The sequence below is a fragment of the Youhaiella tibetensis genome, assembly GCF_008000755.1.
Classification (GTDB): domain Bacteria; phylum Pseudomonadota; class Alphaproteobacteria; order Rhizobiales; family Devosiaceae; genus Paradevosia; species Paradevosia tibetensis.
In genome coordinates, this window is record NZ_CP041690.1 from 278,896 (window position 1) to 389,503 (window position 110,608).

General features: G+C 66.2%; 111 protein-coding genes and 1 riboswitch (2 of these 112 running past the window's edge). Of the genes, 66 read left to right on the forward strand and 45 right to left on the reverse strand.

Annotation, left to right across the window (positions count from 1 at the left end):
• Positions 1-477, forward strand: the 3' portion of a protein-coding gene (locus tag FNA67_RS01480; protein WP_049707397.1) for a hypothetical protein. It extends 36 nt beyond the left edge of the window; the window shows 477 of its 513 coding nt (coding positions 37-513); its start codon lies off the left edge, out of view; the stop codon is at positions 475-477.
• 40 nt (positions 478-517) lie between these two features.
• Here the strand turns inward: FNA67_RS01480 and FNA67_RS01485 are convergent, their stop codons facing one another.
• Positions 518-2,107 (reverse strand): phosphoenolpyruvate carboxykinase, encoded by a 1,590-nt coding sequence (locus tag FNA67_RS01485; RefSeq protein WP_147654815.1) that lies wholly within the window; start codon positions 2,105-2,107, stop codon positions 518-520.
• Positions 2,108-2,356: 249 nt separating this feature from the next.
• Between FNA67_RS01485 and FNA67_RS01490 the strand changes: the two genes are divergently transcribed.
• From FNA67_RS01490 to ahcY, 8 genes are all read left to right on the forward strand, one after another.
• Positions 2,357-3,070 carry a response regulator transcription factor gene (locus FNA67_RS01490; protein WP_049707399.1) on the forward strand — a complete coding sequence of 238 codons (714 nt, stop codon included), beginning with the start codon at positions 2,357-2,359 and terminating at the stop codon, positions 3,068-3,070.
• Between the two features lie 81 nt (positions 3,071-3,151).
• Positions 3,152-4,852, forward strand: coding sequence for a stimulus-sensing domain-containing protein (locus tag FNA67_RS01495; RefSeq protein WP_082202513.1), 1,701 nt, complete (start codon positions 3,152-3,154; stop codon positions 4,850-4,852).
• Positions 4,853-5,308 (forward strand): HPr kinase/phosphorylase, encoded by a 456-nt coding sequence (locus FNA67_RS01500; protein WP_147654816.1) that lies wholly within the window; start codon positions 4,853-4,855, stop codon positions 5,306-5,308. It abuts the gene before it with no gap.
• 108 nt (positions 5,309-5,416) lie between these two features.
• The gene (locus FNA67_RS01505; protein WP_049707401.1) at positions 5,417-5,818 is read left to right on the forward strand and encodes a PTS sugar transporter subunit IIA; all 402 of its coding nucleotides are present in this window, start codon (positions 5,417-5,419) and stop codon (positions 5,816-5,818) included.
• Positions 5,819-5,845: 27 nt separating this feature from the next.
• Positions 5,846-6,157 carry an HPr family phosphocarrier protein gene (locus tag FNA67_RS01510; protein WP_049707402.1) on the forward strand — a complete coding sequence of 104 codons (312 nt, stop codon included), beginning with the start codon at positions 5,846-5,848 and terminating at the stop codon, positions 6,155-6,157.
• Complete coding sequence (locus FNA67_RS01515) at positions 6,157-6,675, forward strand: GrpB family protein (RefSeq protein WP_147654817.1); 519 nt, start codon at positions 6,157-6,159, stop codon at positions 6,673-6,675. Before FNA67_RS01510 ends, FNA67_RS01515 begins: the two co-directional genes overlap by 1 nt.
• 3 nt (positions 6,676-6,678) lie before the next feature.
• Entirely contained in the window at positions 6,679-7,182 is a 504-nt protein-coding gene (locus tag FNA67_RS01520) for a DUF2937 family protein (protein ID WP_147654818.1), read from the forward strand.
• A 498-nt stretch (positions 7,183-7,680) separates the two neighbouring features.
• Positions 7,681-9,084, forward strand: a complete 1,404-nt coding sequence (gene ahcY / locus FNA67_RS01525; protein WP_049707405.1) for an adenosylhomocysteinase — start codon at positions 7,681-7,683, stop codon at positions 9,082-9,084.
• A 238-nt stretch (positions 9,085-9,322) separates the two neighbouring features.
• On the opposite strand, the gene rhaI is transcribed toward ahcY, so the two are convergent.
• Both rhaI and FNA67_RS01535 read right to left on the reverse strand, forming a co-directional pair.
• Complete coding sequence (gene rhaI / locus FNA67_RS01530; RefSeq protein WP_147654819.1) at positions 9,323-10,615, reverse strand: L-rhamnose catabolism isomerase; 1,293 nt, start codon at positions 10,613-10,615, stop codon at positions 9,323-9,325.
• A gap of 150 nt (positions 10,616-10,765) precedes the next feature.
• Positions 10,766-12,865: a bifunctional rhamnulose-1-phosphate aldolase/short-chain dehydrogenase gene (locus FNA67_RS01535; protein WP_147654820.1), complete on the reverse strand. Its 2,100-nt coding sequence runs from the start codon at positions 12,863-12,865 to the stop codon at positions 10,766-10,768.
• Between the two features lie 172 nt (positions 12,866-13,037).
• On the opposite strand from FNA67_RS01535, the gene FNA67_RS01540 reads away from it, so the two are divergent.
• The 6 genes from FNA67_RS01540 (at position 13,038) to FNA67_RS01565 (ending at position 19,960) form a co-directional block, all read left to right on the forward strand.
• Positions 13,038-13,847 (forward strand): DeoR/GlpR family DNA-binding transcription regulator, encoded by an 810-nt coding sequence (locus FNA67_RS01540; RefSeq protein ID WP_049707407.1) that lies wholly within the window; start codon positions 13,038-13,040, stop codon positions 13,845-13,847.
• 43 nt (positions 13,848-13,890) lie between these two features.
• Entirely contained in the window at positions 13,891-14,883 is a 993-nt protein-coding gene (rhaS, locus tag FNA67_RS01545; protein WP_147654821.1) for a rhamnose ABC transporter substrate-binding protein, read from the forward strand.
• A 177-nt stretch (positions 14,884-15,060) separates the two neighbouring features.
• Positions 15,061-16,566: a sugar ABC transporter ATP-binding protein gene (locus FNA67_RS01550; protein ID WP_147654822.1), complete on the forward strand. Its 1,506-nt coding sequence runs from the start codon at positions 15,061-15,063 to the stop codon at positions 16,564-16,566.
• Positions 16,563-17,546 (forward strand): ABC transporter permease, encoded by a 984-nt coding sequence (locus tag FNA67_RS01555; protein ID WP_147654823.1) that lies wholly within the window; start codon positions 16,563-16,565, stop codon positions 17,544-17,546. The genes FNA67_RS01550 and FNA67_RS01555 overlap by 4 nt, the downstream gene beginning before the upstream one ends.
• A gap of 48 nt (positions 17,547-17,594) precedes the next feature.
• Positions 17,595-18,593, forward strand: coding sequence for an ABC transporter permease (locus FNA67_RS01560; RefSeq protein ID WP_147654824.1), 999 nt, complete (start codon positions 17,595-17,597; stop codon positions 18,591-18,593).
• On the forward strand, positions 18,590-19,960 hold the full coding sequence (locus tag FNA67_RS01565) for an FGGY-family carbohydrate kinase (RefSeq protein ID WP_147654825.1): 1,371 nt from the start codon (positions 18,590-18,592) through the stop codon (positions 19,958-19,960). The genes FNA67_RS01560 and FNA67_RS01565 overlap by 4 nt, the downstream gene beginning before the upstream one ends.
• 3 nt (positions 19,961-19,963) lie before the next feature.
• Here the strand turns inward: FNA67_RS01565 and FNA67_RS01570 are convergent, their stop codons facing one another.
• A complete protein-coding gene (locus tag FNA67_RS01570; RefSeq protein WP_049707413.1) occupies positions 19,964-20,194 on the reverse strand; it encodes a hypothetical protein in 231 nt (76 codons plus the stop codon).
• 533 nt (positions 20,195-20,727) lie between these two features.
• On the opposite strand from FNA67_RS01570, the gene FNA67_RS01575 reads away from it, so the two are divergent.
• Positions 20,728-21,786 carry a LacI family transcriptional regulator gene (locus FNA67_RS01575; protein WP_147654826.1) on the forward strand — a complete coding sequence of 353 codons (1,059 nt, stop codon included), beginning with the start codon at positions 20,728-20,730 and terminating at the stop codon, positions 21,784-21,786.
• An 8-nt stretch (positions 21,787-21,794) separates the two neighbouring features.
• Here the strand turns inward: FNA67_RS01575 and FNA67_RS01580 are convergent, their stop codons facing one another.
• The 3 genes from FNA67_RS01580 to FNA67_RS01590 all read right to left on the reverse strand — a co-directional run bounded on the left by FNA67_RS01580 (position 21,795) and on the right by FNA67_RS01590 (position 26,235).
• Positions 21,795-22,349: a hypothetical protein gene (locus FNA67_RS01580; protein WP_147654827.1), complete on the reverse strand. Its 555-nt coding sequence runs from the start codon at positions 22,347-22,349 to the stop codon at positions 21,795-21,797.
• Positions 22,350-22,361: 12 nt separating this feature from the next.
• Positions 22,362-25,274, reverse strand: a complete 2,913-nt coding sequence (gene polA, locus FNA67_RS01585; RefSeq protein ID WP_147654828.1) for a DNA polymerase I — start codon at positions 25,272-25,274, stop codon at positions 22,362-22,364.
• A gap of 184 nt (positions 25,275-25,458) precedes the next feature.
• Complete coding sequence (locus tag FNA67_RS01590) at positions 25,459-26,235, reverse strand: tetratricopeptide repeat protein (RefSeq protein ID WP_147654829.1); 777 nt, start codon at positions 26,233-26,235, stop codon at positions 25,459-25,461.
• A gap of 142 nt (positions 26,236-26,377) precedes the next feature.
• On the opposite strand from FNA67_RS01590, the gene FNA67_RS01595 reads away from it, so the two are divergent.
• Positions 26,378-27,724 carry a leucyl aminopeptidase family protein gene (locus FNA67_RS01595; protein WP_147654830.1) on the forward strand — a complete coding sequence of 449 codons (1,347 nt, stop codon included), beginning with the start codon at positions 26,378-26,380 and terminating at the stop codon, positions 27,722-27,724.
• Between the two features lie 49 nt (positions 27,725-27,773).
• Positions 27,774-28,703, forward strand: coding sequence for a bifunctional helix-turn-helix transcriptional regulator/GNAT family N-acetyltransferase (locus FNA67_RS01600; RefSeq protein WP_244616434.1), 930 nt, complete (start codon positions 27,774-27,776; stop codon positions 28,701-28,703).
• On the opposite strand, the gene FNA67_RS01605 is transcribed toward FNA67_RS01600, so the two are convergent.
• Together FNA67_RS01605 and FNA67_RS01610 are read right to left on the reverse strand one after the other, a co-directional pair.
• Positions 28,700-29,638: a 2-hydroxyacid dehydrogenase gene (locus FNA67_RS01605; RefSeq protein ID WP_147654832.1), complete on the reverse strand. Its 939-nt coding sequence runs from the start codon at positions 29,636-29,638 to the stop codon at positions 28,700-28,702. The genes FNA67_RS01600 and FNA67_RS01605 overlap by 4 nt on opposite strands.
• Before the next feature lie 79 nt (positions 29,639-29,717).
• Complete coding sequence (locus FNA67_RS01610) at positions 29,718-30,527, reverse strand: c-type cytochrome (protein WP_147654833.1); 810 nt, start codon at positions 30,525-30,527, stop codon at positions 29,718-29,720.
• A gap of 217 nt (positions 30,528-30,744) precedes the next feature.
• Here FNA67_RS01610 and FNA67_RS01615 point away from each other — a divergent pair, with 217 nt between their 5' ends.
• The gene (locus FNA67_RS01615; RefSeq protein WP_049707421.1) at positions 30,745-31,578 is read left to right on the forward strand and encodes a prephenate dehydratase; all 834 of its coding nucleotides are present in this window, start codon (positions 30,745-30,747) and stop codon (positions 31,576-31,578) included.
• Here the strand turns inward: FNA67_RS01615 and FNA67_RS01620 are convergent.
• The 5 genes from FNA67_RS01620 to FNA67_RS01640 form a co-directional block, all read right to left on the reverse strand.
• Entirely contained in the window at positions 31,575-32,285 is a 711-nt protein-coding gene (locus FNA67_RS01620; RefSeq protein ID WP_147654834.1) for a type 1 glutamine amidotransferase, read from the reverse strand. The genes FNA67_RS01615 and FNA67_RS01620 overlap by 4 nt on opposite strands.
• A 145-nt stretch (positions 32,286-32,430) precedes the next feature.
• On the reverse strand, positions 32,431-32,931 hold the full coding sequence (msrB, locus tag FNA67_RS01625; protein ID WP_049707423.1) for a peptide-methionine (R)-S-oxide reductase MsrB: 501 nt from the start codon (positions 32,929-32,931) through the stop codon (positions 32,431-32,433).
• Between the two features lie 169 nt (positions 32,932-33,100).
• Positions 33,101-33,661, reverse strand: coding sequence for a fasciclin domain-containing protein (locus tag FNA67_RS01630; RefSeq protein WP_049707424.1), 561 nt, complete (start codon positions 33,659-33,661; stop codon positions 33,101-33,103).
• A 149-nt stretch (positions 33,662-33,810) separates the two neighbouring features.
• Complete coding sequence (locus FNA67_RS01635; protein ID WP_049707425.1) at positions 33,811-34,527, reverse strand: anti-sigma factor; 717 nt, start codon at positions 34,525-34,527, stop codon at positions 33,811-33,813.
• Entirely contained in the window at positions 34,524-35,069 is a 546-nt protein-coding gene (locus tag FNA67_RS01640) for a sigma-70 family RNA polymerase sigma factor (protein ID WP_049707426.1), read from the reverse strand. The genes FNA67_RS01635 and FNA67_RS01640 overlap by 4 nt, the downstream gene beginning before the upstream one ends.
• Positions 35,070-35,196: 127 nt before the next feature.
• Between FNA67_RS01640 and argB the strand changes: the two genes are divergently transcribed.
• Positions 35,197-36,111: an acetylglutamate kinase gene (gene argB / locus FNA67_RS01645; protein WP_244616435.1), complete on the forward strand. Its 915-nt coding sequence runs from the start codon at positions 35,197-35,199 to the stop codon at positions 36,109-36,111.
• A gap of 19 nt (positions 36,112-36,130) precedes the next feature.
• On the opposite strand, the gene FNA67_RS01650 is transcribed toward argB, so the two are convergent.
• Entirely contained in the window at positions 36,131-36,610 is a 480-nt protein-coding gene (locus FNA67_RS01650; protein WP_170267170.1) for a MarR family transcriptional regulator, read from the reverse strand.
• Between the two features lie 54 nt (positions 36,611-36,664).
• On the opposite strand from FNA67_RS01650, the gene FNA67_RS01655 reads away from it, so the two are divergent.
• Entirely contained in the window at positions 36,665-37,894 is a 1,230-nt protein-coding gene (locus FNA67_RS01655; protein WP_170267171.1) for an FAD-dependent monooxygenase, read from the forward strand.
• A gap of 11 nt (positions 37,895-37,905) precedes the next feature.
• Entirely contained in the window at positions 37,906-38,064 is a 159-nt protein-coding gene (locus FNA67_RS21780) for a hypothetical protein (RefSeq protein WP_170267172.1), read from the forward strand.
• A 37-nt stretch (positions 38,065-38,101) separates the two neighbouring features.
• On the opposite strand, the gene FNA67_RS01660 is transcribed toward FNA67_RS21780, so the two are convergent.
• The 3 genes from FNA67_RS01660 to FNA67_RS01670 form a co-directional block, all read right to left on the reverse strand.
• Positions 38,102-39,604: a DHA2 family efflux MFS transporter permease subunit gene (locus FNA67_RS01660; RefSeq protein ID WP_170267173.1), complete on the reverse strand. Its 1,503-nt coding sequence runs from the start codon at positions 39,602-39,604 to the stop codon at positions 38,102-38,104.
• Positions 39,605-39,725: 121 nt separating this feature from the next.
• Positions 39,726-40,676, reverse strand: coding sequence for a hypothetical protein (locus FNA67_RS01665; RefSeq protein WP_147654836.1), 951 nt, complete (start codon positions 40,674-40,676; stop codon positions 39,726-39,728).
• An 80-nt stretch (positions 40,677-40,756) separates the two neighbouring features.
• On the reverse strand, positions 40,757-41,371 hold the full coding sequence (locus tag FNA67_RS01670; protein WP_147654837.1) for a TetR/AcrR family transcriptional regulator: 615 nt from the start codon (positions 41,369-41,371) through the stop codon (positions 40,757-40,759).
• A 171-nt stretch (positions 41,372-41,542) separates the two neighbouring features.
• Between FNA67_RS01670 and FNA67_RS21785 the strand changes: the two genes are divergently transcribed.
• Together FNA67_RS21785 and FNA67_RS01675 are read left to right on the forward strand one after the other, a co-directional pair.
• The gene (locus FNA67_RS21785) at positions 41,543-41,686 is read left to right on the forward strand and encodes a hypothetical protein (protein ID WP_170267174.1); all 144 of its coding nucleotides are present in this window, start codon (positions 41,543-41,545) and stop codon (positions 41,684-41,686) included.
• Between the two features lie 35 nt (positions 41,687-41,721).
• Positions 41,722-42,426, forward strand: coding sequence for a pyrimidine 5'-nucleotidase (locus FNA67_RS01675; protein ID WP_049707431.1), 705 nt, complete (start codon positions 41,722-41,724; stop codon positions 42,424-42,426).
• Here the strand turns inward: FNA67_RS01675 and FNA67_RS01680 are convergent.
• Positions 42,410-43,282 (reverse strand): LOG family protein, encoded by an 873-nt coding sequence (locus FNA67_RS01680; RefSeq protein ID WP_049707432.1) that lies wholly within the window; start codon positions 43,280-43,282, stop codon positions 42,410-42,412. The genes FNA67_RS01675 and FNA67_RS01680 overlap by 17 nt on opposite strands.
• Before the next feature lie 134 nt (positions 43,283-43,416).
• Between FNA67_RS01680 and FNA67_RS01685 the strand changes: the two genes are divergently transcribed.
• The 5 genes from FNA67_RS01685 to FNA67_RS01705 all read left to right on the forward strand — a co-directional run bounded on the left by FNA67_RS01685 (position 43,417) and on the right by FNA67_RS01705 (position 47,901).
• Positions 43,417-44,358: an SMP-30/gluconolactonase/LRE family protein gene (locus FNA67_RS01685; RefSeq protein ID WP_147654838.1), complete on the forward strand. Its 942-nt coding sequence runs from the start codon at positions 43,417-43,419 to the stop codon at positions 44,356-44,358.
• Positions 44,359-44,481: 123 nt separating this feature from the next.
• On the forward strand, positions 44,482-45,327 hold the full coding sequence (dapD, locus tag FNA67_RS01690; RefSeq protein ID WP_147654839.1) for a 2,3,4,5-tetrahydropyridine-2,6-dicarboxylate N-succinyltransferase: 846 nt from the start codon (positions 44,482-44,484) through the stop codon (positions 45,325-45,327).
• Positions 45,328-45,480: 153 nt separating this feature from the next.
• Positions 45,481-45,957, forward strand: coding sequence for a DUF805 domain-containing protein (locus FNA67_RS01695; protein ID WP_049707435.1), 477 nt, complete (start codon positions 45,481-45,483; stop codon positions 45,955-45,957).
• 109 nt (positions 45,958-46,066) lie between these two features.
• Positions 46,067-47,245 carry a succinyl-diaminopimelate desuccinylase gene (gene dapE, locus FNA67_RS01700; protein WP_147654840.1) on the forward strand — a complete coding sequence of 393 codons (1,179 nt, stop codon included), beginning with the start codon at positions 46,067-46,069 and terminating at the stop codon, positions 47,243-47,245.
• An 83-nt stretch (positions 47,246-47,328) separates the two neighbouring features.
• A complete protein-coding gene (locus tag FNA67_RS01705; protein WP_147654841.1) occupies positions 47,329-47,901 on the forward strand; it encodes a hypothetical protein in 573 nt (190 codons plus the stop codon).
• Between the two features lie 5 nt (positions 47,902-47,906).
• Here FNA67_RS01705 and truA read toward each other — a convergent pair whose 3' ends face one another.
• From truA to def, 3 genes are read right to left on the reverse strand one after another with little or no spacing between them, the layout of a single operon-like run.
• Positions 47,907-48,644 (reverse strand): tRNA pseudouridine(38-40) synthase TruA, encoded by a 738-nt coding sequence (gene truA, locus FNA67_RS01710; protein WP_147654842.1) that lies wholly within the window; start codon positions 48,642-48,644, stop codon positions 47,907-47,909.
• Positions 48,644-49,567 (reverse strand): methionyl-tRNA formyltransferase, encoded by a 924-nt coding sequence (gene fmt, locus FNA67_RS01715; protein WP_147654843.1) that lies wholly within the window; start codon positions 49,565-49,567, stop codon positions 48,644-48,646. Before fmt ends, truA begins: the two co-directional genes overlap by 1 nt.
• Before the next feature lie 31 nt (positions 49,568-49,598).
• Entirely contained in the window at positions 49,599-50,117 is a 519-nt protein-coding gene (def, locus tag FNA67_RS01720) for a peptide deformylase (RefSeq protein ID WP_147654844.1), read from the reverse strand.
• Positions 50,118-50,245: 128 nt separating this feature from the next.
• On the opposite strand from def, the gene FNA67_RS01725 reads away from it, so the two are divergent.
• The 4 genes from FNA67_RS01725 (at position 50,246) to FNA67_RS01740 (ending at position 53,858) form a co-directional block, all read left to right on the forward strand.
• The gene (locus FNA67_RS01725) at positions 50,246-51,394 is read left to right on the forward strand and encodes a DNA recombination protein RmuC (RefSeq protein WP_049707441.1); all 1,149 of its coding nucleotides are present in this window, start codon (positions 50,246-50,248) and stop codon (positions 51,392-51,394) included.
• Between the two features lie 61 nt (positions 51,395-51,455).
• Positions 51,456-51,944, forward strand: a complete 489-nt coding sequence (locus FNA67_RS01730; protein ID WP_147654845.1) for a hypothetical protein — start codon at positions 51,456-51,458, stop codon at positions 51,942-51,944.
• A gap of 88 nt (positions 51,945-52,032) precedes the next feature.
• A complete protein-coding gene (locus FNA67_RS01735; protein WP_147654846.1) occupies positions 52,033-53,085 on the forward strand; it encodes an aldo/keto reductase in 1,053 nt (350 codons plus the stop codon).
• A 2-nt stretch (positions 53,086-53,087) separates the two neighbouring features.
• Complete coding sequence (locus tag FNA67_RS01740; RefSeq protein WP_049707444.1) at positions 53,088-53,858, forward strand: SDR family NAD(P)-dependent oxidoreductase; 771 nt, start codon at positions 53,088-53,090, stop codon at positions 53,856-53,858.
• Here FNA67_RS01740 and FNA67_RS21790 read toward each other — a convergent pair.
• The 6 genes from FNA67_RS21790 to FNA67_RS01765 form a co-directional block, all read right to left on the reverse strand.
• Positions 53,855-53,998, reverse strand: coding sequence for a hypothetical protein (locus FNA67_RS21790; RefSeq protein ID WP_170267175.1), 144 nt, complete (start codon positions 53,996-53,998; stop codon positions 53,855-53,857). The genes FNA67_RS01740 and FNA67_RS21790 overlap by 4 nt on opposite strands.
• A 57-nt stretch (positions 53,999-54,055) precedes the next feature.
• Positions 54,056-54,511 (reverse strand): Crp/Fnr family transcriptional regulator, encoded by a 456-nt coding sequence (locus FNA67_RS01745; protein ID WP_049707445.1) that lies wholly within the window; start codon positions 54,509-54,511, stop codon positions 54,056-54,058.
• Between the two features lie 119 nt (positions 54,512-54,630).
• Positions 54,631-58,224 (reverse strand): trifunctional transcriptional regulator/proline dehydrogenase/L-glutamate gamma-semialdehyde dehydrogenase, encoded by a 3,594-nt coding sequence (gene putA, locus FNA67_RS01750; protein WP_147654847.1) that lies wholly within the window; start codon positions 58,222-58,224, stop codon positions 54,631-54,633.
• A gap of 192 nt (positions 58,225-58,416) precedes the next feature.
• The gene (locus FNA67_RS01755) at positions 58,417-59,511 is read right to left on the reverse strand and encodes an AraC family transcriptional regulator (protein WP_145976853.1); all 1,095 of its coding nucleotides are present in this window, start codon (positions 59,509-59,511) and stop codon (positions 58,417-58,419) included.
• Between the two features lie 97 nt (positions 59,512-59,608).
• A complete protein-coding gene (locus tag FNA67_RS01760; RefSeq protein ID WP_147654848.1) occupies positions 59,609-61,702 on the reverse strand; it encodes a CHASE2 domain-containing protein in 2,094 nt (697 codons plus the stop codon).
• An 18-nt stretch (positions 61,703-61,720) separates the two neighbouring features.
• Positions 61,721-62,536: a FecR family protein gene (locus tag FNA67_RS01765; protein WP_147654849.1), complete on the reverse strand. Its 816-nt coding sequence runs from the start codon at positions 62,534-62,536 to the stop codon at positions 61,721-61,723.
• 114 nt (positions 62,537-62,650) lie between these two features.
• Here FNA67_RS01765 and FNA67_RS01770 point away from each other — a divergent pair, with 114 nt between their 5' ends.
• The gene (locus tag FNA67_RS01770; protein WP_147654850.1) at positions 62,651-63,385 is read left to right on the forward strand and encodes an extensin-like domain-containing protein; all 735 of its coding nucleotides are present in this window, start codon (positions 62,651-62,653) and stop codon (positions 63,383-63,385) included.
• A gap of 3 nt (positions 63,386-63,388) precedes the next feature.
• On the opposite strand, the gene FNA67_RS21795 is transcribed toward FNA67_RS01770, so the two are convergent.
• The gene (locus FNA67_RS21795; protein ID WP_170267176.1) at positions 63,389-63,526 is read right to left on the reverse strand and encodes a hypothetical protein; all 138 of its coding nucleotides are present in this window, start codon (positions 63,524-63,526) and stop codon (positions 63,389-63,391) included.
• Positions 63,527-63,624: 98 nt separating this feature from the next.
• On the opposite strand from FNA67_RS21795, the gene FNA67_RS01775 reads away from it, so the two are divergent.
• The 3 genes from FNA67_RS01775 to FNA67_RS01785 all read left to right on the forward strand — a co-directional run bounded on the left by FNA67_RS01775 (position 63,625) and on the right by FNA67_RS01785 (position 66,537).
• Positions 63,625-64,518 carry a LysR substrate-binding domain-containing protein gene (locus FNA67_RS01775; protein ID WP_049707451.1) on the forward strand — a complete coding sequence of 298 codons (894 nt, stop codon included), beginning with the start codon at positions 63,625-63,627 and terminating at the stop codon, positions 64,516-64,518.
• Positions 64,519-64,723: 205 nt separating this feature from the next.
• Positions 64,724-65,707, forward strand: coding sequence for an iron exporter MbfA (mbfA, locus tag FNA67_RS01780; RefSeq protein WP_174851663.1), 984 nt, complete (start codon positions 64,724-64,726; stop codon positions 65,705-65,707).
• Positions 65,704-66,537 (forward strand): alpha/beta fold hydrolase, encoded by an 834-nt coding sequence (locus FNA67_RS01785; RefSeq protein WP_147654851.1) that lies wholly within the window; start codon positions 65,704-65,706, stop codon positions 66,535-66,537. The genes mbfA and FNA67_RS01785 overlap by 4 nt, the downstream gene beginning before the upstream one ends.
• Here the strand turns inward: FNA67_RS01785 and FNA67_RS01790 are convergent.
• From FNA67_RS01790 to FNA67_RS21800, 4 genes are all read right to left on the reverse strand, one after another.
• On the reverse strand, positions 66,534-68,150 hold the full coding sequence (locus FNA67_RS01790) for a GMC family oxidoreductase (RefSeq protein WP_049707453.1): 1,617 nt from the start codon (positions 68,148-68,150) through the stop codon (positions 66,534-66,536). The two genes, FNA67_RS01785 and FNA67_RS01790, sit on opposite strands and share 4 nt — an antisense overlap.
• Before the next feature lie 49 nt (positions 68,151-68,199).
• Positions 68,200-69,534 (reverse strand): EAL domain-containing response regulator, encoded by a 1,335-nt coding sequence (locus FNA67_RS01795; protein WP_147654852.1) that lies wholly within the window; start codon positions 69,532-69,534, stop codon positions 68,200-68,202.
• An 88-nt stretch (positions 69,535-69,622) separates the two neighbouring features.
• Positions 69,623-70,147 (reverse strand): DUF2306 domain-containing protein, encoded by a 525-nt coding sequence (locus FNA67_RS01800; protein WP_147654853.1) that lies wholly within the window; start codon positions 70,145-70,147, stop codon positions 69,623-69,625.
• 7 nt (positions 70,148-70,154) lie between these two features.
• Complete coding sequence (locus FNA67_RS21800; RefSeq protein WP_170267177.1) at positions 70,155-70,649, reverse strand: DUF6622 family protein; 495 nt, start codon at positions 70,647-70,649, stop codon at positions 70,155-70,157.
• Between the two features lie 114 nt (positions 70,650-70,763).
• Here FNA67_RS21800 and FNA67_RS21805 point away from each other — a divergent pair, with 114 nt between their 5' ends.
• From FNA67_RS21805 to FNA67_RS01815, 3 genes are all read left to right on the forward strand, one after another.
• The gene (locus FNA67_RS21805) at positions 70,764-71,564 is read left to right on the forward strand and encodes a LytTR family DNA-binding domain-containing protein (RefSeq protein ID WP_170267178.1); all 801 of its coding nucleotides are present in this window, start codon (positions 70,764-70,766) and stop codon (positions 71,562-71,564) included.
• Between the two features lie 113 nt (positions 71,565-71,677).
• Complete coding sequence (locus tag FNA67_RS01810; RefSeq protein WP_145976855.1) at positions 71,678-71,995, forward strand: type III PLP-dependent enzyme domain-containing protein; 318 nt, start codon at positions 71,678-71,680, stop codon at positions 71,993-71,995.
• An 89-nt stretch (positions 71,996-72,084) separates the two neighbouring features.
• Positions 72,085-72,762, forward strand: coding sequence for an HAD family hydrolase (locus tag FNA67_RS01815; RefSeq protein WP_049707457.1), 678 nt, complete (start codon positions 72,085-72,087; stop codon positions 72,760-72,762).
• 26 nt (positions 72,763-72,788) lie between these two features.
• Here FNA67_RS01815 and FNA67_RS01820 read toward each other — a convergent pair whose 3' ends face one another.
• Entirely contained in the window at positions 72,789-73,502 is a 714-nt protein-coding gene (locus FNA67_RS01820; RefSeq protein ID WP_147654855.1) for a YoaK family protein, read from the reverse strand.
• A 463-nt stretch (positions 73,503-73,965) separates the two neighbouring features.
• On the opposite strand from FNA67_RS01820, the gene FNA67_RS01825 reads away from it, so the two are divergent.
• The 3 genes from FNA67_RS01825 (at position 73,966) to phnN (ending at position 76,772) form a co-directional block, all read left to right on the forward strand.
• A complete protein-coding gene (locus FNA67_RS01825; RefSeq protein ID WP_145976856.1) occupies positions 73,966-74,805 on the forward strand; it encodes a cell wall hydrolase in 840 nt (279 codons plus the stop codon).
• A 192-nt stretch (positions 74,806-74,997) separates the two neighbouring features.
• Positions 74,998-76,140 (forward strand): alpha-D-ribose 1-methylphosphonate 5-triphosphate diphosphatase, encoded by a 1,143-nt coding sequence (locus tag FNA67_RS01830; protein ID WP_147654856.1) that lies wholly within the window; start codon positions 74,998-75,000, stop codon positions 76,138-76,140.
• Complete coding sequence (phnN, locus tag FNA67_RS01835; RefSeq protein WP_147654857.1) at positions 76,137-76,772, forward strand: phosphonate metabolism protein/1,5-bisphosphokinase (PRPP-forming) PhnN; 636 nt, start codon at positions 76,137-76,139, stop codon at positions 76,770-76,772. The genes FNA67_RS01830 and phnN overlap by 4 nt, the downstream gene beginning before the upstream one ends.
• Positions 76,773-76,775: 3 nt before the next feature.
• On the opposite strand, the gene FNA67_RS01840 is transcribed toward phnN, so the two are convergent.
• The gene (locus FNA67_RS01840; RefSeq protein WP_170267179.1) at positions 76,776-77,921 is read right to left on the reverse strand and encodes a LysR family transcriptional regulator; all 1,146 of its coding nucleotides are present in this window, start codon (positions 77,919-77,921) and stop codon (positions 76,776-76,778) included.
• Between the two features lie 126 nt (positions 77,922-78,047).
• Here FNA67_RS01840 and FNA67_RS01845 point away from each other — a divergent pair, with 126 nt between their 5' ends.
• The 9 genes from FNA67_RS01845 (at position 78,048) to FNA67_RS01885 (ending at position 89,714) form a co-directional block, all read left to right on the forward strand.
• Positions 78,048-79,592, forward strand: coding sequence for an aromatic amino acid lyase (locus FNA67_RS01845; RefSeq protein ID WP_049707463.1), 1,545 nt, complete (start codon positions 78,048-78,050; stop codon positions 79,590-79,592).
• 82 nt (positions 79,593-79,674) lie between these two features.
• Positions 79,675-80,586: a glycine betaine ABC transporter substrate-binding protein OsmF gene (gene osmF, locus FNA67_RS01850; RefSeq protein WP_049707464.1), complete on the forward strand. Its 912-nt coding sequence runs from the start codon at positions 79,675-79,677 to the stop codon at positions 80,584-80,586.
• A 106-nt stretch (positions 80,587-80,692) separates the two neighbouring features.
• Positions 80,693-81,886, forward strand: a complete 1,194-nt coding sequence (locus tag FNA67_RS01855) for an ABC transporter permease (RefSeq protein WP_147654859.1) — start codon at positions 80,693-80,695, stop codon at positions 81,884-81,886.
• On the forward strand, positions 81,879-82,814 hold the full coding sequence (locus tag FNA67_RS01860) for an ABC transporter ATP-binding protein (RefSeq protein ID WP_049707466.1): 936 nt from the start codon (positions 81,879-81,881) through the stop codon (positions 82,812-82,814). Before FNA67_RS01855 ends, FNA67_RS01860 begins: the two co-directional genes overlap by 8 nt.
• Positions 82,811-83,566: an ABC transporter permease gene (locus FNA67_RS01865; protein WP_049707467.1), complete on the forward strand. Its 756-nt coding sequence runs from the start codon at positions 82,811-82,813 to the stop codon at positions 83,564-83,566. The genes FNA67_RS01860 and FNA67_RS01865 overlap by 4 nt, the downstream gene beginning before the upstream one ends.
• A 32-nt stretch (positions 83,567-83,598) precedes the next feature.
• Positions 83,599-84,972 carry a dihydroorotase gene (locus tag FNA67_RS01870; RefSeq protein ID WP_147654860.1) on the forward strand — a complete coding sequence of 458 codons (1,374 nt, stop codon included), beginning with the start codon at positions 83,599-83,601 and terminating at the stop codon, positions 84,970-84,972.
• A gap of 364 nt (positions 84,973-85,336) precedes the next feature.
• On the forward strand, positions 85,337-86,587 hold the full coding sequence (locus FNA67_RS01875; RefSeq protein WP_147654861.1) for a Zn-dependent hydrolase: 1,251 nt from the start codon (positions 85,337-85,339) through the stop codon (positions 86,585-86,587).
• The gene (locus tag FNA67_RS01880; RefSeq protein ID WP_147654862.1) at positions 86,587-87,702 is read left to right on the forward strand and encodes a DUF917 domain-containing protein; all 1,116 of its coding nucleotides are present in this window, start codon (positions 86,587-86,589) and stop codon (positions 87,700-87,702) included. The genes FNA67_RS01875 and FNA67_RS01880 overlap by 1 nt, the downstream gene beginning before the upstream one ends.
• A gap of 350 nt (positions 87,703-88,052) precedes the next feature.
• A complete protein-coding gene (locus FNA67_RS01885; protein WP_147658111.1) occupies positions 88,053-89,714 on the forward strand; it encodes a urocanate hydratase in 1,662 nt (553 codons plus the stop codon).
• Positions 89,715-90,047: 333 nt separating this feature from the next.
• Here FNA67_RS01885 and FNA67_RS01890 read toward each other — a convergent pair whose 3' ends face one another.
• Complete coding sequence (locus FNA67_RS01890; protein ID WP_147654863.1) at positions 90,048-90,401, reverse strand: RidA family protein; 354 nt, start codon at positions 90,399-90,401, stop codon at positions 90,048-90,050.
• A gap of 99 nt (positions 90,402-90,500) precedes the next feature.
• Here FNA67_RS01890 and FNA67_RS01895 point away from each other — a divergent pair, with 99 nt between their 5' ends.
• The 3 genes from FNA67_RS01895 (at position 90,501) to rirA (ending at position 92,976) form a co-directional block, all read left to right on the forward strand.
• Positions 90,501-91,187, forward strand: a complete 687-nt coding sequence (locus FNA67_RS01895) for a fumarylacetoacetate hydrolase family protein (RefSeq protein ID WP_049707472.1) — start codon at positions 90,501-90,503, stop codon at positions 91,185-91,187.
• A 4-nt stretch (positions 91,188-91,191) separates the two neighbouring features.
• The gene (locus FNA67_RS01900) at positions 91,192-92,307 is read left to right on the forward strand and encodes an ATP-dependent DNA helicase (RefSeq protein ID WP_174851664.1); all 1,116 of its coding nucleotides are present in this window, start codon (positions 91,192-91,194) and stop codon (positions 92,305-92,307) included.
• A 204-nt stretch (positions 92,308-92,511) separates the two neighbouring features.
• Positions 92,512-92,976 (forward strand): iron-responsive transcriptional regulator RirA, encoded by a 465-nt coding sequence (gene rirA / locus FNA67_RS01905; protein ID WP_147654864.1) that lies wholly within the window; start codon positions 92,512-92,514, stop codon positions 92,974-92,976.
• Between the two features lie 306 nt (positions 92,977-93,282).
• Here the strand turns inward: rirA and FNA67_RS01910 are convergent, their stop codons facing one another.
• From FNA67_RS01910 to FNA67_RS01930, 5 genes are all read right to left on the reverse strand, one after another.
• Entirely contained in the window at positions 93,283-93,702 is a 420-nt protein-coding gene (locus FNA67_RS01910; RefSeq protein WP_049708274.1) for a Fur family transcriptional regulator, read from the reverse strand.
• Between the two features lie 73 nt (positions 93,703-93,775).
• Positions 93,776-94,657: a metal ABC transporter substrate-binding protein gene (locus FNA67_RS01915; RefSeq protein ID WP_147654865.1), complete on the reverse strand. Its 882-nt coding sequence runs from the start codon at positions 94,655-94,657 to the stop codon at positions 93,776-93,778.
• Positions 94,658-94,667: 10 nt separating this feature from the next.
• Entirely contained in the window at positions 94,668-95,534 is an 867-nt protein-coding gene (aztB, locus tag FNA67_RS01920; protein WP_147658113.1) for a zinc ABC transporter permease AztB, read from the reverse strand.
• A 2-nt stretch (positions 95,535-95,536) separates the two neighbouring features.
• Positions 95,537-96,286 (reverse strand): zinc ABC transporter ATP-binding protein AztA, encoded by a 750-nt coding sequence (gene aztA / locus FNA67_RS01925; protein ID WP_147654866.1) that lies wholly within the window; start codon positions 96,284-96,286, stop codon positions 95,537-95,539.
• Positions 96,283-96,513 (reverse strand): hypothetical protein, encoded by a 231-nt coding sequence (locus FNA67_RS01930; RefSeq protein WP_147654867.1) that lies wholly within the window; start codon positions 96,511-96,513, stop codon positions 96,283-96,285. Before FNA67_RS01930 ends, aztA begins: the two co-directional genes overlap by 4 nt.
• 142 nt (positions 96,514-96,655) lie before the next feature.
• Here FNA67_RS01930 and FNA67_RS01935 point away from each other — a divergent pair, with 142 nt between their 5' ends.
• Together FNA67_RS01935 and FNA67_RS01940 are read left to right on the forward strand one after the other, a co-directional pair.
• Positions 96,656-97,864, forward strand: coding sequence for a metallochaperone AztD (locus tag FNA67_RS01935; RefSeq protein ID WP_147654868.1), 1,209 nt, complete (start codon positions 96,656-96,658; stop codon positions 97,862-97,864).
• Positions 97,865-97,924: 60 nt separating this feature from the next.
• Positions 97,925-99,115 (forward strand): GTP-binding protein, encoded by a 1,191-nt coding sequence (locus FNA67_RS01940; RefSeq protein WP_147654869.1) that lies wholly within the window; start codon positions 97,925-97,927, stop codon positions 99,113-99,115.
• On the opposite strand, the gene FNA67_RS01945 is transcribed toward FNA67_RS01940, so the two are convergent.
• Positions 99,112-99,468, reverse strand: a complete 357-nt coding sequence (locus FNA67_RS01945; protein ID WP_049707479.1) for a DMT family protein — start codon at positions 99,466-99,468, stop codon at positions 99,112-99,114. The genes FNA67_RS01940 and FNA67_RS01945 overlap by 4 nt on opposite strands.
• Before the next feature lie 138 nt (positions 99,469-99,606).
• On the opposite strand from FNA67_RS01945, the gene FNA67_RS01950 reads away from it, so the two are divergent.
• Positions 99,607-100,266, forward strand: coding sequence for a hypothetical protein (locus tag FNA67_RS01950; RefSeq protein ID WP_147654870.1), 660 nt, complete (start codon positions 99,607-99,609; stop codon positions 100,264-100,266).
• Between the two features lie 3 nt (positions 100,267-100,269).
• Here the strand turns inward: FNA67_RS01950 and FNA67_RS01955 are convergent, their stop codons facing one another.
• Positions 100,270-100,611: a DUF4342 domain-containing protein gene (locus tag FNA67_RS01955; protein ID WP_049707481.1), complete on the reverse strand. Its 342-nt coding sequence runs from the start codon at positions 100,609-100,611 to the stop codon at positions 100,270-100,272.
• A gap of 90 nt (positions 100,612-100,701) precedes the next feature.
• Positions 100,702-100,912: riboswitch (cobalamin riboswitch) on the forward strand.
• A 43-nt stretch (positions 100,913-100,955) separates the two neighbouring features.
• Between FNA67_RS01955 and FNA67_RS01960 the strand changes: the two genes are divergently transcribed.
• From FNA67_RS01960 to FNA67_RS01995, 8 genes are all read left to right on the forward strand, one after another.
• On the forward strand, positions 100,956-101,135 hold the full coding sequence (locus FNA67_RS01960; protein WP_049707482.1) for a CbtB domain-containing protein: 180 nt from the start codon (positions 100,956-100,958) through the stop codon (positions 101,133-101,135).
• Positions 101,136-101,151: 16 nt separating this feature from the next.
• The gene (locus FNA67_RS01965; RefSeq protein ID WP_147654871.1) at positions 101,152-101,922 is read left to right on the forward strand and encodes a CbtA family protein; all 771 of its coding nucleotides are present in this window, start codon (positions 101,152-101,154) and stop codon (positions 101,920-101,922) included.
• On the forward strand, positions 101,919-102,956 hold the full coding sequence (gene cobW, locus FNA67_RS01970) for a cobalamin biosynthesis protein CobW (protein WP_147654872.1): 1,038 nt from the start codon (positions 101,919-101,921) through the stop codon (positions 102,954-102,956). The genes FNA67_RS01965 and cobW overlap by 4 nt, the downstream gene beginning before the upstream one ends.
• A 155-nt stretch (positions 102,957-103,111) precedes the next feature.
• Entirely contained in the window at positions 103,112-107,101 is a 3,990-nt protein-coding gene (gene cobN, locus FNA67_RS01975; protein WP_147654873.1) for a cobaltochelatase subunit CobN, read from the forward strand.
• The gene (locus tag FNA67_RS01980; RefSeq protein WP_049707486.1) at positions 107,101-107,667 is read left to right on the forward strand and encodes a hypothetical protein; all 567 of its coding nucleotides are present in this window, start codon (positions 107,101-107,103) and stop codon (positions 107,665-107,667) included. The genes cobN and FNA67_RS01980 overlap by 1 nt, the downstream gene beginning before the upstream one ends.
• A complete protein-coding gene (cobO, locus tag FNA67_RS01985) occupies positions 107,664-108,305 on the forward strand; it encodes a cob(I)yrinic acid a,c-diamide adenosyltransferase (RefSeq protein WP_049707487.1) in 642 nt (213 codons plus the stop codon). Before FNA67_RS01980 ends, cobO begins: the two co-directional genes overlap by 4 nt.
• Positions 108,306-108,395: 90 nt before the next feature.
• The gene (locus tag FNA67_RS01990; protein WP_147654874.1) at positions 108,396-108,758 is read left to right on the forward strand and encodes a YciI family protein; all 363 of its coding nucleotides are present in this window, start codon (positions 108,396-108,398) and stop codon (positions 108,756-108,758) included.
• Positions 108,755-109,987 carry an RNA polymerase sigma factor gene (locus FNA67_RS01995; RefSeq protein WP_147654875.1) on the forward strand — a complete coding sequence of 411 codons (1,233 nt, stop codon included), beginning with the start codon at positions 108,755-108,757 and terminating at the stop codon, positions 109,985-109,987. Before FNA67_RS01990 ends, FNA67_RS01995 begins: the two co-directional genes overlap by 4 nt.
• A 1-nt stretch (position 109,988) precedes the next feature.
• Here FNA67_RS01995 and FNA67_RS02000 read toward each other — a convergent pair whose 3' ends face one another.
• Positions 109,989-110,459, reverse strand: a complete 471-nt coding sequence (locus FNA67_RS02000; protein ID WP_147654876.1) for a hypothetical protein — start codon at positions 110,457-110,459, stop codon at positions 109,989-109,991.
• Between the two features lie 71 nt (positions 110,460-110,530).
• Positions 110,531-110,608 carry the end of a hypothetical protein gene (locus FNA67_RS21810; RefSeq protein WP_244616436.1) on the reverse strand. The gene runs 96 nt beyond the window's last position, so only the last 78 of its 174 coding nucleotides appear in the window; its start codon lies beyond the right edge, outside the window; it ends in the stop codon at positions 110,531-110,533.

A 110,608-nucleotide genomic window follows, 5' to 3' on the forward strand; every position in this document is an offset into this window, starting at 1 on the left:
GCCCCCGCCGGTTTGCCCCGGCGCAGCCCCGGCGAACTGCGCGAGGCGCTCCTGGCGCTCAACCGCGACAGTTCGCCCTTCCTCGTGCGCGACGGCGCGCCCGAGAATGCCGATCTCGTTGCCGAATGGAAGGTGGTCGACGCCGCCTGGTACGAAATCTTCGCCAAGGCCGGCATCAGCAAGGTCTTCAAGGTGCTCATGGCCCTCGATGCCGAAAAGGGCGTGGTGCGCAGCCTCGATCAGGAATGGTCGGTCGAGTGGCGCGCCGGCGTTCCCGAACTGGCCATGAGCGGGGAGGCGTTTCGCGGCCAGAAATTCGAGCTCAGCTTCGGCACGGCCTATGCCTTCACCGAAACCCTCGCCTATGGGCAGGTCTACAACTACCGATTCTCCACCCAGGAGATGAAGGGCCAGCTGCAGGACGTGGCCGCCAAGATGGGCTGGGGTTGGCGCGGCGTCGCCTTCGGCAAGCTCTAGCGATGGATCGGCCCGGCCCCGATGGACCGGGCCTCCAGTGTTATTCCGCCGCCTGGGCGAGGCGCGGGCCGGCAACCGTCAGGTGGTCGAGCGCGCCGAACTTTTCGAAGTTCTTCTGGAACAGGCCCACCAGCTTCTCGGCCGCCCGGTCATAGGCGATCGGGTCGGCCCAGGTGCGGCGCGGCTCGAGCAGCTTGTCGTCGATTCCCTGCACATGCGCCGGCACGGCGAGGCCGAATACCGGGTCGATCCGGGTCGGGCCGCGATCGAGTTCGCCCGACAGCGCCGCGTTGAGCAGGCGCCGGGTCGAGGCGATGTCGATGCGCTTGCCTACCCCGTAGCCGCCGCCGGTCCAGCCGGTATTGAGCAGCCAGGTCGAGGCGCCCGAGGCTTTGAGCCGCTCGGCGAGAAGCGCACCGTAGACCGTCGGATGCAGCGACATGAACGGGGCTCCGAAGCAGGCCGAGAACGTCGCCTGCGGCTCGGTCACGCCGCGCTCGGTCCCCGCCACCTTGGCGGTGTAGCCCGAAAGGAAGTGGTAGACCGCCTGGTCGGGCGTCAGCCTTGCGATGGGCGGCAGCACGCCGAAGGCGTCCGCGGTGAGGAACACGACGGTCCGGGGCGTGCCACCCACGCCGCCTAGGGAAACGACCGGCAGGGTTTCCAGGGGGTAGGCGGCGCGGGTGTTTTCGGTGAGCGAGATGTCATCGAACAGGGGCAGGCGCGTCTTGGGGTCGAGCACGAGGTTTTCGAGCACCGTGCCGAACGAGCGCGTCGCCTGGTAGATTTCGGGCTCAGCCGTTTCGGAGAGCTTGACCGTCTTGGCGTAGCACCCGCCTTCGAGGTTGAAGACCCCGCCTGCGGTCCAGCCGTGCTCGTCGTCCCCGATCAGCAGTCGCTCGGGATCGTTCGAAAGCGTGGTCTTGCCGGTGCCCGAAAGCCCGAAGAAGAGGGCGGTGTCCCCGCTTTCCCCGATATTGGCCGAGCAGTGCATGGGCAGGGTGCCCTGGCGCGGCGCGTGGAAGTTGAAGAGCGAGAACACGCTCTTCTTGATCTCGCCGGCATAGTAGGTGCCCCCGATCAGCACGATGTTGCGGCTCATGTCGAGCGCGATCACCGTCTCGGTGCGCGTGCCGTGGCGCTGGGGGTCGGCCTTGAACCCGGGCACGTGCAGGATCGTCACGTCCGCCGCGAACTCGCCCGAGAGCTCGGGACGGATCAGCAGGTTGCGGATGAAGAGCGCATGCCAGGCGTGCTCGGTGAACACCGTCACGTTCATGCGATGGGTCTCGTCGGCGCCCGCCGCCAGGTCCTGGGCGAAAAGGCTCTTGCCCGCCGCATGGGCCAGCGCGTCTTCCAGCAGCAGGTCGAACTGGGCCGGCGAGAGCGCGGCGGTATTGTCCCACCAGACCGTATCGGTCGTGAGCGCATCGCGCACGATGAACTTGTCCTTGGGGCTGCGCCCGGTATGGATGCCCGTCGTGACCGACAGGGCGCCGTCCGCCGTCAGCTCGCCTTCGCCCGCGCGCAGGGATCGCGAGACGAGCACGGGCGTTGAATCATTGAAGGAGATATCGCCGGCATCGGCGAGGATACGACCCCTGAGGGCGCGATGATCGAAGGCAGCCATGGTTCACCCCACTCGGCGCAGTCTGGCGCCGTGACAGGCCGCTGTTAGAAGCCCTGCGAGGGGGGTAAAGCCATCCGGCAATCGGTCGTAAGACGGAAGTCGAATCGGTGCGCAAAGGCGCGCAGGGCTGGCGAAACCGACCCCGACGCCTTACTTTATGCGTAATTGTGGCACCAAAGGCGGGTGCGGACTTGCCTAAGTAAGCGTTTATCTCCAATTGCCGGCGACGGTACTAGGAAAGGGAAGTTGATGCCCAAAATCGCCCTGGTCGATGACGATCGCAATATTTTGACCTCCGTTTCGCTCACGCTGGAGGCCGAAGGCTATTCGGTTTCGACCTACACGGATGGTGCCTCGGGCCTGGAGGGCCTGACCAGCGACCGGCCGGATCTGGCCATCCTCGACATCAAGATGCCCCGCATGGACGGCATGGAACTGCTGCGTCGCCTGCGCCAGAAGTCGGACGTGCCGGTGATCTTCCTCACCTCCAAGGACGAGGAAATCGACGAGCTGTTCGGCCTCAAGATGGGGGCGGACGACTTCATCACCAAGCCGTTCAGCCAGCGCCTGCTCGTCGAGCGCGTCAAGGCGATCCTGCGCCGCTCCTCCCCGCGCGATCCCTCGGCAGCCCCCACGGGCCTCGAGCCGCCGGCCGGCAAGGCCCTGATCGAGCGCGGCTCGCTCGTCATGGACGAGGAACGCCACACCTGCACCTGGAAGGGGCAGCGGGTCACGCTCACGGTCACGGAATTTTTGATTCTCCAGGCCTTGGCTTTGCGCCCGGGAGTCGTCAAATCGCGCAACGCGCTGATGGATGCCGCCTACGACGACCAGGTCTATGTGGACGATCGCACCATCGACAGCCACATCAAGCGGCTGCGCAAGAAGTTCAAGGCGGTCGACGACGATTTCGAGATGATCGAAACCCTTTACGGCGTCGGCTACCGGTTCAAGGAGCAATAAGCGGCGGTGGCTGCAACCGACAACCAGTTTGAGACCACCCATGCCGGCCCTGCCGACGTCGCCAAGGGCCCGCGGGGCCTTATGCGCGGCATCGGCGAGGCTTTCGGCGCTTTCTGGTCCGCCCTCAGCCGCGTGCTGGCGCTGACCATCTTCAAGACCCTCACGCGCCGCATCATCGTTCTCAACCTCGCCGCGCTGCTGGTCCTGGTGGTGGGCATCCTCTACCTCAACCAGTGGCGCGCCGGCCTCATCGACGCGCGCGTGCAGAGCCTGCGCGTGCAGGGCGAAATCATCTCGGCGGCCATCGCGGCCTCGGCGACCGTGGACAGCGACGTCATCTCGGTCGATCCCAACCGCCTGCTCGAACTGCAGACCGGCGAGCCGGTTTCCCCGCTCAGCTTCTTCGATCCCACCCTCGAGTTTCCCATCAATCCCGAGCGCGTCGCCCCGCTCCTGCGCAACCTCGTCACGCCCACCCGCACCCGCGCCCGCATCTACGACCAGGATGGCCTCCTGATCCTGGACAGCGCCAATATCTATGCGCGCGGCGAAGTGCTCCGGAAGCTCAATGTCGAGCAGAACAGCTCGGGCTTCTTCCTCTTTGACTGGTGGAACGCCATCATGGCCTGGGTGCCCGGCGACCAGTTCCCGCTCTACCAGGAATACGGGGCCGACGAAGGCAAGCGCTATCCCGAGGTCACCGCCGCCCTGTCCGGCTCCGCCGCCGATATCGTGCGCGTCGACAACCAGCACCAGCTCGTCGTCTCGGTCGCCGTGCCCATCCAGCGCGTGCGCTCGACCGTTGGCGTGCTCCTGCTCTCCACCGCGCCCGGCGAGATCGATTCCATCGTCACCACCGAGCGCTGGAGCATCCTGCGCATCGCCATGGTGGCGGCCGCCGTCGTCATCATCCTCTCGCTGCTCCTCGCCGGCACAATCGCCGGCCCCATGCGGCGCCTCTCCGAGGCCGCCGAGCGCGTCCAGACCGCCGGCAATGCCCGCGCCGAAATCCCCGACTTCACCGACCGCGTCGACGAGATCGGCCACCTCTCGGGCGCCCTGCGCGCCATGACCGACGCGCTCTATGCCCGTATCGAGGCCATCGAGCGCTTCGCCGCCGACGTTGCCCATGAGCTCAAGAACCCGCTGACCTCGCTGCGCTCGGCCGTCGAGACGCTGCCGCGCGCCAAGCGCCCCGAGGATGTCGAGCGCCTCAACGCCATCATCCAGCATGACGTGCGGCGCCTCGACCGCCTGATCTCCGATATTTCCAACGCCAGCCGGCTCGATGCCGAACTGGCCCGCGAAACCGGCGAGCGCGTCGACATGGTCAAGCTCGCCGAGACCATGACCGGCATCCAGCGCGACCTCGCCGCCGCCCGCGACGTCAAGGTCGAGCTCGAGACCCACACCAGCCGCTACCCCGCCGTGGTCTTCGGCCATGACAGCCGCCTGGCCCAGGTGTTCAACAACCTGGTGGACAATGCCGTCTCCTTCTCGCCCGAAGGCGGCACCGTGAGGGCCGTCATTTCCACCGATGCCGAAAAGGTGATCTTCACCGTGACCGACGAGGGTCCCGGCATTCGCGGCGACGTGTCGCGCATCTTCCAGCGCTTCTATACCGACCGCCCGGACGGGGAGCATTTCGGCGACCATTCGGGGCTGGGCCTGTCGATCTCGCGCCAGATCGTGATCGCCCACAAGGGCAAGATCGAAGCGGCCAACCGCACCGACCGCTCGGGCGCCCGCTTCACCGTCACCCTGCCGCGGGCCCGCAAGTAGATGGTCGAGGCCGCGCCCGAGAACATCCACGGCACCGGCCTCGTGCTCGGCCAGCACGGCGTCATCATCCGGGGACCGAGCGGAGCGGGTAAGTCCCTGCTGGCGCTCGAACTTCTCGATCGCTGGGAGCATCGCCGGCTCAATGCCCGGCTCGTTGCCGACGACCGGCTCGATCTGCGCCTGCAGGCCGACGGCCTGATGATGGCCGCGCCTGCCGCCATTGCCGGCCTCATCGAACTGCGTGGGCGCGGCATTGTCGAGCGGCCGCATGTTCCGGCCGCCGCCGTCCATCTGGTGGTCGATCTCGTCGATGGGCTGACCCGCATGCTGGACGAGGCGGACCTCGAGACCCATATGATGGGGGTGCGGCTGGCCCGTTGCCCCGTGCCGCGCCGTGGAACGGTGGATTCGGCGCACCAGATTCTGCTTGTGGCAGAAGCGCTAGCCCATCTTTGAGCCCCCAGTCTTCCACATGTCCAAAAAACCACTTGAATCCTCTTCCCCCAGAGACAAGACTTCGGGCCGTCGTGCCGCCGGGGGATGTAGGCACTTAGGGAATTATGCATGCTAGGTATGGTTCTGGTGACCCATGGCGCCCTTGCCGTGGAGTTCAAGTCGGCGCTCGAACATGTTGTGGGCCCGCAAGAGCAAGTCGAGACCATTTCCATTGGACCGGACGATGACATGGAGGCTCGCCGCAACGACATCATGAAGGCTGTCGATGCGGCGGACACCGGTGACGGAGTCGTCATCCTTACCGACATGTTTGGCGGCACGCCGTCCAATCTGGCCATTTCGGTGATGCAGAATCGTGACGTCGAGGTGATCGCCGGCGTCAATCTGCCGATGCTGGTCAAGCTGGCGCGCGTTCGCCCCGATATGGCCATAAAGGACGCCGTACGTATCGCTGCAGAGGCTGGGCGCAAATACATCAACGTTGCCAACGACGTATTGAGTGCGCAATAGTCGAAGCTCTTTAGGCAGGTTTCGATCATGAATACGGCGGCAGGTTCAGGCCGGGCACTCGCGCAGCAACTGACCATCATCAATCGCAAGGGGCTGCACGCCCGTGCTTCGGCGCGCTTCGTGCGCACCGCCGAGTGCTTCGATGCCGACATCCAGGTTTCCCGCGACGGCTCGACGGTAAACGGCAATTCCATCATGGGCTTGATGATGCTGGGCGCCGGCCCCGGCTCGACCATCCTGGTCCAGGCCACCGGCAAGCAGGCCCGCGAAGCGCTCGATGCCATCACCGAGCTCGTCAACAATGGCTTTGACGAGGATGCCGAGGGCGCCGCGCTCTGATGGAGGAGATCCGCCTGGCGCCGCCCGATCCCCAGGCCGCCTCGAGCTTCGTCGCCGCGCGTGAGCGCATCCTCCCCTGTTTCCCGGTCCCGCCGCGCCTCATCGAGCATATCGGCTCCACCGCCATCCCCGGTATCCTGGCCAAGCCGGTGATCGACATCGTCGTGCTGGTCGATGATCTCGCCCAGGGGCACGCCGCCATCCCGGCGCTCGAAGCCCTCGGCTTCAGCTTCTGGCGCGACAATCCGGTGAGGACGCGCCTGTTCCTGGTCAAGGGACTGCCCAGCCGCACCCATCACCTGCACATCCACGCCGACCCCACCGAGGTCGAGCGCCACCTGGTCTTCCGCGACCACCTGCGCGCCCATCCCGGGGACAGCGCCGCCTACGAGGCCCTCAAGCGCGAGCTGGCCGAGCGCTACCGGACCGACCGGGAGGCCTATACCGAGGGCAAGTCGGCTTTCATCGATGCCATCGTCGCCCGCGCCGGCGGGCCGCCGCGCCTGCGGGAGGGCTGAGCCTTGCGGCGCTCCCTGAGCCTTCTCGGTGGTCTCTGCCTGGGCGTGGCCCTGAGCCAGTTCCCCGAATACGCCCAGCAATATACCCAGCGCCTGGGTGGGGCGGTCGACGAGCTCAAGGTCGTCACCGAGGAATTCGATACCGCCGCCCTGGCCGGCGGTCTCACCCGCCAGCAGGCCCTCGATCGCTACGTCGCCTCGCCCGACGGCTTCCTCAAGGACCGAGGCGTGAGCATGGAGCGCACCTTCCTGCGCTACGCCGACCTGCGGACCGTGCTCGCCCAGGTCGAGGGCGCCGACGCGCTCGAACGCCTGCGGCTCCTGCCCGAATATCTCGACACCGAGATCGGCAGGCGCACTCTCGAGAACTTCAAGCCGGCCGTCCCCGTCACCGCCGAAGGCTTCCTCTATGCCGGCTTCGGCTTCCTCCTCGGCTACACCCTCGTCTCCGCGCTTGTCTCCCTCCTGACCCTCCCCTTCCGCCGCCGCCGCGTCATCTATCGCTAGTCCCACGTCGGCGCGCGAAGGGAGCCGAGGCCAGGCTGGCGCCATGATCAGCGCCATCGCCTCGTCCGGCGGGGAGCCGGAAGACTTATCCCCGCATTTCCCACCCGTGAGAGAATCCGGAAATCCCCACCGCACCGGGCGGACTGCAGAGCGACCAGCGGCGGTGGGGACAGCCGGGCGTGCGGGGGCGTCGCTTCCCCTGCATGGGTCCATGGGACGCTGCTCGAATCCGGGGCTCGACGATCAAGCCGGCCGGAACGGGGCATTCGATCGCCAGGTCCTCAAAATCCCGGCGCCCCGAGGCGGAATGCGTCTCATCTATTGTATCCCCATCGAGGCGGATTCCGCCTCGGGGCCCGCCCGACCAATCGCAACCGCCCGGCTCCTGCCGCGCGGCCGCTCCTGCTGCAGGATATAAAGCTTTCTTTATATCCCCTGTTGATCGTGACGCCCCCGCCGCGTATAAGGCCGACAAACATTGCCACAAGCGGAGTTCCCATGAGCGCGTTCACGGACTATTCGGTCAAAGACATTTCCCTGGCCGATTTCGGCCGCAAGGAAATCGGCATGGCCGAGATCGAAATGCCCGGCCTGATGGCCATCCGCGAGGAGTTCGCCGCCGGCCAGCCGCTCAAGGGCGCGCGCATTGCCGGCTCGCTCCACATGACCATCCAGACCGCCGTGCTCATCGAGACGCTGGTGGCGCTCGGCGCCCAGGTCCGCTGGGTGTCGTGCAACATCTTCTCGACCCAGGACCACGCCGCCGCCGCCATCGCCGCCGCCGGCATCCCGGTCTTCGCCCACAAGGGTGAAAGCCTCCAGGAATACTGGGACTTCACCGACCGCATGATGGATTGGGACGGCAAGGGCGAGACGCCCAACATGATCCTGGACGACGGCGGCGACGCCACCATGCTCGTCCTCACCGGCGCCAAGGCCGAAAAGGATCCTTCGATCCTGGACAAGCCGGGCAACGAGGAAGAGGAAATCTTCTTCGCCACCATCAAGAAGCGCCTGGCCAAGGACCCGACCTTCTATTCGCGCATCCGTGCCGCCATCAAGGGCGTCTCCGAGGAGACCACCACGGGCGTGATGCGCCTCTACCAGCTCCAGGAAAAGGGCGAGCTGCCCTTCCCCGCCATCAACGTCAACGACTCGGTCACCAAGTCCAAGTTCGACAACAAGTACGGCACGCGTGAATCGCTGGTCGACGCCATCCGTCGCGGCACCGACGTGATGCTGGCTGGCAAGGTCGCCATCGTCTGCGGCTATGGCGATGTGGGCAAGGGCTCGGCGCTTTCGCTGCGCGGCGCCGGCGCCCGCGTGCTCGTCACCGAAGTCGATCCGATCTGCGCACTCCAGGCCGCCATGGACGGCTACGAGGTGGTAACCCTGGCCGATGCCGCGCACCGCGCCGACATCGTCGTCACCGCGACCGGCAACAAGGACATCGTTACCGTCGACGACGTGCGCAAGATGAAGGACATGGCCATCGTCTGCAACATCGGCCACTTCGACAACGAGATCCAGGTCGAGGCGCTGCGCAACTTCAAGTGGACCAACGTCAAGCCGCAGGTCGACCTTGTGGAACTGCCCTCGGGCAACCGCATCGTGCTGCTTTCGGAAGGCCGCCTGGTCAACCTCGGCAACGCCACCGGCCACCCCAGCTTCGTGATGAGCGCCTCCTTCTCCAACCAGACCCTGGCCCAGATCGAACTGTGGACGAACGGGCAGAACCTGGAAAAGAAGGTGCACGTGCTGCCCAAGCACCTGGACGAAAAGGTCGCCGAACTGCACCTGGCCAAGCTCGGCGCCAAGCTCACCAAGCTTTCCAAGAACCAGGCCGATTACATCGGCGTCCAGGTGGATGGCCCGTTCAAGTCGGACCAGTACCGCTACTGAGTTCTGCGAACAGCGAATATGACAGCGCCCCGGACGAAAGTCCGGGGCGTTTGCTTTCTGAACTTATCCCCTTGCTCCGACGCGGCCCGATACTCGGACAGATCCGCCAGCGCAGGGAACCCACCGTGCCGCCAACTCCGCGCTCAGTATTCGAGCCCCGAACGCGCTTCGCACCCACCACCTCGCCCCCTCGGGGAGAGGTCGCCGCGCAACGGCGCACCGAGCGGGCGGTTCTGCCTCAAACAATCCCGCTCGATCCCGGCGCCACTTCCGGCCGGATCTCAGCCACCCGCGCCCGATACCCCGCCGCCCGATACGTCGCGATCGGATCGACGGCGCCGTTCTTCTCGAGCCGCGCCATGGCCAGGATCGGCTCCACATCCGTCCGGAACGCCGTCTTGAGCGTCTGCGTCGCCGCCAGCGCGTCATTGGCATCCTGGAAGCCGGCCAGCGCCTTGCGGTCGACCAGCAGTGCATTGGCGTAGTTCCGCTGCACTTCGGCCGCCGAGAGGATGAGGCTTTCGATCGGGTCGGTCACGTTGTGGCTCTGGTCAAGCATGTGAGCGGGATTGAAGCCCTTGGCGCGGCGCTCCTCGGCCGAGACCAGTTCGTTAAAGACCAGGAACAGCCGGTAGGGATCGATGGAGCCGGCGTCGAGGTCGTCGTCGCCATACTTGGAATCGTTGAAGTGGAACCCGCCGAGCTTTCCGAACTGGATCAGCCGCGCCACGATCATCTCGATATTGACGTTGGGCGCATGATGCCCGAGGTCGACAAGGCAGAAGGCCTTATCCCCCAGTTCCGTCGCGATGATATAGTTCGTTCCCCAGTCCTGGACGACGGTGGAATAGAATGCCGGCTCGTACATCTTGTGCTCGGTGAAGAGCCGCCAATCCTCGGGGAGGTCGGCATAGATCACCTTCATCGCCTCGAGATAGCGCTCGAACTGGCGCGTGAAGTCAGCCTGGCCGGGGAAGTTCGAGCCGTCGCCGATCCAGACGGTGAGGGCCTTCGAGCCCAGCACCTTGCCGATCTCGATGCATTCCAGGTTATGGTCGATGGCCTGCTGACGGGTCGCCGCATCGGTGTGCGAGAGCGAGCCGAACTTGTAGGAAAGCGGCTGGCCCTTGGCGTCCGAAAACGTGTTCGAATTCATGGCGTCGAAGCCGAGGCCGAAACGGGCTGCGCTTTGCTTGAGGCGATTGGGGTCGGCCTTGTCCCACGGAATATGCAGCGAGACATTGGGGGTGGCGCGGGTCAGCTGGTTGATGACGGCGCAGTCCTCGAGCTTGTCGAAGATGTCGCGCGGCTCGCCCTTGCCCGGAAAGCGCGCGAACCGCGTGCCGCCCGTGCCCACGCCCCAGGACGGAACGGCCACGTGGAAGGCCGCCACCTTGTCCTTGATCGTATCGATCGAAATTCCCCGCCGGTCGAGGCGCTCGCCCAGCGAGTCATAGTCGCGGCGAAGATCGATCTCGCGGCGGGCATTCTCGGCGTCGACCACCGACTGGTCGATGAGTTGGTCGGTCATGTTCTCCCCCGTGTTTTGCATGTGGCCCCACCCCACCTTGTTCCCTCCCCATCAGAGAGGAGGGAGACCTGCTGGCGCGATCTCTCCTCGGGGCCTCCCTCCCCCTTGTGGGGAGGGATTGAGGGTGGGGTGACCGCCCCACCCGATACGTTACCGCGTAAACGACTGCGCGTTGCCGGCGTCGACATTGATGATGTTGCCGGTCGACTTCGCCGACATGTCCGAGGCCAGGAAGTAGATGGCCTCGGCGATGTCTTCGGGGAAGACCGAGCGCTTGAGCATGGAGCGCTGGCGGTACATTTCCTCAAGACCATCCTTGTCGGTCTTGTAAGTCGAAGCGCGCTGTTCGAGCCATTCGCCGGCCCAGATCTTGGAGCCGCGCAGGACCGCATCGGGGTTGACCACGTTGACGCGTATCTGGGCTTCGGCCCCTTCGAGGGCGAGGCAGCGGGCGAGGTGGATCTCGGCGGCCTTGGCGGTGCAATAGGCTGCGGCGTTGGGCGAGGCGGCAAGGCCGTTCTTGGAGGCGACGAAGACGACGTTGCCGCCGATCTTCTGCGCCCGGAACAGCTTGAACGCCTCGCGCGACACCAGGAAATAGCCGGTGGCGAGGATGTCCATGTTCCGGTTCCAGAGCGCCAGCGACGTCTCCTCGATGGGAGCGGACGAAGCCAGCCCCGCGTTGGAGACGAGGATATCGAGACCGCCGAATTCGACCACGGCGTTGGCGAAGCCCTTGAGGACCTCCTCCTCGCGCGTCACGTCGAACTTGACCGGCCGGACGAAATCCTTGCCGAACTTCTTGCCCAGTTCCTCGGTGGCTGCGGCAAGCGCAGCATCGTCGATGTCGGCGATGACGACGCAGGCGCCCTCGTTCATCAGGCGATAGGCGGTGGCCTTGCCGATGCCGCCGGCGCCGCCGGTGATGAGGGCAACCTGTCCGGCCAGCGATTTCGGCTTGGGCATGCGCTGGAGCTTGGCTTCCTCGAGCAGCCAGTACTCGATGTCGAAGGCTTCCTGTTCGTCGAGCCCCTGATAGGTCGAGACGGTCGAGGAACCGCGCATGACGTTGATGGCGTTGACGTAGAACTCGCCCGAAATGCGCGCCGTGGCCTTGTCCTTGGCAAAGGTGAACATGCCCACGCCCGGCATCAGGTAGACCACCGCATTGGGGTCGCGGATGGCGGGGGAATTGTCGTGCCTCGAGCGCTCGTAATAGGCGGTGTAGTCGGCGCGATAGGCGGCGACGTCATCGCCGAGGCGCGCCACGACGGCATCGACGTCCGGATTGGCCGGATCGAACTCGATCACAAGGGGACGGATCTTGGTGCGCAGGAAGTGGTCGGGGCAGGATGTGCCGAGCGCGGCGAGCGGGCGCAGATCCTTCGAGTTGACGAATTCGAGCACAGCCGGGCTGTCGTCAAAATGACCGAGCTTGTGGCTGTCTTCCGAGATCAGCCCGCGAATCTTGGGCATGATCTTGGCGGCGACGGCGCGGCGCTCGTCAGCGGGCAGCGACTTGACGGCTTCGCCGCCGAAAATGGCCTTGCCCTCGGTCTTCTTCTCCAACCACTCGATGGCCTGGTTGATGACCGCGATCGTGGTCTCGTAGCACTCCTTGGGCGTGTCGCCCCAGGTGAAGAGCCCGTGGCTTTCAAGAATGACGCCCTTGGCCTCGGGATGTTCGAGGCAGAATTTTTCGAGCCAGAGCCCGAGTTCGAACCCCGGGCGCTTCCAGGGCAGCCAGCCGATGGCGTCGCCGAAAATCTCCTGGGTGAGCGCCCTCGAATCCTTGCTCGCGGCGATGGCGATGATGGCATCGGGGTGCATGTGATCGACAAAGGGATGCGGCACATAGGCGTGCAGCGGCGTGTCGATGGAAGCGGCGCGCGGATTGAGGTTGAAGGTAGCGTGCGGCAGGTAGCCCACCATCTCGTCTTCGTGCTCGAGGCCGCGATAGAGGCCCTTGAGGGCCCGGAGCTTGTCCATGTAGAGCGTGGCGAAGCCATCGAGCTTGATCGAGGCACTGTCGCCGCCCGAGCCCTTGACCCAGAGCACTTCCACCTGCTCGCCGGTCAGCGGGTCCTTCTCCATGATCTTGGAGGAGGTATTGCCGCCGCCGTAATTGGTGACGCGCTTGTCCGACCCCAGGATGTTGGAGCGATAGACCAGTCGCTCCGGCTCGGTCATGCCGGCAGCTCTGGCGTCATCCCATAGGTTGGCGAGGCGCGCGGGCGCGTTCGTGGACATTAGCTCCTCCCCGGAAGTCTGTTCTTTACGTCACAAGCCATAAACATCTGGAGGCTGTCAATCAGAAACGATCAAAACCAGTCAGCACCGCTGACACATGATCGAAACTGAGCTTTTGTTGATTGACAATGATCGAAATTGGTGTGACCAAATCAAGCCAGGGAGAAGAAACTTGCACGAAAGCGAACGCCACAGGGTGATCCTGGCCGCGGTGCAGACGCGGTCCGTCGCAACGGTGAGCGATCTCGTCGAGATGACGGGAACCTCCGAGGCGACGATCCGGCGCGACATCGCGGCGCTGCACGTGCAGGGCAAGCTTCGGCGCGTGCGCGGCGGCGCAGAAGCGGTCAATCCGCCTCGCCAGGGCGGGCTCATGGGCCGGCCGTTCTCGGTCAACGAGGGCATCAATCTCGGCCTCAAGCGCGCCATCGCCAAGGCGGCGGTGGACCTGTGCAAGGATGGCGAGCCCATCATCATCAATGGCGGCACCACGACCTTCCAGATGGTGCACTACCTGGTGAACCGGCGCATGCAGGTCTTCACCAATTCCTTCCCCATTGCCGAGCACCTGCTCCATCACTCCAAGAACTCGGTGATGGTGCAGGGGGGCACCATCTATCGCGAGCAGAACATCATTCTCTCGCCCTTCGACAATGATGTGTCGCGCCACTTCTATGCGCGAAAAATGTTCATGGGCTGCCAGGGCCTGGGAGCGCATGGGCTGATGGAAGCCGATCCGCTGCTCGTTCAGGCCGAACTCAAGCTCATCAGCCAGGCCGATGAACTCATCATCCTGGCAGACTCTTCGAAATTTTCCGGCAAATCGAGCCTCATCCTGTGTGGGCTCGACCGGATTACCACGGTCGTCACCGATCGTGGCATCCGCGACGAAGACCGGCAGATGCTGGAAACGGCGGGCGTCGGCCTCATCGTGGCTGAGACTGGTAGTCAGACTATCGAGGAGGCGTCACCGGCCGCCTAACGGCGGGTCGCCTCGTAACGCCAAGGCTCAATGGGAGGAATCAATGAGCTTTCTGAAGAAACTGGGCATCACCACGGCCCTGGCAGCGATCCTGCTGGCCTCGCCCGCAATGGCGCAGACCAAGATCGCCCTCGTGGTCAAGTCGCTCGGCAACGGCTTCTTCGATGCCGCCAACAAGGGCGCCGAAGAGGCGGCCAAGGAACTCGGTGACGTCGAAGTCATCTATACCGGCCCGACCAAGGCCACGGCCGAAGCCCAGATCGAAGTCATCAATTCGCTGATCGCCCAGCAGGTCAACGCCATCGCCATCTCGGCCAACGATCCGGACGCGCTGGTGCCCGTGCTCAAGAAGGCCATGGATCGCGGGATCACCGTGATCTCGTTCGACTCGGGTGTGGCTCCGGAAGGCCGCCAGCTCCACCTCAACCCGTCCGACACCAACCTCATCGGCGAAACCATCATCAAGCTGGCCGCCGACTACCTGCCCGATGGCGGCGACGTCGCCATTCTCTCGGCTTCCTCGACGGCGACCAACCAGAATGCCTGGATCGAAGCGGCCAAGAAGGTGCTGCCGGAGAAGTTCCCCAAGATCAACCTCGTCGCCACCGTCTATGGCGATGACGACTCGGCCAAGTCCACCGACGAAGCCAAGGGCCTGATCGCGAGCTACCCGAACCTCAAGGCCATCATCGCCCCGACCACGGTCGGCGTCGTGGCAGCCGCCCAGGTGGTGACCGACCAGAACCTGATCGGCAAGATCAACGTCACGGGCCTGGCCCTGCCGTCCGAGTTCAAGAAGTTCATCGACAACGGCGCTTCGCAGGCCGTGGCGCTCTGGAACCCGATCGACCTGGGCTACTCGGCCATCTACCTGGCCCACGACCTCGCCGTTAAGGGCGACAAGGCCGAGCCCGGCGCCAAGCTCTCGATCGGCCGCATGGGCGAGATCACGCTCGATGACACGAACTCGGCCGCCATGGCGCCTCCGTTCACGTTCGACAAGAGCAACATCGACGAATTCGCCAAGATCTACTGATCCCTTGTGACCCCGGGCCGGCGGGAGGACACTCCCGCCGGTGCCTTTGGCCGACCCCCACCTTTCGCTCGCTCCAGCGTGGACGCTAGTCAGGTGGCACGATCTCTCGATGCTCCCTCCCCTTGTGGGGAGGGCAGGGGGTGGGGGTGAGCCAAGAGCACCAGGCCAACCAGACGCATGACCAATCCCGCCCTGACCTTGACCGGCATCTCCAAAAGCTTCCCCGGCGTGCGCGCGCTCAACGGGGTCTCGCTCGAACTCGTCCCCGGCCAGGTCACCGCCCTGATCGGGGAGAACGGCGCCGGCAAATCCACGCTGGTCAAGATCCTCACCGGCATCTACCAGCCCGATGACGGCGAGATCGCCATCGGCGGCAAGCCGGTCACGCTCCCCACCGCCCATGCCGCCTTCGAGCACGGCATCACCGCCATCCATCAGGAGACCGTGCTCTTCGAGGAAATGAGCGTTGCCGAGAACATCTTCCTTGGCCACGTGCCGCGCACCCGCCTGGGCCTTATCGACTGGGGCAGGATGCGCCGGGAGGCGCGGGCAATCCTGGACGACATGGGCGCCGGCCATATCGACGAATACGCCCCCTTGAAGGATCTCGGCATCGCCAACCGCCATCTGGTGGGCGTCGCACGCGCCATGTCCATCGACGCCCGCATCGTCATCATGGACGAGCCGACCGCCGCCTTGAGCCAGAAGGAAATCGAGGACCTCTTCGTCCTCATCGATCTCCTGCGCGAGGACGGCAAGGCCGTGCTCTTCATCTCGCACAAGTTCGACGAGATCTACCGCATCGCCGATCGCTATACCGTCTTCCGTGACGGCGAGATGGTGGGCAAGGGTCTCATCCGCGAGACCAGCCAGGGCGAGATCGTCAGGCTCATGGTCGGCCGCTCCGTCGACCAGATCTTCCCTGAAAGGACCGTATCGATCGGCGAGCCTGTGCTCACGGTTTCAGATCTCTCGCACCCGACCGAATTCGACGCCATCTCGTTCGAGTTGCGAAAGGGCGAAATCCTCGGTTTCTACGGCCTCGTCGGCGCCGGCCGCAGCGAGGTCATGCAGGCGCTCTTCGGCATCACCCGGCCCTCGCGCGGTACCATCGCGCTCAACGGCAAGCCGGTCTCGCCGCGCTCCCCCGCCGAGGCGGTGGACGAGGGCATAGTCTACGTGCCCGAAGAACGCGGCAAGCAGGGCGTCGTCATCGGCATGCCGATCTTCGAGAACGTCTCGCTGCCATCCCTCGGGCGCACCTCGAGGAACGGCGTCCTGCGGCTCGCCGAGGAATTCAAGCTGGCGCGCACCTATACCGAACGGCTCGACCTGCGCGCCTCTTCGCTCAGCCAGGATGTCGGCACGCTCTCGGGCGGCAACCAGCAGAAGGTGGTCATCGCCAAGTGGCTGGCCACCAGCCCCGAGGTCATCATTCTCGATGAGCCGACCAAGGGCATCGATATCGGCTCGAAAGCGGCCGTGCACGAATTCATGGGGGAACTGGTGGCCCAGGGGCTCGCGGTAATCATGGTCTCGTCCGAACTTCCCGAAATTCTGGGCATGTCCGACCGTGTCGTCGTCATGCGCGAGGGGCGAATGGTGGCCGAGTTCGACAATACCGGCCTTTCGGCCGAAACGCTGGTGCGCGCTGCCGCCGGCATAGCGGAGCAGGCGGCATGAAATCGCTCCTGCGCTATCGCGAAATCTGGCTGCTGGCCGCCATCGTCGCCCTCATCGTCGCTGTCGCCTTCCGACGTCCGTCCTATGCCAGCTTCGGCAACCTGCTCGACGTCTTCAACAACACCTCGCTCCTGCTGATCCTCGCCATGGGGCAGATGGTGGTAATCCTGACGCGCTCGATCGATCTCTCGATGGCCGCCAACCTGGCGCTCACCGGCATGATCGTCGCCATGATCAACGCCGCCTTCCCGGCCTTCCCGGTGCCATTGCTGATGATCCTCGCGGCCCTCATCGGGCTTGGTCTGGGTGCCTTCAACGGGCTGCTCGTCTGGAAGCTCAATATCCCGGCGATCGTCGTGACCCTGGGCACGCTCACCATCTATCGCGGCACGACCTTCCTGGTTTCGGGCGGCAAGTGGGTCAACGCCGATCAGATGAGCCCCGATTTCATCGGGCTGACGCGTTATCTCATCATCGGCCAACCGCTGCTCTCCTGGCTCGCCCTCGTCATCATCGTCGTCTTTGTGGTGCTCATGACCCGCACCAATATCGGCCGGGCCTTCTACGCCATCGGCATCAATCCCACCGCCGCCGTCTATGCCGGGATCGATGTGGGCCGCACCAAGTTCATCGCCTTCGCCATTTCGGGCGCCATCGCCGGGCTCTGCGGGTACCTCTGGGTCTCCCGCTACGTCATCGCCTCTGTCGAGATCGCCAACGGCTACGAACTCAACATCATCGCCGCCTGTGTCATCGGCGGAGTCTCGATCGCCGGCGGCATCGGCACCGTGGCGGGCGCCGCCCTGGGCGCCCTGTTCCTGGGCGTTATCAACTCGGCCCTGCCGGTCATCAACATCTCGCCCTTCTGGCAGATGGCCATCTCTGGCGCCGCCATCATCCTGGCGGTGATCTTCAATGCCCGCAGCGAGAGAAAGCACGGGCGGATCATCCTGAAGAGCCAGGAGGTGGGACATGGTTGAGTTTGCAAAGGCCGCATCCCCCGCCGGCACCATCGGAGGCGTTGCCCAATGAACGAAGTCCGCAACGTCCGCCACATCCCCGATCGCCTCGATAATCCCCTGCGCTCGGCCATCTTCTCCTGGGAAGCGCTGCTGATTGTTGTGGCGGTGGCGATCTTCCTCGCCAACAGCTTCGCCTCGCCCTATTTCCTAAACGCCTGGAGCCTTTCGGACCTCACCTTCAACTTCACCGAGAAGGCGCTGATCGCCCTGGCCATGGCGCTCCTCATCATCTCGGGCGAGATCGATCTTTCGGTCGCCGCCATCATCGCGCTGGCTTCCACCACCATGGGGCTGGCCCTTCAGGCCGGGGTCGATACTCCGGGGCTCGTTGCCATCGGCATCCTCACCGGCCTCGTTTGCGGGGCTTTCAACGGCTTTCTCGTCACCGCCCTCAAGCTTCCTTCCATCGTCGTCACCATCGGCACGATGAGCCTCTTCCGCGGGATTTCCTTCATCATCCTGGGCGACCAGGCCTTCAAGGGCTACCCGGAAAGCTTTGCCTTCTTCGGGCAGGGCTATGTCTGGTGGGTGGTCTCGTTCGAGCTTGTGCTGTTCCTCGTGTGCGCGGTGATCTACTATTTCCTCCTGCACCGGACCAATTTCGGTCGGCGAGTCTTCGCCATCGGGAACAATCCGGTAGCGGCGCAGTTTTCGGGCGTGAGGGTGGCACGGATCAAGTTCGTGCTATTCTGCCTGACGGGCCTGATGAGCGGCATCGCTTCGGTGCTGCTGACCAGCCGTCTCGGCTCCACGCGCCCCTCGATTGCGCAGGGTTGGGAACTTGAGGTGATTACGATGGTCGTGCTTGGCGGCGTCAACATATTGGGGGGATCGGGCTCGATCCTGGGCGTGGTTATCGCCGCCTTCATCATGGGCTTGGTGACGTTCGGGCTGGGCCTGCTCAACGTGCCGGGCATCGTCATGTCCATCTTCATCGGCGCGCTGCTGATCCTCGTGATCGCGCTGCCGATCGTCTATGGCATGCTCAGGCGGAGCCGCGCGTGAGCGGCAAGCGTTTCATCGGCGTCATCGACATCGGCAAGACCAACGCCAAATTCGCGGTGGTCGATTTCGAGACGCGCTCGGAAATCGCCGTCCGCAAGGCGCCCAACACGGTGCTAAACGACGGCCTGTATCCACATTTCGACATAGATGGCCTCTGGCGGTTCCTGTCCGCCTCGATAGCCGAGCTCAACAAGCTCCATCCGCTCGATGCGCTCAGCGTCACCACCCATGGCGCCTGCGCGGCGCTGGTCGACGAGGAGGGCAACCTGGCCCTGCCGGTGCTCGACTATGAATTCGCCGGTCCCGACGAGTTCGACGAAGACTATGCCGAGGTCCGCCCGCCCTTCTCCACCAGCTTCACCCCGCCCCTGCCGGGGGGGCTCAACCTAGGCAAGCAGCTCTTCTGGCAATCGCGCAAGTTCCCCGAGGCGTTCGCGCGCACCAAGTGGATCCTGCCCTATCCGCAATACTGGAGCTTCCGCCTCACGGGCGTAGCGGCTTCCGAGATCACCTCGCTGGGCTGCCACACCGACCTCTGGAACTTCGAAACCGACCTCTATTCGGACCTGGTCCTGCGCCAGGGCTGGCTCGACAAGATGCCCGAAGTGCTGCCCGCCTCCGACCCTCTCGGGCCGATCAACCCGGCGCTGGCCGAGGAACTGGGCCTGCGCCCGGGCATGCCGGTCTATTCGGGCATTCATGATTCGAACGCCTCGCTCCTGCCGCACCTGCTCTCGCGCACCCCGCCCTTTGCCGTGGTCTCGACCGGCACCTGGGTCATCGTGGCGGCGCCGGGCGGCGACCTCATGCATCTCGACCCACACCGCGATTGCCTGGCCAATATCGATGCCTTCGGCAAGCCGGTGCCCTCGGCCCGCTTCATGGGTGGACGCGAGTTCTCGCTCCTGACCGAAGGGCGCGAAGCCACCCCGTCCGACCTCACCATCCGCAAGGTCATCGACGGCGCCATCATGCTGCTGCCCTCGGTGGTCGAGGGCTCGGGCCCGTTCCCGCAGCGCCAGGCGAGTTGGACCCATCCGCGCGAGGGGCTGGACGATGAGACGGCCTTCACCGTCGTCTCGTTCTATCTGGCGCTGATGACGGCCGAATGCCTGGCCCTGGCGGGTGCGGAAGGGGATATCGTGGTCGAGGGGCCGTTCGCCGCCAACCACACTTATTTGCGCATGCTCGAATCGGCCGCGTGCCGGCCGGTGGTGCCGAGCCACGGCAGCGCTACGGGCACGGCCATCGGCGCCGCCATGCTGGCGCGCATGGAGGCCGGGCACGTGGCCGAGGACGGGGTTCTGGATGCAGATCCGGACATGACTCGCTACGCCTGGCGCTGGCGCCAGGCTCTCAATCAGTAAGCTTCAAAGCGAATCGTCGCCGAAATCGCCGGTCTTTCCGGCGATTTCGCTGGCCGCGATGCGGGCGGCCTCGACCGTTTCGAACGTATGCCCGTCAATGCCGAACACCGGGAACTTGACGGCGAGGAACTTAAAGCCCTCGGCTTCAGGCACGACGACGCCCAGGGGCTCCCCGGAAACTTCGATGACGATCGGCCGCTGGGCCGTGGACTTGGAAAACTTTGGCTGCTGCATAATAAACTCCACTCACGCCGCTTGAGGGACGTGGTGCCAGTATCGGATTTGGAAGACGATCTAGTGACGAGAGGTCACATTCGTTTGGATCGGCTACACCACGATACGGCGCCCGCTACCGTAATTCGGGTTCGGGCTTGGAGTTTGGCTACGCGACGAAGGCCGTGATGCTGAACTGACAACAATTTCATGTTCGCCTCCGTCCGTTGGTCGCGTTGATATCGGATGCCACTTTGGCAAGTTCAAGGCCGCAACGCAATCAGACTTTTGATGAAATCGCGCGACCTGAGGATGGCGAACATAAACGCCTTGCCCCGATAAGGCGAGCTTAATTCTACCAATTCAGTCAGGAAAAGCGGAACAACCAACTCCAGGCCCTTGCCGATCCTGCCGCCAGAACGCACCGGCTCGCGCGAGGTTCCTCATTAGACGAAAGGCGCATTCGGCCGCGCCGGACCTCGCCTTGCAATCGATTGCGGCTTCTGGTGTTGTACCCCGCTGGCGGATCGAGACCCCTTCGGGGCCGCAAGCCTATGGAGAATGTGGTGTCCGATACTGAACAGCGCGAGCCCAAGCGCGCCAGGCGTGGCGTGCCGCCCTCGGGCAAGCCGACCCTGCGCACCATCGCCGAGATGACGGGCCTGGCCATCACCACCATCTCCCGCGCCCTCAACAACGCCCCCGAACTGAGCCAGGAAACCCGCGAGCGCGTCCAGAAGATTGCCGCCGAGATCGGTTACCTGCCCGACCGCGCCGCCCTGCGCCTCAAGACCGGACGCACCCACGTCGTCTCCCTGATTCTCGATCCGCACGATGAAATCCTCGGCTTCGGCCAGTCCATGGTCAACGGCCTCACCGCCGCGCTGCGCGGCACCGCCTATCACCTGGTCATCACGCCCAATTTCATCGGCGACAGCCCGCTCGATCCGATCCGCCACATCATGCGCAACCGCATGGCCGACGGCATCATCTTCTCGCGCACCGAGCCGGAAGACGCGCGGGTAAAACTCTGCCTCGAGCAGAACTTTCCCTTCGTCTCGCACGGCCGCACCGAACTGCCCGTGGCGCACCCTTACGTCGATTACGACAACTACGCCTTCGCCTATGCGGCAGCCAGGCGCCTCGTCTCCAAGGGCCGGCGCAAGCTCACCATCATCCTGCCGCCGCCAAAGTTCACCTTCGGCAACCACCTGCGCGCCGGCTTCCTCGATGCCGTCAGGGAAGGGGGCGTCGACCACGAGATCGACGACGCCCTGACGCTGGACAACACTGCCGAAGAGATCCGCACCCGCGTCATCGCCCGCATCGACCAGCCCGGTGCCCCCGACGGCTATGTCTGCTCCGGCGACGCCGCCGCCCTCGCTGTCATGGCCGGCATCACCGACGCCGGCAAATCCATCGGCCAGGACATCGACGTCGTCGCCAAACAGACCTCCGGCATCTTCTCCCTGGTCCGCCCGAAGGTAGACGCCATCTACGAAGACACCGCCCTTGCCGGCGAACAGATGGGAAAATTGCTGCTGAGGCGGATTGCAGGCGAGCCGGTGGAAGATCTGCAATGGCTGGACAAGCCGCGGGTGGATTGGCGGTAGCCTCGCTTCTACAGCGCCATCTCTAGATTGTCGGCTGTGAGGGCAACAGGTATGGGACGCACTCGAATAAAAACGAATGCTTCGGTAGGATCATCGGAAGCCAAATAGGTGCCCGTAGACGCCGTTAAAGACAAAACAGCATTGTCGTCCTCGAGCAAGCTATACCATCGCTGCCCCGACACCTCATCACGAGTCTCATCGACGTTCGGTACCCTCAATGCATCTGTGATGCGTTTGATTCGGTTATCAATATCACCAGCAACAAGGACGGATTTCTGCGCCGGAAACCCTGTAAGCAACTGGATCTCGAGACTAACGCAGATCCCAATATGCCGTCCGTAGAACGGGATGAACGTGCATCCCGCACGGGCCCGGCGAAAATCTGGCGCCCCGGCCGCAAAATCACTGTCTTCCCAGTCCTTCAGGATAGTGAAGGGAGCCTTGCCCCACAGCTTTTCAAGCTGCCTATGAAATGCCTCTCTCATACGCCAAATCGCGTCGAGATTGCCCGACGTACGTTTTTGCCCAGGCACTCTCCCTTGATAGGTCAGGATTATCTCCATTAAGCTCTCGCCCTAATGCGCCTCATCCCAATTATGCGCCGCGTGTGCATCCACCTTCAGCGGTACCGTCAGCCTCACGGCCGGTTCCGCTGAGCTCTCCATGATCCCCGCGATCACCGGCATCGCCTTGTCCTCGGTGCCCTTGTCGACCTCGAAAATCAGTTCGTCGTGGACCTGCAGCAGCATGTCGGCTTCGATGCCGGCCTTTTTCAGCGCCGGCTCCATCTTGACCATTGCGCGGCGGATGATGTCGGCGGCCGAGCCCTGGATGGGGGCGTTGATCGAGGCGCGTTCCACGAACGCGCGTTCGGCGGGGTGCTTGGAATTGGCGTTGGGGAACTGCACCTTGCGCCCGAAAATGGTTTCCACGAACCCGTCCGCCTTAACCCGCCGGCGCATCTCGTCCATGTAGTCGCGAATGCCCGGGAAGCGCTTGAAATAGGTCTCGATATAGTCGCCCGCTTCCGCCCGCCCGATGCCGAGCTGGTTGGAAAGCCCGAAGGCCGAAATGCCGTAGATGATGCCGAAATTGATGGCCTTGGCCCGCCGCCGCACTTCGGACGGCATGCCCTCCACCGGCACCCCGAACATTTCGGAAGCCGTCATCGCGTGAATGTCGAGCCCTTCCTCGAACGCGTCCTTGAGCGCCTGGATATCGGCGATATGGGCCAGCACGCGCAGTTCGATCTGGCTGTAATCCGCCGAGATCAGGATTTTACCGGGGCTCGCCACGAACGCCGTACGGATCTTGCGGCCATCCTCAGTGCGCACCGGAATGTTCTGCAGGTTCGGATCGTTCGAGGAAAGCCGCCCCGTCAGCACCGAGGCCTGGCTGTAGCTCGTATGCACGCGCCCCGTGCGCTCGTTGATGTAGCTGGGCAGGGCATCCGTATAGGTGCCCATGAGCTTGGTGAGCTGGCGCCATTCGAGCACCGCCTTGGCCAGCGGCACCCCTTGCAGCGCCAATTCGTCCAGCACATCGGCGCCCGTCGCCCATTGCCCGGTCTTGGTCTTGGTGCCGCCGGGCAGCCCCATGACGCCGAACAGGATATCGCCGAGCTGCTTTGGCGAACCGAGATTGAACGGCTGCCCGGCCAAAGCCTGCGCCTCCGCCTCGAACGCCGCCGCGCGCTGGGCGAAATCGCCCGAAAGCCGCGAGAGGATCTGCCGATCCACCGAAATGCCGCGCCCTTCCATCCGCGCCAGCACCGGCGCCAGCGGACGCTCCAGCGTCTCGTAGACGACCGTCATGTTCTCGGCTGGCAGGCGCGGTTTGAGCAGCGTCCAGAGCCGCATGGTGAGGTCGGCATCTTCCCCGCCATAGCGGGCTGCCGCCTCGATATCGACTTCCGCAAAGGTCTTCTGCGATTTGCCGGTGCCGATCAGGTCCTTGATCGGAATGCCGCCATGCCCCAGCCAGTGCGAGGTGAGCTCGCTCATGGTGTTGAAGCGCGGGCCATCGAGCGTATAGCTGAGCAGCAGCGTGTCATCGATCGGCGCGGTGACGATGCCGTAGCGCGCCAGGATCCCCAGATCATATTTGAAATTGTGCCCGATCTTGAGGATCGAGCGATCTTCGAGCATGGGCTTGAGCAGCGCCAGCGCATCGGCCATCGGCATCTGCCCTTCGGCGCGCCCGCCGCCCAGCAGGTCGGCGCCGGTGCGATGGTCGAGCGGCAGATAGGCGCCATTGCCGGGCGCGGTCGAAAGGCACACCCCGACGAGATCGGCGGTCTGGTTGTCGAGGCCGGTCGTCTCGACGTCGATGGCGACATGCCCTACCGCATAGGCCGCCTCGATCCACTTCCGCAGATGCTCGGCATCGCGGATGATCTCGTACTTGGCATGGTCGAGCGGAATGGCCTTGACCCGCTCGTGCACATCGGCGGCATGGGCGACGAGCGACGCTTCCGCCCGGCCCGTAGCCTCGAGCCGCGCCGCGCGCGCTTCCGCTTTGGCCGCATTGTCAAAGCCCATGGCTTCCACAGGCTTGGCCGCCAGCGCCGGATCTGCCTCCCAGGCATCGGGGTCTGCTTCGAGAATGCCGGCGAGGCGCTTGGTGATGGTGTTGAATTCCATCGCCTTGAGGAACGGAAACAGCGCTCCCGGCTCGATCGGCACGCGCACCAGGGCGTCGAGGTCGAGCTCCACCGGCACTTCGCGCGACAGCGTCACCAACTGCTTGGAAATCCGCGCCAGCTCGGCATTGTCGATGAGCTTCTGCCGCCGCGCCGGCTGCTTGATCTCCTCGGCGCGCGCAAGCAGGGTTTCGAGGTCGCCATAGGTATTGATAAGTTCGGCCGCCGTCTTGACGCCGATCCCCGGCACGCCCGGCACGTTGTCGACGGCGTCGCCGCAGAGCGCCTGCACGTCGATGACCTTGTCCGGCGTCACCCCGAACTTGGTGAACACCTCGTCCACCCCGATCCAGCGCAGCGGCGGCTGGCCGGGGCGGGGGATGGTATCGAGCATGCGGATCGAGCCATTGGGCTCGACCAGCTGCATCAGATCCTTGTCCGAGGATACGATGGTCACCTTGCCGCCGGCATCGCGCGCCATGCAGGCATAGGTGGCGATGATGTCGTCGGCCTCCCAGCCTTCCATCTCGATGGAAGGAATGGAAAAGGCCCGCGTCGCCGAACGCGTCAGCGGAAACTGCGGCACCAGCTCCTCGGGCGGCGGCGGCCGGTGCGCCTTGTAATCGGCATAGATGTCATCGCGAAAAGTCTTGGCCGAATGATCGAAGATCACCGCCATATGCGTGGGCTCGTCTTCGCCCTTGAGGTCTTCCGTCAGCTTGAAGAGCATGTTGCAGAAGCCCTGGACGCACCCGACCGGCAGGTTGTCCGACTTGCGGTTGAGCGGCGGCAGCGCGTGGAAAGCGCGGAAGACATAGGACGAGCCGTCGACGAGCAGCAGGTGCATGAAGTGATTCCGATCGGATGGATTGGCCCGACCTTAAGGGAAAGGCTGCCGTAAGCGAAGGGGGCGGGGGATATCGGATGGGGAAGCCGGCGGTTGCCGGCACACATCGATCTTCCCCTTGCGAAGGCAGGGGGCCAGGGCGATGTCGCCGGCGCCGCTATAGAGGAACAGTCGCTGGCTGCGCCTAACGGCTTTCCTTGATCGCGCTCCAGCGGTTCTGCTGGGTCAGCAGCGCCCGGATATAGGCCATGTTGGCTTCCACCTGGTCAGGCGGCAGCTCGGCGCCGTAAAGCGCGCGGGCCTCGTCGAACCGGCCCTGCAGACCGACGACGAGCGCCAGGTTCTGGCGCACGCGGCTATTGGCGCCCTGCATCTGCACGGCGCGGCGCAGGCGGGTTTCGGCCGTCGCCAATTCGTTGGTCATGGCATAGGAAAGGCCCAGGTTCGCTTCGAGCGAAGCCTCCTGGGGCGCGATCATCAGCGCCTGGCTGTAAAGCCGCCGGGCTTCCTCGTTCCGCCCCATCTGGTCCAGGATCGCGCCCTTGACCGAGAGTGCGTTCCAGTCCGGCTGCTGCGGCACGATGGTGGCGTCGATGACGTTGAGCGCCTGGTCGAACCGGCCCTGCGCCGTCAGCGCCTTGGCATAGGCCACGCTGATATCGGCATCGTTCCGGTAGATGCCCATGGCGTTTTCGAGCACGGCGACCGCCTGGTCGTTCTGCCCGGCGCCGCGCAAGGCGGCCGCGTAGTAGATGATGGTGGCCTTGTCGCGCGGATTGGCCTTGTAGCGCCCGCCGAGCTGGGCCAGCGTCTGCTGGGCCTCGGCCTGGCTCATGCCCGAAAAGTCGGGCGAAGGCATCGAGCCGCGATTGACCGCACAGGCCGACAGAGCCACCGCCGCGACGGCTACCAGGAGGGCGGCGCGCAGGGGCCGCAATGAGAGCGAAAGCGGGCGGGACACGTGGGCCTACTCTATGACTAACCGAGCCTGCCCTCGTCATAAATCATTAACCCTAACGCCCGGTTAAGGCTGGAGCCCTGCAGTTGCCCGACGGCGCGGGCAGGCGTAAACCGGCTCGACCTCTTCCATTGCCAGGTGTCGTATGACCAGGACCAAGCCGCTTCCCATCACTCTCATTGCCGAAGGCGGGCTCGATGCCGCCGGCCTCCCCACCTCGCACCTCGCCTGGGCCAAGGCCAACGCCTTTGCCGCTCAGCGCGGGCGGCTGCTGGCCCTGCCGGGGGCCGAAGGGGGGCTCGACGGCTATCTTCTCGGCATCGGCCCCCAGGCCAATCGCCCCAAGCTGGTCGCGGGCCTCGCCGCCGCCGCGCTCGAGCCGGGCGAATATAGCCTTGCCGGCGATCTGGACGACCCCACCCTTGCCGCCCTCGGCTTCCGGCTCGGCGCCTATCGCTTCGATCGCTACCGCAAACGGCGCGAGCCGGTGTCGCTGGTGCTCCCGGATGGCGCCGATGCCCAGGAGGTCGAGCACCTGACCGAAGCCGCGTTCCTCGCGCGCGACCTCGTCAACACCCCCGCCAACGATCTCGGCCCCGAGGCCTTCGAGCACGAGATCCGTGCTTTCGCCACCCGCCACCGCATGAAGGTCAAAGTGTTCCTCGGCGACGAACTACTCTCCCAGGATTTTCCCATGATCCACGCGGTCGGGCGCGCCGCCTCCGAAGCGCCCCGCCTTGTCGATCTGACCTGGGGCCATGAGGGCGATCCCAGGATCACCCTCGTCGGCAAGGGCGTCACCTTCGATACCGGCGGCCTTGATATCAAGCCGGCCTCCTCGATGCTGCTGATGAAAAAGGATATGGGCGGCGCCGCCAACGTGCTGGGCCTCGCTCATGCCATCATGGCCGCCAAGCTCAAGGTGCGCCTGCGCGTCCTCATCCCCATCGTCGAGAACGCGATTTCCGGTTCGGCCTTCCGCCCCGGCGACATCCTGCCCTCGCGCTCGGGCCAGACCGTCGAGATCGGCAATACCGATGCGGAAGGCCGCCTCATCCTGGGCGATGCCCTCACCTATGGCGATGAGGAAAGCCCGCAGCTCCTCCTCGACATGGCCACGCTCACCGGCGCCGCGCGCACCGCGCTCGGGCCAGAATTGCCGCCGCTCTATTCGACCGACGACGAACTGGCGTCGGCCCTGATGGCGGCGGGCCTGGCGACGGACGATCCTCTCTGGCACATGCCGCTCTGGGCGCCCTACGAAGCCATGCTGAACTCAAAGATCGCCGATGTGAACCACGTGTCCTCGGGCGCCTTTGCCGGCTCGATCACCGCCGCGCTTTTCCTAAAGCGTTTCGTCAAGAACGCTGCCGCCTGGGTGCACCTCGACATCTACGCCTGGGCGCCTGAGCCGCGCGCCGGCCGACCGTTCGGCGGCACCGACCAGGGCATTCGTTCGGTTTATAACGTGCTTAAGCAACGATATTCTTGACTTAGTCAACAAACTAGCGACCATGGGCACATCCCCCAGGGAGGTGCCCATGGCTGCCGATACTCGAACAGATGCCCAGATCGCCGAGATGCGGGCGTTCAACCGCTTCTACACGCGCCTCGTCGGCGCGCTCGACGCGCACCTGCTGGCGTCTCCCTATTCGCTGGCCGAAGCACGCGTCATCTATGAGGTCGCGCACCGCGATGGCGTCAGCGCCGCCGACCTTGCCCGCGAGCTCTCCCTTGATCCGGGCTATCTCAGCCGCATGCTCGCCAGGCTTGTCGAGGCCGATATCCTGGCGCTCGCGCCGAATCCCTCAGATCGCCGGCAGAACCTCATCGCCCTGACCGAAGAGGGGCGGTCGGCTTTCGGCCGGCTGGAAGCGGAAGCCGTTGCCGCTGTCGGCGCGCTCCTCGCCCCGCTCCCGGAAGGCGAGCGCGCCGAGATCTGTGGCGCCATGAGTCTCATCCGCAGGCGCCTGGGGGACATGGCTGCGCCCGCGCCCGTCGTCATCCGCCCGCCGCGGCCCGGCGAGATCGGGCTCATCGTCGGGCGGCAGGCCGCCATCTACGCGCAGGAATACGGCTGGGACGCGAGCTACGAGGGCCTTGCCGCCGAAATCGCCGGCGCCTTCATCCAGCACCACGATCCGGCGCGCGAAGGGTGCCTGGTGGCCGAGCGCGCCGGCCAGGTGCTGGGTTCGGTGTTCCTGGTCGATGCCGGCGAGGGCGTGGCCCAGCTCCGCCTGCTCTATGTCGAACCCTCCGCGCGCGGGCTCGGCCTGGGCTCGACCCTGGTCGAACAATGCGTGGCGCAGGCCCGCGCGGCCGGCTACACCCGCATGAAACTCTGGACGCAATCGGTACTCGTCGCCGCCCGCAGAATCTACGCCCGGGCCGGCTTCACGCTCGTGCGGTCAGAACCCACCCATTCGTTCGGCCAGGATCTCGTCAGCGAATTCTGGGAGTGCGCGCTCTAATAGCCGCGCGCCATGTCCACCACATTGACCAGCGGCTTGCCGGCTTCGTGGTCGAGAAGGATGCGCGAGAAATAGCGCACGCCGGTCTGCTCGTTGGAGATGGCCGCGATATGAGGGGTGATGTAGCAATTGGGCGCCGTCCAGAGCGGGCTCTCGGTCGGCAGCGGCTCCACCTGGAAGACATCCAGGCTCGCCGCCCCGAGCGTGCCGTCCTCGAGGGCACGGACGATATCGTCCTCCTTCTGGTGCCCGCCGCGCGCCGCGTTGACGATGGCCGGTCCGCCGTCGAGCTTGCGCCGGAGCCTGGCGAAGGTCTCGTAGTTGAGGATGCCCTGCGTCTCGGGCGTCAACGGCAGCAGGTTGACTAGAATGTCGGTGCCCGCAAGGAACGGCCCGAAGCCCTCTTCCCCCGCAAAGCCTTCGACGCCCTCGACATCCTTGGGCGTGCGGCTCCAGCTGCGCAGCGAATAGCCGAGCGCCTTGAGCCGTTCGGCGGCATGCTGGCCGAGCACCCCCATGCCCATGATGCCCACGCTCGTTTCATGGGCCGCGGGCGGATAGAGCTGGACCCAGCGTCGCGCCTTCTGGTCGGCGGCATAGCGGCTGTGGAGGCGATGGTGCATGGCGACCTGGGCCACCACGTAGTCGGTCATCTTCTGGCTGAGGTCCTCGTCCACGAACCGCACGACCGGCACGTCGCGCGGCAGCCGGGGGTGGCGCAGCAGCGCATCCACGCCCGCGCCGAGCGAAAGCACCGCCTTGAGGTTGTCGAGCCCATCGAAGGCATCCGGCTTTGGCTTCCAGACGAAGATGTAACGCACCGCCTTTGGGTCGAAATCGTCGCCCCGGCGCACCACCGGATAGTCGCCCAGGGCCTCGCGGAACTTGCGCGCCCAGTTGGCTTCATCGACATCGGACAGGTGCAGCAGCAGCATGTTGGAAATCCCCTCGAAAACACGCGAGCCGCACCCTGGGGCGCGGCTCGGCGAAAAGACGTAACGCTGGTTCGAGACCTTAGTGCGCGGCGGGAGCCGGGGTGGTCTCGGTGGCCGGGGCGGTGGTCGCCGGAGCCTCGGTGGTGGCCGGAGCAGCGGGCGTTTCCGTGGTCGCGGGAGCAGCCGCCGGAGTCTCGGTCGTGGCCGGGGTCTCGGTGGTTGCGGGCGCCGCCGGAGTCTCGGTGGTCGCAGGAGCGGCAGCCGGGGTCTCGGTGGTTGCCGGAGCGGCGGCGTTGGCATCGGCCGGCTGGGCGGCGGGAGCTTCGGGTGCCGGGGCGGCTTCCGGGGTCGGGAACGGCACCGGGTTGGCCGAGAGCGTCTGCAGGTACGCCAGGATGTTGGCGCGATCCTTGGCTTCCTTGTCGCCCGTGTAGCTCATCTTGGTGCCCGGGGTGAAGGTCTTCGGGCTGGTCAGGAAGGCGTTCAGGTTCTCATAGGACCAGACGTCGCCCTTGGCATGGTGTTCTTCCATGCCGGCCGAGTAGCTGTAGCCCTCGTGGCTGCCGATCGGGCGGCCGACGACGCCGAACAGGTTCGGACCGGTCTTGTTCGGGCCGCCTTCCGAGAAGTCATGGCAGGACTGGCACTTCTTGACGGCTGCGGCGCCGGCGGTGGCGTCCGCGCTCGCCAGCAGCACGGCCAGCGGCACTTCCGGCGCGGCGGCGGCCGTTTCGGTGGCAGCGCCGGCTTCCGGTTCGGGCAGAGCGTAACCCGGGCCACGATCCTCGATCGGGTGATAGATCGCCTCGGCAAGGAAACCGGTGGCCATTACGAACAGCAGCGTCCCCAGGACAGCGCCGCCGATCTTGTTGAGTTGAAACGAATCCATTACGGGCTCTCTATGTTTTCCGCCGGGTATAAACGATTGGCGGAACTCCTCAAGAGCCCGTTGGATAGTAACGCGCCCCAAGCCCTGTCCCGCAGCGCGCGGAACATAGTATCATCGCTTGAGGGAAGCAACCGCCAAGCGCCGCTTTGGCGCGCAAGATTGACTTGAGGACTGCTCGGCGTAAATAGAGCGCGCAACCGAGCACAGAGTTCTCTAGATGTCCCAGAAAATCGCGTTCCAGGGCGAACCCGGCGCCTTCAGCCACGCCGCGTCCCATGCCTTGTTCCCCACTGGCGAGCCGGTTCCCTGCGTGACCTTCGAGGACACGATCAGCGCCGTGCAGAACGGCACCGCCGATTTCGGCGTGGTTCCTGTCGAGAACTCGCTCTATGGGCGCATCACCGACATCTACAACCTCCTGCCCCAGAGCGGGCTGCACATCATCGGCGAGCATTTCCTGCGCGTCGAGATGAACCTGCTCGGCGTCAAGGGCGCCAGGCTCGAGGACGTCAAGGCCGTCCAGTCCCTCGTCGTCGCGCTCGGCCAGTGCCGCACCTTCATCCGCGAGCACAAGCTGCGCACCATCAACGGCGCCGATACGGCGGGCTCGGCCCGCGAGATCGCGCAGAACGGGGACAAGAGCGTGGCCGCCATCGCCTCGCGCTATGCCGCTGAGGTCTATGGCCTGGATATCCTCGCCGAAAATATCGAGGACGCCGCGCACAATACCACGCGCTTTCTCGTGATCTCGCGCACGCCCCAGGTGCCCGCGCCCAATGGCGACAAGGTCAAGACCACCTTCGTCTTCCGCGTCCGCAACGTGCCGGCCGCGCTCTACAAGGCCATGGGCGGCTTTGCCACCAACGGCGTCAACATGATCAAGCTGGAGAGCTACATGCTCGATGGCTCGTTCACCGCCACCCAGTTCTATGCCGATATCGAAGGGCACCCGAGCGATCGCTCGGTCCAGCTCGCCTTCGAGGAATTGCGCTTCTTCACCGACGAATTCCGCGTCCTGGGCGTCTATCCCGCCGCCCGCAACGCCTCCTAGGCGGCCTTCTCGAAGAACGTCCCGATATAGCGCGCCACCGCGCCGCTGTCGGAGGGACGGCTGACCGAGGCGACCGCGGCGTCCACCACCGCGTCGGGGGCCTTGCCCCGGCGCAGTTCGGCCAGCGCCAGGGTATAGTCGTCCTCGAACTCGGGATGCGGCTGGAAGCTCAGCGCTGCCCCGTTCCGGTAGGCCAACCCGGCATTGGGCGTGAACTCGGAGGCCAGGATCACCTGCGCCTCGGCCGGCGGCACGATCACCTGGTCCTGGTGCGAGCAGGCAACGGCCAGCAGGTCGGGGGCGCCTCCCATGAAGGCGGGGCGCTCGCGCACGCCATAGACGTGCCGGCCCAATCCCCAGCCCTTTTCGGATTTGCGCACATCCCCGCCCAGCGCATCGGCCATGATCTGGTGGCCGAAGCAGATGCCCAGCATGGGCGTCGAGGCCCCGTAGGCGCCGCGGATGAAGGCGCGCAGCGGCTCGAGCCAGGCATGGTCCTCATAGACACCTGCCGCCGAGCCGGTAATGACGATCCCGTCGAGCGCCGCCGGATCGGGCAGGCCGGCCCCGGCCATCACCGGCACCGTCTCGAATACGAAATCGTGCCCCGCCTTGGCGAACATGCGCTCGAACATGGCGGGGTAGGGACCGAAATCCTGGCGCAGGGTCGGGGGAACCTCGCCGGTCTGGATGATCGTGATCTTCATGGCACTCATCGAGATGGGACGATTTCGTCCTACTGCCAAGCCCGATGCGCCGCAATCCGGTTTTGCGCCGCACGCAACCCGGCGCAGAAAGACGCCCCCTGTGCGAGACAGGGGGCGGGCTCGAGGAGAGTCCTCAGTCTGGAGGTCAAGCCTTGGGCGTGAAGGTGAGCGCCAGCCCGTTCATGCAGTAGCGCAGGCCGGTGGGCGGAGGGCCGTCGTTGAAGACGTGTCCCAGATGCCCGCCGCAGCGACGGCAGTGCACTTCCGTGCGCACCATGCCCAGTGAGGTGTCGGTGGTCTCGCCCACCGCGTTTTCGAGCGGCTGGTAGAAGCTGGGCCAGCCCGTGCCGCTTTCGAATTTGGTTGCCGAATCGAAGAGCGGCAGCGCGCATCCCGCGCAGCTGAATATGCCGGCGCGGTGTTCGTAGAGCAGGGGCGAGGAGCCGGGGGCTTCCGTCGCTTCCTCGCGCAATACGGCATATTGCTTGTCGTTGAGCCGCTTGTGCCACTCGGCGTCGCTCAGCGTCACCTCGAACGTGCCTTCGGCCGCCTTCAGGCTCTGGCCGGGGCGGAACAGCGCCGCGCCGGCACCGAGCGCCAGCACCGCACTTCCGCCTAGCAATACCGCACGCCTGGAATAGGACATCTCTTTTGCTTTCCTCAACTTGGAGCGCTTCGTCCCGGTGACGGGAGGCGTGGAGGGCCGGGGCGAAGCGCCGCTCGACATGCAGTCTAGGTCCGGGAACAGATTGGCCGCATGTCACAACTAAGTGAGGCTCCGCAGCGGGGGCGGGGCGGAGCCTCTCCCGAGCCCGTTACATCTTGGGCAGCAGGACCTTGTCGATGACGTGGATCACGCCATTTGACTGCACGACGTCGGCGATGGTGACATTGGCGACGTTGCCGTTCTCGTCGGTCACGGTGACCTTGCCGCCTTCGGACTTGAGGGCCAGCTTGCAGCCGCCCACGGTGTCGACCATGTGGGTGCCGCCGTCATCCATCGCCATCTTGGTGATGTCCGCTGCCATCGCCTTGGCGGCGATCACGTGGCAGGTGAGGATCTTGGCGAGTTGGTCCTTATTCTCGGGCTTGAGCAGGTTCTCGACCGTGCCGGCCGGCAGCGCGTCGAACGCCTCGTTGGTGGGCGCAAGCACGGTGAAGGGCCCCTCGCCCTTGAGCGTGTCGACGAGCCCGGCCGCCTTGACGGCCGCCACCAGGGTGGTGTGGTCCTTCGAGTTCATGGCGTTGTCGATGATGTCCATGTTGTCCATCATCGCGGCGCCGCCCACCATCGGGTTCTCGGCGAAAGCAGCCCCGGTGAGGGCCGAGGTGCCGAGCATGGCGGAGAGGGCAAGAGCGAAAAGAGCGCGTTTCATCTGCTGAAATTCCTTCCTTGTTTTGTCCCCTTCGTTATCGGGACTGCCACAAGCAACGGGGCCTCGTTTTGGAAAGTTTCAGCGTTTCGAAAAAACAGCGCGGCCTGGCTCTGCGAACCGGAAGCCCCGCGATTCCAATGGCTTGAGCGTCAGATGACGGTGGCTTCGCCCTTGGCGACTACCGGGCCGGTGGGGTCGCCCGTGGGCGAGCCGCCCTTGGGTTCGAGCGTCACTGCCAGCGTGATGCCGGGGGTGAAGTGGGACTTCATGTCGTCGGGCATCGGCATTTCCGTGCGGGCCATCGGCACCACGCCCATCGACACCGGCTTGCCGTCCTCGCCGATCATCCAGAGCTCGAAATCCTTGTCCGGCACCGCCGCTCCGCTGAGCGCGGTCAGCTTGAACATGCCGCTGGTTTCGTCATAGAGCGCCACGAACGAAACCCCGCTCCCCTGGTCCTGCAGGGCGGCCACCAGCTGGGTGGCGAGTTCGGACGGCGAGAGTTGCGGCGGGCGCATGAAATTGACCCCCACCGCCACGACGGCGATGGCTGCCGCCGCCCCGGCGAGGCTGCGCCAGAAGGCGAGGCTTTCCCAAAGCCCGTGCCGCCGCGGAGCCGGTTCCCCGAAGATGCGCTTTTCGATGGCCGGGAGCGCGCCGGCCGGTGCCGCCGTCTCGACGAACTCGGTATCCAGGCTCGCCAGCCGCGATTGCCAGAGCGCCAGCTCCTTGCGCAGCGCGGGCTCGTTGGCGAGGCGGGTCGTCATCCGGGCGTGCTCGTCGGCATCGAGCAGTCCCAGAACATATTCGGCCACGAGGACGGAGTCCCCGCTCAGGCCGTCATCATGTTCTTCAGGGTTGCTCATCGCGTCAGGCACTCTTTCAGTTTGATAAGGCTGCGACGCAGCCATGTCCGCATTGTGTTCAGTGGCACGCCGTGCCGTTTGGCCAGTTCCTCGTAGGAATAGCCGTCCAGATAGGCGCCGCGCACCGCGTCCGCCCGGTCGGTTTCCAGCTCGGCAAGGCACGCATCGATTTGCGCGCGCTCGCCTGCCGCCAGCGCCGCCGCCTCCGGATCGGGGGCGTCGTCGGCCAGCTCGAAAGCCGTTTCGATATCGTCAGATGCAGGTTTTCTGGCGCGCAGGATATCGAGCGAGTGATTGCGCGCCACCGCAACCAGCCAGCTGATCGGGCTGTAGCCGCCAACCGCATAGCGGTCGGCGCGTTGCCAGATCTTCACATACACTTCCTGGAGCGCTTCTTCGGCTTCTGATCGGTCTCTCAAGATACGCAGCGTCACGCCGAATAGTTTCGCGCTCGTCGCCCGGTAGAGAGCCTGGAAAGCCGCCCGGTCGCGCAAGGCTGTCCGCGCGATGAGGTCGGCAATGTCGCTGCTCTGGCTCTGCATGGCGCGAATCTTAGCCGGGCTTTGCCTGGCTGCCTATCCGCCCCGGCAAGAAATCGTAAAGTTACAACGCACTGTTGCACCAAAACTGATTTCCCGGCGGTCGGAATCCGCTATAGCTTGACCCAACATGTCCGAGACCAAACGCTCAATGCCCGATATCGAATCCTTCTCCCGCGACGCGGCCGTCCTCTCGCAGGCCCTGCCTTACATGCAGCGCTACGAGGGCAAGACGGTCGTGGTCAAGTATGGTGGCCACGCCATGGGCGATGCCAAGCTTGGCCAGGCTTTTGCCCGCGACATCGCCTTGCTCAAGCAGTCCAAGGTCAATCCGATCGTCGTCCATGGCGGCGGCCCGCAGATCGCCTCCATGCTCAAGAACCTGGGTATCGAGAGCAAGTTCGAGGGCGGCCTGCGCGTCACCGACCAGCGCACCATGGAAGTGGTCGAGATGGTCCTGGCCGGCTCGATCAACAAGGAAATCGTGGCCCTGATCAATGCCGAGGGCGAGTGGGCGATCGGCCTGTGCGGCAAGGACGGCAACATGGTCTTCGCCAAGAAGGCGCACAAGACCATGATCGATCCCACGTCCAATATCGAGCGGGTGCTCGATCTCGGCTTCGTGGGCGAGCCGGTGGAAGTGGACCGCACGCTCCTCGATCTTCTGGCCCGCTCCGAGATGATCCCGGTGATCGCCCCCGTGGCCCCGGGCCGCGACGGCGCCACCTACAACATCAATGCCGACACCTTCGCCGGCGCCATTGCCGGCTCGCTCGGTGCCAAGCGCCTCTTGTTCCTCACCGACGTTCCCGGCGTTCTCGACAAGAACGGCGTGCTCCTGCCCGAGCTCAAGGTCTCCGAGGCCAAGGCCCTCATCCGCGACGGCACCATTTCGGGCGGCATGATCCCAAAGGTCGAAACGTGCCTGGAAGCCCTCGAGAGCGGGGTGGAAGGCGTGGTGATTCTCAACGGCAAGACCCCGCACGTGGTGCTGGTCGAGCTCTTTACCGAACACGGCGCCGGCACCCTGATCGTGCGCGGCTAGTCGCCGGGGGTCTTGCCCCCTAGCGTTCGCCCTTGCCATGGCGCGCCAGCAACTGGCGCGTCATCTCTTCCTGCAGGGCCAGCGACTCGGTGAGCACCGCGCTCACGATCCGCAATTCGGCCTCCGAATATTTCGCCAGCAGCGCCGCCCCCGCCTCTCCGAGCGGCAGGTACGCCTCCTCCGTGACGCGCCGCGCCTCCTCGCCTGCCTCCACCAGCACCTTGCGCCTGTCATTGGGGTCGGCCAGCCTTCGCACGAAACCGCGTTTCTCCAGCCGATCGATCAGTGCCGTCACCGCCGCCGGCGTCAGCCGCGTGTGGCGGGCGATGGCGCTCGCGGCCTTGGGGCCATCCCACAGAAAGCTCAGGCACAGCCGCTCGGCCGGGTTGAGACCGAAGATCTCCCCCACCGCCTCGTCATGCCTTTGCGTCGCATCCTGCCAGCGGACCACCACTTCGCCGAGCGCCTCGATCAGGGCGGACTTCGCGTCCCTTGACATATATAATTCCACAATCTAATTATTCGATCATCTAATCATTAGATGGTTGCACGAATGTCCGACATTCAATCAAACTCCGCAAGCCTGAAAACCAACCGTCCCCGCATCGCCATCGCCGGAGGCGGCATTGGCGGATTGGCCCTGGCGGTTGCGCTCGCGCGCCGCAGCTACGCCCCGGTTGTCTACGAGAGGAAGCCCCTCGATCAGATCCGCAGCGAAGGCGCCTTCCTCACGCTCGCTCCCAACGGCATCAATGCCCTGCGCGCCCTTGGCCTCGCCGAGGCTGTCATCGCCGCCGGGCTCGAAACGCGCGGGCTGGCGCTCTTCAACGAGCATGGCCGTCGCCTCGCCGTCGTCGACTATGCCGCCCACCGCCGGCAATACGGCGCTCCTTCGGTCACCGTGCGCCGCGGTGCGCTGGGCGCTATCCTGCTCGACGCGGCGATCGCCGCCGGCATCGAGCTGCGCTCCGCCACCGGCATCGAGGATGTCGAGCTGGAACGCGACGCCGTGAGCGTCCACGCGTCGGGCACCGCCCGCTACGATGCTCTCATCGCCTGCGACGGCCTGCGCTCGCGCGTGCGCCGCCGCTTGTTTCCCGAACTCCCCGAGCCGCGCTATTCCGGCCTCATCGGCACCGGTGGCGTCGTCGAGGTCGATGGCATAGCCCCTACCGATGGCCTGATGAACATGACCTTCGGCCGGCGCGGCTTCTTCGGCTACATCGCCGAGCCCGGCCAGCCGGTCATGTGGTTCAACAGCTATCCGGCGCCCATCGATGCCATTGGCCAGCCTGCCGACCCCCAGGCCTATGCCCGCTACATCGAAACCCTGCATCTGGGCGATCCGCTCGACAATGCCAGGATCATGGCGGCCGTTCCCGCCATCGAGCGGCACTATCCCATCTTCGATATGCCCGATCTGGCGCGCTGGTCGCGCGGCCGGGTGCTGCTGATGGGGGATGCCGCCCACGCCGTCGCCCCGCATTCGGGGCAGGGAGCCTCCATGGCCGTCGAGGATGCGGTCGTGCTCGCCGCGCTCTTCGATGACGCCGATGGCGTCCAGCAGGCCTTCGCCCGCTTCTTCGCCTTGCGGCACGACCGCGCCCAGGCCGCCATCAGGGTGGGGCGCGCCGCGGGCCAGCAGAAGGGCGCGCAGGGCTGGCTGCAGTTGCGCCTGCGCGACCTGGTGCTGCCGCTGGTCATGCCCCTGGCCGCCAGGGCGCAGGCCCGGCTCTTTGCCTTTCGCGCCGATCAGGCCCCGCTAGCTCAACCCGTTCAATGAAGGAGAACACCATGCACGATCCCAAGCCGCTCAGCCGTGATGAGGAGTGGCGCTACGCCGAAAAGGCGCTGACCTGGTACGGATGGGGCTCCCCGGTCGGGCTCGGCTTCGCGCTCGTGGCGCTGGGCGTGGCCGCCGTGCTCGTCCGCTTTGCCGTCCTCGGCATCTAGCAAGCGAAAGGGGCGCCGATGGCGCCCCTCTGCATGTTCAGGCTTCGACCACGATGGGCTGCGGCGGGGCGGTGTCGCGCTGGGGCGCGCCGGGCCGGGCTATCCTGAGGAAGGGCGCCAGCAGCAGGACCAGGCCGAACGAGGCGATCTGGTAGTACATGGCGTTGGCCGCCGCGCCGGAGAAGGCCGGGTGCGGCTGGGCGCCCGTGGCGAAGGCGCCGTCGAGGCTGGAGAAGAAGATCTGGCCGACCAGGGCCACGCCGAGGGCGCCGCCCACCTGCTGAAAGGCCTGGAGCGCGCCCGAGGCGGAGCCGGCATCGCGATGCGGCACGCCGGAAAGCACGGCCTGGAAGATCGAGGAAAAGCCCAGGCCCAGGCCCATGCCGGCGATGAAGAGCGGCAGGGTGAAGGCCCAGCGGTTCACCTCGTCGCCAAGCCCGGCGATGATGAAGTGCAGCCAGGTCATGCCGAGAACCAGCATGGTGGCGGCCACGATCATGCGCGGCTTGAGATAGCGCGAGCCCAGGCGTCCGGCGACAAAGGAAATGGCGAGCACGCCGACCGAGAACGGCATGTTAGTGAGTCCCGATTCGAGCGGGGTGAGGCCAAAGCCGCCCTGGAGCAGCAGGGAAAGCACCATGAACATGCCCGGGATGCCGGAGGCGTAGACGGTCATGAGCAGCACGCCGAGCATGTAGTTGCGGCTGGTGAGCAGCTCGAAATTGAGGAGCTGCGGCTTGCCCAGGCGCGACAGGCGCCGCTGCCAGAGCACGAAGAGCGCCAGCCCGACCACCGACGCGGCCATCATGGCGAAGATCCAGAGCGGCCAGCCGAAATTGCGCCCCTCGATGATCGGGAACACCAGCAGCAGGATGGAGACGCCGAAGATGGCGATGCCGACATAGTCGTTGCGCAGGGTGGAATTGCCCGGAAGGTTGCGGATGAGGAACCAGCCGACGGCCACGGCGATGATGCCGAAGGGCACGTTGACGAGGAAGATCGGGCGCCAGTCGAGGCCGGCGATGTTGGCATCGATGAGCAGCCCGCCCAGGATCGGGCCGCAGACCGAGGCAAGGCCGGCGCTCAGGCCGAAAAGCGAAAAGGCCAGGCCACGCTCCTGGGGCGGGAACGTGACCTGGGCGATGGCGAGAACCTGCGGTGTCATGATGGCCGCGCCCACGCCCTGGAAGGCGCGCGCGGCGATCAGCGTCTCGATATTGGGCGCCAGCCCGCAGAGCGCCGAGGCCACGGTAAAAGCGGTGACGCCGAGCAGGAACATGCGCTTGCGCCCGACAATGTCGCCAAGTCGCCCGAAGGGCAGCAGGCCCAGCGCGAAGGCCAGCACATAGGCGGCGATCACCCATTCGATATGGGTGGAATCGGCGCCCAGGTTCTGCTGCAGGCTCGGCAGGGCGACGTTGACGATGGTCACGTCCATCAGATTCATGAAATTGGCCAGCAGCAGCAGGGCCAGGGCGATCCAGCGGCGCGGATCGGCTGAGGCCTTGTCGAGGGGTGGGCCGAAATTGGGTTGTGACATGACGGTCATTCCGTAAGCGAAAGATTGAAAGCGTTTTGTGGCGGCGCCGCGGCCTTGGGACCGTGGCGCCGGAAAATCATCGTCCGGAATGCGCCGTCCTCGGACGGCCTGGCGTTCCGGGTCAGGGCTTGAGCCAGGGCGTCTGCGCGCTCCAGAACACCGCATCGGCGCCCAGGTAGTCGGTCGCGAACGCGATGAACTCGTCTTTGGTAAAGGGCTTGCCGGTCTTCTCGTTCCGGTAGCTCAGGGTCGGCTCCTGCACCGCCATTCCGACGAAGTCGAGCTTGCCCTTGTACTGGTTGAAGAACGGGTAGGAATTCTTCATCTGCCCCTTGCGATAGGGGATGATGTCCGGGCCGCCCAGGCCGACGCCATTGGCGCTGGCAAACGCGAAGAGGCGGCTCATGTACGCGTGGTCGTTCTCCCATTCGCACGGCCAGAAATTGACGTATTGCACGACATGGGACTTGGCGAACGCCGCGCGCGCCGCCGTCAGGTTTTCGAGTTCGGCGGCGAAATAGGCGTCGCACGAGAACCCGGTCCGGTCGGCCTTCATGTCCACGTCGATGGCCGTCTCGGGCAGGTTGATGCCGAAGACCCTGCCGTCGAACCGCTCCCCGAGCGCCTTGAGCAGCGCCTGGTAGCGTCCCCGCACATGCTCGTTCCACTGCATGGCGGCCCAGCCATAGCCCTCGGCCTTGCCCTCGCCGGGATTGTCGACCTGCGGAACCAGGCCCCCGCCATATTGCGGCTCTTCGAGCACGTAGTCGGGCAGGTTCCGTGCCTTGGGCGAAAAGAACCGGTCCTGGATCTGGATGAAGAGCTTCTTGCCCAGCGAATCGGTAAGCGCCAGGTCGCGCTCGATGGCGGAAAAGTCGTATTCGCCTTCCCGCGGCTCGAGCCCGCGCCAGTTGTAGACCACCTGCGCGCCCGCGATATCCGAGCGCCCGGCGATGGCCTTCAGCCCCGCGAGCTCGCCCGAACTCGTATAGAGATAATTGGCCGGTGCAGCCACGGCGCCGCCTGCGCCAAGCGTCAGCGCCAACAGGGCGAGGATTGCTGAATTCTTCATGGACCGCCGGTCTCCGTTGTCTCGATCCGGCGTCCCCCCGGCGCGCAGCTTGGCCAAAATGTGTCGCATCCACATGGGTTTCATCCCTGCGCCATTGCCGGGTTGACGACGCCGCGCACGATCTCGGCCGCCATTTCGTCGAAGGCCGCGAGATCCTGGGGCGAGCGTCCCCAGAAGTCGCCCAGGGCGCCGGTCACGATCCGCGCCTGCGCGATCGGGTTGAGGTTGGGCCGGAACGCCCCCTCGCTCACGCCGGCCGCGAAGATCACTTCGAACTGGCTGTTCCAGTAGGTGTGGAGCGGGGTGATGACGTCGTCCACTTGCTTGCTGCGCCGTGCCCGGTCGAGCATCTCGACGAACACCACCACCAGGTCCGGGGTCTCCTGGATGGTCTCGCGGAAATCCTCCAGTTCCATCTCGAGCTGGCGCATGGCCGGCAGGTGCCGACGCGGGCGCCTGCTGCCCTGGGCGGCGAACTGGTCGCGGATGGTTTCTGCCACCAGCCCGATCAGCGCCTCCTTGGTCGGCACGTGGTAGTGGAGCGTGGCGATGTTGATGCCCACGCGCTCGGCGATGTCGCGCGTGCGCAGGCCCTCGAAACCCTTCTCGATGATGAGCTGGCGCGCCGCCATGGCAATGGCCTGGCGCCGCTCCTCGCTGCTTTCCCGGCGCGCTGCCGGCTGATCCTGGGACACTGGCTGTGTGCTCCGCTACCGTTCGCGGAAGCGTCTACACCCGATCTGGTGTCTCAATCAAGTGATTGATTGAAGATTCTCGCCGGCCCGCCGTTAACCAATGCTTAACGATGCCGTTGCCGGTCGGCGCCGCCGGGCGTAACCGGAGACCGCTGGTGGAAGGAGGCTCCCATGGAACGCCGCAAGCGCCACATCCCGATTGCCCTGCGCCTCGCCGTCGCGCTCATGATGCTCCTGGCGGGCGCCGCCGCGCTGCCGGCCCTGCACGGCGCCGATGCCGCCGGTCCCGCTCGCGCCATCGTGCATTCGCCCTGATGAATCCCTTTAGGATTTGCGCTATATGCTAGGGGATGACCGAACAATCCTCGCCTGCCGTCCGCTCCCTGTCCCACGTCTCCGACTGGGTTTTTGACCTCGACAACACGCTCTACCCGCGCGAATGCGATCTCTGGTCGCAGATCGATGTGCGCATCACCTCCTATGTGATGGAAGTGACCAGCCTCGGCTTCGAGGCGGCCCGCGAGTTGCAGAAGGGCTATTACCGGGACTACGGCACCACGCTCAATGGCCTCATGCAGCGCCACGAGGTCGATCCCGAGCACTTCCTCAAGACCGTCCACACCATCGACTATTCGCCGGTCCTGGCTCATCCCGAGCTGGTCGCGGCCATCGCCGACCTGCCGGGCCGTAAGTTCATTCTCACCAATGCCGATACCGGCCACGCGCGCTCGGTGCTGGCCCGGCTGGGTGGCGAGGATCTCTTCGACGGCATCTTCGATATCTGCGCCATGACCTATACGCCCAAACCGAACCAGTCGGCCTATGACGCCTTCTTTGCCGCCCACGGCATCGATCCGACCCGCGCCGCCATGTTCGACGATCTCCACAAGAACCTGCTCGTTCCCCATGCCACCGGCATGGCGACGGTCCAGGTCGTGGCTTCGGAAGGCTATGCCGACGAGCGCGTCGCCGAGTGGGAGCTCTCCCACGAGGGCGGCCCCCACGTGCACCACATCACCTCCAACCTGGCCGGCTTCCTCAGGAACCTGCCCTGAACCCGGGCACGGTGATCTCGGGCAGCCGGTAGTGGGCGCGGATGACGTCCCAGCCTTCCTTGGCCGTATCCACGAACGAGAGGAGCTTGACGTCGTCGGGCCCCACCGTGCCCGCTTCCACCAGCGCATCGAAATTAAGCACCTTGCTCCAGAAAGCGGTGCCGAAGAGCAGTAGCGGAATGCGCTCCATGCGCCCGGTCTGGATGAGGGTGAGTGCTTCGAACAGTTCGTCCATCGTGCCGAAACCGCCCGGAAAGATGGCCACCGCCCGCGCCCGCAGCAGGAAGTGCACCTTGCGCGTCGCGAAATAGTGGAAAAGGAAGCTCAGCTCCGGCGTCACATAGGCATTGGGCGCCTGTTCGTGCGGCAGCACCACGTTGAGCCCGATCGAGGGCGCCCCGACATCGGCCGCGCCCCGGTTGCCTGCCTCCATCACGCCCGGCCCGCCACCGGTCACCACCACGAATTCGCGATAGCTCAGCGTCTGCGAGGTGAGCGAGGCATATTGGGCGAAGCGCCGCGCCTCGTCATAGTAGACTGAGGCCGCCTCCAGGTTCTGCTTCTGGAGCGGGTTCTTGGCGGCCCAGGCCGGTTTGCCCGGCGCCGGAATGCGCGCGCCCCCGAACAGCACCACCGTCGACTTGATGTTGCGTTCCTTGAGCCGCATCTCGGTCTTCATGTATTCGAGCTGGAACCGCACCCCGCGCAGTTCCTCCGAGGTCATGAAGGCTTCGTCGGTAAAGGCCAGCCGATAGGCGGCCGAGGTCGATTGCGCCGTCTTGGGAACGCGCCGGCTCGCGTTGATATCCTCCGCCGAGCTGCGTAACGGGTTGTGGCGGCGGCGCTTGGTCGGCATCGAACTCTCCGAATCTCGAAGCGCCAGCGTCGCATCGCCCGGTTAAGGATCAATGGCAAACATAGGCAATCCCGAGGATCGGCTCGGGCATTGTGGGCGCGGCTCGGCGCTCACAATTCGAGGAGGAATTGCAAATGAAGCCTATTGCCACTGCCAGTTTCGTCGCCGCCTGCCTCTCGTTCTCCCCCGCCTTCGCCCAGCAGACCCCGGCCCAGCCGGCCGCTCCCGCCGCCACCGAGCCCTTCAAGGCCGGCCAGCCCCTGCCGGTCCGCCCCAATGTCAGGACCTTCGGCTCGTTCTGCGGCGCCGAGAGCGTTTCGGTCGATACCGAACGCGATCTCTACGTCGTGGTCAGTCCCTGCACCTCCAACAGCCTGCGGCCCAATGACGGCTACGTGTCCCTGGTCAACCCGGATGGCACCGTCAACACGCTCAAATGGATCCAGGGCAACGACAAGATGGGCGTCACCCTCAACGATCCGCGCGGTTCCGACATCAACCACGGCATGCTTTACCTTGCCGATATCGATACCGTGCGCATGTTCGACATCAAGACCGGCGAGCCCAGGGGCGAGGTCAAGGTCGAGGGCGCCGTCTTCCTCAACGACCTGGAAGTCACCGATGACGGCACCGTCTACGTCACCGATTCCGGCAGCAACGACAAACCCGACGCCAGCGCCATCTACAAGATCACGCCCGATGGCGCCGTCTCCGACTTCGCCCGCGGCGGCCCGCTCCAGCGCCCCAACGGCATTGCCTTCGATCCGGATGGCAATATCGTCACGGTGCTGCTGGCCAACACCAACATCCTCACCTATGCGCCCGACGGCGAGCTGGTCAAAACCGAGGATGGCCTCGAAGCTCTCGCCGATGGCTTGGTGATCCTTGCCGACGGCACCAAGATCACCACCTCGCTGCGCGCCAACCATCTCGCCAGGATCCCGCCGGGCGGCAAGGCCGAGCTGCTGGTCGACAACGTCTTCACCCCGGCCTCAATCGGCTACGACGCCAAGCGCAACCGCGTCATCGTGCCGGAAAACCAGCAGAACGCCATTACCATGGTCGACCTGCAATAGGCGCGGGTCCGCCGGTCGGGGAGGGCGACCACCCCGACCCCGGCGCGCAACGCCGCATTGACTTGCCGACCTCCGGCGCTAATGTCCGCGGCCAAACGCAGCCCGTGACCGATTGAGAGTTCAATGTCCTACGCCGATCTCGCCGCAACCATCGAAACCGCCTTCGACGCCCGCGACACCATCAATTTCGACACCAAGGGCCCGGTGCGCGAAGCCGTGGTCGAAGCGCTGGCGCTGCTCGACAGCGGCAAGGCGCGCGTCGCCGAAAAGCAGGCCGATGGCAACTGGCAGGTCAACCAGTGGCTCAAGAAGGCCGTGCTCCTCTCGTTCCGCCTCAACGACATGGCGGTGATCGAGGGCGGCCCGGGCGGCTCGGTCTGGTGGGACAAGGTGCCTTCCAAGTTCAACGGCTGGAGCGAAAATCGCTTCCGCGAAGCCGGCTTCCGCGCCGTGCCGGGCGCCATCGTGCGCCAGTCGGCCTATATCGCCAAGAACGTCGTGCTCATGCCGTCCTTCGTGAACCTGGGTGCCTATGTCGATGAATCGACCATGGTCGACACCTGGGTGACGGTGGGCTCCTGCGCCCAGATCGGCAAGAACGTGCACATCTCGGGCGGCGTCGGCATCGGCGGCGTGCTCGAGCCGCTCCAGGCCGGCCCGGTTATCATCGAGGACAACTGCTTCATCGGCGCCCGTTCCGAAGTCGTCGAGGGCGTGGTCGTTGGCGAAGGCTCGGTCATCTCGATGGGCGTCTTCATCGGCGCCTCGACCAAGATCGTCGACCGCGCGACGGGGGAAGTCCACATCGGCAAGGTCCCGCCCTATTCGGTGGTCGTCTCCGGCAGCCTCCCCGGCAAGCCGCTCCCCGACGGCACGCCCGGCCCCAACCTCTACTGCGCCGTCATCGTCAAGCGCGTCGACGCCCAGACCCGCTCCAAGACGGGCATCAACGAGCTGCTGCGCGACTAGGCGCGGCGCCGCGGCCCCCTCCGAACGGACGGGGCCGCCTCTTGTTCAGCGACATATTGGTCGGTTCGCCATCCGCCGCTGGCGGCGCTTGTGGCGTTCCACTAACACTTGCCTTGCGATGCGAGGGGCATCGCTTCTTTTATCGAGGGCTTTATGGATAATCTCGTTCCGCTCTATACGACCTTCAACGGGCGTATATCGCGCAAGACCTATTGGCTGGGCGTGGTCGGCATCATTGTTGCCGCCATCGTTCTCGGCATCATCCTGGGCGTGGTCGGCCTGGGTCTGGCCAATCCGGGCACCGCTGCCTGGGGCAGCCTCATCCTCTTCGTGCTGCTGGCCGTTCCGAGCCTGGCGCTTGGCGTCAAGCGCCGGCACGACCGCAACGGTTCGGGCAACGACGTCTATGTCTATTTCGCCCTCAGCTTCATCCTGGTGGTCGTCCAGGCGCTGGGCTTCGGCTTCACCATGACCGAGGTCGAAGGGGTCAGCGTGCCCATGCCCACCATGACCATGACGATCTTCAACGCGGTCCTGGGCATCTTCGCGCTCTACCTCCTGGTCGTCCTTGGCTTCCTCAAGGGCACCGAGGGTGAAAACCAGTACGGTCCCGATCCGCTTTCGGCCTGAGCCCGGACTCTGGCGGCGCAAGCCGCATTGCACTAACAATGGCCCGGACGGCGCGACAGCCGCCGCCGGGCCGGCGGCGCCTCCGCCCCAACACCGATGGAGACGGGGCATGCCCGCAAATACCAAGGGCGATCCCGTCCCGCTTCTCAAAGACCTCATCGCCTGCGCTTCGGTCACGCCGGCCCAGGAGGGCGTCCTTGATCGCCTCGAGACCGCCCTCGCCGCGCTCGGCTTCGCGGTCACCCGCCTCACCTTCGAGGGCGACGGCTCCTATCCCGTGGGCAATCTCTTCGCTACCCGCGGCTCGGGTGGCAAGCGCCTGCTCTTCGCCGGCCACACCGATGTCGTGCCTCCCGGCAATCCCGATGACTGGACCAGCCCGCCCTTCGTCCCCACCCTTCGCGACGGGCGCCTCTATGGCCGGGGCGCCGCCGACATGAAGAGCGGCGTGGCCGCTTTCGTCGCCGCTGTCGAAGCTGCCATCGCCGATGGCTCCGCCGACAACGGCACCATTGCCCTGGCCATCACCAATGACGAGGAAGCGGACGCCATCAACGGCACCGAAAAGCTCATGGCCTGGGCCGACGCCCAGGGCCACAGGTTCGATTTCGCCATCGTGGGCGAGCCATCCGCCACCGCCACCGTGGGCGACAGCATCAAGATCGGCCGTCGGGGCTCTCTCAACGGCCAGATCGCGGTCACCGGCGCCCAGGGGCACGTCGCCTATCCCGACAAGGCCAACAATCCCCTCCCGGTCGTCGCCGCCATCGTCACCGCGCTTTCGGCCACTCCCATCGATGAGGGCACCGAACATTTCCCGCGCTCGAACCTGGAGGTCACCTCCATCGACGTCGGCAACCAGACCACCAACGTCATCCCGGCGCGCGGCACCATCCGCTTCAACATCCGCTTCAACGACTTGTGGACGCCCGAAACCCTCGGCGCCTGGATCGCCGAGCGCATTGCCTCGGTCGATGCCCATGGCTGCCAGGTCGAGTTCTCGGTGGTCGGGCGTCCGTCCAATTCCTTCCTCTCGCCCCTGGGCGGCGGGGTCGAGGCCCTGGGCGCCGTCATCGAGGCGGCGACGGGCAGCCGCCCGCAGCTTTCCACCGCCGGCGGCACTTCCGACGCGCGCTTCCTCGCCCGTTATTGCCCGGTGGTCGAGTTCGGTCTCCCCGGCCCCTCGATGCACAAGGCCGACGAAAACGTGCTGGTGCGCGATGTCGAGGAACTGAGCGTCCTCTATGCGCGCTTCATCTCGGCCTGGTTCGGTTCGGGTAAGGTCTGAGACAAAACGACAATTGGTCGCCCTTGCCCAATGCGGCCCGGACGATTAAGTGCTGTGCTGCACCCCGCTAAGCGAGTCCGCTCATGACGACCATCATCGACGAAATGGTTGCCGCCGCCCGCGGATGCGCCCTGCTGCTCATCGGCAACCGGACCGCGTCGCAATATTTCGATTTCAGCCAGCGCGGCCTCGTCGGCAGCTTCATCGCCATTCTGATGGCCACGACGTTTTCGGCCTACCTTCCGGCGCTGCTCGGCCAGGAGCCGAGCGTTTCGGTGCTGCGGGTGATTTTGACCTCAGCCATTGCCTTCGGTCTCCAGCTCGGCTTCGCCGCCCTGGCCCTGCGCCAGATGAAGCGGCTCGATGGCTTCGTGCCCTATCTCGTGGCGGAGAACTGGGCGACCTTCTTCCTTTCCCTGATCACGCTCGTCCTGGCGTTGTTCGGGCTGGGAGGGGATGTGTTCCTGGTAGTGGTGGGCCTGGTCATGCTGGTCATCCAGATCAACATCGCGCGCCTCATCGTCACGCTCGCTCCGCTCCAGGTCGCCATCTTCCTGATCGCCCAGCTCGTGGCGGGCAGCATCGGCCTGCTGATCGTCGGCCTCTCCATGCCGCTGCCGGCCGACGCCGGCACCCTGGTCTCGGCCCTCGGCTAATAGTCCTAATAGTCCACGCGCGTGAGGTAGAGCCCGTCCGGCGGCGCCAGCGGCCCGCAGGCCGCCCGCCGCTTTGCGTCGAGCGCGGCGCGGAAATCGGCCGGCCGCCACTTGCCCTCACCCACCAGCTTGAGCGAGCCCACCATCGAGCGCACCTGGCTGTGGAGGAAGCTGCGCGCTTTGGCGGTTACCACGATATGGTCCGCCTGCCGGGAGACCGTCAGCACGTCGAGCGTGCGAATGGGTGAATTGGCCTGGCACTCGGCCGCACGGAACGTGGTGAAATCGTGCTGGCCCAGGATCATTTGCGCCGCCGCGTGCATGGCGTCGGCATCGAGCGGCATCGGCACGTGCCACACCCGCCCGGCCTCGAGCGCAGCCCGCGCCCGGCGATTGAGGATCCGGTACTCGTAGTGCCGCGCGGTCGCCGAGAACCGCGCCTCGAAATCGTCCCCCACCGCCTCGGCCTCGACCACCGCCACCGGATGGGGCTTGAGGTGATAGTTGAGCGCCTCGCGCACCCGGAACGGATCGCGGTCGCCCGAAAGGTCGAAGCTCACCACCTGACCGAGCGCGTGCACCCCGCTATCGGTGCGTCCCGCCGCCTGGATCGCCACCTTCTCGCCGCAGAACCGCTCGATCGCCGTCTCGACGGCCTCCTGCACGGACATCTGCCCGGCCTGCCGCTGCCACCCCGCAAAAGGGGTTCCGTCATATTCGATGGTGAGCTTGAAGCGCGCCATCAGACCGCCTTGCCGATGAGCGACCCCGTTCCGCGCACGAATGCGGCCGCGTCCATCGCGCCCTTGCCCTCGCGCTGCACCGAAACCAGCCGCACCGCGCCCTCGCCGCACGCGATGGTGAGGTCGTCACCGATCACCGTGCCGGCAGCGCCGCTGCCCGTCCCCAGGGTCGAACGCAGGGCCTTGACCCGCACCGGCTTGCCGCTCAGTTCCACTTCGAACCAGGCGCCGGGGAAGGGGGAGAGCCCGCGGATGTGGTTGTGCACCTCGGCTGCCGATTTCGACCAGTCGATCCGCGCCTCGGCCTTCTCGATCTTCCTGGCGTAGACGACGCCTTCTTCCGACTGCTCGGAAAACTCGAGGCTGCCGCGCTCGAGCGCCGCCAGCGCCCGGCCCATCAGGTCCGCGCCCACGCGCATCATGGCATCGTGCAACTCGCCCGCCGTCATGTCCGGGCCGATGGGCATTTCCTCGACCAGGCCCACCGGGCCGGTGTCGAGCCCTTCGTCCATCTGCATCACCATCACGCCCGTGCGCTTGTCCCCCGCCATCACGGCGCGCTGGATCGGCGCGGCGCCCCGCCAGCGCGGCAGCAGCGAGCCGTGCAGGTTGAGGCACCCCAGGCGCGGCGCATCGAGGATCGGCTTGGGCAGCAGCAGCCCATAGGCCACCACCACGCCCACGTCCGCATCGTGCAGCGCGAAGACGCCCTGTTCTTCGCTCCCCTTGAGCGATTTGGGCGTAAACACAGGAATGCCGAAGCCTTCGGCTGCCAGGTGCACCGGGGACTTGCGCTCTTCCTGCCCCCGGCCCGCCGGCTTCGGCGCGCGCGTATAGACGGCCACCACTTCGTGGCCGCTCGCAACGATCTCGGTCAGGGTCGGAACCGCGAAATCGGGCGTCCCCATGAATACGACGCGCATGGAAACGCCCCTTGTGCCTGGCGGTAAGAGCCTAGTTCGCCGTGGCGCGCTTGGCGGCCTTGTCGAACTTCTTGATCACGCGGTCGCGCTTGAGGCGCGACAGGTAGTCGATATAGAGCACGCCATCGAGGTGATCGATCTCGTGCTGCATGCAGATGGCCAGCCGGTCGGACGCTTTGCGCTCGACGACCTTGCCGTCCTGGTCCATGTAGCGGACCTTGATGTCGGCGGGGCGCTCGACCTCGTAATAGAGGTCGGGGATCGACAGGCACCCTTCTTCGGTGACCACCGTCTCGTCACCGAATTCGATGACTTCCGGGTTGATCATCACGATCGGATCGGGGCTCTCGTCTTCCTTGGCGAGGTCGATCACGACCACGCGCTTGAGCACGCCGACCTGCGGCGCGGCCAGGCCGATCCCGGGCGCGGCATACATCGTATCGAACATGTCTTTGACGAGCGTGGTGATCTCGTCGTTGATCTCCTCGACCGGCTCGGCAATCGCACGCAGGCGCGCGTCGGGGATGATCAGGATGGGGCGAACGGCCATCTGGTGGTCCTTTTCAGCAATTGCCCCCGATATGGTATTTTCTGGCCGCCCGGTCAACTGGCCCCCGGTTGAGCCTCGCCGGAACAAGAGGGGAACACTTCTGCGGCGAATCGCGCTAGTGTGCGCCGATGGACATGGTTCTCTTCACCCTCGGCGATTTTCCCCTCACCCTGAGCCACGCGATCGCCGCCGCGGTCGCGCTCATGGCGCTGCTGCTCGTCATTCTCCTCGTCAATTCGCTGCGCTCCGGGCGCCAGCGCGCCGAGGAGGCTGCCACCGCCATCGCCCGCAGCCAGGAGATGGAAAAGCACCTGGCCGACATGATGCGCATCCAGAACGAGATGACCGGCCGCATGCAGACCATGTCCGAGATCTTCGGCAGCCGCACCTCCGATCTGGCCCGCCTCGTCAACGAGCGCCTCGATTCCACCAGCCAGCGCATGGGCCAGGCGATCACCGAGAACCGCACCAAGACCGAGGAGAGCCTGACCAAGCTCCATGAGCGCCTGGCCGTGATCGACCGCGCCCAGTCCACCATGACCGCGCTCTCGGGCGAAATCGTCTCGCTCCAGTCGATCCTTTCCAACAAGCAGCAGCGCGGCGCCTTCGGGCAGGGGCGCATGGAGGCCATCATCGCCGATGGCCTCGCCTCGAACGGCTATGCCTTCCAGACCACGCTTTCCAATGGCAGCCGTCCGGACTGCGTCATCTTCATGCCCAACGACGCCCCGCGCCTGGTCATCGATGCCAAGTTCCCGCTCGAAAGCTGGCAGCGCCTCAAGGAGGCGGCCAACGACGACGAGGCCAAGCTCGCCAGGGCCCAGTTCAAGACCGACATCACTACCCATGTCCGCGCCATTTCCGACAAATACCTGATCGCCGGGGAGACGCAGGACACCGCCTTCATGTTCGTGCCCTCCGAAGCCATCTTCGCGGACCTGCACGAGCAGTTCGAGGATTTGGTGCAGCGCGCCATCCGCCACCGCGTGGTCATCGTTTCCCCCTCCCTGCTCATGCTCTCCATCCAGGTGATCCAGGCCCTGCTGCGCGATGTGCGCATGCGCGAGCAGGCGCATCTCATCCAGAAGGAAGTGCGCGAGCTTCTCGCCGATGTCGGCCGGCTGGACGATCGCGTGCGCAAGCTCCAGACCCATTTCCAGCAGGCGAACAACGACATAGGCGACATCCTCGTTTCCACCGGCAAGGTCACCCGTCGCGGCGAGAAGATCGACGCGCTCGAGCTCGAGGAACCGGCCGCGCGCCTCGCTGGCGAATAGCGGAAACTTCGCTTCTCCTGCCGCGTTACCCTGACGGTCGCAACCTTCAGGGAGCAGTGCGATGAACCACATCAATGAGGACGGCAAGGTCCTTGCCCAGGATACCGACATCGATGGCGACGACGACGAGGGCTTGCCCGGCTTTGCCTATCCGGTGAGCGAAGCGGAGATCGAAGACCTCATGTACGGGTCGGATCGCCCCGTCGCCGAGCGCCTCGCCCGCCTGCGCCAGATCCGCGACGACCTGCGCGCCCGCGAGCCGGCCGATTTCGGCCTCGACGATCCGAAGGGCCTGCTCGGCGAGATCGAGGGCGCCATCATCCAGCTCGAGACCGGCACCGCCGGCGAAAACGGCCCGCGCGGCATGGGCGAGCTCGACAGCACCCGCACGCGCGATGAGGACCCGCTCGCGCACCGGGAAACCCTCTCGCCCGACGACGACGCTCTGGTCAGCCTCGACGAGCAGGAGGCCGAATACGGCGAAGACGACGTGCTCGATCCCACCGAGTGGGAGGAGGGCGACGATTTCCGCCCCGATCGCGGCCACTGACCGGATGGAGCTTTGACCGGGGCGGCTTCCCCCGCGCCCCGGCTTGGGTCTAGTCTCCGGCAAACGCGAAAACTGTTCGGAGGCAGGTATGGAATACCGTTTGCTCGGCCGCTCGGGGCTCAAGGTCTCGACCCTCACCATGGGCACCATGACGTTCGGGGGTAATCCCAAGGTCGGCAATACCAGCCTCAAGGAGGCCCAGCGCCAGATCGACATGTGCCTGGAGGCGGGCGTCAACATGCTCGACACCGCCAATGTCTATACGCGCGGCGTCTCCGAATCGATCATCGGGGAAGCCCTCACCGATGGCCGCCGCCAGCGCACGCTCCTCGCCACCAAGGTGCGCTTCCCCATGGATGACACCGATCCCAACGAGAGGGGCCTGTCGCGCTACCACATCGTCAACCAGTGCGAAGCCAGCCTCAAGCGCCTCAAGACCGATGTCATCGATCTCTACCAGGTCCACGAATGGGACGGGCAGACCCCGCTCGAGGAGACCATGGAGGCGCTCGATACCCTCGTGCGCCACGGCAAGGTCCGCTACATCGGCTGCTCGAACTATTCGGGCTGGCATATCATGAAGGCGCTCGGCGTCTGCGAGAAGGATGCCCGCCAGCGCTTCGTCTCCCAGCAGATCCACTACACCCTGTTCTCGCGCGAGGCCGAGAACGAGCTGGTGCCCATCACCATCGACCAGGGCCTGGGCATCCTCGTCTGGAGCCCGCTCGCCGGTGGCCTGCTCTCGGGCAAGTACCGGCGCGGGGAAACCGCGCCCGAAGGCACGCGCCATGCCGGCGGCTTCCGCGAGCCGCCCGTCCACGATTGGGATCGGCTCTATGACATCGTCGACGTCCTGGTCTCGATCGCCGAGGTGCGCGGCGTCTCCGCCGCCCAGATCGCCCTGGCCTGGCTGCTCGGCCGCTCCGGGGTGACTTCGGTCATCATCGGCGGACGCACCGAGGCCCAGTTCCGCGACAACCTCGCCGCCGCCGAGCTCAAGCTCACCGAGCATGAGCGCAAGCGGCTCGACGACGTCTCGCTCCTGCCGCTCCAGTATCCTTACTGGCACCAGAGCTTCACCGCCTCCGACCGGCTCGGCGCCGCCGATCTGACCCTGCACGCTCCGCATCTGGAGAAGTGACCATGACCGACCTCCCCAGCTTCGATCTCACCGGCAGGACCGCGCTCGTCACCGGCGCAGCCCGGGGCCTGGGGCGGGCCATCGCCCTGGCGCTTGCCGATGCGGGCGCCGATATCGCCCTGGGCCTGCGCGACGCCGACATGGACAATGGCGTCGCCGCCGAGGTGGAAAAACTCGGCCGCCGTGTCCTGCGGCTGCAGATGGATGTGGTCAACCTCGCCCAGTCCCGTGCCGCTATCGACGGCGCCATCGCCCATTTCGGGCGCATCGATATCCTCATCAACAATGTCGGCGGCGGCATCGAGCGGCCGCTGCTCGAGGTCACCGAGGACGAGTTCGACGGCACCGTCGATCTCAACGTCAAGTCGAGCTTCTTCATCGCCCAGCGCCTGGCCCGCCACATGAAGGAGAAGGGCGGCGGCACCATAGTCAACATGAGTTCGCAGGCCGGCTTCATCGCGCTGCCGGGCGAGGGCGTCTATTGCCTCTCCAAGGCCGCCGTCGCCCACATGACCAAGTGCATGGCCGTCGAGTGGGGCCAGTACGGCATCACCGTCAATGCCGTGGCGCCCACCTTCATCGAGACCGACGGCACCTCGAGCGCCCTGGCCGTCCCCGCGTTCAAGGCCGACGTCATCGAGCGCGTCGCCGCGCTCCACCGCATCGGCGTGCCCCGGGAAGTGTCGGGCGCGGTGGTCTTCCTCGCCTCGCCCGCCGCCTCCCTCATGACCGGGCAGACGCTCATCATCGATGGCGGCTGGACCGCGCGCTAGCACGCCGCGCCCAGCGCCATCGCGCCCAGGCCGATCAGCCCGATCGCCACGAGCAGGCGCAGTGCGCCGTTCGGGCCGCCTTCATAGGGGTGCCGATCCGGGCTGCCGGCCACCAGCCAGTTTGCAAGCATGGGATACATCGCCATTCTCCGTTGGATCTGGAGAATGGTCGAACGGCCTCTGGCCGCTTCGACGCGTCAGGCGCGCTTTTTGGCCCTGGGCCGCTCGGTGAGGGTCGAGAGGATCTTGTCCACTAGGTCCAGGTCCTGCCGCTGCCCCTGGGCCTGCTGCTGCAGGTCCACCAGGTAGGACGTCGTGTAGTAGAGCCGGCGCGCCAGGAGCGTGGCCAGCACCAGCGACAGTTCCGGATGCGCTTCGAGGAACTTAATGGCGTCCTTGACCTCATAGGCCTTGACCGTCGAGAGCGCCTGCACCGTGGCGCTGTGCGGCTGGTCGAGCAGCACCGCCATTTCCCCGAAGATCGAGCCGGGTTCGTCCACGTGGCTGACCTGGGTGTCGCGGCGGATCACTTCCACCTCGCCCTCGATCAGCACGTAGAGCTTGCTGTCGCGCGCGCCTTCGCCCAGCAACGCCTCGCCCGATTTGAACGTGACGACAGGCATTCCCTCGAGCAGAGCCAGCACGTCATCCATAGCGCATCACCCTCTTATGCCGCTGTGATGGAAGTGTTTTTAGCGTGCTTTTTCGCCAGCGCCAACCGGGGCGCGGCCTGGGAGCAGGGCGCCCGTCGCCGGGCGCCCGCCATTGGGTCTTAGCCGATGGTCATGAGCGAGGCGTTGCCGCCCGCCGCCGCCGTGTTGACGCTGGTCGAGACTTCCAGCACCAGCAGGTCGAGGTTATAGGCCTGCGTGCCTTCGATGAGGCCCTTGGTGCTGGCGCCCTGCACCAGGACGATCGGGCCTTCCAGGCGCGCCGCTTCCTGGGCGATCCGGGCCGTCTTTTCGGCATCGCCTTCCACCAGCACGCCCGCCACGCCCGCAAGGTCCTCGCCCTGCGTCACGAAGCCAGCCAGCGTACTGGGCAGGGTATCGAGCACCCTGGCGGTCTCGCTGCCGGCCACCACACGGGCCGAATTGCCCGTCGCCAGCACCGCGCCGAGCTGGATCAGCAGGCCCTCGGGCGTTGCCGGAACCAGGCCGATCGTGCCGCGCGGCTTGGTGAGATAGGTGTTGTCCTCGCCCACCGGGCCGGCCAGCACCTCGGGGGCGCCGTTGAGCCGGGTTTCGGCGAAGCCGGCGACGATCGCCGCCGCATCCCCGCGGTTCTCGGCCACCAGCCAGTGCCGGTAGGCCTCGATCTCCTTGCTGGGCTTGCCGCCCTTGAGCACGGGGGCGTCCAGCACCATGCGGCGCATGTAGAGCGGGCCGCCGGCCTTGGGGCCGGTGCCCGAAAGCCCGTGCCCGCCGAAGGGCTGCACGCCCACCACCGCTCCGATGATGTTGCGGTTGATATAGACATTGCCAACTTCGATCCGCTCGGTGACCTCGCGGATGGTCTCGTCGATCCGGGTATGGAGCCCGAAGGTGAGGCCATAGCCCAGCGCGTTGATCTCGCCGATCAGCTTGTCCATGGCCGAGCGCTTGAAGCGCACCACGTGCAGCACCGGCCCGAACACTTCCCCGGCCAGCTCGGAAACCGAGTTGAGCTCGATGATGGTCGGGGCCACGAACGTGCCCTTGCCGGCTTCGGCGGGCAGGTCGAGCTGGGTCACCTTGTGCCCCTTGGCCTTCATCGCCTCGATATGGCCGTTGATGCGGTCACGCGCCTCGGCAGTGATCACCGGGCCGATATCGGTGGCCAGGAACTGCGGATTGGCCAGCGCCAGCTCGTCCAGCCCGCCCTTGACCATGGTCAGCGTGTGGTCGGCCACGTCTTCCTGCAAGCACAGGATCCGCAGCGCCGAGCAGCGCTGACCGGCGCTGTCGAAGGCCGAGGTCAGCACGTCCGCCACCACCTGCTCGGTCAGGGCCGAGGAATCGACGATCATGGCGTTCTGTCCGCCCGTCTCGGCGATCAGCGGCACCGGGCGCCCGTCGGGCAGCAGCTTGTCGGCCAGCTGCTTCTGGATGAGCTGGGCCACTTCCACCGATCCGGTGAAGACCACGCCATGGGTGTCCTTGTGGCCCACCAGCGCGGCGCCCACCGGGCCGTCGCCGATGACGAGCCTGAGCACGTCCGCCGGCACGCCCGCCTCATGGAGAATGCGCACGCCCTCGGTGGCGATGAGCGGGGTTTCCTCGGCCGGCTTGCACACGACGGCATTGCCCGCCGCCAGCGCCGCCGAGACCTGCCCGGTGAAGATCGCCAGCGGGAAGTTCCAGGGGCTGATGCACACCACCGTACCCAGCGGGGCCGCGTCGTCCCGGGCCTCGTCGGCATAGTAGCGCAGGAAGTCGATGGCCTCGCGCACCTCGGCGATGGCGTTATGGGTGGATTTGCCCGCTTCCCGGATGATGAGCCCCAGAAGATCGGGCAGCCGTTCTTCCATGATGTCGCCGGCCCGGCGCAGGATTTCCCCGCGCTTGGCCGCGCCCAGGGCCGCCCAGGCGGGGCCGCCCTTTGCCGCCGCGGCGAAGGCGGCTTCCACCTCGCCCTTTTCGGCATAGGTCACGTAGCCCACCACGTCCTCGTGGTCGGCCGGGTTGCGCACCGGCAGTCCGTTCCCGTTGACCGGCTTGATGCGCGCGAAGGCCGTCTTGATGGTCTTGAGGTCGTGCTCGTTGGAAAGATTGAGCCCGGCCGAATTCCGGCGCGCGCCCAGGATGTCGCGCGGCGCGGCGAGGCGCGGATGCATCGAGCCCACCGGGAAAATCGACGCCGCCTTGGCCACCGGGTCCCCGATCAGTTCCTCGATCGGATAGTCGGGGTCCGCGATCTGGTTGACGAACGAGGAATTGGCCCCGTTCTCGAGCAGGCGCCGCACCAGATAGGCCAGCAGTGTCTCGTGGCTTCCCACCGGCGCATAGATGCGGCAGGGCCGGTCGAGCTTGTCCTTGCCCACCACCTCTTCATAGAGCGGCTCGCCCATGCCGTGCAGACACTGGAACTCGTAGCGCCCCACTTCGAATTCTGGACCCGCCATCTGGTAGATGGTCGCCAGCGTCTGGGCGTTATGCGTCGCGAACTGCGGGAAGATGGCGTCCGGCGCCCCGAGCAGCTTCTTGGCGCAGGCGAGGTAGGAGACGTCGGTATAGACCTTGCGCGTATAGACCGGATAGTCGGCCAGCCCGTCGACCTGGGCCTGCTTGATCTCGCTGTCCCAATAGGCGCCCTTGACGAGGCGCACCATGAGCCGGCGCTTCGAGCGTCGGGCGAGGTCGATGAGGTAATCGATGACGAACGGGCAGCGCTTGCCATAGGCCTGGACCACGAAGCCCAGCCCGTTCCAGCCCTCGAGCTCGGGGTTGAAGCTGAGCGCTTCCATCAGGTCGAGCGAGATTTCGAGCCGCCGCGCTTCCTCGGCGTCGATGTTCAGCCCGATATTGTAGGATTTGGCCAGCACCGCCAGCTTGACGAGGCGCGGCAGGAGTTCCTTCATCACCCGCTCGTACTTGGTGCGCTCGTAGCGCGGATGGAGCGCCGAGAGCTTGATCGAGATGCCCGGGCCGCCATAGGGGCCCCGGCCCGCATTGGCCTTGCCGATGGCGTTGATGGCCGTTTCGTAGTCCCGGTAGTAGCGGTCGGCGTCCGCGGCGGTCGCGGCCGCTTCGCCCAGCATGTCATAGGAATACTGGAAGCCCTTGGCCTCCATCTTGCGCGCCTTCTCGAGCGCTTCCTTGATGGTCTGGCCGGTGACGAACTGCTCGCCCATCATGCGCATGGCCACATCGACGCTGGTGCGGATGATGGGTTCGCCCCCGCGCGCGATAAGGCGCGTCAGCGCATTGCCCAGCCCCGTCTCGACCACGGGCGTGGTGAGCTTGCCCGTCACCACCAGGCCCCAGCTCGCCGCATTGACGAAGAGCGAGCGGTCGTTGCCCACATGGCTGCGCCAGTTGCCGGTCGAGATCTTGTCGCGGATGAGCGCGTTGCGCGTCTCGTTGTCGGGAATGCGCAGCAGGGCTTCGGCCAGGCACATCAGCGCCACGCCCTCTTCCGAGGAAAGCGCATATTCCTGGATCAGTGCCTCCACGCCCCCGCCATTCTTCTTGCCGCGGATGGCGGTCACGAGCTTGCGGGCGGTGTTGCGGGCCCAGGCCACCGTTTCGGGCGGCAGGCTCGCCTGGGCGATGAGATCGGGCAGCGCTTCGGTTTCGGGCCGGGTATAGGCGGCGGAAATCTTCTGGCGGAGCGCGGAGCGTTCCGTGGGTGCAGGGTCGTAGGTCGCAAACGGGCGAGCGGACATCTTGGTTTTATAGCCTTTTACGATGCGGCGTCCTATCCGCCGCGCTGGCGGCGAGCATAGATTCGCATTGGCGTAACGCTATGGGAGATTGGGTTTGCCGCCCGTAGCTTCAACGGCCCCATCCAGCCATTTGCGTTGAAAGTCCGGATATCGCGTCTGCACCCCGCCATATCCGCAGCGTTCCTCGCACCTTCAGGCGCTCCGGTCCTCCGTTTCGCGGCCGTGGCGCACGCCTTTGACGTCCTTGGGCGCCAGCCCGAACTGGCGGCGGAACATGCGGCTGAAATGGGAGGGATCGTCCAGTCCGCACGCCGCGATGATTTCCGAGATCGTTACCTGCGGCGGCGATTTTTCCAGCAGGTGCCGCGCCCGCAGCAGCCGCGCGATGCGGATCTGGTCGGCCACTGTCTTGCCGTGGTCGAAAAACGCCCGGTAGAGCGTCGCCCGCGAGCAGCCCGTCGCCCGTGCGATCATGGCCGCGTCGAGCCGTGGATTGGCCAGGTTCTCGATGATGAAGCGCTCCGCCGCCACCATCAGGCCTCGCCTGTGCCGGGCACCGCCATCGGCTCGCGCCCCTGTGGGCAGTCCGCCCAGCAGCGAGAGCGCCAGCTCGACGCTGCCGTTGAACACCGCCTCTTTCTGGCGCAGGTCGAGCGCTCCGAAATCGCGGGACAGCAGGGAAAGCTGCGCGCGCAGGAACGGCAGGAGCGGCGAGGCCGTGATTTCGGCGAGCAGCCGGTCGAGCGAAGCGGGCACCTCGCCCAGCGCCGCCTCCACGTCGCTGCGCCGCAGCGCCAGGTAAAACCCCTGGTGGTCGTCCCAGTCCACTTGGGAGGGGGCGCTGGCATCGTAGAGATAGACCTCCCCCGGGCGCGCCAGGTGCCGCTCCTCGGCAAAACTGTGGCGGCGATTGCCCGCGATCGTGAAGCCGATCGTGAGGTCGGCATTGCCGTCCGAGCGGAAGCCCGAATGGGTCCGCCCGCCCGAAAGCCCCTTGGAGCGGAAGGCGGCGAACTCGGCCCGCGGGCTGATCAGCGCCCGCGCATCGGCCCGGAATGCCCCGGTCTCGCCATTGCGCCGGTCGGCCGAGAAGCCGTGAAACACCGTCTCGCGCCAGAAGTCATAGGCCTCTGCCGTCTCCAGGTGCCGGGTCGACAGCTCGATCGCCACGCAGCGCGACGGGCCGCCCATCTCGGGGCGCCACGGTTCGCGGTCCGGCTGCCAGCGCCAGACCTCTTCGGTCCAGTCCCAGCCGGTGACCGCCGTTGGAGAAGATGGTTCCCGCACGCGCCGCCTCTTTCGCGTTGCCAGATCAAGTCTCTAATAATGCAACGGATTCGGCCCGTTCGCCAATCGGGGCGACCGGCGTCCTTTGATGCAAATGCTATGGGCCGGCGAAATCGGCGGGCCGCTCGCCGATCATGGAATAAAACCGCCCGAGCCCCGGCTCGAGCCTCTCGGCCAGCGCCAGGCAACCGTGCCAGTCACGCGCTTCGTGGCGTTCGGCCAGCTCGATGAAGGCCGAGCTCGCCGCCAGTTCGGCATTGCCCACCAGGATGTGCACCGGCACCGGCTCGCTGATCCCCTTGAGCGCCACCCGCCCGGCGGGCAGGAAGGCCAGCTCGCTCGCCCGCTCGCGCGTTTCCTCCGAAACCACGATGTCGTAGCCCACCAGCTTCGAAACGCTTTCCAGCCGCGAGGCGAGGTTCACCGTCTCCCCGATGCACGAATAGTCGAACCGGGTCTTGAGCCCCATATTGCCCACCAGCGCCTCGCCGGTGGCGATACCCACGCCCACCGAGAGCGCGCGCGTCACCGGGTTCGTGGCCAGCCCGAACCCGTCCCCGGCATTGAGCCGCCCCAGCGTCTCGCGCATCGCCAGCGCCGCCCGGCAGGCGTGCAGGGCATGTTCGGGCACGTCGATCGGTGCGTTCCAGAAGGCCATGACGCTGTCGCCCACGAACTTGTCGATCGTGCCCATCTCGATGGTGACGCACTCGCCCAGCGCCCCGAACAGCGTGTTGAGCACCTTGAGCATGTCCGCTGGCGCCATGGTTTCGCTGAGCGGGGTAAACCCGCGCAGGTCGGTAAAGAGCACGCTCATATCGCGCATCTCCCCGCCCAGTTGCAGCCTCTCCCCGCTCGCCTCGATCTGCGCCAGGAGCGTGGGCGCCACATAATGGCCGAAGGCGCGCCGCAGCTTGCGCCGGTCGGCATCGGTGGTGGCGTAGCGCGCAAAGATCATGGCGAAATAGACCAGGCTTGCCCCCAGCAGCGGAAAGCCCGGGTCGATCAGCACGCCCGGTCCCTTGAACATCAGCCAGCAGAAGGCCAGCAGGCCAATCGCCGTCAGGAGGCCGATGGCCAGCCCCACCTTGGGGCCCGACCACAGCACCCCCGCCACCAGCGCCACGCCCAGTCCCACGAAGGCAATGATCTCGAGCGCTTCCACCCAGTCCGAGCGCGTCAGGAACTGCCCGGTCAGCATCTGCTCGATGGCCTGGGCATGGATGGCGACGCCCGGCATGTCCTCGAGCGGGGTGCCCCGCATGTCGTTGAGCCCCGAGGCCGACGATCCCACCAGCACGATATTGCCGTCGATCTCCTTTTCCTTGAGCCGGTAGTCGGGCCCGAGGATGTCCTTGGCCGAGATCGTGGTCTGGGGCGTCAGGTGCCGGTAATAGAGCCAGAGATTGCCGTCGGGCGTCGTCGGCACCTCGACATTGCCCACCCGTATGCTCTCGACATAGGGCGCGGCGGTTTCCCCCAGCACCACCAGGTTGTCCTCGCCCTGCGCCACGCGCAGCGCTTCGATCGAGAGCGCCGGATAGACCTTGTCTCCGGCCCGCCAGAGCAGGGGCGCGCGCCGCACGATCGCCACCGACTCCTCGGGATGAAGGCTTAGCCCGCCCAGCCCCGATGCCGCATCGCCCAGCGCCGGCAGCGGCACCACTGCCCCGGTCAGCGCCGGGATGGCCGGGCGCGGATCGGTGCCGCTGAGCGCGAACCCGCCCTTGGGCGCCTCGGGCAGCGTCTTGCTGGTGGTCGAGACCGAAAAGCCCAGCACCGTCGGGCCGCGCTCGAGCGCCGCTGCGAATTCTGCGTCGTAGTCGGGCAGGCGGTTGGCGGCGAACCCGGCCAGGTTCGCCGCGATATTGTCGGGCGAGAGCCGGTCCGGCTCGGCGAACAGCACGTCAAAGCCGATGGCCGCCGCGCCCATTTCGGTCAGCCGGTCGGTCAGCAGCGCGAAGGTGTGGCGCGACCACGGCCATTGCCCGACTGCCGTGATCGCCGCATCGTCGATGTCCACGATCTTGACCGGCAGGTCGGCCGCCTCGCGTGGCGACAGTCTCTGATAGAGGTCGAACGCGGCGTCTCGCATCATCTGGAGCGGCAGCGGATCGGCCAGCCGGATCGCCGCCAGCAGCAGCACCAGCGCCAGGCCGAAGACGAGGGGGAGGCGGCGACTAGAGGCCATTGCCGTCCGCGAGCACGGTCATGGCACGTTGGTTAAGTTGCCCGTCGCCGGATTGGTGGTGGGGACAGTGGTCGGCGTGATCGATCCCCCGGCATTGCCCTGCGTCTGGGTCTGGGGCTGCGGGGTCGAGTCGCCACCACCGGTATGGCTGAGCGAATCCGGGGTGCCGCCCGTCGAGGGCCGCAGGCAGCGATCGGCCTGCGCCACGCGGAAATCGGCGAGAAGTCCCTCCTGCGACCCGATCAGCGGAAACTGCGCCCGCAGCCTGCTATTGGGCCGGATGCGCACCGATTGCACCATGTCGACCGCGCCCACCTGGCATTGGCTGTCCAGCACCACGCATTGCCCGCCGGGCGTGCATAACAGTACCGAGCCGTGAAAGAGCACGAGCGTGGTCAGGTTGAGCGCATCCACCGTGAAGTCGAACGCCGTGCCCCGCACCCCGATGGTGGCGCTGGGCGTCTTGATCTCGTAGGCGGCCTTGGGGCTCCTGCCGGTGATGAAGCGGAAGCTGCCCGAAAGCGCGTTGATGGCGAAGCGGTCGGTGTTCTCGTTGCCGCGCAAAAGGTATTTTTCGATGAGGAGCGATGAGCCCGGCCCGACGACGAGCCGCGTCTCGTCCTCGAAGAGGATCTGCACCTGCCCGTTGGCGTCGGTCACCACCGTTTCGCCCACCGCCACGTCCGAACCGACCGCAAGCGTGCGTGCGCCGCCGTTGCCCCTGGCCGAGGCGTCAGGGTCCACCCCAACGGCCGTGCCCGTCTGCGGCGCCGCCAGCGCGCCGCCCGCCAACATCGTTGATAGAGCCGCCGCCGCCAGAGAACGCCACCGCATGACCTGCCTCAAGGATCGTGTGCCCGGACGCTCACCATAGCACCTGCCCGAAAGATGTCACCCATGCCAGGACTTTAGCGGCAACGAACCGGCCCGCTCGCGCGTTGCGCTGCCATGCGGTCGATCCTGGTGCTTGCCCTGTTGCTCTTCCCGGTCGCGGCGCTGGCGCAGGATGTGCCGCTGCCGCGCCCGCGTCCCGATCCATCCATCCGGGCCGCCACGCATCCGCCCGCCGAGCCCGAAAAGCCCGGGGCGGAAAAGCCCGAGGCGTCGAAAGCGAGCCCCCGCATCTTCCAGGTCGCCTGTCCGGCCGTCGTCTCGGGCAGCGTCGCTGCCAGCGTCGTGCCGCCTATTGCCGAGGGCCAGTGCGGCGAGCGCTCGCCGCTGGCGCTCGAGGCCATCCTTGCCAACGGGCGCATGGTGCCCGTCACCGGCGAGCCGACGGTCAATTGCCAGCTGGCTTCCGCGCTTCCCGCCTGGGTCTCCGCCATCGACGGCTATGTCGCCGCCCACGACAAGACCCGCATCGCCGCGGTCAATGTCGGCACCTCCTATATGTGCCGCGACCGCCGCACCGGTGCCGCCGATACCGATCTCTCCGAGCACGCCTTCGCCAATGCCCTCGACGTCGTCGGCTTCACCCTCGAGGATGGTCGCACCGTCACGGTCGAAAGCGGCTGGAACGGTGCCGATGCCGATGGTCGCTCCATCGTCCGCTTCGCGCACGATGCCGCCTGCACCAGCTTCATGACCGTGCTCGGCCCCGAGGCCAATGCGCTCCACCACGATCACCTGCACATCGATTTCGGCTGCCACGGCAAGACCTGCACCGCGCGCCTGTGCGAATAGGGCTCAACGGTCGCGGCACGGATGATGCACCGGCAGGTCCGCCCACTCGCGCGCCGTAAAAGCGGCCGTCGGGTCGGGCTCCGGGCCCGGCTCCACCAGTGTCCGCAGGAAAGCGGCAAGCAGTCTATAGATTTCCAACATCTATCGTCTCCGTCGGAACCGCGTCTGCCCGATAGAATGCGCCGCACGTCCGCGCTTTCTCAATCGACAAGACCTGCGGTAGGCTTTAGAAAATCTACATGCCGAGCCCGTTCCCGATACCCCTCAACGCCCTGCGCGCCATCGAGATCGTGGCGCGTCACGGCGCCCTGACCCCTGCCGCCGACGAACTCGGCGTCACGCCCGGCGCCGTCAGCCAGCACATTCGCCGTGCCGAGGAACGGCTGGGGGTGCAATTGTTCGAGCGCACCGCGCGGGGTCTGGTGCCGACGCCCGAACTGGCCGACCAGCTGCCCCGGCTCACCGCCGGCTTCGATGCCCTGGCCAGCGGCCTTGCCGGGCTGCGGCCCGATGTCGAGACCAGCCTCACCATCACCGTGGGCTCGATGTTCGCTTCGCTCTGGCTGGTGCCGCGCCTCGGACGCTTCGCCGCTCTGCATCCCGAAATCGAGCTGCGCCTCGTCGCCACCTCGAAATTCCTCGATCTGGGTCGTCAGGACATCGATTGCGGCGTGCGTTTCGGGCTCGGCCACTGGCCGGGCGTCGAGGCGACCCTGTTCGGGCGGCGCGACTATTCCCCCCTGTGTACCCCTGCGCTCGCCGCGCGTCTTTCCCACCCGCGCGACCTTGCCCATGTCCAGGTCATCCGCGACGAATCCAGCCTCCTCGACTGGCCCGCCTGGTTCGCCGCCGCCGGAATTGCCGATCCTGCGCCCATGAGCGGCCCCTCCTTCACCGATCCGCTTCTCGCCTATGAGGCGGCTCTGGCCGGGCAGGGCGTGCTGCTGGTCATGGATATGCTCATGGTCGATGCGCTTGCCGCCGGCCGCCTCGTGCGTCCGTTCCCCGTCGCGGTCGAAAGCGAATATGCCCACTGGTTCGTCAGCGCCGCCGGCCGCCGGCTGCGCAAGCCGGCCCGGCTCTTCCGCGATTGGCTCGATGCCGAGATGAGCGCCTGCCTGCCGGCAAGGTAAAGGCGGCAAAGGTGTTGCCCTTGCCGCCTTTCTCCCGTCCTGGGGTGGAGGTCATCCCCTTCAGGACGTGAGAGGAATCGCGGGCGCAACTCGGGCGCCATCTCACTCGACGCTACCGGCGAAATCTGGCGAGGATGGGGCGCCGGGGAGTTGTCTCGCGCCGCGCCATTGTTTAGAACTATTCTAAACTATGAGGTGCACATCGATGTTTTCCCGCTGGCTGGTCCCCAACAAGCGCGACTTTTCTTCCCTGTCCGAGCGCGAGATTCTCTCCCTCGCCATCGCCGCCGAGGAGGAGGACAGCCAGATCTACGCCGCCTTCGCCGAAAAGCTCGCGCCCACCTATCCGGCCACCGCCCGCATCTTCGAAGGCATGGCCGAGGAGGAGAACGGCCATCGCCGGCGCCTGCTCGATCTCTACACCACCCGCTTCGGCGAGCGCCTGATCCCGATCCGGCGCGAGAACGTGCGCGGCTTCATCGCCCGCAAGCCGCTCTGGCTCTCCTCGACCTATTCGCTCGAAGCCATCCGCCAGCTTGTCTGGGAGATGGAGCGTGGCGCCCAGACCTTCTATGAATCCGCCGCCGCCAATGCTCAGGATGCGGGCGTGCGCAAGCTGCTCGGCGACCTCGCCGTCGAAGAGCGCGGCCACGCCCACACCGCCGACGAGCTCGAGGCCGCCAATCTGGGCGAGGATGCCCGCGATGCCGAAAAGACCGAGCAGGATCGCCAGTTCGTGCTGACCTACGTCCAGCCGGGATTGGCCGGCCTGATGGATGGCTCGGTTTCCACCCTCGCGCCCGTCTTCGCCGCTGCCTTCGCCACCGGCGACACCACCCAGACCTTCCTCGTCGGCCTCGCCGCCGCCGTCGGCGCCGGCATCTCCATGGGCATCACCGAGAGCGCTTCGGACGATGGCAAGCTCACCGGCCGCGGCTCGCCCATCAAGCGCGGCCTCGCCTGCGGGGTCATGACCACCATCGGTGGCCTCGGCCACGCGCTGCCCTACCTCATTCCGCACTTCCACATCGCCACCACCGTTGCCATCATCGTGGTGATCATCGAATTGTGGGCCATCGCCTTCATCCAGAACCGCTTTATGTCCACCCCGTTCTGGCGAGCCGTGATACAGATCGTGGTAGGCGGCGGTCTCGTCTTCGCCGCGGGTATCCTGATCGGAAGCGCATGACGCAAAAGACATTCCTGGCCGGCGACGGCGTCGAACTGGTCTACGAGGATCTTGGGCCCGCCGAGGGCGAGCCGATCGTGCTCTGCCACGGGCTGGCCGCAGCCGGCGTCCAGTTCCGGGCCGATGCCGACTATTTCGCCTCCAGGGGCTATCGCGTGCTGGTGCCCGATCTGCGCGGCCACGGCCATTCGGGCGCCCCCGCCTCCATGCGCGACGAGGATTTTTCCATCACGCGCATGGCCACCGATCTCATCGAGATGCTCGATCATGCCGGGCTCGCCGCCGTGCACTGGGTCGGCAATTCCCTGGGCGGCATCCTGGCGCTGGCCATTCTCGGCATCGCGCCCGAGCGCCTGAAGAGCCTGGCCACCTACGGCACCGCCTATACCCTGGCGCTGCCCTCGTTCCTGCCGCACCTTCTGCCGCTCGTCTATGGCGCCCTCGGCCCCAAGCTCACTGCCGAGCTCACCGCCCGCTCCACCACCAGCAATTCCGAGGCGCAGCGCCTCATCGCCAGCGTATTGCGCGATTTCTCCCCCCAGGCCGGCAAGGCCGTCGGCGCCAATGTCCGGCGCTACGATCTCATCGCCAATGCCAAGGCCTACAAGGGCCCGATCCTGTTGATGCGCGGCGGGCTCGACCATGGCGTCAACCGCGCCCTGCCGGTAACGCTCGAGGCCATGGCCGACCACCCCGATTTCCACCTGCGGCACCTGCCCAAGGGCGGCCATGTCGCCAATCTCGACGTCCCCGACCAGTTCCGCGCGACCCTCGAGGAATTCTGGCGCGAGGTCGATGCGCGCACCGAAGGCGAAAGCGCGCCGGCCTAGCCCAGCCCCACCAGGTCCGCTGCCTTGGAGCCCACCGCCATCGCCGGCGCGTTGGTATTGCCCGAGGGGATGAACGGCATGATCGAGCAGTCGATCACCCTCAGCCCCTCCACCCCGCGCACGCGCAGCTGCGCGTCCACCACCGCCATCGGGTCATGGTCCGGGCCCATGCGCAACGAGCCCGAAGGGTGGTAGTTGGTCTTGACCGTCTGCCCGCAATAACGCGTCAGGCTCTCCTCGTCGTCGAGCGCCGTGCCGGGCAGCAGTTCGGCCGCGATCTTGGAACGGAACGGCTCCGTCGCCAGGATCTGGCGCGCGTGGCGCAGCGAGGCCAGGGTCAGCCGCAGGTCGTCCGGGTCGCCGAAGAAGTTGCAGTTGACCAGCGGCTGCGCCGCCGGGTCCGCCGAGCGCAGCTTCACCTCTCCGCGCGCCTTGGGCCGCAGGAGGCACGAGGTGAACGTCACCCCATGGGTCGGCTCGGCCGAGGAGACGTCGCGGTCGAGATAGACGATCGGGGCGCAATAGAGCTGGATGGTCGGCCGCTCGCCGCCGTCCGGATCGTAGAAGAGGCAGCTCTCGATGCCCGTCGTCGTCACCGGTCCCGAATTGAACAGCAGGTATTGCAGTCCGTTGCGGATCATCGGCCAGCCGCGATCCTCCCCGAAATAGCCTGACTTGCCGCGCGTCGAGGCGATCACCGGCACCTCGTGGTGGTCCTGCAGGTTCTGTCCCACCCCCGGCAGGTCGACCTTTACCGCGATGCCGTGTTCGCCCAGATGCGCCGCCGGGCCGAGCCCGGAAAGCATCATCAGCTTGGCGCTGTTATAGGTGCCCGCCGCCACCAGCACTTCGCGCTCGGCGCGCACGGTCCTTTCCTGCCCGCCCTGCCGGTAGGCCAGCCCCACCGCCCGCTCGCCGTCAAAGAGGATGCGATCCACCCGCGCATCGGTGATCACCGTCAGCCGCTCGTCGCCCGCGAGCGGCTCGAGGAAGGCCTTGACCGCGTCCGAGCGCTCCTTGCGGCCGCGCCACTGCCCATAGGTGTGCTGCATGATGCCGACCCCGTTCTGGCGCGCCCCGTTGAAATCGGGGTTGTAGCTATGGCCAAGCCCCTGCGCCGCCAGCAGGAAGTCCTCGGTCGTGTCCGAGATATGGCCGGGGTCGGAAACCTTCAGGTTACCCGAGATGCCGTGATACTTGTTGTTGAACCGCGCATTGGCCTCGATCCGGCGGAAATGCCCGAGCATGTCGTCGTAGGACCAGGCGTCGTTGCTGCCCAGGTACTCGGCCCAGCCGTCATAGTCTTCCTTCTGGCCGCGCATGTAGACCATGGCGTTGACCGCGCTTCCCCCGCCCAGCGCCTTGGCCACCGGCACGATCGGCCCGCGCCCGCCCAGTTGCGGCTGCGGTACGGTGTGGTGCATCTCCAGGAAATCGTCGCGTCCCAGATACTTCATGTATCCGGCCGGCATCGCCATCAGTCGCGCCGTGCGCCGCGGCCCGCGTTCGATGATGGCGACCCTGAGCCCATAGTCGCGCACGAGCCGCATGGCCGCCACGCAGGCGGACGAACCGCCTCCTGCGATGACGATGTCGTAGACCGGTTCTGTCATGGATGAGTTCTCTCCCCGCCAAGTGATAGCGGCAGGGAGCGGCCGGCGTCTAGTTCCAGCGGGCCCGCGCGTCGCCCGGGGCAGCCACCCGCATGGCGGGCCGTGGCGGGGCGGCGACTGCCCGTTGCAGCATCGAGGCGATCAGCACGTCCTCGGGCATCGGCTGGCCGAAGAAGAAGCCTTGCCCCACGTCGCACCCCATGCCCTGCAGCACGATCATGTCGGCGGCCTTTTCCACCCCGATCCCCACCGTCACGCAGCCGAGCAGGTGCGCCAGGTCGATGACCGAACGGCAGGCGGTGGATTTGACCAGGTCCACCGCGCAATCGCCCACGAAGGCACGGTCGACCTTGAGCTCGGCGATCGGCAGCGCCCGCAGGTTGGCGAGCGAGAGCCCGCCATGCCCGAACTCGTCGATCGCCAGGTAGGTTCCGCAGGCGGTGAGCCCCCGACTCACCGCCTGCACTTCGGCCAGGTTTTGATGGATCTGCGCTTCGGTGACGTCCAGCAGCAGACCTGGCCATTTGTGGTGTTTGGGGCCGTAGGCGAGCACCAGCTCGCTGATCGGCAGGTTGAGGAGGCCCGTCATGGGCATGTTGACCGCCAGCCGCAGCGGAATGCCGAGCCGGGAGAAATGCGTGGCCGCCTTGAGCGCGCTGATCAGCGCCCGCTCGGCGAGCGCCAGCAGGTCGCCTTCGCTGGCTCCGGTCATGAATTCAGCCGGGCGCAGCAGCCCCAGCTCAGGGTGCCGCAGCCGCGCGAACGTCTCGACGCCGGCGATCTGGCGCTTCTTGAGGTCGATCTTGGGCTGGTACCAGAATTCGATCTGGTTGCGCGCCAGCGCGTCGTGCACGTCCACGAGCGGCCCGCTGCCGGGCGCCGCCAGCTTCTGGTCCAACAGCAGCCTGCGCACCGCGCTTGCCGAGATCGGCTTGCCGAGCGGGGCCAGCATGTTGAGCGCCTCGCGCACGCCCATGCGGCGCATCGACTCCACCACGGGCGAACCCTGCGGGCCCACCAGTTGCACCCCGCCCGAGAACCGGGCCTGGCCAAGCCGCTCGAGCACGTCGAGGGCCTGTTCGCCCTGGGCGCGGACATCGAGGAAAATGAGTTCGGGCGTGGAGCGCCGCAACCCTGCGGCAAGGGTTTCGCCTTTGGCGAACAGCACGGCGTCCACGCCCGATGCCGATAGCATCGCTGCCAGTTGTTGGGCGCTCGCGGCGTCCGGATCGACGATGAAGATCAGAGAGCGGGGAGGGGCGACGGTTCCACAGGCGCCCGGCTGCGTATCGGCGGCCAGGCCAGAGGGGATTGTATCGATCCCGGTGGTTCCAGCGTCGATGCCATCCAGCATCTGGAACCAGGTGCGCAATTCTTTGAGCATTATCGAACCAGAGCGCCGTCCTGGCGCATATAAGCGCAAGCTATAGGGGCAACCCCTTAAGACGGGATGTGCCCAAAGCCTTGCATTTTCATGGCTTTGTCAGTCCCCTGGTAACCGCGCCGGCCCTGCGGCGGCGTGGCTTCAGGATCAGCCAGCCGCCGGCCGCCAGCACCAGTCCGCCGGCCACCACGAGGCTCCCGAGCGAGGGCCCCGCGCCCGGACCGAACACCACCTGATTCATGATCCGCCCCGGCGCCAGCGTGAAGATGCCGGTCACCGCCAGCGCGACGACGTAAAGGCTCTGCATCGTGCGCCGATGCGCGCCGATCCGTCCGGCCCGGGCGTGGCCCACGCCCTTGTAGAGGGCGTAGAGCGTGAAGACCGAAACCAGGTGGATGGGGCTGAACGGCCCGAGCATGCGGATTTCCCAGATGAGGAAAGAGCTGGCGGCGACCACCACCATCAGCGCCACCCAGGCCCGGCCGAGGCCCCTGTGCCGGTCATTGCCCTTGGGTAGGAACAGGGTCACCCCGCCGATGGCGAACGCGGCCATGCCCGCCAGCGCGTGAATCTGGATGATGGGCGAGGCGACCAGAAGCGGTTCCAGGCTCATCGCCGCCTCACGCCATCGCCACGCGCAGGCGCAGGCCCGTGCGTACCAGCATCATCGTGCAGAAGAACCCCGAGACCAGCGCCGTCACCAGCTGGAAGCCGCCGCTCGCCGCTGTCGCCGGATCGATCGCGCCGATGACCGAGGCGACATAGTGGCTGGCAAAGATGGCAAGGATCACGAGGAGCGAGGTCAGTTCGCCCTTGATGCGCAGCCGCCCGTCCGCGAGCCGCACTGCCGCGTTGCGCCGCTCCAGCGCCACGCCCGCCGCGCCGCCCGCCACCATGCCCAGCACGAACCCTTCGAGCGTCGCCGCGCCGAACCCGGCGCTGGCCAGCCCGCTGAGCGCCAGCCCCGCCACGATCAGCGGAAACACCACCAGCCGGCTCACGGTCACGTCGCGGTCCTGCATGCGGCGCACGCCGATCACCAGCACCAGGAGCAGGGCGCCCCAGACCCAGCCGGGCGTATGAGTGAGAATGTCGAGGAAGGAAGGCTGCTGCATTTTTGTCGATTCTCCATTCTGGGCGGCGCCCCTGCGGCCCGCCGTCGGTGCAGCGGTCTTGACGCGCCCCTCGCGGCCCGGCAAATCCGGATACGTCAATCCGGAACCTGCTTCGTGAACAGCAGCCCCCTGCATTTCGCGCTTCGTGAATTACGGCTGAGCTTTTCCAATCCCCGCGCCCTGGGGGTGATGCTGGTCGTCGCCGTGGTCCTGGGCCTGGCCGGCCCCTTCGGCACCTTCCAGCAATTGGGGACCGCCGCCCGCTTCGGCTACTGGGCCGTCATCGTCATCGCCACCTATGGCGTCGGCCTCTTCGTCTCCATGCTTGCCCTCGCCATGGTGCGCCCCCGGTTGTCCAACCGCGCCGTGCTCACCCTTGTCCTCGCACTCGCGTCGGCCATCCCCGTCGCGGTCACCGTGACCGTGGTCAACATGGTTTTCCTCGGCGAACGCCTGCCCGATCCGGGCGGGTTCGTCACCCTTGTCCTCAACTGCTTCGTCATCACCCTTGGCGTGGCGGTGCTTGTCGTGCTGGCTGTCCGCAACGGCAGTGCCGTGCAGGAGACGCCCGCCGCGCAGCCATCGCCCGCCGCGCCCGAGCCCCCCGCACTCTTCAAGCGCCTGCCCCTGCCGCAACGCGGCGCACTATGCTATCTGACGATGCAGGACCACTACGTAGACGTCGTCACCGACCGCGGCCACGCCCTGATCCTGATGCGCCTTTCCGACGCCATCGCCGAGACTGCTCCCGTCCGGGGCCTGCAGATCCATCGTTCGCACTGGATCGCTCTCGACGCCGTCAGGGGTGTCAGCAAGGATGATGGTAAGGCGCTGGTAGAAATGTCGGACGGGGTCCGCCTGCCTGTCAGCCGCTCCTATCTCGCGGCCGCGCGGGAAGCTGGTCTTGTCGTCTGATGGTGTCGCCGCGTGCCTGAAAATCGTCTCAAATTTTATCGATTGAGCACCGTGGAATTTAGCAGCTTGGGCTTAGTGATGGCTCTCGGAACATCCGCGTATGGAGTGAGTTTATGAGAGAGAGGCAGCAGCGGATTGCAGTGGCGATCGTTGGCGAGCTCGAGCGCCAGGCCGCTGCAGGTGTGCCGCGGGCGCCCATCATCCACGAGCGCTTCGGCTTTAAGGAATACGATATCGACGGCACGCTCGACATCGAAGCCATTGCCATTGTTGTCGATTCCGCACTCGACCTCATGCCCGATCCCGTCGAGATCCTGGCGCCCAACGCCAATGATCGCCGCACCGGCCGCGACCGCCGCCAGGGCAACCAGGGCTGGACCGACGCCGAACGGCGCTCGGGCAAGGACCGCCGCAAGCCCGAGGAAGACTGAGCGCCGGGGTCCAGCTTTTCGCGCCGCGCAACGCCGCTGCGCGCCCGGCGCCAGTGGTAAAACCGGCCGAACCGGCCTATGTTCTACCCATGATGCAATTGAAGCCCTTTCAGGCCGCCATATTCGATATGGACGGCACGATACTCGATACAGAACTCGTCTTCCGCTCGATCGTTTTCGAAGTCGCCGGCCAGCTCGGCTATGAGATGACCGATACGGTCCACAAGTCCATGGTCGGCTCCAGCCACGAGACCACCAACCGCCTGCTGGTCGAGGCCTACGGCGTCGCCTTCCCCTATGCCATCTTCGATGAGAAGTGCCGTTTCATGATGCGCGAGCGCATGCATGAGGATGTGCCCGTCAAGGCCGGCGCTCGCGAGATTCTCGCCGAGCTGCGCGGCCGCGGCATTCCCACCGCCATCGCCACCTCCTCGCGCAACGCCCACGCCACCGCCCACCTGGGCGCGGCCCAGCTCATCGGCATGTTCGATACCATCGTCACCCGCGACGATGTCGCCAATCCCAAGCCGCATCCCGAGCCCTACCTGCTCGCCGCCGGTCGGCTGGGGGTCGAGCCCGTTCACTGCCTGGCGCTCGAGGATTCCCACTCGGGCGTCCGCGCTGCTTCGGCCGCCGGCATGCAGACCATCATGATCCCCGATCTGGTCGGCCCGAATGACGAGATTCGCGCGCTCTGCTTTGCGGTGATGGAAAGCCTGCACCAGGTGCGCGAGGCCGCCTTTCCCGTGGTCGAACTGACGCGCTAGTCCGTCCACAGCTTATCCACAGGCGCTCAGATCCTGCGCGCCTTGAGGATTTCCGGGATCGCGGTCGACATCAGTAACACCGCCGCGCCCACCAGCAGCGCGCCCCCGATGCTGCCATAGAGCAGCACCCCCACGATCCCGCCGATGATGAAGGCGAGGATCGTCATGGCGTGGAGCCGCAGGCGCGAGCGGTTCGCCGGCCATTCCTCGGCCGGCTCGACCCCGCGCTTGACGTCGAACAGCGTCGCCAGCTCGATTCCCATATCGGTGGCCATGCCTGAGACATGGGTGGTGCGCACCCGCGCGTTGGAAATGCGCGTGGCCGAGGCGTTCTGCAGGCCCATGAGGAAACTGAGCCCGATGATCAGCACCACGCTCCTGTGGATGCCCGGCAGCCACAGGTCCGCCATGCCGAAAAGCCCCAGCAGCGCCGCCTCGGTGAGGATCGAGAAGGCATAGACCGCCCGCACCTTCTTGCGTCGCCCATAGTTGATCATGAGCGAAGACGCCCAGGCCCCGAAGATGAAGGCAGTGACGATGCTGCCATAGAGCAGCGCCATGAGGAGATTGCCGGTCGCCAGGTAGTCCGAGAGCGCCGAGACATTGCCGGTCATGTTGGCCGAGTAATACCCAACGGCATGGAAGCCAGCCGCGTTCACGGCGCCCGCCACCCCCGCCAGGATGGAGGCCAGTCGGACATCGACTTCGACGGTTCGTTCGTCGCCTTCGTGGAGCAGCATCGGTCGTCTTGTGCGCATCGGGGGCGGAATCGCCCGGGCAGGACCTTCCCAATAGCACCCGCGCGGCGCCTCCGGCCAGCCGTCCCGCGTTGCAGCCGGGCACCAGCGGCGCCCAAATCGTTAAAATTGCGACGGGTCTGGTAATTAACCATTTGCCCTGGATGCCATTGGCCGCAACTCCTTCCAGGAATTGAGGTATCAAGCTCTGCGGAGCCCGTTAACCGTGTTTTAAGACGTTAGCGCACATGGTTAAGCAGATGTAAATTCTGGGTTCCCTCCCGGCTTGGCCTCCGCTAGGGTGCCGCCCGGGAACAGACGAAAAATCTGGGGTCGCTAGCCGGGCTTGGCTAACTAGGGCGGCGTCGGGGAAAGACGGGGCGTATTGACGAGAGGCCATCTCGCCACAGCTATTCGCGCGAGTGTTCATGCCGCAGCCATCGCCGCTGCCGCGCTGGTACTCTTTGTGACTGTTAAGGCAACACCTGCCCAGGACACGATTCGGGTCGCCGAAATCGTGCCGGCCGTTACCTCCCACGCTCTGGCGATCGAGCGCCAGAAGCCGGTCATTGCCAGCTTCTCCGGTCCCATTACGCTGCGCGGCTCGATCGACGAGGTCGTGCCGGTCGCCAAGGCCCAGCCCAAGCTGACGCCTGAATTCCTCCAGGCCTATGTAGAACGTCAGAAGGCCCTGCGTTCGTTCAATCACTTTGACGTGGCCCCCGAGGCCAAGCTCACCACCGAGGTGCTGCTCGGCTATATCGCCCGCCAGCAGAACCCGGCGCTCGCCGCCATCGACAAGGCGTCCACGAGCCAGAACACCGTGAGCGACGACGTGCTGGCGGCCTACGCCGCCGAAAAGTTCATGCCCACGGCCAAGAAGGTCAAACTCGCCGATGGCGAGCGCCTCTGCCTCACTCAGGCCATCTATCACGAAGCGCGCGGCGAGAGCGAACAGGGCCAGTGGGCCGTCGCCAACGTCATCATCAACCGCGCCTTCTCCAGCCGTTTCCCCTCGACCATCTGCGGCGTCGTCTTCCAGAACGCCCAGTCGGGCAAGCACCAGTGCCAGTTCTCGTTCGCCTGCGACGGCCGCTCGGACATGGGCACGGAGCGCCGCGCCTGGAAGCGTTCGATGGAAATCGCCGACGCCGCCTTTGCCGAATTCCAGCAGGGTAAGCGTCCGGGCGTTGTTCCCAAGTCGGCCCTCTACTACCACACCACTTCGGTCTCCCCGAACTGGTCGGCGACCTTCAGCCGCGTCGCCGCCATCGGCGCCCACATCTTCTACGCGCCCAACCGGTAAGCCGGGCAGGGCGCCTCGCGCCCGCCTCCCATCCCATCATTATCCGCCGCGTCCCCGCCGCCTGCCTGTACGCCAAGGCGGCGTTCGGCACGCCGATTATGTCGGCCCGGCCGGCTTGCCCCTACTGCCATCGCACTGTCATACTGCCGGGATACGGGCAGTCCCCGACACGATTCATGGTTCCTTTCGAAAATGTCCGCCTCCAGAGAACAGGTCTTCTCCAACGCCCGCCTCGTGCTAGCCGACGAGGAGGTCGGCGGCACCGTTCTCGTGCGTGACGGACTGATCGCCGACATTTCGGAAGGCTCGGCCGCTGGTGAGGATTTCGGCGGCGACTACCTGATTCCCGGCCTCATCGAGCTTCACACCGATCATCTCGAAAACCACTACGCCCCGCGTCCGGGCGTGGTCTGGAACCCTATTGCCGCCGTCCAGGCCCACGATGCCCAGGTCGCTTCCTCCGGCATCACCACCGTGCTCGACGCGCTGCGACTGGGTACCGACGAGCAGACCGATGTCGATCACGCCGATATGCGGCACCTGGCCGATGCCATCGAGCAGGCCATGGCCGACGACCGCCTGCGCGCCGACCATTTCATCCACCTGCGCTGCGAGGTCTCCTCGCCCGATTGCCTGGAAGGCCTCGAGCTCTTCAAGGGCGATCCGCGCGTGCGCCTGGCCTCGCTCATGGACCACGCGCCCGGCCAGCGCCAGTTCGCCAGCCTGGCCGAATACGCCAAGTACTACCAGGGCAAGCTCAAGATGCCCGACGACGTGTTCCGCGCCTTCTGTGAACGCCGCATCGCCGAGTCGCAGGCCAATGCCCCGCGCAATCGCGCCGCCATCGCCGAGATCGCCAAGGAGCGCGGCATCGTGCTCGCCAGCCATGACGACGCTACCGAAGGCCATGTCGCCGAAGCGGTGGAGCAGGGCATCAGCGTCGCCGAATTCCCCACCACGCTGGAGGCCGCCCGCGCCTCCCACGAGGCCGGCCTCGCCGTCCTCATGGGCGCCCCCAATATCGTGCGCAACGGCTCGCACTCGGGCAACGTCTCGGCGCGCGAGCTGGCCGAGGCCGGCTATCTCGATATCCTCTCGTCCGACTACGTGCCCTTCTCGCTGATGCAGGCCGTGTTCTCGCTCAACGACAAGGTCGAGGCCATCAAGCTGCCCGAGGCCATTTCCCTGGTCACCAGCCGCCCGGCCGCCGCTGCCGGGTTCGATGACCGCGGCGAGATCGCCATCGGCAAGCGCGCCGACCTGGTGCGGGTGCGCCTCCACGAGGGCGTGCCGATCGTGCGCGCCGTCTACCGCCAGGGGCAGCGGGTGATATGACGCGCTCCGCCCCGGATAAGTCGCCCACGCGGGAGGACGCCGGGGCGACCGGCGCCTTCATCGCCGTGGTCGGCCCGAGCGGCTCGGGCAAGGATTCGATCATCAACTATGCCCGCGACCATCTCCTGGGCCGGCCCAACTTCGTCTTCCCGCGCCGCATCATCACCCGCCAGGCCGATGCGCGCAGCGAGGATCACGACACCCTTACGATCGAGGCCTTCATCCAGACCAAGGCCCGCGGCGGCTTCGCCCTCGATTGGGAGGCGCATGGCCTGAGCTATGCCTTGCCCGCCAGCATCGATGATGACATCGCCGCCGGGCGCGTGGTCATCGTCAACACCTCCCGCGCCCTGGTGCCGGCCCTCGCCGCCCGCTACCGGCATCTGGTCGTGGTTTCCGTTTCCGCCCACCCCGATATCATCGCCCAGCGCCTCGCCAGCCGCGGCCGGGAGGATGCGGCCACCATCGCCAGGCGCCTCAGCCGCATGCAGGTCGAGGAAAGCCTGCGCTCGGACGCCATCCTCATCGAGAACTCCGGCCCCATCGAAATGGCCGGCCAGCGCTTCGTCCACGTCCTCGAGGACGCCGCCCTCGATATCGAGGACGGCAAGGCCCGGCTCGGCGAGGACTAGCCCCTAGGCCCCGTCCATCAGGGCCAGCATCATCTCGCCCACGCTCCGCCCGCCCCCCGGTGGCCACACCAGCCGCAGCGGCAGCGCGTGCTCTTCCCCCAGCGGCACCCGTCCCAGGTCCCCCCGGATATTGCTCACCGAGGCTTCCGGCAGCACCGAGAGGAACCCGTGATGGAGGATGAGGTTGACGATCACGGGGATCGAGTCGATCTCGATCAGCGTGAGCTTTTCGCGCTGCGCCTCGCCCAGCGTGGCGTCGAGATAGCGCGTCACCGCCTGCCGCAGCCCGCTCTTGGGGCTGGGCACGGCAATCGGCATGCTGGTCAGCAGCGCCCCCAGGTCGCCGGCCGACTCGAGCGCCGCCTGCGTGCCCACCAGCGCCAGCGGCGACCAGTAGATCAGCCTCGCCTCGTATTCGGGCGGCACCGTTTCGACATCGAGCATCGCCGCATCGAATCGCCCGCCCTTGAGCCCGGAGAGCAGTTCCTCCGCCGTCGTGCTCGAAACGAAGAGCGGCTGGCGCGGGCGCGCCTTGAGCCAGCGGGCCGTCAGGTCCGCGAGGAGCCGCGCCAGTTCGCTCTCGTAGCCGAGCGGGATCACCGAGCCGAGCCTTACCGTCGCCGCGCTCTTGCGGAACCGGTCCGTCGCCGCCCGCGACAGGCGCGCCCATACCGCCTCGAGTTCATGAACCAGCGCCAGCACCCGCTCGCCTTCCGCCGTCGGGCGCGAACCGGCGGTGCCCCGTTCGAGCAGGGGCGCGCCGACCACGCCTTCCAGCGCCGCCAGTTGCCGGGTGAGCTGCGGCTGCCCCAGGTCCAGCCGCTGCGCCGCCTTGCGCACGCTGCCCGCCTCGACCACCTCGGCGAACCGCCACAATGCATCCAGGCTCACTGTCCTGCGCCCCGCCTCGGGCAGCATTTCCGTGATGATGGCGGCCGCCTTTTCGATCTCGGGCGCCAGCCGCTGCGCCTCGAGCGTAAGCACCATCCCCGTGCCGGCGCGCTCGGCCAGCGTTACCGATATCTCGGCCTCCAGCCGCGCCATGGCCGCCGCCACGCTGCCCGGCGCCCGTTTGAGGTCGCGCGCCGCTCCGCGTATGCTGCGCGCCGCCAGCACGCGTTGGGCGATGACCAGGGTCGCGCTATCCAATGGGTGCCTCTTTTCTGGCCGCCTGTTTGTGCTGCCCAAACCGGCGGCATCTAGTGTTCAAGATTTGGGATATCCCAGCTCGGACTTTTATCCAATAGCGTGTCCATCAACAGGGAGCCAATTGTCATGACCATCGCCGTAACCCCCGTAACCTTCGACGGAAAGCCGCTGAGCTTTGCGACGATGGCGCGGGTCGGGTCGGGGCTCGCCGTGCCGCTTGCCGACCCCAAGGCGATGGAGCGTGTCGTGGCGGCCCGCGCCGTCATGGAAGAGCGCATCGCCCACGGTGCGCCTGTCTATGGCGCCACCACCGGCGTCGGCGCCATGAAGGATATCGAGTGGTCCCCAGAGGACCTCGAGACCTACAACATGGGCCTGGTGCGCGCTCACCATTTCGGTACCGGCGCCCCGTTCCCCAATTCGGTCGTGCGCAACGCCATGGCCATCCGCGTCAATACCGCGCTCACTGGCCGCGTCGGCTGCTCGCCCGAACTGGTCGACACCTATCTGCGCCTGCTCTCGGCCGATGTCGTTCCGGTCGTCCGCCGCACCGGCTCGATCGGTTGCGCTGATATCGGCCTCATGGGCCAGATCGGCGCCGTGCTCACCGGGGCAGGTGAGGCCATCTACCAGGGGCGGCGCCTATCGGCCGAGGCCGCGCTTGCCGAGGCGGGCCTCAAGCCCGTCCAGTTCGCCCCGCGCGACAGCCTCGCTTCCATCTCCATCAACGCGGTGGGTTATGCCGCCGCGGCCGGGGCCATGCGCGCCGCCGCCAGCGCCATGCGCGTGGCGCTGGCCACTGCCCTGATGACCGGCGGCGCCCTCGGCGCCTCGCGCGAGCCGTGGAAGGCCGTCGCCCATGTCGGCACCGAGCGCGAAGCGCTGATCGGCACCTGGCTGGTCGATGCCGTTGCCGGCTGGGAATGGCCCGTCGCCACCCATGTCCAGGATCCGCTCAGCCTGCGTATGATTCCCCAGGTCTTCGGCACCGCTTTCGAAGCCATGCTGGTCTCGGGTCGCACGATCCTGGCCGCCACCGGCCGCACCGATGACAACCCGGTCGTCGCCGGCGGCGAGGTGCTGACCTCGGGCGGTTCGCTCCCGCTCGATGTCACGGTCTTCCTCCAGACCGCCCAGTTGGCCCTCGCTCACGCCGCGCGAAATTCCTTCAACCGTTGCGTGCTGCTCGGCAACGGCGTGCGCCGCGACCTGCCCATCAACCTGGTGGCGCCCGGCGCCATCGCCACCGGGTTCGGTCCCATCATCAAGCTGGCCGGCGAGCTTTTCGCCCGCGTGCATTCGATGTCGACTCCGATCTCCGCACAGGCCATGGTGGTGGCTGCCGGCATCGAGGACGAGGCGGCTTTCCTGCCCCTGGTCGTCGAGCGATTCGAGCGGCAGGTGCGCGCGTTGCGCCGCATGGCGGCGCTCGAAGCCCTGCTTTCGGCACAGGCCATGGATATTCTCGGCGATCGACCTGCCGGCGTGCCCGGCATGATCTACGAGATCGTTCGCGGCCATGCCGAGTTCTACCGGCTCGACCGTCCCCTCTCCGCGGAGGTCGAGGCCATCGAAAGCGACTTGGGTTCGGACGAGACCATCGGGAAACTTATTTCCCAAGCACCGTTACCCCAGTTGGACGACTTTTTCGCTCTGGGCCCCATTGCATAGCAATCGCGGGCTGGCCGTGCGGGCCGAAAACGTTAGGGTAGGCAACAGCTTGGCACCCGCCAAGAAAACACGGGAGTGCACTATGCGACTGACCACCAAGATTCTCGGCGCCCTCACGGCGCTCGCGCTGACTGCGACTGCGGCCCAGGCCCAGGTCGTCGTCTCTTCCAAGATCGACACCGAAGGCGGTGTTCTGGGCAACATCATCCTGCAGGTCCTGCAGGCCAACCAGATCCCGGTCACCGACAAGATCCAGCTCGGCGCGACTCCCGTCGTGCGCGAAGCCATCACTGCCGGCCAGATCGATATCTACCCGGAATACACCGGCAACGGCGCCTTCTTCTTCAACGAGGCCGACAAGCCCATCTGGAACAACGCCCAGCAGGGTTATGAAGAGGTCAAGAAGCTCGATTACGACGCCAACAAGATCGTCTGGCTCGATCCGGCCCCGGCCAACAACACCTGGGCCATCGCCCTGCGCGACGACGTGGCGGGTCCGAACAACCTCAAGACCCTCACCGATTTCGGCAAGTGGGTCGCCGGTGGCGGCCAGGTCAAGCTCGCCGCGTCCTCCGAGTTCGTGAACTCGCCGGCCGCGCTCCCGGCTTTCCAGACCACCTATGGCTTTACCCTCAAGCCCGATCAGCTGATCACCCTTTCGGGTGGCGACACCGCCGCGACCATCGCCGCCGCCGCCCAGCAGACTTCGGGCGCCAACGCCGCCATGGTCTATGGCACCGATGGCGGCATCGCGCCCTCCAAGCTCACCGTGCTCGAGGACGACAAGGGCGTGCAGCCCGTCTACGAGCCCGCTCCGATCATCCGTGAAGCCGTGCTCCAGCAGTACCCGCAGATCGCGGACCTCTTGAAGCCCGTCTTCGCCAAGCTCGACCTCAAGACCCTTCAGGATCTCAACGGTCGCGTCCAGGTCGGCGGCGAGCCGGCCAGCGCCGTGGCTGCCGACTTCCTCAAGAGCAACGGCCTGATCAAGTAAGGCCGCAAGTTCCCGACGATCCCGGCGGGGAGGGTTTCTCTCCCCGCCCGACCATCCCGCCCGCGGATGGACCTTCCAACCACTTGCCTCAGGGAGCCCGCTGACGATGGCCCAAAGCGTCGCCACAGCATTGCCGAAGCGGGCCGTAGCGGTGGACAAGCTCGGCGTCGTCATCGTCCTCATCATCGCCGCCGCCTGGCTCTTCCTGCCCTTTGCCGACTTCAAGCCCAACCGCATCCTGCCGGGCGAGCCGCGCTCGATCTTTGCCGCGCTGCCCTTTGTGGAGGCCTCGATCCTGGCCCTGATCCTGGCGGTCTCGATACCGGTGACGCTGTTCAGGACGCCCACGATCATCCGGCTCGTCCTGAGCTTTGTCGGCCTGGGCGCCCTCGCCATCTTCATCGGCAAGGCGGGCTACTACCTGACGCCCGAAGGCGACAAGCTGGCGCGCATCGCGCCCGGCGCCGGCTTCTGGGTGTTTTCCGGCGCCTATGCGCTTCTGGCCGCCGATGCGCTGACCCGCATGCGGCTCGGCCCCTGGCCCCGCATCGCCATCCTCGCTCTCGTGGCACTCGCCCTCGGCCTGCTCCTCTGGAGCGGCGCCTGGAACAGCCTCTCCATCCTGAAGGAATATGCCAGCCGCGCCGATGCTTTCTGGCGCGAGGGTCGCACCCACGTCTTCCTCGCCTTCGGTTCGGTCATCGCGGCCATCGTGGTGGGCGTGCCGCTCGGCATCCTCTGCTATCGCCACCGGCGCCTGCGCACCGTCGTGCTCAACACCCTCAACGCCGTTCAGACCATTCCCTCGATCGCGCTTTTCGGCCTGCTGATCGCCCCGCTCGGGGCTCTCGCCGCCGCTGTCCCGGCTCTCGCCGCGCTCGGCGTCTCGGGCATCGGCATCGCTCCCGCCATGCTGGCGCTGTTCATCTATAGCCTGCTTCCGGTCGTCTCCAACACCGTGGTCGGCCTCGTGGGCGTGCCCGAAGCGGCCAATGACGCGGCGCGCGGCATGGGCATGACCGATCGTCAGCGCCTGTTCTCGGTCGAGTTGCCGCTGGCCTTCCCGGTCATTCTCACCGGCATTCGCATCGTCCTCGTCCAGAACATTGGCCTCGCCACCATTGCCGCGCTCATCGGCGGCGGCGGCTTCGGCGTCTTTGTTTTCCAGGGCATCGGCCAGACCGCCATGGACCTCGTGCTTCTCGGCGCCGTCCCCACGGTCGCCCTCGCTTTCGCCTCCGCGGTGGTGCTCGACGCCGTCGTCGAAATGGTGTCGACCAAGGAGCCTGCCAATGATTGAGATCGACCAGATCACCAAGACCTATGGCGACACCACCGTCGTCGATCGCGTCTCGATGAGCATCGATCCGCACTCGATCACCGTGATCGTGGGCACCTCCGGCTCGGGCAAGACCACGCTCCTGCGCATGATCAACCGCCTGGTTGAGCCGACCTCGGGCACCATCAGCATCGACGGGCAGGATACCCGCTCCGTCCCCGCCTATGAGCTGCGCCGCCGCATCGGCTATGCCATCCAGGGGCACGGTCTGTTTCCCCACCGCACGGTCGGCCAGAATATCGGCACGGTCCCCAAGCTCCTCGGCTGGGAAAAGGCGCGTACCGAAAAGCGCGTCGATGAACTGCTCGATCTCTTCCAGCTCGATCCCGGCCAGTTCCGCGACCGCATGCCCAGCGAGCTTTCGGGTGGCCAGCAGCAGCGCGTCGGCGTGGCCCGCGCCCTGGCCGCCGAGCCCAACATCCTGCTCATGGACGAACCCTTCGGCGCCCTCGATCCCATCATCCGCGCCAAGGCCCAGCAGGACCTGCTCGACATCCAGAAGCGCTTTGGCACCACCGTTGTTCTTGTCACCCACGACATGGAGGAGGCCATCCTCCTCGGCGACAAGATCGCCGTCATGGACAAGGGCCAGCTCCTCCAATACGCCACGCCCGAAGAGATCATCGCCCACCCCGCCACCGCTTTCGTCGATGAACTCATCGGCACTGGGGAACGCCCGTTCCGGCTGCTCTCGCTGGCCGCGATCCGCGAGGCGGTCGAGCCGGGCGAGGCTCTGGGCGACGCCATTTCCGCCGAGGCCTCGCTGCGCGATGCCTATGCCGAGCTTCTCTGGTCCGGCCGCGCCGCCTTGCCGGTCGAGGAAAACGGCCAGGTCATCGGCCGCGTCACGCTTGCCGAACTCAACCGTCGCGCGGCGCGTCCGCAATGAACTGGTCGCTCCTCATAAGGCTGGTCGTCCTGGCCCTGCTCGTGGCGTTTCTCGTCACGCCGCAGAGCTTCGCCTTCCTGCTCGAGCCGCTGACCAAGAACGGCCAGCCCGCCATCTATGATCGTGCCAGCCTCCTGAGCCTGACGCTGAGCCACCTGGCCATCACCTTTGCCGCCACCTTCGCCGCCACCATCGTGGCCGTGGGCCTCGCCATCCTCGTCACGCGCCCCTTCGGCGCCGAGTTCCTGCCGCTTTCACGCAGCCTCGCCAATATCGGCCAGACTTTCCCGCCGGTCGCGGTGCTGGCGCTCGCCGTGCCTATCCTGGGTTTCGGCACCGCCCCCACGCTCGTCGCCCTCTTCCTTTACGGCCTGCTGCCGATCTTCGAGAATTCCCTCACCGGCCTCACCACCCTTCCGCCCGCCGTCACCGAGGCGGCGCGCGGCATGGGCATGACCGGCACGCAGCGTCTCGTCCGCGTCGAGCTGCCGCTGGCCTTGCCGGTGATCCTGGGCGGAGTGCGCCTCTCGACCGTCATTTCGCTCGCCACCGCCACCATCGGCTCGACCGTTGCTGCGCCGACGCTGGGCGAAGTCATCATCGCCGGCCTCACCGCCAGCAACACGGCGCTGGTCCTGCAGGGCGGCGTCATCGTCGCCGTGCTCGCCGTCCTCATCTACGACGGGCTGTCCGCCCTCGAAAAATTCCTCACCGCCCGCACCGGCCGCGCCCAGCAGGAAGCCGCAGCCTAGGGCCCGTGAGCACTACTTAGGAGTATCCAGCCATGTCCGATTTCGATCTCGTCCTCTCCGGCACCGTGGTCCTTCCCACGCGCATCCTCGAAGGCGGTTTCGTCGCCGTCCGCGACGGCAGGGTCGCCGAGATCGGACAGGGTCCCGCACCCGCCGCCCGCGAGCGGCACGAGTTGGGCGACGCTCTCATCCTTCCGGGCGCCATCGACGCCCAGGTGCATTCGCTCTCCCAGAAGGACCAGGAAGACTTCATCTGGTCGACCCGGTCGGCTGCCGCCGGCGGCGTCACCACCATCGTCGACATGCCCTATGACGAGGGCAACCTCGTCTGCTCGGCCGAAGCCGTGCGCAAGAAGGTCGATCACGCCAGCCCCCAGGCCCGCGTCGATTTCGCCCTCTACGGCACCATCGATCCCGAGGAGGGCGCCAGGCGCATCCCCGAACAGGTCGAAGCCGGCGTCGCCGCCTTCAAGTTCTCCACCTTCGGCACCGACCCCAAGCGCTTCCCCCGCATCCCGCCGGGCCTTCTCGAAGAGTGCTTCGCCGCCGTGGCCAGGACCGGCCTCACCGCCGGCGTCCACAACGAGGATGACGAAGCCGTCCGCGCCGCCATGGAAAAGGTGAAAGCCCTCGGCATCACCGATTACCGCGCCCACGCCCTCTCGCGCCCGCCGCTGACCGAACTCCTGGCTACCCTCCAGGTCTACGAGACCGGCGCCCTCACCGGGGCCGACGCCCACATCGTTCACTGCTCGCTCTCGCGCGGCTACGACATCGCCGCCGGCTACCGCGCGCAGGGTTTTGCCGCCACCATCGAGTGCTGCATCCACTACCTGACGCTCGACGAGGAAAACGACGTCAAGCGCCTCGGCGGCAAGGCCAAGATCAACCCGCCCATCCGCCCGCGCGCTGAAGTCGAAGCCCTCTGGCGCCAGGTCGCCGCCGGCAATGTCACCCTGGTCTCCACCGATCACGTCAGCTGGTCCGAGAACCGCAAGACCAACCCGGATATGCTCGCCAACGCCTCAGGCGTCCCCGGCCTCGAAGTCATGGTCCCGCTTTTCGTCAAGGGCGCGCTGGAACGCGGCATTTCCCTCACCTGGGCCGCCAGGCTCATGGCCGAAAACCCCGCCCGTCACTTCCGCCTCGACCACGTCAAGGGCGCCCTGACCCCCGGCCGCGACGCCGACATCACCGTCCTGGTCCCGGTCGAAAAGACCTACGACGCCGCCGCCTCGGGCAACAATGTCGTCGGCTGGAGCCCCTATAACGGCATCAAGCTGCCGTGGACGACTGCGGCGACATACCTCCGCGGCAAGCTGGCATTCGACGGATCGAAGGTCCTCTCCGAACCCGGCACGGGAAAGTTCGTCCGTCCGCCGCAGCAGATCGTGGTGGCGTCATGAGCGCGCTGCCCACCCCCCTCCCGACCTCCCCCGCAAGGGGGGAGGTGCCGACCGCGCTGCTTGAACACCAAACGCCCCACCTCCTCGATCGAAACACCTCCCCCCTTGCGGGGGAGGCTGGGAGGGGGGTGAGCCTCGCCGGCCGGCCCATCCATCGTGGTCTCCCTCCCCCTTGTGGGGAGGGAACAAGGGTGGGGGTGAGCCCCACCCACTGCGCTCGCCGCACCCCCACCCTCAGTCCCTCCCCACAAGGGGGAGGGAAGCCTGTCGGCATCATCGAGCCAAAGCGTCTCCCTCCCCCCTCTGGGGAGGGAACAAGGGTGGGGGTGAGCCCGACCCACCGGCCCCGCCGAGGAGCCCACGCATGAGAAACCTCCCCACCAACCCCGACCGTATCGCCGAGGACATCTCCGACCTCGCTGCCATCACCGAGCCGGACCACCCCTATACCCGCCGCGCCTTCACCCCGATGTTCCTGGCCGGCCGCTCCTATCTCGAACGCCGCTTCGAAAAAGCCGGCCTCAAGGTCCGCATCGACGCAGCCGGCAACCTCATCGGCCACCGCCCGGGCAAAAACCCCGGCCTCGGCACCATCCTTCTCGGTTCCCATTCGGACACCGTGCCCGATGGTGGGCGCTATGACGGCATAGCAGGCGTTTCCGCCGCCCTCGAAGTCGCGCGCGCCCTCGCCGACCAGGGCGTCCATCTCGACCACGATCTCGAAATCGTCGATTTCCTCGCCGAGGAAGTCTCGATCTTCGGCGTCTCCTGCGTCGGCTCGCGCGGCATGGTCGGGCTCGTTCCGCCCGATTGGCTCGCCCGCACCGCCGAGCATCTCACCCTGGCGCAGGGCATCGAGGACGTGGGCGGTCACCCCGAGGTCAGCGAGACGCGCGCCGACATCAAGGCTTTCCTCGAGCTCCACATCGAACAGGGCCCCGTCCTCGAAGACCAAAAACTCGATATCGGCGTCGTCACCGCCATTGCCGGCATCACCCGCATCGAGATCGTCGTCGACGGCCGCGCCGACCACGCCGGCACCACGCCCATGGGCTCGCGCCGCGACGCCCTTACCGCCGCCGCCCGCCTCGTCCTCGCCATCGAGCAACTGGCGAGCCAGTTCGCCGAGGGCCCGGCCCATTTCGCCGCCACCGTCGGCGAATTCCGCATCGAGCCCAATGCGGCCAACGTCGTGCCCTCGCGTGCCGTAATGCTCATCGACGCCCGCGCCGAAAACCGCGCCGATATGGAGCGCTTCTGCGAAGCCGTCGATGCGCTGGCGCTCGAAGTCGCTGACGAGACCGATTGCTCGGTCGCCAAGCCGCGCCGCATCTCGGACAACCAGCCCACCCCTTGCGATCCCGACCTGCTGGCCATCCTCGACGCCGCCTGCGAAACCACTGGCGCCCGCCATCGCCGCATGGCCTCGGGCGCCGGCCACGACACCGCCTGGATGGCCCGTGCCACCAAGGCGGCCATGATCTTCATCCCTTGCCTCGGCGGGCGCAGCCATGCCCCCGAGGAATCCGCCAAGACCGAGGACATCGCCCTGGGCGCCGCCGTGCTGCTCGAAGCCGTCAAGACCCTCGACAAGCAACTACAGGAATCCAACTGATGGGCCGCATTCTCACCGAAAAAGACATCGAACCGGCGGTCAAGGGCGGCTCCGTCTACGCGGCGGGCGGCGGCGGCTGGGCCGATCACGGCCGCATGCTCGGCCGCGCCGCGGTTTCCATCGGCAAGCCCGAGCTGGTTTCCATCGAAGAGCTCGATGACAACGACTGGGTCGCCACCGCCGCCGCCATCGGCGCCCCGGCCTCGACCACGCCGTGGGAAATGCAGGGCGTCGATTACATCAAGGCCGCCCAGCTTCTCCAAGATGCCCTGGGCGAAAAGCTCTCCGGCCTCATGGTCGGCCAGAACGGCAAGTCCTCGACCCTCAACGCCTGGCTCCCTTCCGCCATGCTCGGCACCAAGGTCGTCGATGCGGTGGGCGACGTGCGCGCCCATCCGACCGGCGACATGGGGTCGATCGGCATGGCAGGCAGCCCCGAGCAGATAATCCAGACCGCCGTGGGCGGCAACCGCGACGAGAACCGCTATATCGAGCTGGTCGTGCGCGGCGCCACCGCAAAGGTCTCGCCGGTCCTGCGCACCGCCGCCGACCAGTCCGGCGGCTTCATCGCCTCCTGCCGCAACCCTCTTCGCGCTTCCTATGTGGCAAAAAATGCGGCGCTCGGCGGCATCTCGATGGCATTGAAGCTCGGCGAGGCCATCATCGCCGCCGAAGCCGGCGGCGGCTCGAAAGTCATCGACGCCATCGTCAACACCACGGGCGGCACCATCCTTGCCCAGGGCAATGTCGAGGCCAAGGACGTGGTCTACACCAGGGAAGCCTTCGACATCGGTACCATCACCCTGGGCTCGGGTGACAAGGCGACGAAGCTCCACGTCATGAACGAATACATGGCGGTCGAAGACGCCGGCGGCACGCGCCTTGCCACCTTCCCCGACGTCATCACCACGCTCGATGCCGCCGGCAATCCGCTCAGCGTCGGCCAGGTGCGCGAAGGCATGTTCATCTTCGTGCTGCACGTCCCCAAGACCATCATCCCCCTGGCCTCGTCCGTCCTCGACCCGACGGTCTATCCGCCGGTCGAAAAGGCCATGGGCATCGAAATCGCCAAATACGCGCTCGACCTCGGGCGCCGCAAGTCAGACCGGGGCTGAAAACCCCTCATCCGGCGCTACGCGCCACCTTCTCCCCGACGGGGAGAAGAAAAACAGAGCGAACCATAAGCCCCCTCTTTCCTCGCCCCCTCGGGGAGAGGATGTCCCGCAGGGACAGGTGAGGGGGATGCCCAGGCCTCGAAAGGGGGCCATGGGCATACGCGCTCGATCTCGGGCGTAGGAAGACAGACCGGGGCTGAAAACCCCTCATCCGGCGCTAACGCGCCACCTTCTCCCCGTCGGGGAGAAGGAAACCGAGCGAACCACAAGCCCCCTCTTTCCTCACCCCCTCGGGGAGAGGATGTCCCGAAGGGACAGGTGAGGGGGAGCCACAAGCGATGAGCCTTGCCATGCCCACACCCAATCCCCGTCACCCCAACTTCCCCATTCCCGGCGGCAACGAACTGCGCGCCAAAGGCTGGCGGCAGGAGGCCCTGCTGCGCCTCCTCGAAAACGTGCTTTCGGTGGGTGAAGACCCCGACAACCTCGTCGTCTACGCCGCCCTCGGCAAGGCCGCCCGCAACTGGGCCGCGCATGACGCCATCGTCAATGCCTTGAAGACCATGGACGAGGATCAGACCCTCATCATCCAGTCCGGAAAACCCATCGGGCTGCTGAAAACCCACGCCAGGGCTCCCCTGGTCATCATGGCCAATTGCAACATCGTCGGGCAGTGGGCCAAGGCCGAGAATTTTTACGACCTCGAGAAGAAGGGCCTCATCGCCTGGGGCGGGCTCACGGCGGGCGCCTGGCAATATATTGGCAGCCAGGGCGTCATCCAGGGCACCTATGAAATCTTCATGCGCATCGCCGAGAACCGCTTCGATGGCGACCTGCGCGGCCGCTTCATCCTCACCGCCGGCCTCGGCGGCATGGGCGGCGCCCAGCCGCTGGCTGGCCGCATGGCCAACGCCGCCATCCTCGTCGTCGATGTCGATCCCGAGCGCGCCCGCAAGCGCCAGGAAGTCGGTTATTTGGAACATGTCGCGCCTGATCTCGACACGGCGCTGGCCATGATCGATGAGGCGATCAAAGCCCGGCGCCCCACTTCCATCGGCCTCGTCGGCAATGCCGCCGAGATCTACCCCGAGATCGCCCGCCGCGGCATCACGCCCGACATCGTCACCGACCAGACCTCGGCCCACGACCTCGTCTATGGCTATGTCCCTAAGGGCTATTCGCTCGAAGAGGTCCGGCGTCTGCGCAAGGAAAACCCGGCCGAACTCATGGCCGCCAGCCGCGCCTCCATCGTCGATCACGTCAACGCCATGCTCGAATTCCAGAGGCGCGGCGCCGAGGTCTTCGACAACGGCAACCTCATCCGCACCCAGGCCCGCGACGGCGGCGTCGCCAATGCCTTCGACATCAAGATATTCACCGAAGCCTATCTCCGCCCGCTCTTCGCGCGCGCCATCGGCCCCTTCCGCTGGATGGCGCTTTCCGGCGATCCCGAGGACATCCGCAAGATCGATGAGCTCGTGCTGAAAATGTTCGCGGGCAACAACATCGTCACCAACTGGATCGGCCTCGCCCGCCAATACGTCCCCTTCGAAGGCCTCCCCGCCCGCATCGCCTGGCTTGGCCACGGCGAGCGCACGCAACTGGCGCTGGCGGTCAACGAGCTCGTCGCCAACGGCACCCTTTCGGGCCCGGTCGCCTTCTCGCGCGACCACCTCGATGCCGGCGCCATGGCCCATCCCAACATCATGACCGAGCGCATGAAGGACGGCTCTGACGCCATCGCCGACTGGCCGCTGCTCGACGCCATGCTCCTCACCGCCTCGATGGCCGACCTTGTCGCCATCCACTCGGGCGGCGGCGGCTATGCCGGCTACATGACCAGCGCCGGCGTCACCACCATCGCCGACGGCACCCCTGAAGGCGCCGAACGCCTCCGGCACGTGCAGACCAACGACACCTCCCTCGGCGTCATGCGCTACGCCGATGCCGGGTACGACGAGAGCTTTGACGAGATCGAAAAGAAGGACATTCCCCACATCGATCTGCGCTAGCGGCCCCCACCCTTGTTCCCTCCCCAAAAGGGAGAGGGAGACGCCTCCGCACAATCTCGCCCCATCCCCTCCCTCCCCCTTGTGGGGAGGGACCGAGGGTGGGGGTGAGCCCAAAACCCGGTCGCATCGCCCGCATCCCCACCACCCCGAAACTTCAAGTCTCCGCCCGGGGAAGATCGCCTATGCACGAAGTGCTTGAACACGGTCGCCGCCCCATCGAAAACCCTCTCCCCTCGGGGAGAGGGGGCCCGGCAGGGCGGTGAGGGGAGGCCGGAAACACAAAGGGGCGGCCCTGAAAGGACCGCCCCCAAGAAACCGGAATCCGAAAAAGCCTCAGTTCGGCAGCGCCGCTACCGCGATCATTTCCACCTTGAGGCGCGGGTCCGCCAGCCGGGCCTCGATCGTCGCGCGTGCCGGCGGGTTGGCCGGATCGATCCACGCATCGTAGACGGCGTTCATCGCCGCGAAGTCGGCGATATTGTTGAGGATGACCTGCATCGAAAGCACGTTGGACTTGTTGGTCCCGGCCTTGGCCAGCACGTCATCGATGGCGGCCAGCACCTGCTGGACCTGCTCGGTGATCCCCGCATCGAAGTTGGTCGCCACCTGGCCGGCGAGGTAGACGGTGTTGCCGTGGATCACGGCTTCGCTCATGCGCTTGCCGGGCTCGATACGCTTGATGGTCACGAGAAATCTCCCCTAGAGAAACCTGGCCTTGCTCTTAGTGGCAGATAGGCCGTGACGCAAACGCTCTCTCGCGTTACCCAAGGGCAGCAAGGAGCCTTCATGTCGCAGTTCGTGATTCCCCCGCCGCCCGTTGCCGCCGTCCCCGTCGCGGGGGGCGGCCTGTTTCCCGTCCGCCGCATCTATTGCGTAGGCCGCAACTATGCCGAGCACGCGCGCGAAATGGGCCACGACCCCGATCGCGAGCCGCCCTTCTTCTTCGCCAAGCCCGCCGATACGCTCGTCACCGGCGGCGCCGACACGCCCTATCCGGCCGATACCGCCGACTACCAGCACGAGATCGAACTAGTCGTCGCCCTGGCCGATGGCGGCAGCAACATTCCGGTCGAGGCGGCCCTGGGCAAGATCTATGGCTATGCCGTGGGCCTCGACATGACCCGCCGCGATATCCAGGCCGTCGCCAAGAAGGGCGGCCGGCCGTGGGACATGGCCAAGGGCTTCGACCACTCCGCCCCGATCGGCGATATCGTGCCCGTCGCCCGCATCGGCCATCCCGAGAGCGGCGCCATCACGCTCGCCGTCAACGGCGCCGTTCGCCAGTCCGGGGATATATCCCAATTGATCTGGTCCATCGCCGAGTCCATTTCCCTTCTCTCCAACCTCGTTGAGCTCAAGGCCGGCGATCTCCTCTTCACCGGCACGCCGGCCGGCGTCGCCGCCGTGGTGCGCGGGGACCTGCTAGAGGGCGAGGTGGCAGGAGTGGGAACGGTGCGGACGCGGATCGTCTAGAGGCATGGTGCAGTGGACGCCCCAGCAGGATGAGGCCCTGGGCAAGGTTTCGGCCTGGCTCAAGGACAAGTCTGCCCCGCAGGTCTTCCGGCTCTTCGGCTGGGCCGGCACCGGCAAGACCACGCTCGCCAAGCATCTGGGCACGGGCGTCAAGAGCGTCAAATACGCCGCCTTCACCGGCAAGGCCGCGCTCGTCATGCGCAAGCGCGGCTGCCGGGGCGCCTCGACCATCCATTCCCTGATCTATAAGCTCGAGGGGGAAGGGCAGGACGAGGGCAACGCCTCCGAACCCCGCTTCGTGCTCGACCCCGAATCCGCCGCCGCCACCGCCGACCTCATCGTCATCGACGAGGTCTCCATGGTCGACGAGGCGCTGGCGGTCGATCTCCTCTCCTTCGGCACCAAGGTGCTGGTTCTCGGCGATCCCTTCCAGCTGCCTCCGGTCCAGGGCGCGGGTTACTTCACCCAGGTCGAGCCCGACATCATGCTCACCGACATCCGTCGCCAGGCCCAGGAAAACCCCATCATCCGCATGTCCATGGACATCCGCGAAGGCGGCAATCTCGAGCGCGGCAGCTATGGCGAGTCCAAGGTCATCAGCGCCCGCGAAGTCGACCAGGCCGAAGTGCTCGGCGCCGACCAGGTGCTGGTTGGACGCAACAAGACGCGCCTCATGTACAACGACCGCATCCGCGAGCTCAAAGGCCTGCCCCACCAGGAGCCCGTCGTCGGCGACCGGCTCGTATGCCTGCGCAACAACCCGATCAAGAAGCTCCTCAACGGCCAGATCTTCACCGTCGCCCAGATCAACGCCCGTGCCAACGGCCGCATCCAGATGTGGCTTGATCCGGAGGAGGATGGCACAGGCGTCGGCCAGCAGGTCAAGGTCGTCACCCACAAGGCCTTTTTCACTGGCGAGGAGGCCAACCTCTCCTGGCCCGAGCGGCGCGGCTACGACGAATTCACCTTCGGCTACTGTCTCACCGTCCACAAGGCTCAGGGCAGCCAATGGGACAACGTCTACCTGTTCGACGAAAGCGGCGTCTTCCGCGAGGATCGGCGCCGCTGGCTCTATACCGGGGTCACACGCGCCGCCGAAAAGATCACCGTCGTCAGCTGACACCAATCCTGATCGATCCTCTCAACTTAAGTTGACAAACTTTAGAACTGTTATAAACTGTTGAAGTCGCTGGTGTTTTTGAAAAGGCCGCAAAAACGCGCGATTTCAAGGGCTTGAAGGCACTTGAGGCGGCTCCCGGTTGGGGCTAAGGCTTAACCAATGGTTGCGCTTTGCGCCGCCCCAAACGTCGAAAAGGAATGGCCAATGCGGCTGACCAAGCAATCGAGCTACGCGATCCGGACCCTCATCTACTGCGCGGTCAACGCGCCCGAGCTGAGCCGCGTTGCCGATGTCGCCAAGGCCTATTCGATTTCCGAGCTGTTCCTGTTCAAGCTCATCAAGCCGCTGGTCGAGGATGGCATCATCGAGACCGTGCGCGGCCGCCACGGCGGCATCAAGCTGGGCCGCCCTGCCAACGAGATCACCCTGCTCGACGTCATCAAGCGCACCGAGGAAAGCTTCGCGCTGGCCGAGTGCTTCGAGGATGACGGCGTCATCTCCTGCCCGCTCCATGTCGGGTGCGAGCTGAGCTCGGCCCTTTCGGAGGCCCTGCAGGCCTTCTTCAACGTGCTCGAGAGCTACACCATCGCCGATCTGGCCGACAAGAAGCGCAACCTGCGCGTCCGTCTCGGCCTCGACCTCGGCGAGCCGGCCCTCGCCGCTCACTGATCCTGCGCCCGTCCGCCGCCGTCCCGCTGCGGGAGAGCGTTCGGATTAAAATATGAGTTTGACAGTCATAATAAAATATGGCCTAGTCGTCGCCAACAGAGCCGCCCGGCTCCCACCGCACGACGAGGTTGCTTGCTGCACTCGTCTCCCCAGGCCAGTCAGGATCCTCAACGTCCTGGCTGGCCTTCCTTTTTTGGGCACCACCAGAATCCTCTCCAGAGCCCTTCTCCCCGGCGAAGGCCGGGGCCAAGAAATCCTGCAACCCGCGTAGAACCCCGGGAGCTGATCCTGTGAGCAAGAGAGGCCTTATGCCGCCCGTGCCAGGCACTGCTTGCAGGTGCCGCGCAGCTCTATGGTCGTGCGGCTGGGCTTGAAGCCGTTCTCGCCGGCCCAGCCGGCCAGGCGTTCGCGCACCACGTCGTCGGCGAATTCGTCGACGCGCCCGCAGCTTTCGCAGATGGCGAAGGCGATGACGCCCGTGCGGTGGCAATGGGCATCGGCGCAGGCCACGAAGGCATTGAGGCTTTCCAGGCGATGCGCCAGTCCGCGCTCCACCAGCTTGTCGAGCGCCCGGTAGACCTGGAGCGGAGCCCGCAGGCCGTCCTCGCGCAGCCGGTCGAGGATGTCATAGGCCGAAAGCGGGGCGTCCGCGCCCGTGAGCGTGCCCAGTACCAGCCCCTGGTTACGCGTCAGCGCCTCGGCCGGTTCCTCGTGAGAATGTGTCATCGTCTTCTCCATTCCCCTAAATCTAGGAGAGTCTTGCCCCGCCTCCAAGCGGGGCAGGCCGGTTTTGGGCTGGTCATTCGCCTTTCATGGCCGGCACCAGCAGCGCCACGTTGTGCCTGAACATGTCCAGATAGGTGCCCGCGCCCTCGTCCTTGGTGCTGAGCGCATCGGCATAGAGCTCGCCGCCCAGCTTCACGCCGGTCTCGCGCGCGATCTGCTCGACCAGCCGGCCGTCGCTCATGTTTTCGACGAAGAGCGCGCTCACGCCCTCGCCGCGGATCTGCTCGATGAGCTTGGCCACGTCCGCCGCCGAGGCTTCGCTTTCGGTCGATACGCCCTCGGGCGCCTCGAAGGTCACCCCGTAGGCCGCCCCGAAATAACCGAAGGCGTCATGGGTGGTGATGACCTTGCGCTTGGCCTCGGGCACGCTGGCGATCTGCGCCTTGACCTCGGCGTCGAGCGCCGAGATTTCGTCCGAATAGGCCTTGGCGTTGGCCTCGTAGGTCTGGCAGCCCTCGGCGTCCACCGAGCAGAGCGCCTTGGCGATATTGGCCACGTAGATGAGCCCGTTGCTCAGGCTCTGCCAGGCATGGGGATCGGTAATGGTCTCGCCGTCCTCGTCCATGGTGCGGCTCGAAACGCGCTCGCTCGCCACCACCAGCTGGCCCTTGTAGCCGGTGGCTTCCACCAGCCGGTCCATCCAGCCCTCAAAGCCCAGGCCCGAAACGAAGAAGACCTGCGCCTTGCCCACATTGGCTGCATCGGTCGGCGTCGGCTCATAGACATGGGTGTCGGCATTGGGCCCCACGATCGTGGTCAGTGCCACCCGGTCCCCGCCCACGCGCGCCACCATGTCGCCCAGGATCGAGAAGCTGGCTACCGCATTGACGGGCGCGGCGAGCGCCGGCGCGGTGATGAGCGCAAAGGCGGAAACGAGAAGGGCGCGGGCGAACATGGGCAGTCTCCTAGGCAATGCGGTGTCGGGGGGAGGTGAGGCGCGTGCGGATCACCCCGCGCGCACCGAAGATCAGCGAGAAGGCATAGAACCCGCCTGCGACCAGGATGATCGCCGGCCCCGAAGGCACGCTGAAATAGTATGAGAGCAGAAGACCCAGATAGCTCGAGGCCATGCCGACCAGTACTGCCAGTACGCAGAGCGCCTCGAGGCGCCGCACCCAGAAGCGGGCGGCCGCCGCCGGCAGCATCATCAGGCCCACGGCCAGCAGCGTACCCAGCGCCTGGAAGCCCCCGACGAGGTTCAGTACCACCAGCCCGAGGAAGGTGAAGTGCACTATCGGTCCCGCCTTGCCGATGGCGCGCAGGAAGGTGGGGTCGAGGCATTCGGCGAAAAGCGGCCGCCAGATCACCGCCAGCGCGGTAAGGCTGATCGTGGCGATGGCCCCGATCATGATCAGCGCATCGTTGTTGAGCGCCAGCACCGTGCCGAACAGCACATGCATCAGGTCCACGCTCGAGCCGCGCAGGCTCACCAGCATCACTCCGAGCGCCAGCGAAATCAGGTAGAACGCGGCCAGGCTCGTGTCCTCGCGCTGCACGGTCAGCCGGCTCACCAGCCCCGCCAGCAGCGCCACCACCAGTCCGGCGGCGAACCCGCCCAGTGTCATCGGCAGGATCTGCAGGCCCGCCACCAGAAACCCCGCGGCCGCACCCGGCAGGATCGCATGGGCCATGGCGTCGCCCGCCAGGCTCATGCGGCGCAGCATCAGGAACACGCCGACCGGCCCGGCCGAGAGCGCCAGGATCATGGCGCCGGCAAGCGCCCGGGTCAGGAAGCCGTAATTGACGAACGGCCCGATCAGTACATCAATCAGGTTCAATGTCCGCCTCCATGGCCGTGGCCATTTTCGTGCCAGGGCGCGTGCTCGTCCCAGGCTTCGGTCATGCGCCGCGCCTTGAGCAGGTTTTCGGCCTTGAGGGCCTTGTCGGTATCGGCCCAACACACCGGCTCGCGGGCCATCAGCAGCGTTCTTGGAAACACCGCCTTGACCATTTCGGCATCGTGCAGCACCGCGATTACCGTGCGGTCCTCGGCGTGCCAGCGCCGCACCAGTTCGATGAGGTCGATCACCGTCTTTTCGTCGATCGCCGTGAACGGCTCGTCGAGGAGGATCGTGTCCGCGTCCTGCAGCATCACCCGCGCGAAGAGCGCGCGCTGCAGCTGCCCGCCAGAGAGCGTATCGAGAGGGCGGTTCTCGAAGCCGGTGAGCCCCACCGTCGCCAGCGCCTCTTCCACCTCGCGATAATCGGCGCCGGTAATGGCGGCAAAGAGCCCGCGCCGCCGCCAGTGGCCCAGCGCCACCAGGTCCGCCACCGTGGCCGGAAACGTGCGGTCGATATCGGCGCTCTGCGGCAGGTAGGCGATGGTCGCGCCCGGCGCCCGCTCGATCGAGCCGGTCAGCGGCTGGAGCATGCCCACGATGCCCTTGAGGAGGGTGGATTTGCCCGATCCGTTCGGCCCCACGATCGCGGTGAGCGAGCCATCCTCGAATGTGCCGTCCAGGTGATGAACCGCCGGATGCCCCTCGTAGCCCAGGGTCACGTCCTTGAGCCTGATGGCGCTCATGGCTGCACCAGCGCGATCACCGCCAGCCAGATGCCGGCTATCAGCACCGCCACGATGCCCAGCCGCACCGCCAGACCCTGCTGGGCAAGACTGAAGGCGCGCTGCTGCGGCCGGGGCAGGCGCTGCGCCGGCTCGTGACCGTGGTTGTGATGGAGGTGTCCGGGATGCGGGTCATCGGCCATGTGGGCGGCTTTCTCTGAATTGGCCTGTGTGTAACGTAATAACATTTTTGGTGTCAACGCTTGCCAGCGCAAATTCCGAAACGTTATATAGTTACATCATTCGCCATGCCAAGCCCCATTGCCTGAACCCTCGGGCCGGGGCCGCATATCGTGTCACTTCGTAACGATATAACGTAAAGGATTTCCGATGAAGCGTGCCATCTCCCCGCTCGCCCTGCTGCTGGCGCTGGGTCTTGCAACGCCCGCGATCGCCGAGGAAGAGGTCGCCTGGCGGCTCTTCGTGGCCGACCATGCCGAGCCCACCGTCACCGCCATCGATCTGGAGAGCGGCGACGCCCTGGGCAGTTTTGCCCTTTCCGGGCCCGCAACCCTCTACGCCACGCCCGCCAAGCGCGCCGTCTATGCCGTCCAGGGCAATGACAACCAGGTGGCGGTAATCGCCACCGGCGTATCCGTCGATGATCACGGGGACCACGGAGATCTCACGCTCACCGATCCCTCGCTCGGCTCGGCCGTCCTCACTGGCGAGCGCCCCGTTCACTTCGTCGAGCACGATGGCAATTTCGCTGTCTTCTACGATGGCGAGGGTGTGGCCCGGACCTATTCGGAAACCGCGGTTCTCGCCGGCGACGCCACGTTTGCCGAAACCGCCACGCCCGCGCCCCATCACGGCGTCGCCATCCCCTTCGGCGCCCATACCATCATCACCGAGCCCAATGCCGAAGACCCCAAGGCCCTTCCGACTGGCGTATGGGTACGCGACGGCGCCGGCGCTACCGTTGGGGACTTCCATGCCTGCCCGGACCTGCATGGCGAAGCCTCCTCGGGCAACCTTCTCGCCATCGCCTGCGGCTCCGGCCTGCTGATCGCCAGGGAGGGCGGCGAAGGTCCCGAGATTTCCTTCCTGCCCTATGCGCCTGACCTGCCCGAAGGCAAGGCGACCGCGCTCCTCGGCGGCGTCGGCTTCCAGTACTTCCTGGGCAATTATGGCGCTTCGCGCGTCGCCGTCATCGACCCGAGTGCCCAGGACGCCTTCCGTCTCGTCGATCTGCCGACCCGGCGCGTGCACTTCGCCGTCGATCCTGTGCGGCCCAAATTCGCCTATGTCTTCACCGAGGACGGCAACCTGCTCCAGCTCGACATCCTCTCGGCCGCCGTCACCGGCACGCTGCGGCTGACCGAGCCCTATTCGATGGATGGCGAATGGAGCCTGCCGCGCCCCCGTGTGGCGGTCGCCGGTGACGAGATCGCCGTCACCGATCCTCTCAAGGGCCTCATCCACATCGTGGATGCGCACAGCTTCGCCAAGACCCGCGAGATCGCGCTTGCCGGCAAGCCCTTCAACATCGTGGCGGTCGGCGGCGCCGGAGAGACCCACGGCCATCACCACCACTAACCCCTTCATCCCCTCTCCCTCCGCCGGGGGAGGGGAGCGCTTTCCAGCCAGGATCATTCCATGAAACGACTTCCCGTCACCGTGCTCTCCGGCTTTCTGGGCGCCGGCAAGACCACCTTGCTCAATCACATCCTCAACAATCGCGAGGGCCGGCGCGTCGCCGTCATCGTCAACGACATGAGCGAGGTCAATATCGACGCTTCGCTGGTCCGCGAGGGGGGCGCCGATCTTTCGCGGACCGATGAAAAGCTGGTCGAAATGAGCAATGGCTGCATCTGCTGCACCTTGCGCGGCGATCTCCTCGCCGAGGTGCGCAAGCTCGCCGAGGCGGAACGCTTCGACTATCTCCTCATCGAATCCACCGGCATCTCCGAGCCGCTCCCCGTCGCCACCACCTTCGATTTCCGCGACGAGAACGGGGAGAGCCTGGCCGACATCACCCGGCTCGACACCATGGTGACGGTGGTCGATTGCGCCAACCTCCTCAAGGATTACGGCTCTTCCGATTTCCTCAAGGATCGGGGCGAGACCCTGGGCCCCGAGGACGAGCGCGCCCTCGTCGACCTCCTCGTCGAGCAGATCGAGTTTGCCGACGTCATCGTCCTCAACAAGGTCTCCTCTGCCAACCTGCTCCAGCGCCAGGCCGCCATTTCCATCATCAAGGCGCTCAATCCCTCGGCCGAACTCATCGAGACCGATTTCGCCCAGCTTCCCCTCGACCGGGTCCTCGATACCGGCCTCTTCAGTCTCGAGATGGCCGAGCGCAATCCGCTCTGGTTCAAGGAGCTCAACGGCTTTGCCGACCACGTCCCCGAGACCCTTGAATACGGCATCCGCTCCTTCGTCTACCGCGCCCGCCGGCCCTTCAATCCGGCCCTGCTCGATCGTTTCATCGCCCGCGCCTGGCCGGGCGTCGTGCGCGCCAAGGGCTTCTTCTGGCTCGCCACCCGCCCGCATTTCGTCGGTGAGCTGAGCCAGGCCGGAGCGCTCGTGCGGACCGGTCGGCGGGGCCTGTGGTGGTCCGCCGTTCCGCCCCAGCGCTGGCCGGACGATCCGGATTGGACCGCCTCCATGCGCGCCTATCTCGACCCCGTCTGGGGCGACCGGCGCCAGGAACTGGTCTTCATCGGCCTTGAGGACATGGACGAGGCCGCCATCCGGCGCGAACTCGATGCCGCGCTCGTCCCGGCGCGCGCCTTCACGCCCGACAACTGGACGAGCCTGCCCGATCCGTTCCCGGCCTGGAGCTAGCGCAGCGGTCCCTTGAAGATGAAGAAGGCGCCCGCAAAGATCAGCGCGAAACCCACCACGTGGTTCCAGGTGAACCTTTCGCCCAGCACCAGAACGGCGAAGCCGGCGAAGACGCTGAGCGAGATCACCTCCTGGATGGTCTTGAGCTCGGCCGCGCTATAGGTGCCGTACCCGATGCGGTTGGCGGGCACCGCCAGCCAGTATTCGACCAGCGCGATGCACCAGCTCGCCATCACCGCGATCCACATCGGCGCGGTGGGGAACTTGAGATGCCCGTACCAGGCAATGGTCATGAAAACGTTCGATCCGATCAGCAGGACGATCGGCAGCACGGCGGAAGCGGAAAACTGCATGGAGCACCGGGGGGCGGGGGAGACGCACACTCTCGCGCCCGCCGCCTTCCGTCAATGGGGCGTCCGCTCGTTCATCTTGCAGTCATCGGGCGTCCCATACACATTTCGGGGAAAGCACCGAATACCGCGAGGCAATCCATGATCCTGCGTCTTCTCGCCGCCCTGTTGGCCCTGGCCGGCGCGGTCCTTCCCGCCGCCGCCGCCGAGCTCGCCTGCTCGGGGGCGTTCGGCCCCGATTCGTCCGAGGCGCGCCTCATCGAGACCTTCGGCAAGGAAAACGTCGTCTTCGGCGAAGTCCCCGGGGCCGAGGGCGAGACCATGCTCGCCACCACCGTCTTCCCCAATGACGAGGCGAGGCGCTTCCAGGTCGGTTGGTGGGATGAGGAGAACCGCGATTCGATCGCCTATTTCACCGTCCCGCCAAATGACAGCGCTCCCGGCGGCGTCCATATCGGCCAGACCGTGGCCGAGGTCCAGGCGCTCAACGGCGAGCCCTTTACCCTGCTCGGCTTCTATTGGGACTACGGCGGCTCGGCCAGTTTCACTTCCGGCAAGCTTGCCTCGCTTCCGGGCGGCTGCTCGCTGGGGGTCGCGTTCGAGCCGCGCAAGGACCTGCCCACCGGCGTCGACGACACCCCGATCCTGGGCGACAGGGAAGTATCGTCCACCGAGCCGCTCCTGGTGGATCTCGATGCGCGCATCTACGACGTCTACCTCAGCTATCCCGACCCCAGCGCCCCGGCCGATACCGATACCGGGGAAGGGGAGGGCGCCGGCGAAGCCGCCGCCCCGCAATAGCGGCTAGATATCGATATCGGGCTCGTCCGGCTGCTTGTCCGCCGGGGGAGCCTCCCCGGGCTCGACCGGCTCGATCCGCACCACCTCGATCTTGACCCGCGCCAGCAGCCCCGCCAGGGCCCCCAGCAGCGCCAGCCACGGCGCGGCCAGCACCATGATGCCGCCCAGGCCGACCCCGGCATTGAGCGGGATCTCGGCATAGATGTCGCCGCGCTCGGACTTGACGCGCAGGCGCCGCACATTGCCTTCCTTGAGCAACTGGGTGATGCGCTCGACGAGCTGGCTGCCGGCCACCTCGATTTCCTCGGTGAAGGTCTTCCAGTGATCCTTGGGCTGGTCGTCCATGTCTGTCTCCATCAGAGAAGCCTCTCTTCCCCATACATAGGAAACCCTGCGCCGATTTCACGCGCATTGACCTTGCGCAACCATATGTGGCAATCCTAACCCCACGTTGGTTCCCCCAAGCGCAGGCGCGGGGGATGAAAAGGGAACACGGTGCGGATTACCCATCAGGGGCCTAGACCGTGGCTGCCCCCGCAACTGTAAGCGGCCAGCTTTGCCATTTGCCACTGGGCTTCGCCCGGGAAGGCGGCACAGCGACAAAGAGGCTGCGAGCCAGGAGACCTGCCAGCGCAACCGGGCGGAAACGCCCAACTCGTTAATCCGCGCGCACGGAGGGTGTCCGCAAAATGACCACTGCTACGCAGACCCAGACCATCAATCTCACCTTGTCTCAGCGGCTTGTCGCTGGCGGCCTCGCCCTCGTCCTGGGCTTCGTGCTGCTGGGCGGCATCGGCTTTGCCAGTGACATGCGCGTCCACAACGGCGCCCACGACACCCGCCACGCCCTCGGCTTCCCCTGCCACTAAGCGCTTCGAGACAAAAATGAATCTGTTCCGGCGAATATTCTTCGCTGCGGTCCTGTCCGGACTCGCGGCCGGTCTTGCCATGTCGGCGGTCCAGCAGTGGCGCGTCGCCCCGCTGATCCTCGAGGCCGAGACCTATGAAGGCCAGGAGGCTCCCGCGGCGCCGGCCACCCACACCCATGAAGATGGCACCGCGGCGCACAGCCACGATGCCCAGGAGGCCGCTCCTGCCGGCCACGTCCACGACGAAGACGCCTGGGCGCCCCAGGATGGCGCCGAGCGCATCTTCTATACGGTGCTTGCCGACGTCCTCGCCGCCATCGGTTTCGCGCTGGTCCTAGCCGCCGTCTCGGTGCTGGTGGGCCTGCCCATCACCGCCGCCAACGGCATCGTCTGGGGCCTGGGCGGCTTCATCGTCTTCCAGCTCGCGCCCGCCTTCGGCCTGCCGCCCGAACTCCCGGGCATGCCGGCCGCTGATCTGGGCGCCCGCCAGCTCTGGTGGTGGGGCACGGCCATCGCCACCGGCGCCGGTCTGCTGGGTATCGCCAAGTTCCGCAACTGGCAGGCCATTGGCGCCGGCGCCGTGCTGATCCTTCTGCCCCACCTCATCGGTGCCCCGCAGCCGCCCCATGAACCGAGCGCCGTTCCGGCGCACCTCGCCACCGCCTTCGCCGCCAGCGCGCTCTCGGCCGGTGCAGTCTTCTGGTTCATCCTCGGCCCGCTCCTGGGCTATCTCAATACCCGCTTCGCCAAGGCCGAAGCCTCTCAAACCAGAATGGTGCACGCATGAGCGAAAAGATCCCCGTAACCGTCATCACCGGCTTCCTCGGCTCGGGCAAGACCACGCTCGTCCGGCACCTGCTCGGCCACGCCAGGGGCAAGCGCATCGCGCTCATCATCAACGAGTTCGGCGATATCGGCGTCGACAAGGAAGTGCTGGCCGGGTGCGGCGACGAAACCTGCCGCGAAGAGGACATGATCGAGCTGGCCAACGGCTGCATCTGCTGCACCGTGGCCGACGATTTCATCCCCACCATGAAGACCCTGCTCGAACGCGACGAGCGCCCCGATCACATCGTCATCGAAACCTCCGGCCTGGCGCTTCCCCAGCCGCTGATCCGCGCCTTCAACTGGCCCGAGATCAAGACCGAAGTCACCATCGACGGCGTGGTCACCGTCGTTGACGCCGCCGCCCTCGCCGAAGGCCGTTTCGCCTCCGACGAAGAGGCGGTCGATGCCCAGCGCAAGGCCGATTCCATGCTCGACCACGAGACGCCCTTGGGGGAACTCTTCAAGGACCAGCTCGTCTCGGCCGACCTCATCATCGTCAACAAGACCGACCTCGTCGACGAGTCCGGCCTGGCCCCGGTCGAAGCCGAACTGCGCGCCGCCATGCGTCCGGGAACCGGCATCGTGCGCGCCGCCAACGGCCATGTCGATACCGTCGCTCTCCTGGGCCTGGGCATGGCCAGCGAGGACGATCTCGACGGCCGCGAATCCGCCCACGAACTGGAGCATGGCGGGGAAGGCCACGAGCACGACGATTTCGACAGCTTCTCGATCCGTCTCCCCGCCGGCAGCCGCGAGGCCCTGCTCAAGACCATCGAGGAAACCATCCGCGCCCACGACGTGCTGCGCCTCAAGGGCTTTGCCGCCATCGAAGGCGCCCCCGCGCGCCTGGCCATCCAGGCCGTCGGCCCGCGCGTAAACGCCTATTTCGACCGCCCCTGGAAGGACGGCGAAAAGCGCGAAACGGCGCTGGTGGTGATCGGCGAAAGCCCGCTCGACCGCGATGCGATCACGGCCAGCCTTCAGGCGGCGTAACCCCTCATCCGGCCCTTCGGGCCACCTTCTCCCCGGAGGGGCGAAGGGACGACGGCACGATTCGTGCCACGCGGGCACCTCTCCCCCTCGGGGAGAGGTCGCCGCAAAGCGGCGGGTGAGGGGTCGCCCCAACCACCGCCCCCAAAGGACAAGAAATGCACCTTCTCGCCGCCCAGGCCGGCGCCATACAGCAGGAAGGCGAGGCGATCGATCTCAATCAGTCGCCCGGCGAGATCGTCTTCGGCACCTCCGCCGACAGCGAACTGGCCATGCTCGCCGCCGCCACCGACCGCGCCGGCTACAAGGGCCTGCGCCTCGCCAATCTCCTGAAGCTCTCGCACAACCTCTCGGTCGACCTCTGGCTCGACCAGACCGTGCGCCACGCCCGGCTCATCGTCCTCCGCCTCATCGGCGGCCCCGCCTATTGGCAATATGGCGTCGACGAAATCTACGCGCTCTCCATGCGTGAAAACATCCCCCTGGTGCTGCTCTCGCACGACGCGGTGCCCGACCCGGTCCTGCGCTCCCGCTCCACCATCGCCCCGGAAGACTGGGACCGCCTGCTGACGCTGTTCGTTGCGGGCGGCCCGGAGAATGCCGATACGCTGCTGGCAGCATTCCAGCTTCTGGCCACCCCGGCCCTCCCCACAAGGGGTAGGGAGCCAGTGTTGCACGACCTGCGGGCCCAACCCTTTTCCCGGTTCGGTTATTGGCATCCCGCCACCGGCATGACCGACGCCGACACCTTACGCGCCCCAACGTCTCCCTCCCCCCTGTGGGGAGGGAACAAGGGTGGGGGTGAGCCGCAAGCTCGGAGTTCGTCGCCTACCCCCCTCCCATCCTCCCCCGCAAGGGGGGAGGTGCCGACCGTGATTGTAGAACCCGCATCGCACCAGCAACTGGATCGAAACACCTCCCCCCTTGCGGGGGAGGACGGGAGGGGGGTGAGCCAAACCCACCGCCCCCATGTCCCCATCCTCTTCTACCGGGCCGCCCTCGAAGGCGCCGGCACCGGAACGCTCACCGCCCTCATCGCAGCGCTGGAGGCCCAAGACCTCTATCCTGTCCCGCTGGTCGTCTCGACCCTCAAGGAGCCCTCCTGCGTCCGGTTCATCAAGGCGGCGCTCGCCGAGTTCCCGCCCGCCGCCATCCTCAACCTCACCGGCTTCGCCCTCGGCCTCGACAACCTCGATCCTGCCCAGAACCCGTTTGCCGATACCGACGCCCCGGTGATCCAGCTCGTCCAGTCCGGCCGCTCGCGCGAACAGTGGACCGCCGACTACCAGGGCCTTTCCGCCAAGGACCTCGCCATGCTGGTGGTCCTCCCCGAACTCGACGGCCGCATCGGCGGCCTCATCGTCGGCCACAAGGAATCCTCGGTCTGGCACGACGCCACCCAATGCGCGCTCTCCTCTTACTCCCCCGACCCTGAAGGCATCGCGCGCGCCGCCACGCTGGCCGCCAACTACGCCCGCCTGCGCGTCACCCCGAACCCGGAAAAGCGCATCGCCCTGGTCCTCGCCAACTACCCCATCCGCGACGGCCGCCTCGCCAACGGCGTCGGCTACGATGCGCCGGAATCGACGATCGAAATCCTCAAGGCAATGGAAGCTGCTGGCTACGATCTAGCCCCAACGTCTCCCTCCCCCTTGTGGGGAGGGAACAAGGGTGGGGGTGAGCCCCAACCACCGAACCCGCTGCCCATCCCCGATTCCGCCGCCCTCATCGCCGCCCTGCAATCCGGTCCCACCAACGCCGCCCCCTCCCGCGGCGACGGCATTCCATTTCCCCTTTCCCGCTACCGCGCCCTCTTCTCCGCCCTCCCCGAAAAGATCCAGGTCGAGGTCACCGCCCGCTGGGGCGATCCCTCCGCCGATCCCTTCGTGCGCGGCGAAAACTTCCATCTCCCCGCACTCACGCTCGGCAATGTCGCGATCCTGCTCCAGCCCTCGCGCGGCTATGGCGGCGACGAAACCCTCAACTTCCACGATCCCGATCTCGTCCCGCCGCACGCCTATCTCGCCGCCTATCTCTGGCTGCGCCACGAGTTTTCCGCCCACGCGCTCATCCACAACGGCAAGCACGGCAATCTCGAATGGCTGCCCGGCAAGGGCGCCGCGCTCGATGCCGCCTCCTATCCCGATGCCCTTTGGGGCCAGATCCCGCACCTCTACCCCTTCATCGTCAACGATCCGGGCGAGGGCACGCAGGCCAAGCGCCGCACCGGCGCCACCATCATCGATCACCTGACCCCGCCGCTCACCCGCGCCGAGACCTACGGGCCGCTGAAGGACCTCGAAGCGCTGCTCGATGAATATTACGCCGCCCTCGGCCTCGACCGCCGCCGGCTCGACGATCTGCGCAAGCGCATTCTCGATTTCACCCGCGACGCCCGCCTCGACCGCGACCTCGGCCTCCCGGAGGACGAGAACGAAGCCCTCAAGTCCATCGACAACTTCCTCTGCGATTTGAAGGAAGCCCAGATCCGCGATGGCCTCCACGTCTTCGGCCGCTCGCCGCAGGGCGGAATGGCGCGTGACCTCATCGTCGCCCTGGCCCGTGTCCCCAGGGGGGATAACTCCCCCGCCGATGCCTCGCTCATCCGCGCCCTCGCCGACGATCTGAAACTGGGCTTCGATCCCCTGACCGCGCGCCTCGGCGAGCCCTGGTCGGGTCCGCTCATCTTCGTGGAGGAACCATTCATCGTCCCGGCAAAATTGCGGCGCGTGGGCGATGTGGTGGAGGCCCTCGAGGCCATAGCCGCCCAGCTGGTGGAGGGCATTCCCGCCCCCGCCGAATGGACCGCCACAAAAGCCGTCCTCGACACTATCGATACCATCATCCGCCCCCGTCTCGCCGCCTCCGGCCCCAACGAAATCAAGGCCTTGCTCGCAGGTCTCGACGGCAAGCACGTCCCCCCCGGCCCCTCCGGCGCCCCCTCGCGGGGACGCCTCGACACCCTCCCGACGGGCCGCAACTTCTACTCGGTGGATAACCGCGCCGTCCCCACGCCGACCGCCTGGGAACTGGGCCGCAAATCGGCGGAAAATCTCATCCGCCGCCACTTCCAGGACCAGGGGATATATCTGCGCTCGATCGCCCTCTCGGTCTGGGGCACCGCCAACATGCGCACCGGCGGCGATGACATCGCCCAGGCCATGGCCCTCATCGGCGCCAAGCCGCAATGGGACCCGTCATCCCTGCGCATTTCCGGCTACGAGATCATCCCGCTGGCAAAACTCGGTCGCCCGCGCGTCGACGTAACCCTCAGAATTTCCGGGCTTTTCCGCGATGCCTTCCCCCAGCAGATCGCGCTCTTCGACCGCGCCATCCGCGCCATCGGCGCGCTCGACGAGCCCGAGGAGGACAACCCGATCGCCGCCCGCATGCGCACCGACGCCCTCGGCCTCATGGCCGAAGGCGCCTCCGAGGCGGAAGCGGCCCTGCGCGCCGGCCACCGGATTTTCGGTTCCAAACCCGGCACTTACGGCGCCGGCCTTAACGCCATGATCGATTCCGGCCAGTGGCAGACCAAGGCCGACCTCGCCAAAACCTTCATCGATTGGGGCCAATACGCCTTCGGCTCGCAGGCCGCGGGCCTGCCCGAACGCGCCCGCTTCGCCGCCCGCCTCTCGGACATCGACGCCGTCGTCCACAATCAGGACAATCGCGAGCACGATCTCCTTGATTCGGACGACTATTACCAGTTCGAAGGCGGCCTTGCGGCTGCCTCCGAAACGCTGACGGGCCGCCAGCCCGCCGCCTACCACCTCGATCACTCCCGCCCCGAAAACCCGGTCGCCCGCACGCTCGAGGAAGAAATCTCGCGCGTCATGCGCTCACGCGTCGTCAATCCCAAGTGGATCGGCGGCATGCAGCGCCACGGCTACAAGGGCGCCTTCGAGATCATCGCCACGGTCGATTTCATGTTCGCCTTCGCCGCCACCACCGGCGCGGTCAAGACGCACCATTTCGACCTCGCCTTCGAAGCCTATGTCGAGAACGACGCCGTGCGCGAATTCCTCCAGTCCGCCAATGCCTTCGGCTATGACGAACTGCTCGACAAATTTCGCGAAGCCGTCACGCGCGGTCTCTGGACCCCACGCTCCAACTCCGCCTACGCTTTCCTGGAAACGGGGGCGTGATGCAAAACAAGATCATCTATCTCATTGGCCATTATGGCGTCGGCAAACTCACCATCGCGCGCGAAATCTGCGCGCGTACCGATGCGCGGCTCTTCGACAATCACCTGATCAACAACGTGGTCTTCTCGCTGATCCGCGCCGACGGCAAGACGCCGCTACCCGAGCGTACCTGGGAGCTCATCCAGGTCATCCGCGATCAGGCCGTGGCCGCCATCACCGAACTGGCGCCAACCGAAACCAGCTACGTCCTCACCAATTTCCTCGCCGATGACGAGATCGACCGCGCGGTCTACGTGCAGATGGAAGACATGGCCCGCCGCCGCAGCAGCGCCTTCGTGCCGGTGGCCCTGAGCGCCACTGACGAAGCCCACGCCCAGCGCATCGCCTCGCCCGACCGCGAGGAGCGCCTCAAGCACACCGATGTCGCTTCCGCCGAGCGCGTACGCCGTGAAGTGCCCATGCTGCGCTTCGCCCATCCCAACCGGCTCGACCTCGAAACCACGAGCCTATCGCCCCGAGAGGCCGCCCAGGCCATCATCAGACACGCGGAGCAAGCCCAGCCATGACCGAACGCGCCCCCAAAAAGACCGACCTCATGAGCGAGGCCGAGCGTGACGCCTATCACGCCGAAAAGATGCGCAAGAAGAAGGAGGCCCGCAACAAGATCCTCGCCACCAAGACCGAGGAAAAGGGCCTGCTCATCGTCCATACCGGCAAGGGCAAGGGCAAGTCTACGGCCGCCTTCGGCATGGTGTTCCGCGCCATCGGCCACGGCTTCAAGGTCGGCGTGGTCCAGTTCGTCAAGGGCGCCTGGGAGACCGGCGAGCGCGACGTGCTGCTCAAATTCCCCGACCAGGTGACCATCAACGCCATGGGCGAAGGCTTCACCTGGGACACCCAGGATCGCCAGCGCGACCTCGCCGCCGCCCGCGCCGCCTGGGACCAGGCCAAGCGCCTCATCGCCGACGAGAGCTACAAGCTCATCCTCCTCGACGAACTCAACATAGTGCTGCGCTACGATTACCTGCCGCTCGAAGAGATCGTCGAGACGCTCAGGAACAAGCCGCGCGATACCCACGTCATCGTCACCGGCCGCAATGCCAAGGACGAGCTCATCGAGATCGCCGACCTCGTGACCGAGATGACCGAGATCAAGCATCCCTTCCGCGCCGGCGTAAAGGCCCAGGCCGGCATCGAGTTCTAGGCGCTTCGGGTCGAGAAAAAACGCGCTAGGGTGTCGAACGGCCGCCAGCGCGTTCGACAAGTGGCGTCACGTTCTCAAGGGGACCCGAAGATGAAATACCTCTGCCTCGTCTATGTCGACGACAACGCCTTCGAGCCGCTCGACGCGGCCGGCCAGTACAAGCTCGATACCGATTCCCTGGCCTATGACCGCGAGCTCGAGCGTCGCGGCCACTTCATCGCCGCCCAGGCCCTGGAGGCGCCGGCCGCCTCCCGCACCGTCAGGGTGCGCAATGGCCAGGTCTCGGTCACCGATGGCCCCTTCGCCGAAACCAAGGAGCACCTGGCCGGCTTCATCCTCCTCGAGGCCGGCGACCTCGATGAGGCCGTGCGGCTCGCCGCCGGCATTCCCATGGCCCGCCTCGGCTCCATCGAAGTGCGCCCCATCATGATCATCAATCCCGTGCCGACATGAACGAGGCCAACCGGGCGATCGAGGCCGTCTATCGCGCCCAGTCCGGGCGCGTGCTGGCTTCGCTCATCCGTTTGCTGGGCGGCATGGAAGCGGCCGAGGAGGCCTTGCTCGATGCCTTCGCCGCCGCCGCCCGGCAATGGCCTCACGAGGGCGTGCCGCGCAATCCGGTGTCCTGGCTCATCTCGGCCGGGCGCTTCAAGGCCATCGACCGCATGCGCCGCAATGCCCGTTTCGATGCCGCCCAGGCCGAACTGCTCCGTCAGGTCGAGGAGGCGCTGGAGGTCGAACCGACCCCGCAGGACATCGCCGACGACCATCTGCGCCTGATCTTCACCTGCTGCCATCCGGCCCTGCCGCCCGATGCGCAACTGGCGCTGACGCTGCGCGAAGTCTGCGGCCTGTCGACCGAGGATGTCGCCCGCGCCTTCCTGGTGCCCACGCCCACCATCGCCCAGCGCATCGTGCGCGCCAAGAACCGCATCCGCGACGAGCAGCTTCCCTATCAGGTGCCCACTCCCCCGGAGCTGCCCGCGCGCCTCGCCATCGTGCTGCACGTCATCTACCTGCTGTTCAACGAAGGCTATTCCCCCGCCTCGGGTGAAGCGGGCACGCGCCCCGACGTTTCCGGCGAGGCCCTGCGCCTGGGCCAGGTGCTTTTCGATCTTCTTCCCGAGCCCGAGGTCGGCGGCCTGCTCGCCCTCATGATGGTGCACGAGGCGCGCCGCCCCGGCCGGCTGTCGCCCGAGGGCGACATCGTGCTCCTCGCCGATCAGGACCGCACCCTCTGGGATCACGAAACGATCGCCCGCGCCGGCCGCATCGTTGCCGGCGCCCTGCGCACGCCCCGGCCGGGGCCCTATGCCATCCAGGCCGCCATTGCCGCTCTTCATGCCGAGCCGCCCACCGCCGATGATACCGACTGGGTCGAGATCGCCGGCCTCTATGACCTCTTGATGCGCGTCGCGCCTTCTCCGGTCGTCGCCCTCAATCGCGCCGTCGCCATCGCCATGCGCGACGGGCCCGAGGCCGGCCTGCGCCTCGTCGAGGATCTCATCGAAACGGGAGAACTGTCCGGCTACCACCTGGCCCACGCCGCCCGCGCCGACCTTTGCCGTCGCCTCGGCCGGCCTGGGGAAGCCCGGGACGCCTATCGGCGCGCCCTTGATCTCGCCCGCCAGGAGCCCGAGCGTCGTTTCCTTGCCCGGCGTCTCGCCGAACTGGATGCCTGACCTAGCAGGTGCCCGCCTTGAGCGTCTGCACCAGCTTGGTGATCACCGCATCCATCTTGGCGATGTCCTGCTTGGAATATTCGAGCCGGAACATGGCGTACTGGTCCCCGCACCGCGCGATGCCGCGCGCATAAAGCACCAGCCCGTTGCGCGCGCCCGAATAGCTGATCCACTGCGGGGTTGCGGCCTGGTAGGTCAGGCCCCAGCCCTGGTCCGCATCGGACTTCTGCCGGCCTTCCATCTCCGAGAGGAAATCGCCCGCCAGCAACTGGCCGCCCCAAACGGTGAGCGTTTTTGATCCGTCCTGCGAGCGAAACACCTGCCCGTCGCCATTGTCCGATTCGCCCAGTCCCCTGAAGTCGGGAGGGATCCCGATCACATAGCCATAACGGCCATTGGCGTAAGTGCCCCACTCGGCGGCATGCGCCGGAGCGAGGAACAACAGGGCAATAACGGCAAATACAAATCGCATGGCGGCACTATTCCGCCAGGAAGCGGCGTCGCGCAAGAGCCGTCGCGGCGCCGCCCGGGATTATGACGCTCTCATGTCCCCCTGAGCAGGCAACCCACGGTCAAAACCACGAAGCCGAGCAGCAGAATCCAGAAGGAATAGCCGGCAAT

Coding starts and splice junctions, on each gene's coding strand:
- FNA67_RS01695 (WP_049707435.1), top strand. CDS start 45,481: ATGGATAATCTCGTTCCGCTCTATACGACCTTCAACGGGCGTATATCG.
- FNA67_RS01910 (WP_049708274.1), bottom strand. CDS start 93,702: ATGACACATTCTCACGAGGAACCGGCCGAGGCGCTGACGCGTAACCAG.
- FNA67_RS01615 (WP_049707421.1), top strand. CDS start 30,745: ATGTCCCAGAAAATCGCGTTCCAGGGCGAACCCGGCGCCTTCAGCCAC.
- FNA67_RS01685 (WP_147654838.1), top strand. CDS start 43,417: ATGAAGCCTATTGCCACTGCCAGTTTCGTCGCCGCCTGCCTCTCGTTC.
- FNA67_RS01865 (WP_049707467.1), top strand. CDS start 82,811: ATGAACTGGTCGCTCCTCATAAGGCTGGTCGTCCTGGCCCTGCTCGTG.
- FNA67_RS01870 (WP_147654860.1), top strand. CDS start 83,599: ATGTCCGATTTCGATCTCGTCCTCTCCGGCACCGTGGTCCTTCCCACG.
- FNA67_RS01665 (WP_147654836.1), bottom strand. CDS start 40,676: ATGAAGAATTCAGCAATCCTCGCCCTGTTGGCGCTGACGCTTGGCGCA.
- FNA67_RS01860 (WP_049707466.1), top strand. CDS start 81,879: ATGATTGAGATCGACCAGATCACCAAGACCTATGGCGACACCACCGTC.
- FNA67_RS01730 (WP_147654845.1), top strand. CDS start 51,456: ATGAACCACATCAATGAGGACGGCAAGGTCCTTGCCCAGGATACCGAC.
- FNA67_RS01505 (WP_049707401.1), top strand. CDS start 5,417: ATGCTAGGTATGGTTCTGGTGACCCATGGCGCCCTTGCCGTGGAGTTC.
- FNA67_RS01595 (WP_147654830.1), top strand. CDS start 26,378: ATGACCAGGACCAAGCCGCTTCCCATCACTCTCATTGCCGAAGGCGGG.
- putA (WP_147654847.1), bottom strand. CDS start 58,224: ATGTCCGCTCGCCCGTTTGCGACCTACGACCCTGCACCCACGGAACGC.
- FNA67_RS01765 (WP_147654849.1), bottom strand. CDS start 62,536: ATGCGGTGGCGTTCTCTGGCGGCGGCGGCTCTATCAACGATGTTGGCG.
- cobN (WP_147654873.1), top strand. CDS start 103,112: ATGCACCTTCTCGCCGCCCAGGCCGGCGCCATACAGCAGGAAGGCGAG.
- FNA67_RS01770 (WP_147654850.1), top strand. CDS start 62,651: ATGCGGTCGATCCTGGTGCTTGCCCTGTTGCTCTTCCCGGTCGCGGCG.
- fmt (WP_147654843.1), bottom strand. CDS start 49,567: ATGCGCGTCGTATTCATGGGGACGCCCGATTTCGCGGTTCCGACCCTG.
- FNA67_RS21790 (WP_170267175.1), bottom strand. CDS start 53,998: ATGTATCCCATGCTTGCAAACTGGCTGGTGGCCGGCAGCCCGGATCGG.
- dapD (WP_147654839.1), top strand. CDS start 44,482: ATGTCCTACGCCGATCTCGCCGCAACCATCGAAACCGCCTTCGACGCC.
- rhaS (WP_147654821.1), top strand. CDS start 13,891: ATGAGCTTTCTGAAGAAACTGGGCATCACCACGGCCCTGGCAGCGATC.
- rhaI (WP_147654819.1), bottom strand. CDS start 10,615: ATGACCGACCAACTCATCGACCAGTCGGTGGTCGACGCCGAGAATGCC.
- FNA67_RS01740 (WP_049707444.1), top strand. CDS start 53,088: ATGACCGACCTCCCCAGCTTCGATCTCACCGGCAGGACCGCGCTCGTC.
- FNA67_RS01515 (WP_147654817.1), top strand. CDS start 6,157: ATGGAGGAGATCCGCCTGGCGCCGCCCGATCCCCAGGCCGCCTCGAGC.
- FNA67_RS01820 (WP_147654855.1), bottom strand. CDS start 73,502: ATGCTGCTCCACGAAGGCGACGAACGAACCGTCGAAGTCGATGTCCGA.
- FNA67_RS01930 (WP_147654867.1), bottom strand. CDS start 96,513: ATGTTATTACGTTACACACAGGCCAATTCAGAGAAAGCCGCCCACATG.
- FNA67_RS01940 (WP_147654869.1), top strand. CDS start 97,925: ATGAAACGACTTCCCGTCACCGTGCTCTCCGGCTTTCTGGGCGCCGGC.
- FNA67_RS21800 (WP_170267177.1), bottom strand. CDS start 70,649: ATGCAGCAGCCTTCCTTCCTCGACATTCTCACTCATACGCCCGGCTGG.
- FNA67_RS21780 (WP_170267172.1), top strand. CDS start 37,906: ATGCACGATCCCAAGCCGCTCAGCCGTGATGAGGAGTGGCGCTACGCC.
- FNA67_RS01935 (WP_147654868.1), top strand. CDS start 96,656: ATGAAGCGTGCCATCTCCCCGCTCGCCCTGCTGCTGGCGCTGGGTCTT.
- osmF (WP_049707464.1), top strand. CDS start 79,675: ATGCGACTGACCACCAAGATTCTCGGCGCCCTCACGGCGCTCGCGCTG.
- FNA67_RS01785 (WP_147654851.1), top strand. CDS start 65,704: ATGACGCAAAAGACATTCCTGGCCGGCGACGGCGTCGAACTGGTCTAC.
- FNA67_RS01875 (WP_147654861.1), top strand. CDS start 85,337: ATGAGAAACCTCCCCACCAACCCCGACCGTATCGCCGAGGACATCTCC.
- truA (WP_147654842.1), bottom strand. CDS start 48,644: ATGGCGCGCTTCAAGCTCACCATCGAATATGACGGAACCCCTTTTGCG.
- FNA67_RS01880 (WP_147654862.1), top strand. CDS start 86,587: ATGGGCCGCATTCTCACCGAAAAAGACATCGAACCGGCGGTCAAGGGC.
- FNA67_RS01660 (WP_170267173.1), bottom strand. CDS start 39,604: ATGTCACAACCCAATTTCGGCCCACCCCTCGACAAGGCCTCAGCCGAT.
- FNA67_RS01580 (WP_147654827.1), bottom strand. CDS start 22,349: ATGGAGATAATCCTGACCTATCAAGGGAGAGTGCCTGGGCAAAAACGT.
- FNA67_RS01760 (WP_147654848.1), bottom strand. CDS start 61,702: ATGGCCTCTAGTCGCCGCCTCCCCCTCGTCTTCGGCCTGGCGCTGGTG.
- FNA67_RS01600 (WP_244616434.1), top strand. CDS start 27,774: ATGGCTGCCGATACTCGAACAGATGCCCAGATCGCCGAGATGCGGGCG.
- FNA67_RS01815 (WP_049707457.1), top strand. CDS start 72,085: ATGATGCAATTGAAGCCCTTTCAGGCCGCCATATTCGATATGGACGGC.
- FNA67_RS01490 (WP_049707399.1), top strand. CDS start 2,357: ATGCCCAAAATCGCCCTGGTCGATGACGATCGCAATATTTTGACCTCC.
- FNA67_RS01485 (WP_147654815.1), bottom strand. CDS start 2,107: ATGGCTGCCTTCGATCATCGCGCCCTCAGGGGTCGTATCCTCGCCGAT.
- rirA (WP_147654864.1), top strand. CDS start 92,512: ATGCGGCTGACCAAGCAATCGAGCTACGCGATCCGGACCCTCATCTAC.
- FNA67_RS01810 (WP_145976855.1), top strand. CDS start 71,678: ATGAGAGAGAGGCAGCAGCGGATTGCAGTGGCGATCGTTGGCGAGCTC.
- FNA67_RS01855 (WP_147654859.1), top strand. CDS start 80,693: ATGGCCCAAAGCGTCGCCACAGCATTGCCGAAGCGGGCCGTAGCGGTG.
- FNA67_RS01535 (WP_147654820.1), bottom strand. CDS start 12,865: ATGTCCACGAACGCGCCCGCGCGCCTCGCCAACCTATGGGATGACGCC.
- FNA67_RS01915 (WP_147654865.1), bottom strand. CDS start 94,657: ATGTTCGCCCGCGCCCTTCTCGTTTCCGCCTTTGCGCTCATCACCGCG.
- cobW (WP_147654872.1), top strand. CDS start 101,919: ATGAGCGAAAAGATCCCCGTAACCGTCATCACCGGCTTCCTCGGCTCG.
- FNA67_RS01965 (WP_147654871.1), top strand. CDS start 101,152: ATGAATCTGTTCCGGCGAATATTCTTCGCTGCGGTCCTGTCCGGACTC.
- FNA67_RS01705 (WP_147654841.1), top strand. CDS start 47,329: ATGACGACCATCATCGACGAAATGGTTGCCGCCGCCCGCGGATGCGCC.
- aztA (WP_147654866.1), bottom strand. CDS start 96,286: ATGAGCGCCATCAGGCTCAAGGACGTGACCCTGGGCTACGAGGGGCAT.
- FNA67_RS01775 (WP_049707451.1), top strand. CDS start 63,625: ATGCCGAGCCCGTTCCCGATACCCCTCAACGCCCTGCGCGCCATCGAG.
- cobO (WP_049707487.1), top strand. CDS start 107,664: ATGACCGAACGCGCCCCCAAAAAGACCGACCTCATGAGCGAGGCCGAG.
- FNA67_RS01495 (WP_082202513.1), top strand. CDS start 3,152: ATGCGCGGCATCGGCGAGGCTTTCGGCGCTTTCTGGTCCGCCCTCAGC.
- FNA67_RS01675 (WP_049707431.1), top strand. CDS start 41,722: ATGACCGAACAATCCTCGCCTGCCGTCCGCTCCCTGTCCCACGTCTCC.
- FNA67_RS01950 (WP_147654870.1), top strand. CDS start 99,607: ATGATCCTGCGTCTTCTCGCCGCCCTGTTGGCCCTGGCCGGCGCGGTC.
- FNA67_RS01655 (WP_170267171.1), top strand. CDS start 36,665: ATGTCCGACATTCAATCAAACTCCGCAAGCCTGAAAACCAACCGTCCC.
- FNA67_RS21785 (WP_170267174.1), top strand. CDS start 41,543: ATGGAACGCCGCAAGCGCCACATCCCGATTGCCCTGCGCCTCGCCGTC.
- FNA67_RS01900 (WP_174851664.1), top strand. CDS start 91,192: ATGGTGCAGTGGACGCCCCAGCAGGATGAGGCCCTGGGCAAGGTTTCG.
- FNA67_RS01960 (WP_049707482.1), top strand. CDS start 100,956: ATGACCACTGCTACGCAGACCCAGACCATCAATCTCACCTTGTCTCAG.
- FNA67_RS01990 (WP_147654874.1), top strand. CDS start 108,396: ATGAAATACCTCTGCCTCGTCTATGTCGACGACAACGCCTTCGAGCCG.
- phnN (WP_147654857.1), top strand. CDS start 76,137: ATGACGCGCTCCGCCCCGGATAAGTCGCCCACGCGGGAGGACGCCGGG.
- argB (WP_244616435.1), top strand. CDS start 35,197: ATGTCCGAGACCAAACGCTCAATGCCCGATATCGAATCCTTCTCCCGC.
- ahcY (WP_049707405.1), top strand. CDS start 7,681: ATGAGCGCGTTCACGGACTATTCGGTCAAAGACATTTCCCTGGCCGAT.
- FNA67_RS01575 (WP_147654826.1), top strand. CDS start 20,728: ATGGAGAATGTGGTGTCCGATACTGAACAGCGCGAGCCCAAGCGCGCC.
- FNA67_RS01570 (WP_049707413.1), bottom strand. CDS start 20,194: ATGCAGCAGCCAAAGTTTTCCAAGTCCACGGCCCAGCGGCCGATCGTC.
- FNA67_RS01630 (WP_049707424.1), bottom strand. CDS start 33,661: ATGAAACGCGCTCTTTTCGCTCTTGCCCTCTCCGCCATGCTCGGCACC.
- FNA67_RS01610 (WP_147654833.1), bottom strand. CDS start 30,527: ATGGATTCGTTTCAACTCAACAAGATCGGCGGCGCTGTCCTGGGGACG.
- FNA67_RS01795 (WP_147654852.1), bottom strand. CDS start 69,534: ATGCTCAAAGAATTGCGCACCTGGTTCCAGATGCTGGATGGCATCGAC.
- msrB (WP_049707423.1), bottom strand. CDS start 32,931: ATGTCCTATTCCAGGCGTGCGGTATTGCTAGGCGGAAGTGCGGTGCTG.
- polA (WP_147654828.1), bottom strand. CDS start 25,274: ATGCACCTGCTGCTCGTCGACGGCTCGTCCTATGTCTTCCGCGCTTTC.
- FNA67_RS01745 (WP_049707445.1), bottom strand. CDS start 54,511: ATGGATGACGTGCTGGCTCTGCTCGAGGGAATGCCTGTCGTCACGTTC.
- FNA67_RS02000 (WP_147654876.1), bottom strand. CDS start 110,459: ATGCGATTTGTATTTGCCGTTATTGCCCTGTTGTTCCTCGCTCCGGCG.
- FNA67_RS01560 (WP_147654824.1), top strand. CDS start 17,595: ATGAACGAAGTCCGCAACGTCCGCCACATCCCCGATCGCCTCGATAAT.
- dapE (WP_147654840.1), top strand. CDS start 46,067: ATGCCCGCAAATACCAAGGGCGATCCCGTCCCGCTTCTCAAAGACCTC.
- FNA67_RS01650 (WP_170267170.1), bottom strand. CDS start 36,610: ATGTCAAGGGACGCGAAGTCCGCCCTGATCGAGGCGCTCGGCGAAGTG.
- FNA67_RS01605 (WP_147654832.1), bottom strand. CDS start 29,638: ATGCTGCTGCTGCACCTGTCCGATGTCGATGAAGCCAACTGGGCGCGC.
- FNA67_RS01640 (WP_049707426.1), bottom strand. CDS start 35,069: ATGCAGAGCCAGAGCAGCGACATTGCCGACCTCATCGCGCGGACAGCC.
- FNA67_RS01980 (WP_049707486.1), top strand. CDS start 107,101: ATGCAAAACAAGATCATCTATCTCATTGGCCATTATGGCGTCGGCAAA.
- def (WP_147654844.1), bottom strand. CDS start 50,117: ATGGCCGTTCGCCCCATCCTGATCATCCCCGACGCGCGCCTGCGTGCG.
- FNA67_RS01510 (WP_049707402.1), top strand. CDS start 5,846: ATGAATACGGCGGCAGGTTCAGGCCGGGCACTCGCGCAGCAACTGACC.
- FNA67_RS01885 (WP_147658111.1), top strand. CDS start 88,053: ATGCCCACACCCAATCCCCGTCACCCCAACTTCCCCATTCCCGGCGGC.
- FNA67_RS01550 (WP_147654822.1), top strand. CDS start 15,061: ATGACCAATCCCGCCCTGACCTTGACCGGCATCTCCAAAAGCTTCCCC.
- FNA67_RS01500 (WP_147654816.1), top strand. CDS start 4,853: ATGGTCGAGGCCGCGCCCGAGAACATCCACGGCACCGGCCTCGTGCTC.
- FNA67_RS21795 (WP_170267176.1), bottom strand. CDS start 63,526: ATGTTGGAAATCTATAGACTGCTTGCCGCTTTCCTGCGGACACTGGTG.
- FNA67_RS01635 (WP_049707425.1), bottom strand. CDS start 34,527: ATGAGCAACCCTGAAGAACATGATGACGGCCTGAGCGGGGACTCCGTC.
- FNA67_RS01995 (WP_147654875.1), top strand. CDS start 108,755: ATGAACGAGGCCAACCGGGCGATCGAGGCCGTCTATCGCGCCCAGTCC.
- mbfA (WP_174851663.1), top strand. CDS start 64,724: ATGTTTTCCCGCTGGCTGGTCCCCAACAAGCGCGACTTTTCTTCCCTG.
- FNA67_RS01680 (WP_049707432.1), bottom strand. CDS start 43,282: ATGCCGACCAAGCGCCGCCGCCACAACCCGTTACGCAGCTCGGCGGAG.
- FNA67_RS01790 (WP_049707453.1), bottom strand. CDS start 68,150: ATGACAGAACCGGTCTACGACATCGTCATCGCAGGAGGCGGTTCGTCC.
- FNA67_RS01735 (WP_147654846.1), top strand. CDS start 52,033: ATGGAATACCGTTTGCTCGGCCGCTCGGGGCTCAAGGTCTCGACCCTC.
- FNA67_RS01555 (WP_147654823.1), top strand. CDS start 16,563: ATGAAATCGCTCCTGCGCTATCGCGAAATCTGGCTGCTGGCCGCCATC.
- FNA67_RS01800 (WP_147654853.1), bottom strand. CDS start 70,147: ATGAGCCTGGAACCGCTTCTGGTCGCCTCGCCCATCATCCAGATTCAC.
- FNA67_RS01830 (WP_147654856.1), top strand. CDS start 74,998: ATGTCCGCCTCCAGAGAACAGGTCTTCTCCAACGCCCGCCTCGTGCTA.
- FNA67_RS01620 (WP_147654834.1), bottom strand. CDS start 32,285: ATGAAGATCACGATCATCCAGACCGGCGAGGTTCCCCCGACCCTGCGC.
- FNA67_RS01895 (WP_049707472.1), top strand. CDS start 90,501: ATGTCGCAGTTCGTGATTCCCCCGCCGCCCGTTGCCGCCGTCCCCGTC.
- FNA67_RS01955 (WP_049707481.1), bottom strand. CDS start 100,611: ATGGACGACCAGCCCAAGGATCACTGGAAGACCTTCACCGAGGAAATC.
- FNA67_RS01845 (WP_049707463.1), top strand. CDS start 78,048: ATGACCATCGCCGTAACCCCCGTAACCTTCGACGGAAAGCCGCTGAGC.
- FNA67_RS01725 (WP_049707441.1), top strand. CDS start 50,246: ATGGACATGGTTCTCTTCACCCTCGGCGATTTTCCCCTCACCCTGAGC.
- FNA67_RS01945 (WP_049707479.1), bottom strand. CDS start 99,468: ATGCAGTTTTCCGCTTCCGCCGTGCTGCCGATCGTCCTGCTGATCGGA.